Raw genomic sequence first — 104,356 nt, forward strand, 5'->3', positions numbered from 1 at the left:
ATCCCGATCCGCTTCGGCATGTCGCAGAACGACCATTACCACGTGCCGCTGCTGGTCTCTCCGTTCGGCTATTCCACCTATCGGGGCAGCTGAGATGATCCCGGAAATCGCCATCCTGTGGGAGTTCCTCTCCTTTGCCGTCCGCTGGCTGCACGTGATCACCGCCATCGCGTGGATCGGGTCGTCGTTCTACTTCATCGCGCTGGACCTGGGCCTGCAGAAGGCACCCGACCTTCCCAAGGGCGCGCATGGCGAGGAATGGCAGGTCCACGGCGGGGGATTCTATCACATCCGCAAGTACCTGGTCGCGCCCGAGCGCATGCCCGAGCATCTGACCTGGTTCAAATGGGAAAGCTATGCGACCTGGCTGTCTGGGGCCGCGCTGCTGATGGTCACCTATTGGGCCGGCGCCAACCTGTACCTGATCGAGCCCGCCAAGGCCGACCTGGCGATCTGGCAGGCGATCCTGATCTCGGGCGGGTCGCTGGCGGTGGGCTGGCTGATCTATGACGGGCTGTGCAAGTCGCCCCTGGGCAACCGTCCCACGGTGCTGATGCTGCTGCTGTTCGCGGCGCTGGTGGCGATGGGCTGGGCCTATGACCAGATCTTCACGGGCCGCGCGGCGCTGCTGCATCTGGGCGCCTTCACCGCGACGATCATGACCGCGAACGTGTTCCTGATCATCATGCCGAACCAGCGCATCGTGGTCGCCGACCTGAAGGCCGGGCGCCCCGCCGACCCAAAATACGGCAAGATCGCCAAGCTGCGGTCGACGCACAACAACTACCTGACGCTGCCGGTCATCTTCCTGATGCTGTCGAACCACTACCCGCTGGCCTTCGCCAGCCAGTACAACTGGCTGATCGCGGCGCTGATCTTCCTGATGGGTGTGACCATCCGGCACTTCTTCAACACCATGCACGCCCGCAAGGGATACCAGTGGTGGACCTGGGCGGTCACGACGATGCTGTTCATCGGGGTGATGTGGCTGGCGTCGATCGGCGTGAACCAGGACAGCTATGACGAGGCGATGGCGCGGCCCCTGACCCCGGTCGAGGCGCGCTTCGCCGAGGCCGAGGGGTTCGAGGATGCCAGCCAAGCCGTCATCGGCCGCTGTTCGATGTGCCATGCGCGCGAACCGGTCTGGGACGGCATCCGCACCGCGCCCAAGGGCGTCCTGCTGGAGACGCCCGCCGACATCGCCCGCGCCGCGCATCAGGTCTATGTCCAGGCGGGACTGACCGATGCGATGCCCCCTGCGAACATCACCGGGATGGAGGACGCCGAGCGCGACGCGATCCTGCGCTGGTTCCGCGAGGTTGGACCCCTGGGGGTCGCGGGCCTGTAGGGCCATTCCCCGCTGAGTAACAACGGCCCGCGCAACGGCGGGACACGGGGGCCCAGTCCCCCGGGCGCGGCGGTCCCCCTCGATGGGGGGCCGCCGCGCCTTTCTGCGCCCCCGGCAAGGTCCGGCCACCGCTGGAAAGGGCTGCCGAAGATTGTCGCAGATGGCGCGGCTTTCGCGCCTGACGCCATGTGACGGTGGTCCGCTTTCAACGGAACGTGTAAAGTCTTCTAGATCACAGCCGATTTCGAAACGCACCGCCAGGCCGTAGACTTGGACCAAGGCAAGGAAAGGCTATCATGACCCAGCTGCGGTTTCTTCTGAACGACACCGAGATCGCCCTGACAGAGGTCGGCGCTTCGGACACGCTGCTGGATCATCTGCGCCTTGCGCGCCGGATGACCGGCACCAAGGAGGGCTGCGCCGAGGGCGATTGCGGCGCCTGCACGGTGCTTGCGGGACGCCTGACCGCCACAGGGCTGGTCTATGAGCCGGTGAACGCCTGCATCCGGCTGCTGGCCTCGTGCCATGCCACACATATCGTCACGATCGAGCATCTGCGCGGCCCCGATGGCGGTCTGCACCCGGTCCAGGCCGCAATGGTGGACCATCACGGCAGCCAGTGCGGCTTCTGCACGCCGGGCATCGTGATGGCGCTCTACGGGCTGTGGATGACCAATCCCGATGCCGATGCCACCGAGATCGAGACCGCGCTGCAGGGCAACATCTGCCGCTGCACGGGCTATGCGCCGATCATCCGCGCGGCCCTGGCCGCGGGCGCGGCCGGAGGGCAGGCCCAGGACGCGCTGTCCCGCGAACGCGACGCGGTGGCCGCGCGCCTGGCCGGGATGCGTGGCGCGCGGGTGTCGCTTGCGCGCGGAGCGGACCGGGCACTGGTCCCCGCCGATACCGACGATCTGGCCCAGCTGCTGCTGGACGAACCCAAGGCGACGCTGGTCGCGGGCGCCACCGATGTCGGGTTGTGGGTCACCAAGTTCATGCGCGACATCAGCCCGGCCATCTTTATCGGTCACCTGATGAAGGACATCGCGGTCGAGGACGGCATGATCCGTCTGGGTGCCGGCGTGACCTACAGCGAGGCCGCGCCCCTGATCGCCCGCCATGTTCCGCAGGCCGCCGAATACTGGTCGCGCATCGGCGGCTGGCAGGTGCGCAATGCCGGCACCATCGGGGCGAACATCGCCAACGGCTCTCCGATCGGGGATACGCCGCCCTTGCTGATCGCGCTGGACGCGCGGATCGTCCTGCGCGGGGGCGACACGCGCCGCGAGCTGCCGCTGGAGGATTTCTTCATCGACTACGGCAAGCAGGACCGCCGGCAAGGCGAGTTCGTCGAGGAGGTCCTGATCCCCATGCAGCCCCAGGCGCGCATCGCGGCCTACAAGGTCAGCAAGCGGCGCGACAGCGATATCACCTCTGTCGCGGCGGGGTTCTGCATCGACGTGGCGGACGGCATGATCACCCGTGCGCGGCTGGCCTTCGGCGGCATGGCCGGAACGCCCAAGCGCGCCCGCCGTGCCGAGGCCGCGCTGCAGGGGCAGCCCTTCGCGGCGGCAAGCTTCGATGCCGCCGCCCGCGCGATCGCGGAGGATTTCCAGCCGCTGTCCGACATGCGCGCCAGCGCGGAATACCGCGCGACCGTCGCACGCAACCTGATCCGGCGGTTCTGGCTGGAGCAATCCGAACCCGGCCTGCCCGTACGGCTGCGCCAGAGCGAAGGAGTCTAGGCCATGAAGGACGACACCGCGACCATCACGGGCCAGGCCCATCAGGACACCGCCCATGACAGCGCCGCCAAGCATGTCACCGGCCGTGCCGAATACACCGACGATCTGGTCGAGCCCACCGGCACGATCCACGCCTATCTGGGCCTGTCGTCCTGCGCCCATGGCCGCATCACGGGCATGGATTTCACCGAAACGGTGGCGCAGCCGGGCGTGCTGGGCATCCTGACGGCGGCCGATCTGCCGGGCGTCAACGACGTGTCGCCCAACGGCAAGAACGACGACCCGATCTTTGCCGAAGGCGTGGTGCAGTTCTGGGGCCAGCCGGTCTTTGCGGTCATCGCCGAAACGCGCGACCAGGCGCGCCGCGCGGCGCACAAGGCGCGGATCGATTATGACGTGCTGCCCCATGCGCTGGACCCGATCGCGGCGCGCGACGCGAGCATGGGCTATGTCACTGACCCCCTGACACTCAAGCGCGGCGATGCGCCTGCGGCGATGGCCGCCGCGCCGCGCCGGATCGAGGGTCGCTTTGCCATCGGCGGGCAGGACCATTTCTATCTGGAGGGCCAGATCGCGATGGCCGTGCCGGGCGAGGATGACGAGGTCGTCCTGCACGTCTCGACCCAGCACCCGTCCGAGGTGCAGCACATGGTGGCCCACGTCCTGGGGGTGCCCAGCAACGCGGTCGTGGTGAACGTGCGGCGCATGGGCGGCGGTTTCGGCGGCAAGGAAACGCAGATGAACCTGTTCGCCTGCGTCGCGGCCGTCGCGGCCAAGCGCTGGAACCGGACGGTCAAGATCCGCCCGGACCGGGACGACGACATGATCGCCACGGGCAAGCGGCACGATTTCGTGGTGGATTACGCCGTGGGCTTCGACGATGACGGCCGCATCCGGTCGGTGGAGGGCGATTTCTATGCCCGCTGCGGCTTTTCGGCGGACCTGTCGGGGCCGGTGACCGACCGGGCGCTGTTTCACGCCGACAACGCCTATTTCTATCCTGACGTGCGCATCAGCAGCCACCCGATGAAGACGAACACCGTCAGCAACACCGCCTTTCGCGGCTTCGGCGGCCCCCAGGGCGCCATCGTGGCCGAACGCATGGTCGAGGAGATCGCCTATGCCTTGGGCATGGACCCGCTGGAGGTGCGCAAGCGCAACCTGTACCAGAACGGCCAGCTGACGCCCTATCACCAGACGGTGCAGGACCAGATCCTGCCGCGCATCTTCGATGAGTTGGAGGCCAGCAGCGATTATCACGCCCGCAGGCAGGCGGTGCTGGACTGGAACGCCAAGGGTGGGGTGATCCGCAAGGGCATCGCGCTGACCCCAGTCAAGTTCGGCATCAGCTTCACCGCGACCTGGTTCAATCAGGCAGGGGCGTTGATCCATGTCTATTCCGACGGCTCGATCCACCTGAATCACGGCGGGACCGAGATGGGGCAGGGTCTGAACACCAAGGTGGCCCAAGTGGTCGCCGAGGCGTTCCAGTGCGACCTGAGCCGCATCAAGATCACCAAGACCACCACGGAAAAGGTGCCGAACACCTCGGCCACGGCGGCATCGTCGGGGACCGACCTGAACGGGATGGCGGCGCTGGATGCGGCGGAACAGATCAAGGCGCGCTTGGTGACCTTCGTGGCCGAGAAATGGCAGGTCGCCCCCGACCAGGTGGCGTTCGTGCCGGGGCACGTGCGGGCGGGCGATCAGATGATTCCCTTTGCCCAGGTGATCCGCGCGGCGTACATGGCGCGCATCCAGCTGTCGGCGGCAGGCTCCTACAAGACGCCCAAGATCCACTGGGACCGGACGACGGGGCAGGGGCGGCCGTTCTACTATTTCGCCTATGGCGCCGCGGTGGCCGAGGTGTCGGTGGACACGCTGACCGGCGAATACGTCATCGACCGCGCCGACGTCCTGCACGACGTGGGCCGCAGCCTGAACCCGGTGCTGGACCGCGGTCAGGTCGAGGGCGCGTTCGTTCAGGGTGCCGGCTGGCTGACGACCGAGGAATTGTGGTGGGACGCCAAGGGCCGCCTGCGCACCCATGCGCCGTCGACCTACAAGGTGCCCCTTGCCAGCGACAGCCCGCGCATCTTCAACGTCGCGCTGGCCGACTGGTCCGAGGCCAGCGAGCGGACCATCAAGCGGTCCAAGGCCGTCGGAGAGCCGCCCTTCGTTCTGGGCATCAGCGTGTTCGAGGCGATCAACATGGCCGTGGCCTCGGTCGCCGACTATCGCACGCCCGCGCGTCTGGATGCGCCCGCCACGCCCGAACGCGTGCTGATGGCGGTCGAGCGGCTGCGCGGATGATCCGCGTCCGCGTCACCCGGGCCCTGGGCTCGACCCCGCGAGAGGCGGGGGCCGAGATGTTCGTGACCCCCGACCGGGTCACCGGCACCATCGGCGGCGGACAGCTGGAATACATGGCGATCGACCGCGCGCGGCAGATGCTGGCGCGGGACGAGGCCGATGCCACAATGGACGTGCCGTTGGGCCCCCAGATCGGCCAGTGCTGCGGCGGGCGGGTGGTGCTGACGCTGGACCGCCACGGCCCCGCGCCGCAGGATCACGCTGATGCGCTGATCTTTGGCGCGGGCCATGTCGGGCGCGCGCTGGCCCGGGCGCTGGAACCGCTGCCGGTCAACGACCTGCTGATCGACAGCCGGCCGGAGGAACTGGCGCAGGCCAGCGGCCCGACCCTGCTGACCCCCTTGCCCGAGGCGCAGATCCGCGCAGCCCGGCCCGGCACGTCCGTGGTGATCGTGACCCACGATCACGCACTGGATTTCCTGCTGGCGGCCGAGGCGCTTGCCCGCACCGACCTGCCCTATGTCGGGATGATCGGCAGCGCCACCAAGCGGGCCCAGTTCGAACGCTTCGCCGCCTCGCGCGGGATCGACGCCGCCGGCCTGACCTGTCCCATCGGGGCGGGCTTCTCGCGCGACAAGCGCCCTGAAATCATCGCCGCCTTCACCGCCGCCGAACTGATGGCGCGCCTCACCTCTTCTTCTTTGAAAAAATACCCATGCAACAGCTGATCCGGGGCCGCGTCCTCGACTTTCATGCCGATCCCCAGGACACGGCCGACAATCATCGCTTCTGGGAAGACGGGGCCATCCTGGTCGATGACGGGCGCATCGTCGCCGTCGGCGATCATGCCGAACTGACCCGCGACGGGTTGGAGGAGATCGACCACCGCTCGCACCTGATCCTGGCGGGCTTCATCGACCCGCATATCCATTTTCCCCAGTTGCAGGTCATTGCCAGCTGGGGTGCGCAGCTGCTGGACTGGCTGAACACCTATACCTTCCCGGCCGAGGCGGAATTCGCCGACCCCGCGCATGCCACCCGCATGGCGGGACTGTTCCTGGACCAGCTGACCGCGCATGGCACGACGACCGCCGTTGCCTTCTGCTCCAGCCACAAGGCCAGCGCCGAGGCGCTGTTCTCTGCCGCCCATGATCGCGACATGGCCATGGTCGCGGGCAAGGTGATGATGGACCGCAATGCGCCGGCCGCCGTGCTGGACACGCCGCAGCAGGGCCATGACGACAGCGCCGCGCTGATCCAGGCGTGGCACGGCAAGGGCCGCCAGCGCTATGCGATCACGCCGCGCTTTGCGATCACGTCCTCCCCCGAACAGATGGAAGCGGCCGGCGCGCTGGCCCGCGCCCATCCCGACTGCCACGTGCAGACGCATCTGTCGGAAAACGTCGACGAAATCGAATACACCCTGTCGCTCTATCCCAAGGCGCGCGACTATCTGGACATCTACGAGGGCTACGGCCTGCTGTCTGACAAGCTGCTGCTGGGCCACTCGATCCATCTGGAACCCCGCGAAATCGCCCGGATGGCAGAGACCGGCAGCCATGCGGTGTTCTGCCCGACCTCGAACCTGTTCCTGGGGTCCGGGCTGTTCGACGCCGACGGGCTGCGCGCCGCGGGCATCGTCAGCGGCATCGCAACGGATGTGGGCGGCGGCACCAGCTGGTCGATGCTGCAGACCTTGGCCGAGGGCTATAAGATCCTGCAGATGCGAGGGCAGAAGCTGCATCCGCTGGCGGCGTTCCACTGGGCCACGCGCGGCAACGCGCTGACCCTGGGCATGGAGGCCGAGATCGGCACCCTGGCCCCCGGCAGCGCCGCTGACCTGGTGGTCCTCGACGCCCGTGCCACCCCCGCCATGGCGTTGCGGATGGAAAAGGCCGAGACCCTGGCGCAGGAGCTGTTCATCCTGCAGATCATGGGCGACGACCGCGCGGTGGCCCAGACCTATGTCGCCGGTCGCCCGCAGAAGGCTGGTTGATGCACCTCTGGCAGCCGGGCGACGTTCGGCGCCGCCTGCGCGCGTCGCGCCGGGGACAGGCGTGATTCGGCCCCTAACGATGTGACCCAACGACAGATCGAACCTGCCACCCGATCCGGCTTGGCAAAATCGTGCCGTTCTGATTGAACGATGGGCAGGCGGCACGCATGGTGCCGGTCTTGCCGGGCTAGGGTTTGACGTGATCGCCTTCGTGGATGTCAGATGAACGCGGGCCGTTCTTCTCAATGCGACGCGTGCCTGCTAGAGGCGGCAGCGCCTGCAGGCCACGGCGCTGCCAAGAGAGTTGTCGACACATGAGCGATCACGTCACCCCCGACGGTCCGGCGCAACCTGCCGCCGCATCGGCGCACCTGTCCGATCTTCCCACCGCGGGGCAGCATGGTTCCAGCAATCTGGGCGGGCTGGTCCTGGGGGCGATCGGGGTCGTCTATGGCGACATCGGAACCTCTCCGATCTATGCGATGCGCGAATCGCTGCACGCCGCGTCGCGCGACGGGCTGTCGCCGGATGATGTGGTGGGGGTGATCTCGCTGCTGATCTGGACGCTGATCTCGATCGTCAGCTTCAAGTACGTGGCCCTGATCATGCGCGCCGACAACCGGGGCGAGGGCGGCACGCTGAGCCTGGTGACCCTGATCCAGCAGGCACTTGGCAAGCGGCCCGTCTGGCTGATGGTGCTGGGAATGATCGGCATATCGCTGTTCTTCGGGGACGCGATCATCACACCCGCCATGTCGGTCCTGTCCGCGGTCGAGGGGCTGACCATCGTGGCCCCCGCCTTCGGCCCCTACGTGGTGCCCGTCACGCTGGCCATCATCACCGGGCTGTTCATCGTCCAGCGGTGGGGCACGGGGGCGGTGTCGATCCTGTTCGGGCCGATCATGGTCACTTGGTTCGTCGTCATGGCGGTGATGGGGCTGTCCCATATCGGCGACGACTGGTCGATCCTGCGCGCGCTCAGCCCCGTGCATGCCGGGGCGTTCCTGGTCACGAACAAGCTGGCCTCGCTGATCGTCTTGGGATCGGTCTTCCTGGCCGTCACCGGAGGAGAGGCGCTTTATGCCGACATGGGCCATTTCGGGCGTCGCCCGATCCGCATGGCCTGGGTGCTGCTGGTCTGGCCCGCCCTGACGCTCAGCTATTTGGGGCAGGGGGCGATGATCCTGGCTCATCCCGACCGGGTGACGAACCCGTTCTTCCTGATGGCGCCGCCCTGGGCGCTGCTGCTCCTGGTGATCCTGGCAACGATGGCCACGGTCATCGCCAGCCAGGCGGTCATCTCGGGCGCGTTCTCGATGATCAAGCAGGCGGTGCGCATGAACCTGCTGCCCCGGCTGGAGATCCTGCACACCTCCGAGACCCAGGAAGGGCAGATCTACCTGCCCAAGATCAACGCGATCCTGGCCATCGGCGTGGTCGTCCTGGTGGTGGTGTTCGGGTCGTCCTCGGACCTGGCCGCGGCCTACGGCATCGCGGTGACGGGGGACATGGTCATCACCACCATCCTGGCCTCGGTCGTGTTCCTGCGGGTCTGGCGCTGGCCCCTGATGCTGGTCGCCGTGGTGGTCACGCCGCTGCTGGCGCTGGAACTGCTGTTCCTGGGATCGAACGCGATCAAGATCCCGAACGGGGGCTGGGTGCCGATCATGATGGCCGCCGTGATGATCGTGCTGATGTGGACCTGGATCCGCGGCACCCGCCACGTCCAGGCCCAGGCCCGGCGCAGCGCCACCCCCACGGCCGCGCTGATAGAGATGCTGGCCCGGTCTGACCGGCTGGTCGAGGTGCCCGGCACCGCCGTCTTCCTGACCGCGGAACCCGATATCGCGCCGGCCGCGCTGCTGCACAACCTCAAGCACAACCATGTCCTGCACGAGACGAACATCATCGTCTGCGTGACCGTGGCGACGCGCCCCTATGTCGCCGACAACGATCGCCTGACGGTGACGCGCCTGTCCGACCGCTTCATCCGGATCGACATGTGCTTCGGCTACATGGAGGAGACGAACCTTCCCAAGGCTCTGACCCTGGCCCGCAAGGAAGGCGTGCGCTTCGACATCATGTCGACGTCCTTCTTCCTCAGCCGCCGCACGTTCCGCCCCGGCAAGACGCGCGAACTGCCCGCCTGGCAGGAGACGCTTTTCGTGTCCCTGTCCAAATCCGCTGCGAACGCCACCGACTTCTATCATCTACCCAGCAGCCGCGTGATCGTCCTGGGTCAGCAACTGCTGATCTGACGCGGCGCCGGGTCTGGATCGCCCGGCATCGACATCGCGCGGAGGCTGGTGGATGGTGGGCCCCGGCAGGACGCGGATGGCGCGAGGAGAGGACTGACATGATCGATTTCACCCTGGACCCCCGGTTGGAGGACATCCGCCGCCGTACCCGTGATTTCGTTGATACCCATATCCTGCCGGTCGAGGCCGACCGCGCCAACTGGGACGATCATGACAACATTGCCGATGCGCCCCTGCAGGCGCTGCGCGCGCGTGCGCGGGCGGCGGGTCTGTGGTGCCCGCAGGTGCCGCAGGCCCTGGGCGGCATGGGCCTGCCTGTCACCGGCCGCGCGGTGATGTACGAGGAGGCGAACCGCTCGATCTTCGGGCCCGCGGTCTTCAACTGCGCGGCCCCCGATGACGGGAACATGGACATCCTGGCCCGCGTCGGCACCCCCGATCAGCAGGCGCGCTGGCTGGCGCCGCTGGTCGCGGGCGAGGTGCGATCATCCTTCGTGATGACCGAACCCGCGCCGGGTGGCGGGTCCGACCCCGGCATGATCGGCACGACGGCGGTGCGGCATGGCGATGTCTGGCGCGTGACGGGTCGCAAGTGGTTCATCACCGGGGCCGAGGGGGCGGCGCATTTCATCCTGATCGCGCGCACCGACCCCAATCCCGACGAAAAGCGCCGCCATCTGACGGCGTTCCTGTTCCATCGCGACCAGCCCGGCTGGAAGATCCTGCGCCGCATCGCCATCATGGGCCCTGAGGAGCATGGCGGCCATTGCGAGCTGGAGTTCGACGGGCTGGAGATCCCCGACGAGAACCGCCTGATGGGCGTGGGCGACGGGCTGAAGGTCACGCAGATCCGGCTTGGCACCGCGCGGCTGACCCACTGCATGCGCTGGCTGGGCCTGGCCAAGCGCGCGATGGCCGAGGCGCAGGCCTATGTCGATGCGCGCGAGGGCTTCGGCATCCGGCTGGCCGACCGGGAATCGGTGCGGCTGATGCTGGGCGGCGTGGCGCTGAACATTCAGATCGGGCGGCTGCTGACGATGAATGCGGCCTGGGCGCTGGATCAGGGCAGCCATGCCCGCAAGGAGGTGTCGATGGCCAAGCTGCATGTCGCCGACACGCTGCATCAGGCCGCCGACGTGGCCATCCAGCTGAACGGCGCGCGGGGATACAGCCGCGACACGGTGCTGGAATGGATCTATCGCTATGCCCGGCAGGCGCGGCTGGTCGATGGCGCCTCCGAGGTGCACCGGATGGTGCTGGCCGATGCCTATGCGCGCGAGGGGGACGACTTCTGGGGCTGGGGCGCATGAGCCTGACGGATAACGCTGCACTTGACGCGTGGCTGGCGGCGACGCTGGACCTGCCCGGCGCGCGGGTCACCGCCGCGGACAAGCTGTCTGGCGGCGCGATCCAGGAGAACTGGGCGGTGACGGTCACGGCGGACGGGATGTCGCGCCGCCTGGTGATCCGCCGCGACGCCCCCGCGACCATCGCCGCCAGCCGGTCTCGGGCAGAGGAATATGCGATCATCGCCGCGGCCCACCGCGCGGGCGTGCGCGTGCCCGAACCCCTGGGCTTCTGCGATGACGCCTCGGTCATCGGCGCGCCCTTCGCGGCGATGGCCTGGGTGGGCGGCACGGGCTATGGCCCCAAGGTCGTGCGCGACGCCAGCCTGGGCGGCGACCGCGAGGCCTTGGGCCGCGACCTGGGCCGCCAGCTGGCGCTGATCCACAGGATCGATCCCGGCCCGGCGCTGGCAAGGGTCCTGGGGCCGCGCCCCGCCGATCCGGCCCTGCAGGCGGTGGCGGGGCTGCGCGGCTGGCTGGATGCGCGGCCCGCGCCGCGACCGGGCCTGGAATGGGCGCTGCGTTGGACCGAGCGCCACGCGCCGGCGCCCGACAGGGTGACCCTGACACATCAGGATTTCCGCACCGGAAATTTTCTGGTCGATGCTGATGGGCTGACGGCAGTTCTGGACTGGGAATTCGCCGCCTGGTCGGACCCGGCCTGCGATCTGGGGTGGTTCTGCGCGGAATGCTGGCGGTTCTCGCGCCCCGATCTGGACGGTGGCGGCATCGCCAGCCGCGAGGCCGTCCTGTCGGGCTATGCCGCCGCCGGTGGCATTGTCCCCGAACCCGGCCGCGTGCGGTGGTGGGAGGTCATGGCCCATATCAGGTGGGCCGTGATCGCCCTGCAGCAGGGCGACCGCCACGACAGCGGGGCCGAACGTTCGCTGCATCTGGCGCTGACGGGGCGCATCTCCGACACGCTGGAATACCGCCTGCTGCAGATGACCGCGCCGGAGGCCGCATGAGCGACGCACTGGACCTGATCGCGGAGGCCGAGGCGACCCTGCGCCGGGACATCGCCCCTGGCGGGCCGGATGCACGATACCACGCACTGCTGGCTGCCAATGCCCTTGCCATGGCGCAGCGAGAGCTGGCCCGCCCGTCGCAGGACGTGACCGCCGATGTGGCAGCGATCCGGGCGGGTGCGCATGACCATGACGCCGACCTGCATGCCCGCCTGCTGGCGGCCGCCCGGCTGCGCGCCTGGATCGCCGACCCCACCACCGCCGAGGAGCCCGCATGAGCATGGATCGTTTCCGCCTGGACGGGCGCGTGGCGCTGGTGACCGGGGCATCGGGCGCGCTTGGCGCGGAATTCGCGCGCGTGCTGTCGGATGCCGGCGCGCGGGTGGTCCTGGCCGCGCGGCGGGTGGAGGCCATGCAGGTGCTGGCGCGGCAGCTGACCGATGCGCATGTCACCGCGTTGGACGTGACCGATCCGGACAGCGTGCGCCGCGCCGTAGACGGGGCCGAGGCCTGGGCCGGCACCCCGGTCGACCTGCTGGTGAACAACAGCGGCATCGCCATTCCCGGTGCGTCGCTGGAACAGTCCGACCAGGACTGGGCGCGGGTGATGGGCGTCAATCTGGACGGGGTACGGCGGATGTCGGTGGCGGTGGCCGCAAGGCTGGTCGAGGCTGGGCGGCGCGGGGCCATCGTCAATGTCGCCTCGATCCTGGGGCTGCGGCAGGGGGCGGGGGTCTCCGCCTATGCCACGTCCAAGGCCGCACTGATCCAGCTGACCAAACAGCACGCCCTGGAATGGGCGCGCCATGGCATCCGCGTAAACGCACTGGCCCCCGGCTATGTCGAGACCGACATCAACCGCAATTTCTTTGCCACCGAGCATGGCCAGGCCCAGATCCGCCGCATTCCGCAGCGGCGGTTGGGGCAGGCCGCCGATCTGGCCGGGCCGCTGCTGCTGCTTGCCTCTGACGCGGGGGCGTTCATGACCGGATCGGTCCTGGTGGCCGATGGCGGCCACCTGCTGTCCCCGCTATAGACGCAATCCCCACGCCCACCGGTGCAAGGGGCGCGGAATGGGCTAGCGGCCAGTCGGGGGCACAAAGCCCGCCTCGGCCTCGATCCGTTCGGCGACCAGGTGCTGCAACGTCCAGATGTAATCGTCCTCGATGCCCCATTCGGCCAGTCCGCGCGCGGTGCGCAGCAGGTATTCGGCGCCCGAGCCCGCAGCGCCTGCAGCGGTCGCCAGCAGCCGCGCCTGCTCCTCGACCGGAAGGCGCGCCACGGGGGCGTCGACCGGATCGGCATAGAAGGTCAGCGCGGATTCGACCCCGCGATCGGTGCGCACCTGGATCCAGCAGGCATTCGCGGCCAGCTCGTGCGCGACCAGTTCGCGGCGCAGGATGGCGCGCATGGATTCGACCTCGGTCCCTTCGGCGATGTCCAGCACCAGCCCGTCGCAGGTGCCGCCCGATGCCAGCGCGAGCATCAGGCCGGGCCGTTCTGGCGTGCCGCGGAAATGGTCCAGCGTCAGCGAAAAATCACGGTGCCAGCCGATCGCCGTGGCGCGGCGGCGGTCCTGCACCGCAAAGCCCGGATTCCAGATCAGCGACCCATAGGCGAAGATCGGTATCGGGCCCGTCCGCCCCTGCATCAGCCGCACGGCCAACGCGTCCAGGTCGCCATCCTCCAGCATCCGCCAGGCGGGGTTGTAAAGCAGCCCCTCGGCGGGGGCGACGCTGGCGACGTGGTGATCGCTCAACGACAGGGTGCGGGCCTTGGGCATCATCCCTCCGGTGTGGCGTGTCTGGCGCAGGTTTTGACCGTCATCCGCCAGGCGTCAACCGCCAAACCTGTCCGCGTCACGACGTCGCGCGCAAATCGGGCGGTTTCGCGGGCCGCCTGCCTGCACGGGCTTCACCCTGCGCGCGATGGCGGCTAGAACGGGGGCAAGGGGCATTCCGGTTGCCCAGACACGCAAATAACCCAAAGGCGCATCCCATGGCCGACGATCTGCTGAACAGCTTTACCTCCGGCCCCGACGATCAGGGGCGCTTTGGCATCTATGGCGGCCGCTTCGTGTCCGAGACGCTGATGCCGCTGATCCTGGACCTGGAGGCGGAATACGAACGCGCCAAGACCGACCCGTCCTTCTGGGCGCAGATGGACGACCTGTGGACGCATTACGTCGGCCGGCCCAGCCCGCTCTATTTCGCGGAACGCATGACCCAGCACCTGGGCGGCGCCAAGATCTACATGAAGCGCGACGAGCTGAACCACACCGGCGCGCACAAGATCAACAATGTGCTGGGCCAGATCCTGCTGGCGATCCGCATGGGCAAGACGCGCATCATCGCGGAAACCGGCGCGGGCCAGCACGGGGTCGCGACGGCCACCGTCTGCGCGCGGTTCGGCCTGAAATGCGTGGTCTACATGGGCGCGCATGACGTGGAACGCCAGTCGCCCAACGTCTTCCGCATGCGCCTGCTGGGGGCCGAGGTGATCCCGGTCACGTCGGGGCGCGGCACGCTGAAGGACGCGATGAACGACGCGCTGCGCGATTGGGTGACCAACGTGCGCGATACGTTCTATTGCATCGGCACGGTTGCGGGGCCCCATCCCTATCCGGCGATGGTGCGCGATTTCCAGTCGATCATCGGCAAGGAGGTCCGCGAGCAGATCATGCCGCGCGAGGGGCGCCTGCCCGACACGATCATCGCGGCCATCGGCGGCGGGTCGAACGCGATGGGCCTGTTCTATCCGTTCCTGAACGACAAGGACGTGCGCATCATCGGCGTCGAGGCCGGTGGCAAGGGCGTGGACGACCGGATGGAGCATTGCGCCAGCCTGTCGGGCGGCCGCGCCGGCGTCCTGCACGGGAACCGCACGTATCTGCTGCAGGACGATGACGGCCAGATCCTGGAGGGTCATTCGATCAGCGCGGGCCTGGACTATCCGGGCATCGGGCCGGAACACGCCTGGCTGAAGGACATCGGCCGCGCCGAATATGTCAGCATCACGGACGACGAGGCGCTTGGCGCGTTCCAGCTGTGCTGCGCGCTGGAAGGCATCATTCCCGCGCTGGAGCCCAGCCATGCGCTGGCGCATGTCATCAAGATCGCGCCGGACCTGCCCGCCGACCACATCATCGTGATGAACATGTGCGGGCGAGGCGACAAGGACATCTTCACCGTCGCTAAGCATCTGGGTCAGGACCTGAAGACCTGATCAGCGCGTCAGCAGCAGGATGTTCAGGTCCGATTCCAGCATCGGCAGGGGCATCAGGATGCGTGCCCGGGTCGGGCTGACGACCTCGACCATGCCGACCTCGGGGACGCGCTGCGGCGTGGCCGCGGGGTCGATGCTGTCGGGCAGGTCGGCATAGGGCGGGGCGGTATCGCCGGCGATGTAGCCTGTGCCCAGATAGGCCTGTGCCCCGTCCAGATCGCCGATCATGCCCTGCATCCGCTGTGAGCCGCTCAGTTTCACGAACCCGCCGTCGGTGTCGATGCGACAGCGGAACGGCTGATAGACGACCAGAGGCAACCCGCCGCCCAGCTTCAGCATCCGGCATGACCAGTCGCCGGGCAGCAGGGCCGCGACCTGATCGGCGGGCAGGGGGCGGCCTGCCAGACCCTGCATCAGCACGGCCAGATCGTCCGGGGTTCCCTGCGCAAGGGCGCCCCTCAGCGTGCGTCCGGCCACCGCATCGACCTGCTCCAGCCGGATGCGGTCTTCGGCGCGGATGATGGGTGCAAGGTCGGGGCCGAAGGCCGCGGCGGGTGTCGCGGCCAGCGCCGCGATCAGGATCGCCGTCCTAGTCCGCATCGGTCCCGGCATGGCGCTTCAACAGTTCCAGCGGCACGATCTCCAGCGCGCGTTTGTGCGTGGATTCCAGCACCACGGTCGGCGCGGCGAATTCCTGTGCCGCCTGCAGAAAGCGGCTGGCGCACAGGCACCAGCGCTGGCCGGCCTTCAGCCCCGCAAAGCCGTATTCCGGCCGCGGGGTCGTCAGGTCATTGCCCAGATAGCGCGACATCGCCAGGAATTCGTCGGTCAGGATCACGCAGACCGTGTGACTGCCCCGGTCCTCGGGCCCGGTGTCGCAGCAGCCGTTGCGAAAGAATCCGGTCATCGGCTTGGTCGAACAGGGCTGCAAGACGCCGCCCAGCACATTGATCGAAGCGTCCATGGGGTCTCCTTTGCGCCCAGCCTAGGCGCAGCCGGGCGCCGGGGAAAGTCACAACTGCTTCGGCTGCCAGTCGGTCCAGCGCCCATGAAAATCCGCGCGGCCAAGCGACCAGTCGCGCCGGGTGCCGTCCCACAGCGTCAGGTCCAGCGCCGCGCCCTCGCCACCATCGGCCTCCATCCGCAGATGGGCCACGGGGGCCGACGGGGTCGCGGTCCGGCCTGCGTGGGAGAGTGCGTCCGTGCAGGCCTGCGCCGTCGCGGGTGGAAAATACTGGGCCGCGACGGTGTGATAGACCAGCGTCAGCCGGTCCGGCACCGGCTTGGCCAACCGGTCGGCCAGCCAGGCACCCGCATCGCCACGGTCGACCTGCGGCGGGTCCCGCCGGGCCAGGTCCAGCGCCGCCCGCAGGCGCGCCATGCGGTCATGCTGATCGGCCCAGCAATAGGCCATCAGCCTCAGCCCGTCGCGATCCGGGTCCAGCGGGTTCAGGTCGACCCCGCGACGGCTGGCAACCGTCACCGACCCCTGCGCCATCGCGCCCCGCCATTCGGGTGTCAGCACCACGCCGGTTTCCCCCGTACCCAGGTGATAGCGGTCGAAATTCAGGTTCAATCCGGCCGACGCCCCCAGCTCCAGCAGCCGCAGCGGCAGGGGTGACAGCGCGCTGAGGAACCGTGCGGCGCCGATCAGGGCCGCGGACCGGGCGACCTCGTTCGTCTGCGGGGGGCTGTCCAGCCATGACAGGATGGTTTCCGCATGATCGTCCAGCACGCGGCGCAGCAGGGCCGGGTCCACAACGCCGCCGTCATAAGCGCGTGCAAGGTCAGGGGCCTGCCCGGTCAACACCAGCGCATGCAGCGCCCCGCACAGGCGCAGGGGCAGCGAATCCGCCGCGGTCGACGGATCGCCCGTCCAGCCCAGCACGCGGTCGGCGACCGGTCCGGCGGCCAGAACCTGGGGCAGGGTCCGACACAGCTGTGCCGTCAGCGGTGAGCCAAGCGCGGCACAGGCGCGGGCCTGATGGGCAAAGGCCGCGGCGACCGTCATTTGAACCGGTCGCTCAGCGCGCGCAGGCGGTCGGTCAGGGTGACGGGCTGGGGCGCGGGGTCCGGTTTCGGCGCGGGCGGTCGTGCGGGTTTCGGGGCTGGGGCCTCGGTCCCGCTGTTGCGTGCCGGTGCGGTGCGGTTCGCCACCGCGTTCTGGAACCGGCCGCCATCGCCGGCCGCCAGCGCCGGGGCGCCGTCCGAGATGCCGCGCAACAGGTCGTCCAGCCAGTCCTGCTCTGCCTTGGCAAAGTCGGACAGCACATAGGACGCGACCTTGTCCTTGTGCCCCGGATGCCCGATGCCAAGCCGCACCCGTCCGTATTCCGCGCCGATATGCTGGTGGATCGAGCGCAGCCCGTTGTGGCCCGCATGCCCGCCGCCCTGCTTGACGCGGCACTTGCCGGGCGCCAGGTCCAGTTCGTCATGCAGCACGATGACGTCGGCGGGCGGCAGCTTCAGATAGCGCGCGGCCTCTCCGACGGACTGGCCGGACAGGTTCATGAAGGTCTGGGGCTTGAGCAGCGTGACGCGCATGTCGCCAAGGCGGCCGTCTGCGGCCATGCCTTGAAACCGGGCGCGCCACGGGGTGAAATCGTGGTCCGCGGCGATCCGGTCCAAGGCCAGAAACCCGATGTTGTGACGATTGGCCGCATATTTCGCGCCGGGATTGCCCAGCCCCACGATCAGCTTCACGGCTGCCTCCTGTCCGCCCGCCGGGGGCGATTTGCGTTCCATCCCTTGCGGCTGTCCTTGCCCGTTACTAAGACTCTGTCAACACTTCGCGGGTAAGACAGGGACAAGTGCCCGGTCGAATCGCGGGGACAGGGGCGAACAGGCAAGGACAGAAGATGAGCGATCCGGCAGAATTCTACATGAACACCCTGGTGCCGATGGTGGTCGAACAGACCTCGCGCGGGGAACGGGCCTATGACATCTTCTCGCGTCTACTGAAGGAGCGCATCATCTTCGTCTCGGGCCCCGTCCATGACGGGATGTCGACGCTGATCTGCGCGCAGTTGCTGTTCCTTGAGGCGGAGAACCCGTCCAAGGATATCAGCATGTATATCAACAGCCCCGGCGGTGTCGTGACCTCGGGTCTGTCGATCTATGACACCATGCAGTACATCAAGCCGCGCGTCTCGACGCTGGTGGTGGGGCAGGCGGCCAGCATGGGCTCGCTTCTTCTGGCGGCCGGAGAGCCGGGGCTGCGCTATTCGCTGCCGAACAGCCGCGTGATGGTCCACCAGCCATCGGGCGGATACCAGGGCCAGGCCACCGACATCCTGATCCATGCGCGCGAAACCGAAAAGCTGAAGCGTCGCCTGAACGAGATCTATGTCCATCACACCGGCAAATCTCTGACCGAGGTCGAGGAGGCGCTGGAGCGCGACCGCTTCATGACCGCGGACGAGGCGAAGGACTGGGGCCTGATCGACGAGGTCGTGGCTCCGCGCGGCAAGGCCATCCCGGAGAAGAAATAGCTTTGATGGGGATTGTGACGGGCCGGACTGGCCCGTAACATGGCGTGAATGACCCGCGGCGGCCGATCCGCCGCGGAAACCCGAAGATGCGGCGCGCGGAAACCCGATCCCGCCGTCGCCCGCCCCGCGTCCTTGCGGGACGGCAGTCAAGGAAATGGACGATGGCGAACCAGTCCGGCAGCGACAGCAAGAACACGCTCTATTGCAGCTTCTGCGGCAAGAGCCAGCACGAGGTCCGCAAGCTGATTGCGGGACCGACCGTGTTCATCTGCGACGAATGCGTCGAACTGTGCATGGACATCATCCGCGAAGAGACCAAGACCAGCGGTCTGAAGTCCGGCGACGGCGTGCCCACCCCGCGGGAGATTTGCGGTGTGCTGGATGATTACGTCATCGGGCAGGAGCATGCCAAGCGCGTGCTGTCCGTGGCCGTGCACAACCATTACAAGCGTCTGAACCACGGCTCCAAGACCGACATCGAGCTGGCCAAGTCGAACATCCTGCTGATCGGGCCGACCGGTTGCGGCAAGACGCTGTTGGCGCAGACCTTGGCGCGCATTCTGGACGTGCCCTTCACGATGGCGGACGCGACCACGCTGACCGAGGCGGGCTATGTCGGCGAGGATGTCGAGAACATCATCCTGAAGCTGCTGCAGTCGTCCGAATACAACGTCGAGCGGGCACAGCGCGGCATCGTCTATATCGACGAGGTCGACAAGATCACCCGCAAGTCGGACAACCCGTCCATCACCCGTGACGTGTCCGGCGAGGGCGTGCAGCAGGCCTTGCTGAAGATCATGGAGGGTACGGTCGCCTCGGTTCCCCCGCAGGGCGGGCGCAAGCATCCCCAGCAGGAGTTCCTGCAGGTCGACACGACCAACATCCTGTTCATCTGCGGCGGCGCATTTGCCGGTCTGGACCGCATCATCGCACAGCGCAACAAGGGCACGGCGATGGGCTTTGGCGCCTCGGTCAAGGAAACGGGTGATCAGGGCGTCGGCGAGCTGTTCAAGGAACTGGAGCCCGAGGATCTGCTGAAGTTCGGCCTGATCCCGGAATTCGTCGGACGTCTGCCGGTCATCGCGACCCTGACCGACCTGGACGAGGAGGCGCTGATCATCATCCTGACCAAGCCGAAGAACGCCCTGGTCAAGCAGTACCAGCGCCTGTTCGACCTGGAAGGCGTTCAGCTGACCTTCACCGACGACGCGTTGACCGCCATCGCCAAGCGCGCGATCAAGCGCAAGACCGGTGCCCGCGGCCTGCGGTCGATCATGGAGGAGATTCTGCTGGACACCATGTTCGAACTGCCCGGACTGGACAGCGTTCAGGAGGTCGTGGTCAACGACGAGGCCGTGGACAACCCCACCGTCAAGCCCCTGCTGATCCATGTCGATCCCAAGAAGGAAACCGCCTCGGCCGGGTGATCGGGGCGTCCGCGCAAGGCTGGACCTTGCGCTTAAACTGGGGCATATCCCAAGGGCAAAACTGATCGTTGAGGGTCCTGCCGATGTCGTTCCTGCTGCGCTTTCTGACCTGGTGGAACAGCCAGACGCTGAACACTCAGTTCTGGACTTGGCGCAACGGCGTCAAGGTCGGCGAGGACGCGGCCGGAAACATCTTCTACAAGACCAAGGACGGCAAGCGCCGTTGGGTCATCTATAAATCCGAATCCGAGGCCAGTCAGATTTCGCCAGAATGGCACGGCTGGCTGCACCACACCTGGAACGAGGCGCCGACCGAACTGGCCGTCCCGCGCAAGGCGTGGGAACAGCCGCACCAAGCCAACCTGACCGGCACGCCGGGCGCCTATGTGCCGGCCGGATCACTGTATCGCGCGGCACCTGCGGTGCGCAGCGATTATGACGCGTGGCGCCCGGAATAGCATGTCCGCCGACATTGCCCATGGGACCGAGGCGCGGGCCGAACTGATCGCGGGTGGCGTCGTCCTTGCGGTCGCCGCGGGTTTTCTTGCTTGGGCGGCGCAGGGGCAGTGGGGCGGCGGATCGGGTTATCCGCTGATCGCATCTTTTCCGGATGTCGACGGGGTCGCGGTCGGGACAGAGGTCCGGTTGGCCGGTGTTCGTATCGGCCGCGTCAGTGAGGTCCGGTTGAACCCGCAGACCTATCTGGCCGATGCGGTCCTGACGATCCCAGACGACATCGCGCTGCCCACGGACAGCGCCGCACTGATCCAGTCCGACGGCCTGCTGGGCGGCGCGTACATCCAGCTGCAGCCTGGCGGAGCGATGGACAATCTTGCCCCAGGGGACGAGATCGAGGATGTGCAGGGCGCGGTCAGTTTGCTGCAGCTGATGCTGAAATTCGTCGACAGCCAATCGGCTGACGGGTCCGCGCCGTGATTCGCACGGCGCTTTGCCTGATGCTGATGGCAACACCCTTGGCCGCGCAGGACACCGTACGCGCATCGGGCGCGATGCTGCGGGGTCTGGACAAGGTGTCGGGGCGGACGACGGACCTGCCGCTTCAGATCGGTCAGGCCGTCCGTTACGGGCGGTTGGAGATCAGGCTGGGCGAATGCCGCTATCCTGCAGGCGATCCCAGCTCGGACGCCTTCGCGCAGCTGACCATCACCGACCTGCGGCAGAACGCGACGGTCTTCAGCGGCTGGATGATCGCCAGCTCGCCCGCGCTGTCGGCGCTGGATGACGCGCGCTACGATGTCTGGGTCATGTCCTGTCAGGGCTGAGCGGCCAGCATCTCGGCTGAGGGCATGGGCGCCGCACGGATGTCGGCCTTGCGGCGGAGAGCCGCGGTCAGCCGCGTGTGATAGGTCTTGCGCGGAATTTCGATCCCACCCATCCGGGCAAGATGCGGCGTCAGGAACTGCGTGTCGAACAAGGTGAAGCCGCATCGCTTCAGGTGCGTCGACAGCCACCACAGCGCCATCCGCGATCCGTTTTCGCGGGCCGAAACCATGGATTCGCCGAAAAACGCCCCCCCAAGGGTCACGCCGAACAGACCGCCCGCGAAGGCCCCGTCATGGCGGATCTCGATGGCATGCGCATGGCCCGCGCCGTGCAGCGCCTGATACAGGTCCGCCAGCGGAGCGTTGATCCACGTCGTTTCGCGGTCGGCACAGGCGGCGACCACGGTTGCGAAATCGCCGTCCAGATGTGCGGACCATCCACCACGCCGCAGGTCTCGCCGCAGAGAGCGCGCGACATGGACGCCCCCCACCGGCAGGACCCCCCGCATCGGGGGGTCGAACCAGTACAGGCGGTCGTCATCCGCGCTTTCGGCCATCGGAAAAACGCCGCGCGCATAACCGGTCAGCAGCTGCGCAGGCGTCAGCATCGGGCCCTTACGCGTAATGCCGGGCCAGCCAGCGTTCCAGCCAGTGGATCGAGTAGTTCCCCGACTGGATGTCCGGTTCCGCCAGCAGATCACGGAACAGCGGCACGGTCGTGTCGACCCCGTCCACGATCAGTTCGCCCAAGGCGCGCGACAGACGGGCCAGCGCCTCGTCCCGGTCCCGACCGTGAACGATCAGCTTGCCGATCAGGCTGTCGTAATAGGGCGGGATCGAATAGCCCTGATACAGCGCCGAATCCATCCGCACGCCCAGACCGCCCGGGGCGTGATACTGGGTGATCTTGCCGGGGCAGGGAGAGAAGCTGGGCACCTTCTCGGCGTTGATGCGCACCTCGATCGAATGGCCGTTGATCACCAGGTCCTCCTGGTGGAACTCCATCGGCAGGCCGGCAGCGACGCGGATCTGCTGGCGCACCAGGTCGACCCCGAAGATCGCCTCGGTCACCGGATGTTCCACCTGCAGGCGGGTGTTCATCTCGATGAAGTAGAACTCTCCGTCCTCGAACAGGAATTCGATCGTGCCGGCGCCGGAATAGCCGATCTTGGCGACGGCATCGGCGCAGACTTTTCCGATCCGGGCGCGCTGTTCGGCGGTGATGGCGGGGCCGGGGGCCTCCTCCAGCACCTTCTGGTGGCGGCGCTGCAGCGAGCAGTCGCGTTCGCCCAGATGCACGGCGCGGCCCTTGCCGTCACCGAAGACCTGGATCTCGATGTGGCGCGGGCGCTGGAGGTATTTCTCCAGATAGACGTCGGGGTTGCCGAAGGCTGCCTTGGCCTCGGACCGCGCGGTGCGGAAGGCGACCTCAAGGCCCGCCTCGTTTTCGGCGACCTTCATGCCACGACCGCCGCCGCCCGCCGTGGCCTTGATGATGACCGGATAGCCGATCTGGGCCGCGACCGCCTTGGCCTGTTCCACGTCGTTCACGCCACCGTCGCTGCCGGGCACGCAGGGGACGCCAAGCGCCTTCATCGTGTCCTTGGCGGTGATCTTGTCGCCCATGATGCGGATGTGTTCGGCACGCGGACCGATGAAGGTGATGCCGTGATCTTCCAGCATCTGCACGAAACCCGCATTCTCGGACAGGAAGCCGTAGCCTGGGTGGATCGCCTGCGCACCCGTGATCTCGCAGGCCGAGATCAGCGCTGGCATCGACAGATAGGACTGGGCCGAGGACGGCGGACCGATGCAGACCGATTCGTCTGCCATGCGGACATGCATCGCATCGGCGTCGGCGGTCGAATGGACCGCGACCGATGCGATGCCCATCTCGCGGCAGGCGCGGATCACGCGCAGCGCAATCTCGCCCCGGTTGGCGATAAGGATCTTGTCGAACATGGGCTTACTCGACGATCATCAGGGGGGTGCCGAATTCGACCGGATTGCCGTCATCGACCAGTATGCGGCGCACCGTGCCCGCGCGGGGCGCGGGAATGTGGTTCATCGTCTTCATGGCTTCGACGATCATCAGCGTGTCGCCCTCGGCCACGGTCTGACCGACGGTGACAAAGGCCGCGGCGCCTGGTTCAGCCGACAGATAGGCGGTGCCCACCATGGGCGATGTCACGGCGCCGGGCAGGCTGGCCGGATCGGCGCTGGCGGCGGCAGGGGCGGGCGCAGTGGCCGCGGCGGGCGCCGGGGCGGATGCCTGCGGTGCCGGGGCGGAGGGCGCCGCGGGGCTCTGGGCATAGACGACCTGCTTACCCTGCTTGGTCAGGCTGACCGTCAGGCGGTCATGCTCGCCGTATTCGCGCTTGACCTGGATCTCGTTCAGCTCGCTGGAGTTCAGCAGCTCGGCCAGCGAGCGGATGAAGGCCACGTCGCCCTCGTGATGCTTGTCGTGGTGGGAATCGTTGCTCATGCCATCCTCTGACGTGTTCTGGTCGGGCCGCGTCCACGCGCGGCGATTGCAGGGCTTATAGCCCCTGTGCCTGCCCAAGGGGAAGGGTCCCGTCGCGCTTTGCGCGCTCAGGCGCCGGGGCGCGCGGCCTTTTCCGCAAGGCCAGAGGTGCCTTCGCGCCGCGTCAGCTCCGCCTCGACGTCCTCCAGCGTGATGTCGCGGGCGGCCAGCATGACCAGCAGGTGGAACATCACGTCGGCGGCCTCGGCGGTCAGGCGGGCACGGTCGCCCTTGACCGCCTCGATGATCGCCTCGACGGCCTCCTCGCCGAACTTCTCGGCACATTTCTCGGGGCCCTTGGCCAGCAGTCTGGCGGTCCAGCTGCTGTCGGGGTCGGCGGTCTTGCGGTTCTGGACGGTCGCGGCCAGGCGGTGCAGGGCGGTCATGTCAGCCTCATGGGAATGCCGGCGGCGGCCATGTGGGCCTTGGCCTCGGCAATGGTATGCGTGCCGAAATGGAAGATGCTGGCGGCCAGAACGGCGCTGGCATGACCTTCGGTCACGCCCTCGACCAGGTGGTCCAGCGTGCCGACGCCGCCGGATGCGATGACCGGAACGTTCACCGCATCGGCGATGGCCCGCGTCAGGGGCAGGTTGAACCCCGACCGCGTCCCGTCCCGGTCCATCGAGGTCAGCAGGATCTCTCCTGCGCCCTTGGCTTCGACCAATCGCGCGAACGCCACCGCGTCGATGCCGGTGGGCTTGCGGCCGCCATGGGTGAAAATCTCCCACCGGCCGTCTTCCACGGTTTTTGCGTCGATCGCCACGACGATGCACTGGCTGCCGAACCGGTCGGCGGCGGCGGCCACCACATCCGGGTCGGCCACGGCCGCGGAATTGAAGCTGACCTTGTCGGCCCCAGCCAGCAGCAGCGCCCGCACGTCGTTATGCGTGCGCACGCCACCGCCCACGGTCAGCGGGACAAAGCATTGTTCCGCCGTCCGGGTCACCAGATCGAACATCGTGCCGCGATTTTCATGGGTGGCATGAATGTCCAGAAAGCATATCTCGTCTGCGCCGGCGGCGTCATAGGCGCGTGCGGCCTCGACCGGGTCGCCGGCATCGACCAGGTCGACGAAGTTCACGCCCTTGACCACGCGCCCGTCGGCGACGTCCAGGCAGGGAATGATCCGGGTCTTGAGCATCGTCGGGGCCTTTGGCTGGGGCTGGTAAGCCTTGGGTTCTAGCGCAGCGGCGGGGGCGGGACCAGTGGTCCGCGCCCGCCCGTGTCAGGCCAGCGCGGCCAGCGCCTGGCGCAGGTCCAGCGCGCCGTCGTAAAGCGCGCGCCCCGAGATCGCGCCCGCGATCACCTTGGTGTCGTCAAGCGCCTTTAGGTCGGCCAGCGACGAGACCCCACCGGATGCGATCACGGGAATCGTGACGGCGCGGGCCAGCGCCTCGGTCGCGTGGATGTTGGGGCCGCCCATCGCACCGTCACGGTCGATGTCCGTATAGATGATTGCGGCGACGCCCACGTCCTGGAACCGGCGGGCCAGGTCGGTGGCGTTCACGTCGGTTTCCGTGGCCCAGCCCCGCGTCGCGACCTTGCCTGCGCGGGCGTCGATACCGACCGCGATGCGGCCGGGAAAGGCGTCGGCGGCCTCGCGCACCAGGTCGGGATTCTCGACCGCGACGGTGCCCAGGATCACGCGGGTCAGGCCGCGGTCCAGCCAGGATTCGATCGTCGCCATGTCACGGATGCCGCCGCCCAGCTGGGTGGGGATGTCGGTGGCCGCAAGGATCGCCTCGACCGCCGCGGCATTCACGGGCTTGCCCTCGAAGGCGCCGTTCAGATCGACCAGGTGCAGCCATTCGGCACCCGCATCCTGGAACGCACGGGCCTGAGCCGCGGGATCGGTGCCGAAGACGGTTGCGGCCTCCATGTCGCCGCGCAGCAGGCGCACGCAGTTGCCGTCCTTCAGGTCGATGGCGGGATAGAGGATCATGGCGGCACGCTCCGGTCTCAAGGGTTGCGCCCCCTTTGCCACGGGGCGGGCGGGAACGGCAAGGGACCTGACGTCATGCTTGCCCGGACGGGGGCGGCCCGCGCAATCTGGTCGCACCCTGAGGAGGAGGGACCCATGCGTCACATCATTCTGGCCGCCACGTTCGCGCTGGCTGCAGGGGCGGCCAGCGCCGACCCGATCGAAGGGGTCTGGCAGACCCAGCCCGACGAGGGCGCGTTCGCCCATGTCACCGTCGCGCCCTGCGGCGGCGCGTTCTGCGGAACGATCACCCGGACCTATCGCGACACGGCCGAATACCAGTCGCCCAACCTGGGCCGCCAGATCGTCATCGACATGGCACCCCAGGGCGGCGGCAACTATGCGGGTCGCGTCTGGCGGCCGTCCAACGACAAGATCTATGCCGGCAAGGCCTCGGTCGCGGGCGACCGGATGAGCCTGTCGGGCTGCATCGCCGGTGGCCTGCTGTGCAGCAGCCAGACCTGGGTGCGGGTGCAGTAGCACCAACAGAACAGTGATCGGGGCCGGGCGAACCTGCCGCGGCCCCGACGCGTTCCCTGGGCGAAACAGCAATCAAGGAACGCACCATGCCGATGATTTCCGCGAAGGATGGCACGCAGCTTTACGTCAAGGACTGGGGGCAGGGCCGCCCGGTCGTCCTGATCCATGGCTGGCCGCTGACCGCAGACAGCTGGGAGACGCAGGCCCTGGGCCTGGCCGAGGCGGGCTATCGCGTCGTCAGCTATGACCGCCGCGGATTCGGGCGGTCCGAACAGCCGTGGAACGGCTATGAATACGACACGCTGTCGGACGATCTGGCCGCGGTGATCGACGAGCTGGAACTGACCGACGCGGCCATCATTGGCTTTTCCATGGGCGGCGGAGAGGTCGCCCGCTATGTCTCGCGCCACGGCGCAAAGGGGGCCAGCCGGTTGGGGTTCATCTCGTCGGTCGCGCCGGGGCTGCTGAAATCCGACGCCAATCCCGACGGTGCCCCGGCCGACCTGTTCGAGGGAATGCGCGACGGGCTGCGCAAGGACCGTCCGGCCTTCCTGCAGGATTTCGCCAAGCAATTCTATGGCCAGGGCCTTCTGGGCGGCGTCAGTCAGGCCGTTTTGGACTGGACGCAGGGCATGGCGATGATGGCCAGCCCGCGCGCCACGATCGAATGCGTGACAGCGTTCGGGATGACCGATTTCACCGCGGACGTGGCGCAGATCAACCTGCCCACGCTGGTCGTGCATGGCACGGCAGACAAGATCGTGCCCATCGCCGCCACCGCGCACCGGATGGCCAAGATGGTCCCGAGCGCAAAACTGATCGAATACGACAACGCCCCGCACGGACTGGCCGCCACGCATGGCGAGCGTCTGCTGGACGACCTCAAGGCGTTTCTGGCATGATCGGGGGCAGGGGGCGGACCGTCCGCCCCCTGTCGCTTATTCTGCCGCCTGCGCCGCACGCCACTGAGACACGCAGGGGATCTTGTCGCGGTCGCAGCGGTCGGAGTATTTGCGGGCGATGTCACGGACCTCTGACAGCAGACCCTCGGCCAGGGTGATCGGCTGCAGGCCCAACCGGAGAAAGCTGTCGTTGACGACATGCAGGTCGTTCTCGTCAGCCTCGTTGCGGGGGTTCTTCTGGAACGCGACCTCGGTCCCCGTGCGGTCCGAGATCATCTGCGCCAGGTCGCGGACGCGGTGCGTCTCGGTCATCTGGTTCAGGATCTGCACCCGGTCGCCGCGCTTGGGCGGGTTCGCGATGGCCAGTTCGATGCAGCGGCAGGTGTCCTGAATGTGGATGAAGGCACGCGTCTGGCCACCCGTTCCGTGCACGGTCATCGGATAGCCGATGGCCGCCTGCATCAGGAAACGGTTCAGCACCGTCCCATAGTCGCCATCGTAATCGAAGCGGTTGATCAACCGTTCGTCCATCTGCGTTTCGGCCGTCTGCGTGCCCCAGACGATGCCCTGATGCAGGTCGGTGATCCTCAGGCCGTCGTTCTTGTTGTAGTAGAAGAAGAACAGCGCATCCTGGGTCTTGGTCATGTGATAGATGCTGCCCGGATTGGCCGGGTACAGGATCTGCTGGTCATGGGGTCCCTGCGCGGTCTGCACGGTCACGTCCAGATAACCTTCGGGGATCTTCATGCCGGCGGTGCCATAGCCGTAGACGCCCATCGTGCCAAGGTGCACCAGGTGGATGTCCTGTCCCGATTCGACGATCGCGGCCAGCACGTCATGCGTCGCGTTCAGGTTGTTGTTCACGGTGTACCGCTTGTGGCGGGCCGATTTCATGGAATAGGGCGCCGCACGCTGTTCGGCGAAATGCACGATCGCATCGGGCCGTTCACGCTCCAACAGCGCCAGCAGCCGGTCGTAATCCTGACCGACGGTCAGATCCTCTGTCCGGATGTGGTTGCCGGTCACCTCGGCCCAGGCACGGACGCGCTCGCCAAGAGGGCGGATCGGCGTCAGGGAGGCGACCTCAAGCTCCACATCGATCTTGCGGCGCGAGAGGTTGTCGACGATCACGACGTCGTGACCGCGGGCGGACAGGTGCAGGGCCGTGGGCCAGCCGCAGAAACCGTCTCCGCCCAGAACGATGATCTTCATGATATGCCTTGCCGAATGATGCGCTGAATTCATTCAAATCAATATCTATGCGCGCATGCAAGCGCCACCCCCACAGGGATTGCGTCATCCGGGTGTCATGAAACCGGCGGCAATTAGCCTGTCTGGGCCTGCTGCATGTTGACCATATGCGCCGCGATGGCGTCTTCCAGGTCGGGATAGAAGGTCAGCTTGCCCTGTTCCAGGACCGCCCCTGCGTGACAGGTCTCGCGCAGCATTCCCATCGAATGCGCGACCACGATGGCCCCGGCATTCGACATGCGTTCGTTGAAGACGCGGTTGGACTTGGTGCGGAAGGCCGCGTCTCCCACGGCCGAGACCTCGTCGACCAGGTAGGTGTCGAAGGGCACCGCCATCGACAGGCCGAAGGCCAGGCGGGACCGCATCCCCGAGGAATAGGTGCGGATCGGCAGCTTGAAGTGATCGCCCAGTTCGGCGAAATCCTGGACGAAGTACAGCAGCTCCTCGGTGTCCACGCCATAGATGCGCGCGACAAAGCGGCAGTTCTGCTCTCCCGTCAGCTCTCCGCTGAACGAACCGGCAAAGCCCACCGGCCAGCTGATCGTCCCCGTGGACAGCACCTTGCCCGACGACGGCAGCATGGCCCCCGAGATCATCCGCAGCAGCGACGACTTGCCCGCGCCGTTGCGCCCCAGCAGCGCGACCGACACGCCGGACGGAAAGATCGCGGTGATGTCGTCGGCCACCACCTTGTGCTTGCCGTTCAGCGTGTAGGTCTTGCAGAGGTTCTGCAGATAGATCATCGCCGGTCGCGCAGGCTGTAGAAGATCAGGCTGCCGATCACCCACAGCACCGTCAGGAACCCTGCGATCATCAGCAGCAGCTTTGCGCGTTCGGGGAACTCGGCCTCCTGTGCAAGCGTCGGGCGGATGTACGGTGCCAGATAGCGCGACTGGCGCACGGCCTCGGCCCGCGCGGTCTCGAAGCCGGCAAGGGCCGCGGTATAGGTGGCCTCCGCGAACTGCCGGTCGACGGTCAGGATCTCGAACTGGCCCACGACATCGGACAGGGCCTCCTCGCCGCCGGTCGACCCGAACTTCTGGCGCTCGGCCTCGATCTGGTCGCGGATGACCTGGATGCGCAGTTCGGCCTGGCCGATCCGCGGGTCCTCGGGCTGCGCGTTCGCCTGCAGCAGGCCCAGGCCGACCAGCTGTTCTGCCAGTTGTTGCTGCAGCGATGTGACGACTCCGATCTGACCCTGTACGTCGGCCACCGGGTCCACCAGCTGATAGCGGTTGCGGAACTCGGTCACCTCCTGGCGGGCCTCGCGCAGGCGATCCTGCGCCCGATCCAGCTCGTCGCGGGCATAGCGCAGGGCATCCTCGCGGGCGATGTCGTTCAGACGGTTGATCAGGATGCCGCCCTCTTCCAGGATCGCGTTGGCGATGGTCTGGGCGTCCACAGGGTCGAAGGCCAGGATGCGCAGGTCGATCATCCCGGAATCGTAATGGATGCGGACCTTCCGCTCCCATTCCTCGACCAGGTCCTCCAGCGACGGCCCGCCGTTGAAGCCGAAGATCGGATCGCCCGGCGCCTTGGACCAGACCTCGCGCAGGTCGATGCGGGCATTGACCCGTTCGACCAGGTCACGGCTCTGGATGAACTTGTAGAGGATGTCGGTGTCGCTGGTCGAACTGGACGTGACCCCCACCAGAGACCCCAGCCCACCCAGAACGTCCGCCGGGCTGGGCGCGGATTCGCTGCGGACCGAGAAGCCGACATAGGACGCGTACTGGTCCGATGCGCGCGTATAGATGTACACGGCGCTGAGGAGGACAGGAATGATCACCATCAGGACAAAGCTGATGGCCATGCCGTAATGGCGCCGATGCAGGCGCGCCGGACCGGCCGGGGGCAGAACGGGCTGCTGCATGGCGGCCTGGATGCGGGCCTGCATCTGCGGATTGTGCTGGCCGGGGCGGATCACCTGCTGGCCTGCGCCCTGACCGGGGCGATGGACCATCTGGCCACCCTGCTGGCCCTGCGGACGGGGCTGACCTGCGCCCGGCCCCTGGGGCCGCAGCGGTTGACCCTGTCCTGCCTGACCCTGGGTTGCCCCCTGACCCTGTGCGGGGCCCTGGGGGCCTTCCTGCGGTGCGGTGGCACCGAGGGGCGTGTTCCTGTGGGGACCGGAGTTGGAATCCTGGGCGGACATGCGCTTACCCCGCCTGCCTTGTTGATCTTGCTGGCGCCGTCATACATAAGCGCGCAGAACAGTTCCAGCACCGATCCGTTGCCAGGATCGTGAGCAGCGCAAACGCGCCCCCGGCGCCATCCGTGATCCGCATGTCCCAGTCCACCACGCCCCGACACGGCCCGCCCGCCGCCCCCCTGCCGCAGCGCAAGACCGCGGCGCAGGGCCCGCGCGTCCTCAAGGAGGTGCGAAAGCACCGCAGCTTCGCCAGCCTGCGCGCCATCACGGCGCTGATCCTGCGCGAGGTCCAGACCAGCAACGGCCGCGCCTCGGGGGGGTATTTCTGGGCGGTCGCGGAACCTGCGGGCGGGATCATGCTGCTGACGCTGATTTTTTCGGTCACCTTCGCGCTGCCGCCGATCGGGACAAGCTTTGCGATGTTCTATGCCACCGGGATGGTGCCGTTCCTGGGATACATGGACATCTCGAACAAGGTCGCGTCCTCTGTGCGCTATTCGATGGCGCTTCTCAGCTATCCGGCGGTGACCTTCATGGACGCACTGCTGGCACGGATCGCCTTCAACGCGATCACCCAGGTGATGGTGGCCACGGTGATCTTCACGGCGATCATGATGACGTCGGAGACCCGGACCGACCCGCAGATGGACCTGATCGCGATCGGCCTGGCGATGATGATCCTGACGGGTGCCGCCATCGGCGTCATGAACTGCTTCCTGTTCGAGGCGGTCAGTTGGTGGCAGCCCCTGTGGGCGATCTTCATGAAGCCGTTCTTCCTGCTCTCGTGCATCTTCTTCATGTTCGACGATGTGCCCCAGCCCTATCAGGACTGGCTGTGGTGGAACCCGCTGATCCATGTCATCGGACAGATGCGGCGGTCGTTCTATCCGCAATATGCCGGCGAATACGTCAGCTATACCTATGTCTTCGGGCTGGGGCTGGGTCTGTTCGCCCTGGGGCTGGCGCTGCTGGTCCGGTACCACCGCGACCTTCAGAACAGCTAGCCCCGCGGGTCGATCAGGCGCGCCAGGACCGCGGCCTGCGTGATGCGCCCGCCGCCCTGCACGGGCAGGGCCGTGCGATCCGCCAAGAGGCCCATGACCGCGCGCACCGGCATGTCGCGGGGCACGGGCTCTCCCTCAGCGGTGCCGGGTTCGGCCACGTCCTCGGCGGTCAGCACGCCAAGCGGGTTCATGTGCGCCACGAAATCCGCGACATAGTCGTTGATCGGGTTGGCGATGATCTCTCTGGCGGTTCCGATCTGCACGATGCGTCCGCCCTCCATCAACGCGATGCGGTTGCCGAGCTTGAAGGCCTCATCCAAGTCATGGCTGACGAAGATGATGGTTCGCCCGGTCTTGGCCTGCAACTCCAGCAGTTCGTCCTGCAGGCGGGCGCGGATCAGCGGGTCCAGCGCGCTGAACGGTTCGTCCATCAGCAGGATCGGTGCCTCGGTCGCAAAGGCGCGGGCCAGGCCCACGCGCTGCTGCATGCCGCCGGACAGCTCTCCGACCTTGCGGTCGGCCCACTCCGACAGGCCCACGGTCGCCAGATGGCCCTCTATCTTGCTGCGCCGTTCGGCCTGCGACATGCCCGCCAGTTCCAGCCCTAGGCCGACATTGTCGCGCACCGTGCGCCATGGCAGCAGGCCGAAGGCCTGGAACACCATCGCCACGTCGCGCAGGCGGATGTCGCGCAGCGCCCGGCTGCCGGCTGCGGTCACGCTGACCATCTGACCGCCGCGCTTGATGCGGACCTCTCCACGGCAGACGGGGTTCAACGCGTTCACCGCCCGCAGCAGCGTGGATTTGCCCGATCCCGACAGGCCCATCAGGACCAGGATCTCTCCATCGGCCACCGACAGGCTGCAATCATGGACGCCCAGCACCTGTCCGGTTTCGGTCTTGATGGGGCCGCGGTCCAGACCCTCGTCCATCAGGGGCAGGGCACGGTCGGGGTGGTCGCCAAAGACGATGCACACCCGGTCGAATTCGACGGCGTTCATTTGCGGCCCTCCATGCGCAGCATCCGGTCCAGCAGGATGGCGACGACGACGATCACCATGCCCGATTCGAAGCCCAGTGCGGTGTTGACGCTGTTCAGTGCCCGCACGACCGGCACGCCCAACCCCGATGCGCCGACCAGCGCGGCGATGACGACCATCGACAGCGACAGCATGATGGTCTGGTTCAGCCCGGCCATGATTTGGGGCAGGGCGCTTGGCAGTTCCACCTTCCACAGCAGCTGGCGGGGGGTGGCACCGAACGCGGTCGCGGCCTCGACCAGTGCAGGCGGGGTCGAGGCGATGCCCAGCTGCGTCAGCCTGATCGGCGCGGGCAGCACGAAGATCACGGTGGCCAGCAGGCCCGGCACCATGCCGATGCCGAAGAACACGATCGCCGGGATCAGATAGACGAAGGTCGGCAGCGTCTGCATCAGGTCCAGGACCGGGCGCATCCAGGCATAAAGCCGCGGCCGGTGCGCGCAGGCGATGCCGATGGGCACGCCCACGGCCATGCAGACGATGCAGGCCGACAGGACCAGCGTCAGCGACTGCAGCATCTCGGACCAGTAGCCCTGGTTCAGCACGAACAGCAGCCCAAACATCACCAGCAGGCAGGTGCCCAACCGACGTTGCAGCGCCCAGGTCAGCGCCACGGCCAGTGCGATGAACAGGAACGGGTTCGGCGCCTCCAGCCCCGTCAGGATGGCGTCGATCAGCGCCTCCATCCCGGTCGAGATCGCGTCGAACAGCCCGGCCGCATTGGCGTTCAGCCAGTCAAAGACCGTCTTTGCGGTCCGTCCCACGGGGATCTTGGTGTCGGTGACCCAATCGGTCAGCTGTTCCATGCCTGCACCCTCTATGACGTTGGGGGCCCCGGCGGCACAGCGCCGGGGCGGGGGGTCATTGCGCCAGCGCCTCGGTCAGCGCGGTCTGGGGGTCGTTGCCGTCGGCGGTGGTCACGTCGACCAGCCAGGGGGTGGCCGCGTCCGGGTTGGCCGCAAGCCAGTCGCGGGCGGCGTCCATCGGATCCTGACCGTCGTTCAGGATCGCGCCCATGACCTCGTTCTCCATGGTCAGGGTGAACTCCAGGTTGGTCAGGAACTTGCCCACGTTCGGACATTCCGCGACATATCCCGCGCGGGTGTTGGTGCGAACCTCGGCGCCGCCAAGATCGGGGCCGAAGATCTCATCCCCGCCGGTCAGATAGGTCATTTCGAACTGGGCGTTCATGGGGTGGGGCTCCCATCCCAGGAAGATCACCGGCTGATCGCTGTTGGTCGCGCGCTGGACCTGGGCCAGCATGCCCTGTTCGCTGGATTCGACGACCTCGAAGGTGCCAAGGTCGAACTTGTCCATCGCCACCATCTCAAGCAGCAGGCGGTTGCCGTCGTTCCCCGGCTCGATGCCATAGATCTTGCCGTCCAGCGCCTCGCTTTGCGCGGCGATGTCGGCGAAATCGGCAATCCCCAGGTCGGCACCGGCCTTGTTTGTGGCCAGCGTGTATTTCGCGCCGGTCAGGTTGGTGCGCACCGTGTCGACCGTGCCCGCGTCGCGATAGGGGGCGATGTCGGCCTCCATCGTGGGCATCCAGTTGCCCAAGAACACGTCCACGTCGTCCGTGGACAGCGCCGTATAGGTCACCGGGACCGAGAGGATGCGTGTCTCGGTCTCGTATCCCAGGGCCTGCAGGACCGTCGACGCGATGGCCGTGGTCGCGGTGATGTCGGACCAGCCCACGTCGGAAAACACCACCTCTCGGCAGCTGTCGGGTTCCTGTGCGGTGGCGGGCAGCGCCAGCGCGGGCGTCATCGCAAGGACCGCGAGGATGCGGGAAAGGGTCATGATGGGCTCCCTGTTCTTGATTGTTCAGTCAATTAACGTTACATGGAAACGGCAACGCAACAGAAATCTTCCGCCGCAGGTGCAATCATGCCGAAACTCGGGGCCGAGCCTATCCGAAAAGCAGCGCTGATCAATGCCGCGATCTTCGAGGTGGGGCGCGCGGGGTCGCTGGACGTCACCGTCGCGCAAATCGCCAAACGTGCCGGCATGTCGCCGGCGCTGGCCCACCATTACTTCGGATCCAAGGATCAGATCTTCCTGGCGGCGATGCGGTATATCCTGCGCAGCTATGGGCAAACGGTCCATGACCGCCTGCCGGGGCGGGGTGCGCGGGGGCGTTTGGATGCGATCATCCACGCCAGCTTTGCGCCCCAGAACTTTCAGCGCGAGACGGTCAGTGCATGGCTCAATTTTTACGCACTTGCGCTGAACTCTCCCGAGGCCGCGCGCCTGTTGCGGGTCTATCACCGCCGGCTGCATTCGAACCTGATCGTGGCGCTGCGCGGCCTGACCGACCACCCCGAGCGCACCGCCGAGACATTGGGTGCGCTGATCGACGGCGTCTATCTGCGCGCGGTCCTGACCCCCGGTCCGACCGATGCCGATGTGGCGCTGAACACCATCATGACCTATCTGAAGGAGGCCCTTGCATGAGCCTTTCCGCACAACCCACCGCATCCCTGTTCATCGGCGGCAAGCCGGTCGAAGGGCAGGGTGCCGACCTGCCCGTCCGCTATGCGTTGACCGGCGAGACCATCGCGACGCTGAAGGAGGCATCGACCGACCAGGTGGCCCAGGCTTGCGCCGCCGCCAAGGCCGCCCAGCCCGCATGGGCCGCAATGGCGCCCGTCGAGCGGGGCCGCATCCTCGGTCGCGCCGCCGCGATCATCCTTGAGCGCAATGACGAACTGGCGCGCCTTGAGACCCTGGACACCGGCAAGCCGATCCAGGAGACGCTGGTGGCGGACTGGCCGTCGGGTGCCGCGGCACTGGAATATTTCGCGGGTCTGGCGGCGACGCTGACGGGCCAGATGATCCCCCTGGGGGCGGACTGGGCCTATACCCGCCGCGAGGCCCTGGGTGTCTGTGCAGGTATCGGGGCCTGGAACTATCCCAGCCAGATCGCCTGCTGGAAAGCCGCCCCGGCCTTGGTCATGGGCAACACCATGGTCTTCAAACCGTCCGAGGAAACGCCGCTAGGGGCCTTGAAACTGGCGGAAATCTTCATTGAGGCGGGGATGCCTCCGGGCGTGTTCAACGTGGTGCAGGGCCGGGGCGATGTCGGTGCCGCGCTGGTCGCCGACCCCAACGTGGCCAAGGTGTCCCTGACCGGTTCGGTGCCCACCGGCCGCCGCGTCTATGCGGCCGCCGCGGAAGGAATGCGGCATGTCACGATGGAGCTGGGCGGCAAGTCCCCCCTGATCGTCTTTGACGACGCGAACCTTGAGGACGCGGTCAGTGCCGCGATCCTGGCGAACTTCTACAGCTCGGGGCAGATCTGCTCCAACGGGACGCGCGTCTTCCTGCAGGAGGGTATCAAGGAGGACTTCCTGGCCCGCCTGGCGGAGCGTGTGAAGGCCGTCCGCATGGGCGATCCGCTGGACCCGGACACCAATCACGGTCCGATCATCAATGCGGCCCAGGCCGACAAGATCCGCGCCGCCATCCGCGCCGGGCTTGACGCCGGTGCCCGGCTGGTCTGCGGCGGAGAGGGCGAGGGGCCGTTCATCCCGCCCACGGTCTTTGCCGATGCCACCGACGACATGACTATCGCGACGGACGAGATCTTCGGGCCGGTCCTGACCGCCCTCAGCTTTGCCGACGAGGACGAGGTGGTCGCCCGTGCCAACGGCACCGGCTTTGGCCTGGCCGCGGGGGTCTTTACCCAGGACCTGTCCCGCGCCCATCGCGTGGTCGCCGCGCTGGAGGCCGGCACCTGCTGGATCAACACCTACAACCTGACGCCGGTCGAGATGCCCTTTGGCGGCGTCAAGCTGTCCGGTCTGGGCCGCGAGAACTCCGCTGCCGCGATCGAGCATTATAGCCAGCTGAAATCCGTCTATGTGGGCATGGGAGGCGTCGATGCACCCTACTGATCTTCCGAAAGCCGCCAAGGACGCGGATTACGTCATCATCGGCGCGGGCAGCGCCGGCTGTGCCCTGGCCTATCGCCTGACCGAGGCGGGACGCACCGTCACGCTGATCGAGTTCGGCGGCAGCGATGTCGGCCCCTTCATCCAGATGCCGGGCGCACTGTCCTATCCGATGAACATGAGCCGCTATGACTGGGGCTTTGCCAGCCAGCCGGAACCGCATCTGGGCGGGCGCAAGCTGGCGACGCCGCGCGGCAAGGTCATCGGCGGATCGTCGTCGATCAACGGCATGGTCTTCGTGCGCGGCAACCCCAAGGATTTCCAGCATTGGGCCGACAGCGGTGCCGAAGGTTGGGATTATGCGGGCGTCCTGCCGTATTTCAAGCGGATGGAGACCTGGCACGGCGGCACGTCGCCGGTGCGTGGCACCAGCGGCCCGCTGCACATCACCCGCGGCAAGCGCAAGAACCCGTTGTTCAACACCTTCATCGAGGCGGGTCACCAGGCAGGATGGCCACGCACGGACGATTACAACGGCACCCAGCAGGAGGGTTTCGGCCCGATGGAGGCCACCATCTGGAAGGGCCGCCGCTGGTCCGCCGCCAATGCCTATCTGCGTCCCGCGAAAAAGACCGGCCTGCTGACCGTCGTGCGCGGTCTGGCGAACCGCATCCTGTTTCAAGGTAAACGCGCCTATGGCGTTGAAATCGAACGCAACGGCAAGGTCGAGGCCGTTCTGGCGAACCGCGAGGTCATCATCTCGGCCAGCACCATCAACACGCCCAAGTTGCTGATGCTGTCGGGCATCGGGCCTGCGGATCACCTGCGCCAGCATGGCATCACGCCGCTTGCGGATCGTCCCGGCGTCGGGGGCAACCTGCAGGACCATCTTGAGATCTACATGCAGTACAAGTCGCTGAAGCCGGTGACGCTGTATACCTATTACAACCTGCTGGGCAAAGGCCGCGTGGGTGTCGAATGGCTGCTGCAGAAGACCGGCCTTGGCGCATCGAACCAGTTCGAAAGCTGCGGTTTCATCCGGTCGTCGGATGCCAAGGACTATCCCGACATCCAGTATCACTTCCTGCCGCTGGCGGTCCGTTATGACGGGAAATCGGCGGCCAAGGGTCATGGGTTCCAGGCCCATGTGGGGCCGATGCGGTCGAAATCGCGCGGCACCATCCGGCTGGCATCGGGCGACCCGTCCGTGGCGCCCGAGATCCGCTTCAACTACATGTCCCAACCCGAGGATTGGGAGGAGTTCCGGGCATGCGTCCGCCATACGCGCCGCATCTTTGACGCCCCCGCGTTCAAGGAATATCGCGGCGACGAGATCCAGCCGGGCGATGCCGTGCAGACCGATGAACAGATCGACGCGTTCATCCGCGAACATGCGGAATCGGCCTATCATCCCTGCGGTACTGCCCGCATGGGTACGGCCAGCGATCCCGACGCGGTCGTGGACCCCGAACTGCGCGTGATCGGGGTCGAGGGTTTGCGCGTGGCAGACAGCTCGATCTTTCCACGCATCACCAACGGCAATCTGAACGGCCCGTCGATCATGACCGGCGAAAAGGCCGCCGATCACATCTTGGGCCGCCAGATGCTGCGCGCCTGACAAAGAAAGGCCCGCAGCGATGCGGGCCTTTCCTTATGCCGCGTCGGCCTCTGCCTGACGCTTGGTATAGTTGAGGACCGGGGCCAGCCAACGTTCGGCCTCGTCCAGGGTCCAGCCCTTGCGCGCGGCGTAATCGCGGGCCTGATCCTCTTCGATCTTGGCGACGCCAAAGTAATAGCTGTCGGGATGGCTGATATAGAGGCCCGAAACCGACGATCCCGGCCACATCGCCATGCTTTCCGTCAGCGTCACGCCGGTCGCAGCTTCCGCGTCCAGCAACTTGAAAAGCGTCAGCTTTTCGGTGTGGTCGGGTTGGGCCGGATAGCCCGGCGCGGGACGGATGCCGGTATAGGGTTCCGCCGCCAGTTCCTCCGGCGCAAAGCCCTCCTCCTTGGCATAGCCCCAATAGTCGCGCCGCACGCGTTCGTGCAGCATCTCGGCCATCGCCTCGGCGATACGGTCAGCCAGCGCCTTGACCATGATCGCGCCGTAGTCGTCGTTGGCGCGTTCATAGCGTGCGGCGATCTCTGCCTCCTCGGGGCCTGCCGTGACGACGAAACCGCCGACATGGTCGGGGATGCCTTCGGGCGCCACGAAGTCGGACAGGGCCACGTTGGGCCGGTCGCCACGCTTGGTGACCTGCTGGCGCAGCGTGTGAAGCATGGCCTGCGTTTCCGACCGATCGTCGCCGGTGAACAGGCGGATGTCGTCGCCGACCGCGTTCGCGGGCCAGAAACCGACCACGGCGCGCGGCTTGAACCATTGGCCGTCGATGATCCGGGCCAGCATCTCCTGCGCCTCGGTGAACAGCTGGCGGGCGGCCTCGCCCTGCTTTTCGTCGTCAAGGATACGCGGATAGACGCCCTTCAGCTCCCAGGTCTGGAAGAACGGCGTCCAGTCGATATAGCGCGCGATCTGGGCCAGGTCCCAATCCTGGATCACCCGCGCACCGGTGAAGGTCGGCGCGGTGGGCACATAGCCGCTCCAATCGATCTTCAGCGCATTGTCGCGCGCCTTGGCCAGCGGCAGGCGCGATTTCGATGCCTCGGACCGCTCGTGCCGGTCGGCGACGGCGGCATAGTCGGCCCGGATCTCGTCGACATAGGCGGCCTTGCGGTCGGTCGACAGCAGGTTGGAGGCGACGCCCACGGCCCGGCTGGCGTCGGTCACATAGACCGCCTGGCCGCGCGTGTAGCGGGGCGAGATCTTGACCGCCGTGTGGATCTTGGATGTCGTGGCGCCACCGATCAGCAGGGGAATGTCCATTCCCTCGCGCTCCATCTCGGAGGCCAGGTGCACCATCTCGTCCAGGGACGGGGTGATCAGGCCGGACAGGCCGACGATGTCCACGTTCTCGTCGCGGGCAACCTGCAGGATCTTCTGTGCCGGGACCATCACGCCCAGGTCGATGACCTCGAAATTGTTGCAGGCCAGCACGACGCCGACAATGTTCTTGCCGATGTCATGGACGTCGCCCTTGACGGTCGCCATCAGAATCTTGCCCGCGGTCTCGCGCTCTGTCCCGCCGGACAGGCGCTTTTCCTCCTCCATGTAGGGCAGAAGGACGGCCACGGCCTGCTTCATCACGCGGGCGGATTTCACCACCTGCGGCAGGAACATCTTGCCCGCGCCGAACAGATCGCCCACCACGTTCATCCCCGCCATCAGCGGGCCTTCAATCACGTGCAGCGGACGTTCGGCAGCCTGCCGGGCCTCTTCGGTGTCGGATTCGATATATTCGGTGATGCCGTTGACCAGGGCATGTTCCAGCCGCTTGTCCAGCGGCCATTCGCGCCAGGACAGGTCCTTTTCGCGCTTGGCCCCCTGACCGTCGCCGCGGAACCGCTCGGCGATCTCCAGCAGGCGTTCGGTGCCGTCGGGGCGGCGGTTCAGGACGACATCCTCGCAGGCCTCGCGCAGATCGGGGTCGATCTGGTCATAGACGGCCAGCTGGCCCGCATTGACGATGCCCATGTCCATCCCCGCCTTGATGGCGTGATAGAGGAACACGGCATGCATCGCCTCGCGCACCGGCTCGTTGCCGCGGAAGCTGAAAGACAGGTTCGATACGCCGCCCGACACATGCGCATGGGGCAGGTTCTGGCGAATCCAGCGCGTCGCCTCGATGAAGTCGACGCCGTAGTTGTTGTGCTCCTCGATGCCCGTGGCCACCGCGAAGATGTTGGGGTCGAAGATGATGTCCTCGGGTGGAAAGCCCACCTCGTTCACCAGGATGTCGTAGGCGCGCTGGCAGATCTCGATCTTGCGGGCGGCGGTGTCGGCCTGGCCCTGCTCGTCGAAGGCCATGACCACGACCGCCGCGCCATAGGCCAGGCACAGTCGCGCCTGATGGCGGAACTGCTCCTCGCCCTCCTTCATGCTGATCGAGTTGACGACCGGCTTGCCCTGCACGCATTGCAGGCCGGCCTCGATCACCTCCCATTTGGAGCTGTCGATCATGATCGGCACGCGCGCGATGTCAGGTTCGGCCGCCAGCAGGTTCAGGTATTCGACCATCGCGGCCTTTGAATCGATCAGGCCCTCATCCATGTTGATGTCGATGATCTGGGCGCCGTTCTCGACCTGATCGCGGGCGACCTCCAGCGCGGTGGCATAGTCGCGTTCCTTGATCAGCTTGCGGAAACGGGCGGAGCCGGTGACGTTGGTGCGTTCGCCAACGTTCACGAAGGGGATGTCCGGCGTCAGGACAAAGGGCTCCAGGCCCGACAGGCGCAGGTAACGATCAGGCATAGGCGGGCACCTTTCTGGGGGCGAAGGGGGCCACGGCATCGGCGATGGCGCGGATATGATCGGGCGTGGTGCCGCAGCAGCCGCCAACCACGTTGACCAGCCCCGCGCGCGCGAATTCGGCGACCTGCGGGGCGGTGTCGTGGGGGCCTTCGTCATACTGGCCGAAGGCGTTGGGCAGGCCGGCATTGGGATAGGCACAGATCAGCGTGTCGGCCACGCCCGACAGCTCGACCAGATGCGGCCGCATGGCCGAGGCACCAAGCGCGCAGTTCAGGCCGATGGTCCAGGGGTTCGCATGGCGGACGGAATGCCAGAAGGCGGTCGGCGTCTGGCCCGACAGGGTCCGCCCCGACGCGTCGGTGATCGTGCCCGAGATCATCATGGGAAGACGCTGGCCGTGTTCCTCCATCGCCTGGATGCAGGCAAAGATCGCGGCCTTGGCGTTCAGCGTGTCGAAGATCGTCTCGATCAGCAGGATGTCGGCACCGCCGGCGATCAGACCCTTGGCCTGCTGCAGATAGGCGGCACGCAGGTCCTCGAACGTCACGGCGCGGTATCCGGGGTCGTTGACGTCCGGGCTCATCGATGCGGTGCGGTTCGTCGGCCCGATGGCGCCTGCGACGAAACGGGCCCGCCCGTCCTGGGCCGTCGCGCGGTCCAGTGCACGGCGGACGACGCGGGCACCCTCGACGTTCAGGTCGTGGACGGCCTCGCCCAGACCATAATCGGCCTGCGCGATGGTGGTCGCGGAAAAGGTATTGGTCTCGACGATGTCGGCGCCGGCCATCGCATAGCGGTAATGGATCTCCTCGACCGCCTCGGGCTGGGTCAGGATCAGCAGGTCGTTGTTGCCCTGCTGGGGGTGGTCGGTGTGATGACGGCAGACATGACCGGACCCGTGGCCGGTATAATCGTCCTCTCCCAGGCCAAGGGCCTGGATCTGCGTGCCCATCGCGCCGTCCAGGATCAGGATGCGTTCGGATGCGGCCTTGTTCAGGGCCGCAAAGGCGGGGGATGGGGGCAGGGACATGGGATCAGGCCTTTCGGTTTCAGCTCGTGATATAGGCGTTCCGCGTCTCATCGGCAAATTCATAGTATTCGACAAGATCATGAGTGCGGCGCATGGTCAGACCGGAACGCCGCCTTCATCCTTGAGCGTCTTCAGAACGATCTCGGAGCGGACCTGCGCCACCTGCGGGTGCGGCAGCAGGTGGCGATGGACGAAATCGGCAAAGGCCTCCAGGTCTCGGGCGCGCACGTCCAGAACGTAATCGGCATCGCCGGATACCGAGAACGCCTGCCGGATCATCGGCTGTGCCGCCACGAAGCGGGCGAATTCGTCCTCGCGTCCCTGGCCATGGCCGCGCAGGTTGACGCGGATCACCGCCCGGAACCCGTGCCCCAATTTGGCGGCCGACAGCCGCGCGGCATAGCCCTCTATCACGCCGGCCTCCTCCAGGGCCGCGCGCCTGCGCGAGATCTGGCTGGCGGACAGGCCCACCATCTGTGCCAATGCGGCGTTGCTGAGAGCCCCGTCGCGCTGCAGGGCAGACAAGATTGCACTGTCGAACCGGTCCATGCATCACCCATGCGTCAATTGCGCAATCAATGCGCGTTTCGTGCAATTCTGGCCGCAGGGTGATCCTCTTTGCAAGCACATTGCAGCGGCCCACGCGCATCATGGTGGCAACAATCAGGAGGAATGCCATGGGACCCTTTCCCCACGATGCCCCCAAGGCCACGATAAGTGCCGCCAACCCCGCGGGAACGGATGGGTTCGAGTTTGTCGAATATGCCCATCCGGATCCGGCCGTCCTGGACCGCATCTTCCGGCAGATGGGGTTCGCCCCCGTGGCGACCCACAAGACCAAGGCGATCACGCTCTATCGTCAGGGCGACATCAACTATCTGCTGAATGCCGAGGCGGACAGCCATGCAGCCGGCTTTGTCGCGGAACACGGCCCCTGCGCGCCGGCCATGGCGTGGCGGGTGGTGGACGCGCAGGTCGCGCTGAAGCGCGCGCTTGAGCTTGGCGCCACCGAATACACCGGGCCCGGCAAGTCGATCGAGGCACCGGCTGTCCTGGGGATCGGCGGGTCGCTTTTGTATTTCATCGACCGCTATGGGGACGCGGGCAGTGCCTATGACGCGGATTACAATTGGATCGGCGAGACAGACCCGCGCCCCGAAGGGTTCGGCTTCTTCTATCTGGATCACCTGACCCACAACGTGATCCGGGGCAACATGGACACGTGGTACAAGTTCTATCACGACACGTTCAACTTTCGCGAGATCCGCTTCTTCGACATCAAGGGCAAGCAGACCGGTCTGGTCAGCCGCGCCCTGACATCGCCCTGCGGCAAGATCCGCATCCCGATCAACGAGAGCACCGACGATCACAGCCAGATCGAGGAATACCTGCGCGAATACAAGGGCGAGGGAATCCAGCACATCGCCATCGCCTCGAACGACATCTATGCGGGGACCGACCGCATTGCCGAGGCCGGGATGGAGTTCATGCCCGGCCCCCCCGACACCTATTACGAGATGTCGCACCGCCGCGTGAAGGACCATGACGAACCGCTGGACCGCATGAAGGCGCGCGGCATCCTTATCGACGGCGAAGGCGTCGTGGGTGGCGGAGAGACGCGCATCCTGCTGCAGATCTTCTCGAAGACGGTGATCGGCCCGATCTTCTTCGAGTTCATCCAGCGCAAGGGCGACGACGGGTTCGGAGAGGGCAATTTCCGCGCCCTGTTCGAGTCCATCGAGGAAGACCAGATCCGGCGTGGCGTTCTCGACGCCACCCCGGCCGAGTAGGGAGGAGCGGCGCGGCGGCGGGGAGGCCGCCGCGCCGATGATCATGGCCTGGACCGATTACAGCACCGCCCCGGCGCCTGGCACGCACGTCTGCGCGGCGACCCGGATCACCGGCGTCCATCCGCTGACTGTCACAACCGACCGAGGGTCGTTTCCGATGATCGTGCTGCGCGACGGCGACGTGCTGCGTGCCTATGTGAACGCCTGTCCGCATCAGTACCTGCCGCTGGATTACCGCAGTGATACGCTGCTTTCGGCGGATGGATTGCGGCTGCTGTGCACCGCACATGGCGCAAGCTTCGACAAGTCGACCGGCAGCGTCGTGGCCGGTGCGGAATGCGGACTGGATGCGGTCCCGATCATGCAGCAGGGCGACCAGATCGTGATCGCCCTCTGACAGGTTTCTTGCGCGGTCCCTGACCGGGATCAGAAGCCGGCCTTGATCTTCTCGAACTCAGCCAACTGGCGCTGACGCAGTTCGGGGTCATTCGGGGTCTGGGCCAGGACCGGTGCGTCGATCTCGGCCAGACCTTCGGCGACGGCGGGTTCGTCGGCAATGGTCGCCATGGCCGCGGCCGAGGTATGGCCATAACCGATCGTGTCCAGCAGCGCCTTGGCGGCCGACGGCTCCAGCCAGGCGTTGATGAAGTCATAGACCTTGTCTTCGCTGCCCGGACCGTCCTTGACGTTCACGTAGCCGCAGAAGAAGGTCGACGACCCTTCCGCCGGCTCACGCTGAAAGCCCACCGGATAGTTGTCGGCCTGCAGATAGACGACACCGTCGTTCCATGACCAGGCCACGTCCACCGCACCCGACGCCATCAGCTGTGCCTGCTCGGACGGGTCGGCCCAGTAGGCCGCGACATTGGCATGCGCCTCGCGCAGCCAGGCGGCGGCGGCCTGGAACTGTTCGTCGGTCACCTCGGACCAGTCGGTCACGCCGGTCGCCAGATAGGCCAGCGCCCAGACATCGTCCGAACTGTCGGGCAGCGAGGTGCGGCCCTGGTATTTCGGGTTGGTGAAGACGCCAAGGCTGGCCACGTCCTCGGCAGGCACGGTCTCGGTGTTGTAGGCTATGGCGGTGGCGCCCCAGTCGGTGGGGATGAACCACACGCCCTGATCGTCGCGGAACACCTCGCTGTCCAGGAACCGCTCCTCGATCTGCTCGAAGTTCGGGATGCGCGACGTGTCCCAAGGCTCGATCAGACCGGCATCGCGGTACTTGCCGACCATCTGGCTGCAGGGATGGATCACGTCCGCCTTGAAACCCGACGCGACCTTCTGGAATGCTTCGTCGTCATCGCCGTAGAAGGCATAGGTCGGGCTGTCGCCGTGCTTGTCCACATAGGCCTGGAAGATCGAGGGCTCCTCGAACCCGGCCCAATCGAAAACCGTCAGTTCGCGGTCGGCGGCATAGGCGGGCAGGGCCGCCGCGGCCAGGATGGTGGTGGTCAGCAAGCGCATGAAAAACTGGCCTCTCTGTTGTCGGATTTGCGACAACGCTAAGGCGGGCTGCGGGCGCGCGCAAGGGTTTCGCGCGCCCGTGATGGGCCTGTGTGCCTAGCGCATCCGCAATGCGCCGTCGACGCGGATCGTCTCTCCGTTCAGATAGTCGTTCTGGACGATGAAGGCGCAGGTCCGCGCGAATTCGGTCGGATCGCCAAGCCGCTTGGGATAGGTCACCTCGGCCGCCAGGCTGTCCTGCACGTCCGCGGGCAGGCCCTTGAGCATGGGCGTGCCAAAGATGCCGGGCGCGATGGCGCAGACGCGGATGCCCTGTCCCGCCAGATCGCGCGCCAGCGGCAGCGTCATGCCCGCGATACCGGCCTTGGAGGCGGCATAGGCGGCCTGGCCCTTCTGCCCGTCAAAGGCGGCGATGGACGCCGTGTTCACGATCACGCCGTTCTGGGCACGCCCGTTCGCGGCCATGCGTTCGGCGGCCAGGCGCAGCACGTTGAAGCTGCCGATCAGGTTGACCTCGATCGTGCGGCGAAAGCTGTCCAGCCGGTGCGGACCGTCGCGGCCCAGGGTCTTTTCGCCCACCACCACGCCCGCGCAGTTCACGCAGACATCGATGCCCCCCATCCGCGCCACGGCATGATCCAGCGCCGCCGTCACGCTGGCCTCGTCGGTGACGTCGGTCACGGCATAATGCGCGCCGATGGCGGATGCGGCTTCGGCGCCCGCCGGGTCGCGGTCCAGCACGGTGACCTGCGCCCCCATGTCGCGGAAATGCGCCGCGGTGGCGGCACCCAGGCCCGATGCGCCCCCGGTCACGACGGCGCGGCAGTTCGACAGATCCATGATCCCCTCCCAGGATGTTCCGGTCGGGTTCTGGCACGTGGGCGCGCGCGCGCCAAGATCAGTCGCGCAGCAGTTCCGGCCCGCCGGCGATCAGGGGGTCGCGCGTTCCGATGGCGGCCGGATCCTTGCCCGCATAATCGACCGCGCCCAGAATGGTCTGGATCGCGGCGATCCGGGCGCGGCGCTTGTCGTCCGACCGGATCACGGTCCAGGGCGCGATCGGCGAATGGGACGCCGCCAGCGTGTCGCGGATCGCCGCGGTATAGTCGTCCCACCGGGCCAGCCCGTCCACGTCGATGCCGCTTAGCTTCCACTGCTTCAGCGGGTCCTTTTCGCGGTCCAAGAAACGCCGCAGCTGTTCGGCGCGGCCCACGTTCAGCCACAGCTTGACCAGGATGATCCCGTCGTCGACCAGCATCTGTTCGAACCCCGGCAGCTGGCGAAAGAACGCCGCGCGCTGCGTGTCGGTCGAAAAGCCGAAGACCCGTTCGACTACGCCGCGGTTGTACCAGCTGCGGTCGAACAGGGCGATCTCTCCGGCGCCGGGCAGCCAGTCGACATAGCGCTGGAAATACCACTGGCCCGCCTCGCGCTCGTTCGGTTTGGGCAGGGCCACGATGCTGGCCGACCGGGGGTTCAGGTTTTCGCGCACGCGCTCGATCGTGCCGCCCTTGCCGGCGGCGTCGCGCCCCTCGAACAGGACCACCAGCCGCTTTCCGCTGTCGATCACATCATGCATCATGCGAACCAGCTGCATCTGCAATGCAGCCATCTGCGGTTCGTATTCCGCCTTGGGCATCTCTGCGCTGTAGGGGAAGTCCGGGTCCAGGATGTCCTTGGACGACCCCTTCTGAACCGCCTTGCGGATCGGCGCGGGGGCCTCGTCCTGCAGATAGGCGGTGATCTTGCCCACCAGCGGCAGGTCCGGCAGTTCGGCGCCCATGTGCTCAGCCCTCTCCGATGCGCGACATGTCGTACCATGTCGTCTGATAGATCTCGTTGATCCAGTTACCGTAGAGCAGGTGCGCATGGCTGCGCCAGCGGTTCGCGGGCGCCCGCGTCGGATCGTCGCCGGGATAATAGTTGGCGGGCACGTTCACCGGTTTCCCCGCCGCGACGTCCCGGTCGTATTCCTCCTTGAGCGTGGTGCTGTCATATTCGAAATGGTTGAAGACATAGAGGGCACGATGCCCCGGATCGGCCAGCAGGCACGGCCCGACATCGGCGCTGGCCAGCAGGGTGGTCAGCGCAGGGCGGGCGTCCACGTCGTCCTGACGCACCTCGGTCCAGCGGCTGACCGGGACCAGCACCTCGTCCGAGAACCCGCGCAGATAGGGCGATGCCGGCGCCAGATTGGTGTGCCGGAAACAGCCGAACGCCTTGGCGGGCAGGGGGTGCTTGGGCAGGCCGTGGAAATGCGCCGCCATCGCCATGCCGCCCCAGCAGACCCCGAAGGTCGAATGCACATGGGTCTGCGTCCAGGCAAAGACGCGGGTCAGTTCGTCCCAATAGGTCACGTCCTCGAATGGCAGATGCTCGATCGGAGCGCCGGTGATGACCAGGCCGTCGAACTTCTCTCCGCTGGCCTCGACGTCGCGGAACGGTCGATAGAAGCTTTCCATGTGGTCGGCGGCGGTGTTGCGGCTTTCATGGTCCGACATGCGGATCAGCTGAAAGTCGATCTGCAGCGGCGTGGCGCCGATCAGCCGGGCGAACTGGTTCTCGGTCTGGATCTTCTTGGGCATCAGGTTCAGCAGCGCGATGCGCAGAGGACGGATGTCCTGGGTCGCTGCACGACCCGGCGACATGACCATCACCCCTTCCTGGGACAGGATGCGATAGGCGGGCAGGCTTTCATTCAACGTGATGGGCATGTCAGCTATCCTTGCGCGCGATGGCGGTCGCGATCAGGTCGGTGAAATCGTCAGGGGTGCGGATCTGCGCCACCTCCTCGGCCAGGATGGTGACGCCGCGCCGGGCCATCGCCTCATAGCGCGGCTGGCGATGCGCCAGCGCCCGGGCATAGGTCCAGCGGATGAAGTCATCGGGGTTCACCTGGTCAGCTTCCAGCCCCTTTTCCACGCGATAGGCGATCCAGGCGCGTTCCAGGAACTGCGGCTGGTAATACATCGGCTTCGGCGCGCGGTCGAAACGGCGGACCAGTTCGGCGGTATGCGCGTCGCTGCCCTTGATCCAGACCAGCAGCAGGTCGCGCGACAGGGCGGTCAGGACCGGGTCGTCGGGATCGTCCGGATCCACGACCTCGCAGATCGAGCCGCCGCTGTCGCAGACGAAATGCGGCGTGCCGTAGATGTCGCCGGCGCGGTCCATGAAATGTCGGGTGTCCAGAAGCGAGGCGATCTCGGCCCGGCGATGCTGGTCCTGACGCTGGCAATAGGCGTCGAAGGGCAGTCCCCCGCGCGACGGGCTGCCGGGCTTGCCCAGATAGGTGGACAGCGGCGCCAGGTTGTCGAAGGTGATGTTGCTGGCGATATGCACGCTGTCAGACATCAGCAATTCGCGCAGAAACGGCACCTTCATCGCCTCGCGCTTGAAATTGTCGGCGATGTATTCACCCATGTAGCGCGTGCCGATCCGGTAATCGACGCTGTAGTGGAACCAGTCGCCCGTGTCCCGCAGCATCGAGGCCAGATAGGTCTTGCCCAGGCCGGACATGCCGAAAAGCACGACCCGCTTGCCCGCGGCGGCCCGCCATTCATCCGCGCTGCCATAGATCATCCCATGCCCTTTCCCTGCTCGGCCCCTAGGTAATCGCATGCATGCGGCATGGAAAGAGGCCGACCGCACGGGCGTACCACGCCGCGTCGCGCAGGACCCTCTGCGTCCCGCGCAGGCCGGGGGGCCAGCCCCCCGGACCCCCCACCGTCGCGGCATTCCGCCAGTTCGTTGCGCATCGTCGGCCTATCCCCCGCGCAGGGGCGTTTGGACGATGTCGCCGCCCACCACCACAGGGTTGCCGTCCAACGAAAAACGGCCCTGTCGCGGAGACAGGGCCGATCGGTGACCTAAGGTCAGGCGGCGATCAGAAGCTGTAGCCGATGCGGATGCCAATCCCCAGCAGGTCGCTGTCTTCCATCTGTGCACGGGGTTCGCCGCCGGTCTGGGGACGCGCGTCGCCCAGCTTGGAGTAGTTGATCCCCGTGGTGATCTTCATGTTGTCCATGGTGTAGACGGCGGCCAGCGTCAGGCCGAGGCGACCGTTGGTCGGCGCCAGGGGCGAGACCAGATCGTCGTTCTCCGGCTCGTAGACAAGCGCTGCGGAGCCGGACCATGTCTCGTTGAACTTGCGACCGACGCCGAGCGTATAGGTCGTCGTGTCCTCCAGCGACACGAGGCCGTCCGTGACGTTGAAGCCCAGCGGATCCGTCGCGGTGGGTGCGCGGGAGAAGATGCGCGGGTTCACGGTGAACTCCGACCAGTTGACCCAGCGGATGCTGCCGAAGACCAGCGTGTCCGCAGCGACGCCGGTCTGCGCTTCGAGGGTCAGCGATTCCGGGGTGTCGACGGTCGTGGTGGAACGTCCCAGGATGGTGCCATTCACGCTCTCGACCGTGTCGAACTGATGTTCGACCTTGGAGTTGTAGGTCAGCGAGACGCGACCCGCGATGTCGGGAATCTCATAGGCGGCGCCGACCACGAAGCCGACGCCCCAGTCCTGGTCCAACTGCACGTTGTAGCCGCTGATCGGACCATAGGCCGCGCCGCTCAGCGTCACTTCGGCATCGGCGCGCGAGCCGCGCAGGCCGCCATGGAACGACAGGTTGTTGGGCAGCTTGTAGCGCATCAGGGCGGTCACGGTCGTCGAATCGACGCGCGCGCGGGTGCCGCCCAGCAGGAACGATCCCCCATCGGCGGCAGGGGTGTAGGTCACGTCCGCGCCGAAGGGTTGTTCGATGATCAATGCGGCCGACAGCGCGTCGTTGAACTGGTGCTTGTAGCCCAGGCCCACGAACCCATAGCCGTTTGCCACGTCACCCGTGTTACGCTGCGGGATCGGTGCGCCCACGGGAGGGCTGTCCGGGCCTTCGACGGTCGGGTCGGCGCCGCCGAAGCTGAGTTCCGCGTAATTGCCCTGTTCGAACAGGATGTTCAGTGACTGGGGCGCGCGTTCGATCCCCCCGGCCAGCAGTGGCGCGGTTCCCGCCAGCAGCGCGGCCATGCTCGTGATTGCGAATTTCATGTCATCCTCCCTCGGTCGGGCGAACCGCCCCCGGAACCCACCGTAGCGCACGAACGTTATCGATCAATTACTCAAACACGCTGACGTGACGTCCGCGTCATGTCTGCCCGTATGCCGTGTCGTCCGTGCAACGCCTGCGTGCGGGCTGGACAAAGTGGACAGGGCGTGAAAGGGGAAACTGCCAAACGAGATTGCCGCAAGGACACCCCCCATGCAGATTCGTGAGGCCCTCACATTCGACGACGTTCTTTTGGTTCCGGCAGCATCGACGGTGCTTCCCTCGACCGCTGACGTGACCACCCATGTCACCCGGTCGATCCGGATGAACATTCCGCTGCTGTCATCCGCTATGGACACGGTCACCGAAAGCCGCATGGCCATAGCGATGGCGCAGGCCGGCGGCATGGGCGTGATCCACCGCAACCTGACGACCGAGCAGCAGGCCGACGAGGTCCGCCGCGTCAAGCGGTTCGAGAGCGGCATCGTCTACAACCCGATCACCCTGACGCCGGACCAGACCCTGGCCGATGCCAAGGCGCTGCAGGACCGATACAACGTCACCGGCTTTCCGGTCGTCGATGCGGACGGGCGCGTGCTGGGGATCGTGACCAACCGCGACATGCGGTTCGCCAGCGACATGCGCACCCCGGTGCGAGCCATGATGTCGTCGGACAACCTGGCCATCCTGCGCGAACCGGCCGACCGGGCCGAGGCGATCAGCCTAATGAAGGCGCGCCGGATCGAAAAGCTGCTGGTCACCGACGGGTCGGGCAAGCTGACCGGCCTTCTGACGCTGAAGGATACCGAAAAGGCCGTGCTGAACCCGCAGGCCTGCAAGGACGACCTGGGCCGCCTGCGCGTGGCCGCAGCCTCCACCGTGGGCGACGAGGGCTTCGAGCGCAGCTGCGCGTTGATCGAGGCCGGCGTGGACATGGTCGTGATCGACACGGCCCACGGCCATTCCGCAGGCGTCGCGCGCGCGGTCGAACGGGTCAAGGCGTTCCGCGAGGGCGTGCAGGTGGTTGCCGGCAACGTCGCCACGACCGAGGCCACGCGCGCGCTGATCGGCGCAGGCGCGGATGCGGTCAAGGTCGGCATCGGGCCGGGCTCGATCTGCACCACGCGGATCGTGGCGGGCGTGGGAGTGCCGCAGCTGACCGCGATCATGGATGCCGTGGCCGGTGCGGGCGACATCCCGATCATCGCTGACGGCGGCATCAAGTTCAGCGGCGATTTCGCCAAGGCCATCGCCGCGGGCGCCAGCTGCGCCATGGTCGGCAGCGCCATCGCCGGCACCGACGAAAGCCCCGGGGAGGTGATCCTTTACCAAGGCCGCAGCTTCAAGTCTTATCGCGGGATGGGCTCGCTGGGCGCGATGGCGCGCGGATCGGCCGACCGCTATTTCCAGAAGGACGCGGCCAGCGACAAGCTGGTCCCCGAGGGGATCGAGGGGCAGGTGCCCTACAAGGGGACGGCCAACGCCGTGGTGCACCAGCTGGTCGGCGGCCTGCGCGCCGCGATGGGCTATACCGGCTGTGCCACTGTCGCCGAGATGCGCACCAACTGCCAGTTCGTCCGCATCACCGGGGCAGGGCTGAAGGAAAGCCACGTCCACGACGTGCAGATCACGCGCGAAAGCCCGAACTACCGTCTGGGCTGAACATCGGCATCACAGCGAAAAGGCGGCCCCCGCAAGGGGGCCGCCTTTGTCATGGTCGGTCGGGGCGCACGGATGCGCCCCTGCCGGATCAGGCCGCGATGTCGAATCGGTCGGCGTTCATCACCTTGACCCAGGCGGCGACGAAATCACGAACGAACTTCTCGGCGTTGTCGTCCTGGGCATAGACCTCGGCATAGCTGCGCAGGATCGAGTTCGAGCCCACGGTCACGTCCACGCGCGACGCCTGCCAGCGGACGGCGTCGGTCTTGCGGTCGCGGATCTCATAGACCTCGGCGTCGCCTTGGGCCTTGGTCCAGCGGTTGGCCATGTCCGTCAGGTTGACGAAGAAGTCCTGCGTCAGCGCGCCTTCGCGGTCAGTCAGCACGCCCAGCTTGGACCCGCCATGGTTGGCGCCGATCACCCGCAGCCCGCCAAGAAGGACGGTCATCTCGGCCGCGGTCAGGCCCAGCAGCTGCGCACGATCCAGCAGCAGTTCCTCGGCGTTGACGGCGAAATCGGCCTTCAGCCAGTTGCGGAACCCGTCATGCACCGGCTCCAGCGCGTCGAAGGATGCCGCATCGGTCTGCTCTTCGGTCGCGTCGCCGCGGCCGGGGGCAAAGGGCACGGTGATCGCGTGGCCCGCCGCCTGCGCGGCCTTCTCGATGCCGACATTGCCGGCCAGCACGATGACATCGGCCAGTGGCACGCCGGCCTCATCGGCGATGGGCTGCAGGACGGACAGGACGCGGGCCAGACGCTCGGGTTCGTTGCCGGCCCAGTCCTTCTGCGGGGCCAGACGGATGCGGGCGCCGTTGGCACCGCCGCGCAGGTCGGACCCGCGGAAGGTCCGCGCGCTGTCCCAGGCCGTCGCCACCATTTCGGCCACGGTCAGGTCGGTCGCCGCGATCCGCGCCTTGAGGCCCTCGACGTCGTAATCGGTCCGGCCCGCTGGAACCGGATCCTGCCAGATCAGGTCCTCGGACGGCACGTCGGGCCCGACATAGCGTGCCTTGGGACCCATGTCGCGGTGGGTCAGCTTGAACCAGGCGCGGGCGAAGGCGTCGTCGAAGCTTGCCGGATCGGCGATGAACTTCTCGCAGATGGCGCGATAGACGGGGTCCACCTTCATCGCCATGTCCGCGTCGGTCATGATCGGCATGGTCCGGATCGATGGATCCTCGACATCGGCGGGCATGTCCTCGGGCTTGATGTCCACGGGCTCCCACTGCCAGGCGCCTGCGGGCGACTTGCGCAGCTCCCACTCATGGCCGAACAGCATGTCGAAATAGCCCATGTCCCACTTGGTGGGGTTGCTGGTCCAGGCGCCCTCGATGCCGCTGACCATCTGGTCGCGGCCGATGCCGCGGCGGCCTTCCTGCGCGTTCCAGCCCAGGCCCTGCTCGTGCAGCGCCGCGCCTTCTGGCTCGGCCCCCATATTCTCGGCCCGGCCGTTGCCGTGGCTCTTGCCGATGGTGTGGCCGCCGGCGGTCAGGGCGACGGTCTCCTCGTCGTTCATGGCCATCCGGGCAAAGGTCTCGCGGATGTGCTGGGCGGTGGCTGCCGGGTCGGGCTGACCGTTCACGCCCTCGGGGTTCACGTAGATCAGCCCCATCTGCACGGCGGCCAGGGGGTTCTCCATCGTGTCGGGCTTGGTCACGTCCGCATAGCGGCTTTCAGACCCCTCCAGGAACTCCTTCTCGGCGCCCCAGTAGATGTCCTTCTCGGGATGCCAGATGTCCTCGCGGCCAAAGGCAAAGCCGAAGGTCTTCAGACCTGCCTGCTCATAGGCGATGGTCCCGGCCAGCACGATCAGGTCGGCCCAGCTGATCTTGTTGCCGTACTTCTTCTTGATCGGCCACAGCAGGCGGCGACCCTTGTCGGTGTTGTTGTTGTCGGGCCAGCTGTTCAGCGGCGCGAAACGCTGGTTGCCGGTGCCCGCACCGCCCCGACCGTCGCCCAAGCGATAGGACCCCGCCGCATGCCAGGTGACGCGCGCGAACATGCCGACATAGCTGCCCCAGTCGGCGGGCCACCACTCTTGGCTGTCGGTCATCAGGGCGCGGATGTCGTTCTTCAGCGCCTCGACGTCCAGCGACTTCAGCTGTTCGCGATAGTTGAAATCGGGGCCAAGCGGATTCGTTTTGCGGTCATGCTGGTGCAGGATGTCGAAATTCAGCGCACTGGGCCACCAGTCGGTGTTCGACGCCGCGGTCGAGGTATGGCTGCCATGCATCACAGGGCATTTGCCGGCGCTGTTCATCGGGTTGCCGTCCATCATCATCTCCATCTTGCGGGCCATGCGGGCGGTCCGGCGGCATGCCGCGGACCGGTCGCATCGCGGGCGATTCGTCATGGCCGGACAGTAGCTTGGTTAACGCATCAGGTAAATTTCGATTATCTGATCGACACCGTCAGGAATGCTGATGGGGCTGGCCCGGTCCCGCGTCATCATGATAGGCAGATGACCTGACAGATCAGCCAAGGGCACCCATGACCCATCAAACCCTTTTCGGACTGGCGACGTCGTGACGCCCGCCGCCCGCATCAGCGCCGCCATAACCGTTCTGGACCAGATCCTTGCCGGCAGCCCCGCGGAACAGGCGCTGTTGCGCTGGTCGCGTGCCAGCCGCTTTGCAGGGTCGGGGGACCGGGCCGCCCTGCGCGATCTGGTCTTCGGTGCCCTGCGGCAGCGCGACAGTCTTGCCGCCTTGGGCGGGGGTCTGACGGGGCGGGAGCTGATGATCGGCCATGTCCGCCAATCCGGTCCATCGCTGGACGCGATCTTCACCGGAGAAGGCCACGCACCGGCCCCCCTGACGGGGGCCGAGGCCGCCGTGGTTCCCCCCGACCCGCTGCCCGACGACCTGCCCGACTGGTTGCGCCCGGCCTGGCGGCAGGCCCTGGGCGATCAGGCCGATGCCGTGGCGCTGGCCATGACGCAGCGTGCGCCGGTCTGGCTGCGCGTGAACGGGTCGCGCGCGACGCCCGAACAGGCGGCGGCGGTGCTGGCGGCCGACGGGATCACGGTCGAGGCCGCGCCCCAGCTTGCATCGGCCCTGCGGGTCGTGACGGGCGACCGCTTGGTCGCGCGGTCCAGCGCCTATCTGGACGGCCTGGTCGAGTTGCAGGACCTGTCGCCGCAGATGGCCTGCGCGCGGCTGCCGTTGGCGCCCGGCCTGCGGGTCCTGGACTATTGCGCGGGGGGCGGCGGCAAGGCGCTGGCCCTGGCCGCGCGGCAGCCGGGCATGCAGGTGTCCGCCCATGACGTGGCCCCGGCCCGCATGGCCGATCTGCCCGCCCGTGCCGCCCGCGCGGGGGCCAAGGTCCAGATCCAGACGCAGCCGCGCGGGACATTCGACCTGGTGGTCGCCGACGTTCCCTGTTCAGGATCAGGGACATGGCGGCGGACGCCCGACGCGAAATGGCGTCTGACCGCGGCGCAGTTGAGCGACCTCGTGGCGCTGCAGGCCCGCATCCTGGATCAGGTGGCGGCACTGGTCGCGCCCGGCGGTCTGCTGGCCTACATGACCTGTTCCCTCCTTGAGGCCGAGAACGGCGATCAGGTGGACGCGTTCCTGTCGCGTCATCCCGGTTTCCGGCGCATCGACCAGCAGGCATGGACACCCCTGACCGGGGGCGACGGGTTCTTTCTGGCCCAGCTGCGACAGGGTTAACGCAAATTTAAGCAAAGCCGCGCTACGCTGCGCAGGATCGGACGGAACAAGGGACGATTCGCGATGGCGCATCTTGACGAACAGGCGGGCCTGCCGCGCGGGGCGCTGGCGGCGCTGCCGCTGCTGCTGGCGCCGATGGTGCTGGGGGCGGCCGTGCTGATGGCGCGACCGGGCGCCGCGACCGGGACGGCGGCCGTGCTTGCCTCGACGGTCGCGGTGGCGTGGTACCTGCTGGGGGGCGCGGTCGCCGTGGGTCACCTGGCGCGCGGACTATCAGCCCGCAAGGCCCTGCGCGCCATCAGGGGAGAGGTGGCGACAGCCGCCGACCCGATCTGGATGTGCGATGCCCGCGGCCAGGTGCTGTTCCAGAACGAGGCCGCCCGGACCGAGTTCGAGGACCTGACCGGTCGCCCGGTCCTGTCGCTGATCGCGCGCCTGCGCGCCGATGCTGAAGGGCAGCTGGCCGACCTGACCGCCCGTGCGCTGCGGGTGGGCAATGCCGATCTGGAACTGGCCGAGGGAGAGATCCTGTCGCTGTCCTGCCTGCCCGACGCGCCGCTGCAGATCTGGTCGCTGCACCGCGCCGGGGTCCAGCCCGATGGGTTCGAACTGGCCCTGGCGATGGAGGAGGACCAGCCCCCCGCCGATGATTTCGACGCCATTCCCGTCGCGCTGCTGCGTCTGGCGACCGACGGCCGCATCTGCCGCGCCAATGCCGCCGCGCGTCATCTGCTGGACGGCATGCTGGCGGACGAGGGCCAGAACCTGGCCGAACTGCTGGAAGGGCCGGGACGCCCGCTGGCGGACTGGCTTTCCGACATGTGCGCCGGGCGCGCCACCAACGGAACGGAAATGCTGCGCCTGCGCCACCCCGACAGCCGCCAGGGAGAGATGCGCGACCGCTATTTCCAGCTGTCGCTGGCGCGCGACCCGGCAGAGGCTGGCCGCATGATCGCCGTGCTGACCGATGCCAGCGCCCTCAAGACGCTGGAGGCGCAGTTCGTGCAAAGCCAGAAGATGCAGGCCATTGGCCAGCTGGCAGGTGGCGTCGCACATGATTTCAACAACCTGCTGACCGCGATCAGCGGGCATTGCGATCTGCTGATGCTCAAACGCGACAAGGGCGATCCGGATTATGCCGACCTGGACCAGATCAGCCAGAACGCCAACCGCGCGGCGGCGCTGGTCGGACAGCTGCTGGCGTTTTCACGCAAGCAGACGCTGCGGCTGGAGACGCTGGACCTGCGAGACACGCTGGCCGACCTGACCCACCTGCTGAACCGGCTGGTGGGGGAACGGGTGGGCCTGACCATCACCTACGATCCGGCGCTGCGCGCCATCCGCGCCGACAAGCGGCAACTGGAGCAGGTCATCATGAACCTTGTCGTCAACGCCCGCGATGCCATGCCGCAAGGCGGCGACATCACCGTGCGCACCGAAAACCTTTACCTGTCCGAGGCGATGACCCGCGACCAGGTCACGCTGCCCAAGGGCGACTATGTCCGCATCATCGTGCGCGACCACGGCTGCGGCATCGCGCCGGATCATCTTGGCAAGATCTTCGAGCCGTTCTTCACCACCAAGCGCACGGGCGAGGGGACGGGGCTGGGCCTGTCGACGGCCTATGGCATCGTCAAGCAGACCGGCGGTTTCATCTTCTGTGACAGCGTGCTGAGCGAAGGGACGACCTTCTCGCTCTATTTCCCGGCCCATGCCCGCGCCCAGATCGCAGCAGTTCCCGCCGCGCGTCCGGTGCCCCGGCCCACCCCGCAGCTGCAGACCGGCCCCAAGGCGACCGTGCTGCTGGTCGAGGACGAGGCGCCGGTCCGCGCGTTTGCCGCGCGTGCCCTGAAGCTGAAGGGATATGACGTCCTTGAGGCCGGATCGGGAGAGGCCGCGCTGAGCCTTCTGGAAGGGCGCGACGGTCCGGTCGACATTTTCGTCACCGATGTCGTGATGCCCGGCATGGACGGCCCCACCTGGGTCCGCGAGGGGCGGCGGATGCTGCCTTCCGCCAAGGTCATCTTCATGTCCGGATATACCGAGGACATCTTCGTGGACGGACAGGTGCCCATTGCAGACGCATCGTTCTTGGCCAAGCCGTTCACGTTGACCGAGCTGACGCAGATGGTCGAGATGCAGCTGACGCGCCCATCGGGCAGCGACCGGCTGCACTGACGCGCGGATCAGCCGCGGCTGTACAAGGACGCGTAGACGTCCAGATCGCGGGCCATGGCGTGGCGCAGCTGCGCCTCGGCCGGTTCCGGCAGATGGACGTCGACACTGGGCGGCACGTTGATGCGCGGTAGCTCGATCGCGCAATCAAGTCGCGTCTCTAGGAAATCCACGAAGCTGGCGATGTCCTCATAGCGGAAGATGCAGTCGACGCGATGATCGCCGTCCGTCAGGAAAGCGCTCTGGCTGCCGATTTCGGGGTGCTGGCCTGCGGCGTAACGCGCCGCGAAATCGGAAAAGCTGATGCCGTCCATGGCATGGCGCGGATCGTCGTGATCGTCGCGCAGCTTGAAGCGGTACCAGCTGCGCAGCCAGTCCACCGGCTCTCGCATCAGGGCGACCGTGGTGAAATCCGCACCGGTCTGCGCGGAAAGCCAAGGGCCGACGAAGCGGCGATAGGTGGCGATATCAGTGTGCTTGAGCGCGTCCGGTCGTAGCAGCGACGCAGAGGCCAGCGACTCGAGCGCAACCTCGATCGCCGTCGAGCCGGCCTTGGGCGTGGCGAGAAACACCAGTCTCTGGTCCCAGAATATCAGCATGCCTGTCGTCCGATCATGGTGTTGCAGATGCACGGAGGCGTTGGATAGCGGGCCTGCCAAAGGCTGTAAACGCTTTGTTAACCCTGTCCGCGCGATGCTGGCGCAGACGAATCGACAATCGTCCACAACATCCTTGAAAACCGGTTAAGGATGACGCATCTAGTGGTGAACAAGACAAGAACATCCGGTCGGTCGAATTGATTGCCCCGCCCGGAGGGCTGTGAAATAACGTGGGGATCACATGGCACAGGCGAGCATCTTCGACATGACGGACAAACGCGCGGCGGACAAGCAGAAGGCGCTGGACAGCGCCCTGGCCCAGATCGAACGGCAGTTCGGCAAGGGCTCGATCATGAAGCTGGGCAAGGACAGTCCGGTGGCCGAGATCGAGGCGACCTCGACGGGGTCGTTGGGTCTGGACATCGCGCTTGGCATCGGCGGCCTGCCCAAGGGCCGGATCATCGAGATCTTCGGGCCGGAAAGCTCGGGCAAGACGACGCTGACGCTGCATGTCGTGGCCGAGGAGCAGAAGAAGGGCGGCGTCTGCGCCTTTGTCGACGCGGAACACGCGCTGGACCCGCAATATGCCAAGAAGCTGGGCGTGAACCTGGACGAACTGCTGATCAGCCAGCCCGACACGGGCGAGCAGGCGCTTGAGATCGTGGACACGTTGGTGCGGTCGGGCGCGGTCAGCCTGGTCGTGGTAGACTCGGTCGCGGCGCTGACGCCCAAGTCCGAGATCGAGGGCGACATGGGTGACATGCAGATGGGCAGCCAGGCCCGACTGATGAGCCAGGCCATGCGCAAGCTGACCGCTAGCATCGGGCGTTCGAACTGCATGGTGATCTTCATCAACCAGATCCGCATGAAGATCGGCGTCATGTTCGGCAACCCCGAGACCACAACCGGCGGCAACGCGCTGAAGTTCTATGCCTCGGTTCGTCTGGACATCCGCCGCACCGGCGCGGTCAAGGACCGCGACGAGGTCGTGGGCAACGCCACCCGCGTCAAGGTGGTCAAGAACAAGGTTGCGCCCCCCTTCCGTCAGGTCGAATTCGACATCATGTACGGAGAGGGCATCAGCAAGGTCGGCGAACTGATCGACCTTGGCGTCAAGGCCGGCGTGGTCGAGAAGTCGGGCGCCTGGTACTCCTATGGTGACGAGCGCATCGGCCAGGGCCGCGAGAACGCCAAGCAGTTCCTGCGCGACCGCCCCGAGGTGGCCTTTGCCATCGAGGACAAGATCCGCGCTAGCCACGGCCTGGAATTCGGCGTCGGCGAAGGGTCGGACGGCGGCGACGACGACTCGCTGACCGAATAAGGTCGCTGCCATCACGACGGACGGGCGCGGGGGAGACCCTGCGCCTTTTCGCATGCCGGTTGCTGGACAGGGCAGCGGCCGGGCGATAGACCATCGGCAGCCCGGCTTGGCCGGAGACACTTTTGCGATGAAGGCCTGCCATGCCCAGTCTGAATGACATCCGCTCGACTTTCCTTGGCTATTTCGAAAGGAACGGCCACCGGGTCGTGGACAGCAGCCCGCTGGTCCCGCGCAACGACCCCACGCTGATGTTCGCGAATTCCGGCATGGTGCAGTTCAAGAACCTGTTCACCGGGGTCGAGACGCGCGACTACAACCGCGCCACCAGCGCGCAGAAATGCGTTCGTGCCGGCGGCAAGCACAACGACCTGGACAATGTGGGCTATACGGCGCGGCACCATACGTTCTTCGAGATGCTGGGCAACTTTAGCTTCGGCGACTATTTCAAGGACCAGGCGATCGCGCATGCCTGGGAGTTGCTGACCCGCGATTTCGCGATCCCCAAGGATCGCCTGCTGGTCACCGTCTATCACACCGACGATGAGGCTGTGCAGATATGGAAGAAGGTCGCGGGCCTGTCCGACGACCGCATCATCCGTATCCCGACATCGGACAATTTCTGGCAGATGGGCCCGACCGGTCCCTGCGGCCCCTGCACCGAGATCTTCTTCGATCATGGCGACAAGATCCCCGGCGGCCCTCCGGGCAGCCCGGACGAGGATGGCGACCGCTTCATCGAGATCTGGAACCTGGTCTTCATGCAGAACGAGCAGTTCGAGGACGGCTCGATGCGCGCGTTGGACATGCAGTCCATCGACACCGGCATGGGGCTGGAGCGGATCGGCGCGCTGCTGCAGGGAAAGCACGACAACTATGACACCGACCTGATGCGGTCGCTGATCGAGGCCTCGGCCCATGCGACCAGCGCGGATCCCGACGGGCCGGGCAAGGTGCATCACCGGGTGATCGCGGATCACCTGCGGTCGACCAGCTTCCTGATCGCGGATGGGGTGATGCCCAGCAATGAGGGGCGCGGCTATGTGCTGCGTCGCATCATGCGCCGCGCGATGCGCCATGCGCACATGCTGGGCGCGCAGGACCCGGTCATGCACAAGCTGGTGCCCGCATTGGTGCGCCAGATGGGCGCGGCCTATCCGGAGCTGACACGCGCGCAGGCGATGATCGAGGAGACCCTGCGGTCCGAGGAGACGCGGTTCCGCCAGACACTGGACCGGGGTCTGCGCCTGCTGGACGACGAACTGGCGCGCCTGCCCGAAGGCGCCGACCTGCCGGGCGAGGCCGCGTTCAAGCTGTACGACACGTTCGGATTTCCGCTGGACCTGACCCAGGACGCGCTGCGCGAAAAGGGCCGCGCGGTGCAGACCGAAGGGTTCGACGCGGCGATGGCCGAGCAGAAGCGCATGGCCCGTGCCGCATGGTCGGGTTCCGGAGAGGCCGCGGATGCGACCATCTGGTTCGAGCTGGCCGAAAAGCACGGCGTCACCGAGTTCCTGGGCTATGACACCGAGGAGGCCGAGGGCCAGATCACCGCGCTGGTGATCGACGGCGCCGACGCGGCCGAGGCGGGCGAGGGGGCCAAGGTCGCCATCGTGGTGAACCAGTCGCCCTTCTATGCCGAAAGCGGCGGGCAGGTCGGCGATCATGGCCTGATCCGCACCGAAACGGGCGCGGCGCGCGTCACCGACACCAAGAAGGTTGCCGGCGTTTTTATCCATCAGGCCGAGGTCACGATGGGCACGATCAGCCGTGGCCAGGGGGCGCAGCTGTCGGTCGATCACGAACGCCGGTCGGCGATCCGCGCGAACCACTCGGCGACGCACCTGCTGCACGAGGCGCTGCGCGGGGCCCTTGGCGATCACGTCGCGCAGCGGGGCAGCCTGAACGCGCCGGACCGGCTGCGGTTCGACTTCAGCCACAACCATGCGGTCACCGCCGAGCAGCTTGCGGCGATCGAGGCCGAGGTGAACGGCTATGTGCGCCAGAACAGCCCGGTCGAGACCCGGATCATGACGCCTGACGATGCACGCGCCCTGGGGGCGCAGGCGCTGTTCGGCGAGAAATACGGCGACGAGGTTCGCGTCGTGTCGATGGGCGCGCAGCCCGGCAGCGGCAAGGGCGCCGACGGGGCGACCTATTCGCTGGAGCTGTGCGGCGGCACGCATGTCGCGCGGACCGGCGATATCGGGGCGTTCGTGCTGTTGGGCGACGCGGCCTCCAGCGCGGGTGTCCGGCGGATCGAGGCGCTGACTGGACAGGCGGCGCTGGCGCATCTGCGCCATGCGGACAGCCGCCTGGCCGAGATCGCGGGCATCCTCAAGGCGCAGTCCGCCGAGGTGGTGACCCGTGTCCGCGCGCTGGCCGACGAACGCAAGGCGCTGGCCAACGAGGTCGCGCAACTGAAGCGGCAGCTGGCGATGGGCGGCGGTGACGAGGCCGAGGAGATCGCGGGCGTCAAGTTCATCGCCCGCAAGGTCGAGGGCGTGGGCGGCAAGGAGCTGGGTGCGCTGGTCGACGAGATGAAGGCATCCCTGGGCAGCGGCGCAGTTCTGGTGCTGGCCGAGGATGGCGGCAAGGCCACCGTGGCCGCGGGCGTCACGCCCGATCTGACCGGTCGCATCAATGCCGTGGCGCTGGTGCAGGCTGCGACCGCCGCACTGGGCGGCAAGGGCGGTGGCGGCCGCCCCGACCGGGCACAGGGTGGCGCGCCCTCTCTGGCGGCCGCGGAAACGGCGTTCCAGGACGCCCGCAAGATCATTGAGGACAGCAAATGACAGCGCTTTGGATTGCCCATGTGACCGTGACGGACCCGGACGCCTATGGCCTCTATGCCAAGGCGGCGGGCCCTGCGATCGCCGCCCATGGCGGTGTGTTCCTGGCCCGCGCCGGCCGCTATCATGTGCTGGAGGGGGCGGACCGCGCCCGCCACGTGGTCGCGCGGTTCCCGTCGCTTGATGCAGCCGTTGCCTGTTATCACAGCACCGAGTACCAGGCGGCGCTTGCGCATGCCAAAGGGGCCAGCGAACGCGATCTTGTCATCGTGGAAGAGGCTGCACCCCCCACGGAATAGGTGAAACCTTCAGACTTTCGTGCTAGTCCTGTCACAAAAGAGACGTGAAGGGGCAGGGCATGTGTCGTTGGGCCGCCTATCTGGGCGCACCGATCTTTCTGGAGGATATCGTCAGCCGGCCAGCGCATTCGCTGATCCGGCAGAGCCAAGGCGCGATGCGGTGCCATACGCCGGTGAATGCCGACGGCTTCGGCATCGCGTGGTACGGCGAACGTCCCGAACCGGGGCTGTACCGCGATGTCATGCCGGCCTGGTCCGACCCGAACCTGCGCAGCCTTGTGGCGCAGGTGCGGTCCGGCCTGTTCATGGCGCATGTGCGCGCGTCGACGGGAACGGCGACCAGCCGCAACAACTGTCACCCCTTTGCCGTCGGTCGATGGAGCTTCATGCATAATGGCCAGTTCGGCGGCTATGACGCCTTCCGGCGCCATGCCGACGTGCTGATCCCGGACGAATACTATCCCCATCGCAAGGGCGCGACCGACAGCGAGGCGCTGTTCCTGGTCGCCCTGGGATGCGGGCTGGACCAGAACCCCAAGGTTGCGATGGAACGGGCGCTTGGGCTGTTGGGCACATTGGCGCGTCAGCGCGGATGCGCACCCCATGTCCGCGCCGCCTGCGCCCTGTCGGACGGAGAGCGGCTGTACGCGCTGCGCTACAGCAGCGACGATCAGGCGCCGTCGCTGTATCATCGATGGTCGGAGAGCCGTCAGGGCTGGGCCGTCGTGTCCGAACCGCTGGAGAGTGACGAGGCGGACTGGACCGAGGTTCCCCCCGGCAGTTTCTGCACGTTCGAGCGTGGCCGGGTCGAGGTCGTGCCGTTCTGCCCCGAACCGCTCAGCGCGGCCGCCTGACCCTTACGGGCGGTCGGTCATCGCATCGGGGGCCGCGGGCGCGGCCTCGGGCTGGGGCAGGCGGCGCAGTTCGGGATCGACGCTGTGCGGGCGGCGGAACACCAGCACGTTGTGATAGACCGTGGTGCGCCCGGTCAGGCCGCTGCGCTCCTCGCTTGGCAGGACATCGGCGCGCACGTATTCCCAGCCCTCGGCCGACATGCGGTTCAGCTCTGCCGTCAGCGACAGGGCATACCGGTCGGTCGGCGTCTTCGCCTCGCGGGCCTTCTCCGTCTTGGTCGGCGCGGGGATGACGGAATATTCAAAGCGCATGTCGGCGTCCTGTCGCGAGGGGGTAGGGGTCACAGAGCCAGTTTCCGGGCGACCATGTCGTTGACGGCGGCGGGATTCGCCTTGCCGCCGGTGGCCTTAAGCACCTGGCCCACGAACCAGCCCGCCAGCTTGGGATTGGCGCGTGCCTTTTCGACCTGGGCGGGGTTGTCGGCGATGATCTGATCGACCGCGGCCTCGATCGCGCCAAGGTCGGTGACCTGCTTCATGCCGCGTTCCTCGACGATCCGGGCGGGGTCGCCGCCTTCGGTCCACAGGATCTCGAACAGGTCCTTGGCGATCTTGCCGGAAATCGCGTCCGATGCGATCAGGTCGATCACGCCGCCCAGCTGCGCGGCGGACACCGGAGAGGTCGCGATGGTCAGACCTTCCTTGTTCAGGCGGCCGAACAGCTCGTTGATGACCCAGTTCGCGGCCATCTTCCCGTCGCGGCCCGATGCCACGGCCTCGAAGTAATCGGCGTTCTCGACCTCTGCGGTCAGCACGCCCGCATCGTATTCCGACAGGCCCATGCCCTGCACGAAGCGGGACTTCTTCTCATCGGGCAGTTCGGGCATGGACGCCGCGATGTCGTCCACCCAGGCCTGCTCGATCTCCAGCGGCAGCAGGTCGGGGTCGGGGAAGTAGCGGTAATCATGCGCCTCCTCCTTCGACCGCATCGACCGCGTCTCTCCCTTGTCGGGATCATAGAGGCGCGTTTCCTGGACGATCTTTCCGCCATCCTCCAGGATCGCGATCTGGCGCCGGGCCTCATAGTCGATGGCCGCCTGGATGAAGCGCATGGAGTTCATGTTCTTGATCTCGCAGCGCGTGCCCAGATGGCCGAAATCGCCGGTCTCCTGGAACCGTTCGTAATCGCCGGGCTTGCAGACGCTGACGTTGACGTCGGCGCGCAGGTTGCCGTTCTGCATGTTGCCGTCGCAGGTGCCCAGATAGCGCAGGATCTGGCGCAGCTTGACGACATAGGCGGCGGCCTCCTCGGGGCCGCGGATGTCAGGGCGGCTGACGATCTCCATCAGGGCGACGCCGGTGCGGTTCAAATCGACGAAGGACATGGTCGGGTCCATGTCGTGGATCGACTTGCCTGCGTCCTGTTCCAGATGGATGCGCTCGACGCGGACGCGGCGGGCGACGCCGGGGGCCATGTCGACGATGATCTCTCCCTCGCCCACGATGGGGTGGTACAGCTGGCTGATCTGATAGCCCTGCGGCAGGTCGGGATAGAAATAGTTCTTGCGGTCAAAGGCGCTGCGCAGGTTGATCTGGGCCTTCAGGCCCAGGCCGGTGCGGACCGCCTGCGCCACGCAGAATTCGTTGATGACCGGCAGCATGCCCGGCATGGCCGCATCGACGAAGGCCACGTTGCTGTTGGGCTCGGACCCGAAACGGGTCGACGCGCCGGAAAACAGCTTGGCGTTCGATGCGACCTGGGCGTGAACCTCCAGCCCGATCACCAGCTCCCAATCGCCTTGCGCGCCTTGGATCACTTTCGGCTGCGGGGCGGTAAAGGTCAGGTCAAGCATGGCGGGCCTCTTTGGCGGCAAACGGTCTGGCGGCGGTTTTAGGGCAAGGCCGCGGCATTGTCACGGCCCCGCCCGCCACTGCCGCGCGAATCATCACGGGCGCCCTGCAATGCGTAAAATTCGAATGAACGGCGGTGTTCGGCCAAGGCCGTCGGCGGATTTCCGACCATGTGCCTTTCGTGTCGCGGCAGGTTCCCGCCGAGGCAAATCCTTCTTCTTGCAGGATATTCGACACACGCTATGGCAGAGGACGACGAAACCACCCTTTGAGGTAACCATGCGCGCTGCGCTTTCCCTTGCCGCCCTAGCCCTGGTGGCCGCCTGTTCCACGACCCCGTCGGGTCCGACCGACGCCCAGGTCGAGGCACAGGAGATGGCCCTGGCCCAGGTGCCCCCGATGCGGTGGGGAGAGCGCAACGGCTCTGACGAATGGACCCGCGCCACGATGGAGGCGCTTGACCGCGAAGGCGTGACGATGCTGTCCAGCGTCCCCCATGACATCGCGGAATTCTGCCCCAACTATCGCCAGCTTGCCCCCACCGGCCGCAAGGCGTTCTGGGCGGGCCTGCTGTCGGCCGTCGCGCGGCACGAAAGCACCTTCAATCCGCAGGCCGCCGGTGGCGGTGGCAAATGGATCGGCCTGATGCAGATCGCGCCGGCAACATGGCGCAACTATGACTGCACCGGCAACATCCGCAACGGCGCCGACAACATGGCCTGCGCGGTCAAGATCGCCGCACAGCAGGTGGGACGCGACAACGCCGTCGCCCGCGACGACAACGGCTGGCGCGGCGTCGCGCGGGACTGGGCGCCGATGCGCAGCAGCAAGAAGCGTGCGGACATCGCCGCCTGGACCTCCAGCCAAAGCTATTGCAGCGCGCAGGGCTGAGACCGGATCAAGTTGAGGAAAGGGGGCCGGATCGGGCCCCCTTTTTCATGTCAGCGCAGGGCCGACAGGATGCGCGCCCAGGACCGCGCGCCCTTGGCAAAGCTTTCCACGTCGTACTTTTCGTTCGGTGAATGTATGCGGTCGTCGTCGCGGGCAAATCCCACCAGCATCGAATCCATGCCCAACAGCTCCTTAAAATCGCCCGCGATGGGGATCGACCCGCCGCCGCCGATATAGGCGGCCTCCTGGCCCCATTCCTGCGTCAGCGCATCCTTGGCCTGGCCGAATGCCGGATCGCTGATGTCCATGACGCTGGCGGGCCCGGCCCCGTGGTCGTGGAACTCCGCCCGGCAATCGGCGGGAACGAAGCGGCGGACATGATCCTGGAACGCCTGGCGCACCGCCTGCGGGTCCTGGGTGCCCGTCAGGCGGAAGCTGACCTTGGCCCGCGCGGTCGCCGGCAGAACGGTCTTGAACCCCGCGCCGGCATAACCGCCGGCGATGCCGTTGATCTCGGCCGTGGGCTGGTTCCAGACCATCTCCAACGCAGTGCGGCCCCGTTCGCCGATGGGTTGGGACAGTCCCACGCGCGACAGATAGTCGGCGGCGTCGAAATTCAGCGCCTGCCAGTCGCGCGCCAACTCCGGCGACAGATCCGCCACGCCGTCATAGAAGCCGGGCAGGGTGACGCGACCCGTGTCATCCTTCAGCGCCGCCAGCGCCTGCGCCAGGATCATGATCGGGTTCGCCGCCAGCCCACCGAAGCTGCCGGAATGCAGGTCGCGATCGGCGGCGTGGATCACGACCTCCTGTCCCACCAGCCCGCGCAGCTGGGTGGTGATAGCGGGCCGCCCGTCGGCATAGCGCGCCGTGTCGCAGATCATCGCCAGATCGGCTCGCAGGCTGTCGGCATGTTCGATCAGGAACGGTCGCAACGACGGAGAGCCGGACTCCTCCTCGCCCTCGAACAGCAGGATCAGGTCGGTGGGCAGGGCGCCATGCACGGCCTTCCAGGCCCGGAACGCCTCGACGAAGGTCATCAGCTGGCCCTTGTCGTCGGACGCGCCGCGGGCGCGGATCACCCGTCCCTGGGGCGTATCCTCGATCGCCGGTTCGAAGGGCGGGCGGTCCCACAGGGACAGCGGATCCACCGGCTGCACGTCGTAATGACCATAGAACAGCAGCGGGCGCGCATCGCCACGCGGGCTGCGGGCGGTGATCATCGGATGGCCGGGCGTGTCGTGGACCTGGGTATCGAAGCCAAGGTCGCGCAGTTCCTGTGCCAGCCATTCGGCGGCGGTCCGCACATCGCCCGCATGCGCCGGATCGGTCGAGATGGACGGGATCTCCAGAAAACGCATCAGCCGTGCCAGCGCATCCTCCAACCCCTGGTCCAGATGCGTCAGGATGTCCTGCAGCCTTGCGTGTTCGCCCATGATTCCTACCTCTTGCGGTGTCGATTTCAGGTTTCTGCCTGCGCCTTTCGTCGAATTGCGACGTTTTCGGCCTGTTTTTTTCGCGCATTGACCTCTATCAAGGCAGAAAGCGCGCGGTCGGAGAATGATCGCACCCAGCCAGCTATGCAAGGGATCGCCCGCCATGAAATATGATGTCGCCTTGGACAAGGCCCTTGCACGTCTGCACGAAGAAGGGCGCTATCGCACCTTCATCGACATCGAACGTGCGCAGGGCCGGTTCCCGCAGGCGGTCTGGAATCGCCCCGACGGCGAACGCCAGGAAATCACCGTGTGGTGCGGAAACGACTATCTGGGCATGGGTCAGCACCCGACCGTCCTGGCCGCGATGCACGAGGCGCTGGACGCCACCGGCGCGGGGTCCGGCGGCACGCGCAACATCAGCGGCACCACGGTCTATCACAAGCGTCTGGAATCCGAACTGGCGGACCTGCACGACAAGCAGGCGGCCCTGGTCTTCTCCAGCGCCTACATCGCGAATGACGCGACGCTGTCCACGCTGCCCAAGCTGTTTCCCGGCCTGATCATCTATTCGGACGAGCTGAACCACGCGTCCATGATCGAGGGGATCAAGCGCAATGGCGGCGCCAAGCGCATCTTCCGGCACAACGATCTGGCGCATCTGCGCGAGCTGCTGGCCGCGGACGACCCGGACGCGCCCAAGCTGATCGCCTTCGAATCCATCTATTCGATGGACGGCGATTTCGGCCCGATCGAGGGGTTCTGCGATCTGGCTGACGAGTTCGGCGCGCTGACCTATCTGGACGAGGTTCATGCCGTCGGCATGTACGGCAAGCGGGGCGGCGGCGTCGCGGAACGCGACGGGCTGTCGGATCGCATCGACATCATCAACGGCACTCTGGGCAAGGCGTTCGGCGTGTTCGGCGGCTATATCGCGGCCAGCGACAAGATGTGCGACGCGATACGGTCCTATGCGCCAGGGTTCATCTTCACCACGTCTCTGCCACCGGCGGTTGCAGCGGGGGCCGCGGCGTCCATCGCGCTGCTGAAGACGGCCGAGGGGCAGAAGCTGCGCGATGCGCAGCAGCTGCATGCCCGCATCCTGAAGATGCGCCTGAAATCGCTCGGTATGCCGATCATCGACCACGGCAGCCATATCGTGCCTGTCCATGTCGGTCATCCCGTGCACTGCAAGGCGCTGTCCGACATGCTGCTGCGCGATTACGGCATCTACGTCCAGCCGATCAACTTCCCCACGGTCCCGCGCGGGACCGAACGGCTGCGCTTTACCCCGTCGCCGGTGCACGATCCGAAGCAGATCGATCACCTGGTCCGGGCGATGGATGCACTGTGGTCGCACTGTGCCCTGAATCGCGCGGAATTGAGCGCGTAATGCAATCCACGGGTGAACTGCTCTCGCCTGCGTGATAACCTTTGGCTAAAGAAGCTTTGGTAGCCTTCGATTCGGAGGCAGCCTATAACAAGCGGATGAGGCATAGGCGATGAGCAGGCTGCGGGTACCTGACCCGGCAGAAGATTTCGTGCAAGTCGGGGATACGGCAGTGTTCCTGGACGATGACACGCGGTTGGGCGATCTGATGCGCGGAGAGCGGGCGACGTTGGGCAAGTCCCTTCTGGACGTCCAGCGCGAATTGCGCATCCGTGCCTCCTATGTCGCCGCGATCGAGAACTGTGACGTCTCGGCCTTTGACGCGCCCAGCTTTATCTCGGGCTATGTGCGCTCCTATGCGCGTTATCTGGGCATGGACCCCGACTGGGTCTTCCGGCGGTTCTGTCAGGAATCTGGCTTTCAGCCGACGCATGGCATGGCTCCTGCCGCTGCCGGGCCCAAGCCGGGCCGCCGTCCGTCCGACCCTGCCGAAGCGCTGGCCAATCCCCGCGCCTTGTTCATCCCTCAGGAACGCGGATTCCTGTCCGAGGTCGAGCCTCGGGCCGTCGGCGCGATCTTCGTGCTGATGGCGCTGATCGGCGGGCTGGGCTATGGCGGATGGGCCGTCCTGCAGGAGGTCCAACGCGTCACGCTGACCCCGGGTGACGATCTGCCCACGGTGGTCGCCGAACTGGACCCGACGCAGGGCGCGGGGCTGTCGGACCCTGCCATCGATGGCGGACAGAGCAGCGACATCGCGCTGAGCCTGCCCCAGCCCGAGGCGCTGGATCGCCTGTACCGTCCGCAGATCCTCGAGGCACCGGTCCTGACCGCGCGCGACGGGCCCATCGCGGCGATCGATCCCGGTCTGCTGGACAGCTCTGCCACGGTCGAGGATGTGATCGCCTCGGCGGGACAGGTCGCGCAGGTGCCGCTTCCCCAGAACGCGCTGGCCCAGCAAGCGGGCGTGGCGCAGGTGCCGACCGGAACGCCCGGCGCCATCGGCGCCTTGCAGACCGCCCAGCCCGCCGCCGTGGAAAGCGTCGTGCGCACGCTGGCCCCGGATGCGCCCCCGTTGGAGCTGATGGCGGCGCGTCCGGCCTGGGTGCGCGTGACATCGGCGGACGGCACGGTGCTGCTGGAAAAGATCATGGATGCGGGCGAACGCTTTGCGCTGCCGCCGCTGGAACAGCCGCCCGTGCTGCGGACCGGTAATTCGGGCGCGGTCTATTTCGCGGTCAGCGGCCAGACCTATGGCCCGGCGGCGCCCGGCGCGCAGGTCATCAGCGGGGTGGAACTGTCCCCCGCCAGCCTGACCGAGCGTTATGCCCTGGCCGATCCCGCAGCCGACCCGGAGCTGGCGCAGATGATCGCGGTGGCGCAGGTCGCGACGCCCGGCCAGACCGAAACCGAGTGAGACACGCAGGGCCGGAACCCCGGCCCACCTAGCGCCAGGTGCGTTCCAACAGGCCGATCCAGTTGTCGCAGGCGATCTTGCGGATCAGGTCGGGGCCGTAACCGGCATCGTCCATCGCTTTGATCAGCACGGGCAGCGCCGATGCGTCGGGCAGATCCCGCGGCATCAGCGCGCCGTCGAAATCGGAGCCCAGGGCCACGCCATCCTCCCCCAGGATCTCCAGCAGGTGATCCAGATGCCGGATCATCATGCCCAGATTCTCCAATGGCTGGCGCCGCCCGTCAGGCCGCAGGAAGCTGGAGGCGAAGTTCAGTCCGACCAAGCCCTTGCTGTCCGCGATCTGGCGCAGCTGCCGGTCGGTCAGGTTGCGGCTGCTTTCGCTGAGGGCATGCACGGCGCTGTGGCTGGCCACGAGGGGCGCGTCCGACAGCCGTGCGACATCGTCGAAACCGGCCTGGTTCAGGTGCGACAGGTCCAGCATGATGCCAAGCGCGTTGCAATCCGCGACCAGGGCATGACCTTCGGGGGTTAGCGGGCCACCCATGTCGGGGCTGGCGGGAAAGGCGAAGGGCACGCCCTCGCCGAATTGGGTGGGCCGCGACCAGACCGGCCCAAGCGAGCGCAGCCCCGCCGCGTGCCACAGGTGCAGCGCATCACGGTCGCGGATCGCCTCGGCACCCTCCATGTGCATGATCGCGGCGATCCGCCCGGCCGCAATGGTCGCGCGCAACCCTGCGGCGTCGCGCACGATGTCCAGGGTGCCGGTCCGCTCCAGCGACAGCAACGCCGCCGCCTGTGCGAAAGCCTGGGGCAGGGCCACGTCGGACGCGATCTGGGCGGGCAGGGGCAGCTCGAACGGCGGGTTCTCCATCGCGTCCATCGCATGGTCGTCGCCCAGCCCTGCCGGTGTCGGTATCCAGATCGCGAAGAAACCGCCGACCATGCCGCCGGCCTGCATCCGGGGTAGGTCCAGATGGCCGGTGCCGTCGCCATGCAGCCAAAGCTGGTCGGCATCCGCGCCCGCCGCCACGACGCGCTGCAGGAAATCGTTGTGGCCGTCGAATACCGGGGTCATGGCTGGTCCTTGCTGTTTCGTCCCGGCAGGATGCACATCGTGCAGCGCCCTGCAATGGCGCTTTGCGCCAAGGGGCTTGGGGGTTACGCTGATGGCAGGACCATGCCCATGAAAGGCCAGCCCATGCCCCGCATCACGCCCGATTTCGACGGCCAGACCGTCATCACCACCTTCGAGGTGACCCCCGGTACCGCGCATGACGTGCTGGACCTGCTGACCGAGGCTTGGGCGCAGGTCATCAGCAGACAGGCCGGCTGCCTGGGCGGGGCGATCCATCTGAACGACGCGCAGACCCGCATCGCCACCTATTCGCAGTGGCGCGACCGCCGCGATTACCAAGCGATGCTGCGCGACCCCGAGATGCGTCGCCGGAACCGGGAAATCCACGGAATGTGCAAGTCGTTCGAGCCCGTGATGTACGAGGTTCAGTCCGTGCATCCCTGATGCTGCACATGCAGAAACTTGGTGCAATCCCCCGCGTTGGACCCTAGGCTGGGCCAAACGCGGGGGATTGTCGCAATGTCAGGTCGGATCATCACGGTGGCTCAGCAAAAGGGCGGATCGGGCAAGACGACGCTGGCCGTCAATCTGGCGGTCAGCCTGCATGCGCGGGGTCACTCCGTCGCCCTGGTCGACACCGATCCGCAGGGCAGCCTGGGCCGCTGGTTCATGGAACGCATGTCCGCGGTAGGAGAGGACGAGGCGATGGATTTCTCGACCTCGTCGGCCTGGGGGGCCAGCTACGAATCGGAGAAGCTGAAGCGTCGGTTCGATTACGTCATCATCGACACGCCGCCCAAGATCGACAGCGACCTGCGCCCGGCGCTGCGTGTGGCGGATCTGGTGGTGGTGCCGGTGGCCACCAGCCATGTCGACCTGTGGGCGACCGAAGGGGTTCTGGACCTGGCGCGGCGCGACAAGGCGGATGTGCTGGTGGTCCTGAACCGCACCCGCCCCAACACGCGCCTGTCGGTCGAAGTGGCGCAGAAGGCGGCCGAGCTGGGCGCGCAGGTGGCCGACACGCAGGTCGCAAACCGCGTCGTCTATGCCGAGACCCTGGGACTGGGTCTGGGGGCGATCGAACGCCCCAAAGGTCCCGCAACGGCCGAGATGGCCGCGCTGACGGATGAGATCTTGGCCCGCATCGGCTGACCCAAGCGGGCCAGCCTGTTAGTTCAGATCAGCGGCACAGCCGTTCGGATTGCGCCGCAAAATTGCGGTAGCGGGCCCAGAAGGCGTTGTCCGCATCACGCTTTGACGTGCGGACCTCTTGGGCGCGATGCGGCTCGCGGAAGAACTGCGCCGCCTGGCGCTGGTCCGACCGGGACAGGGTCTGGTTCGCGACCTGCTGGATGCAGCCGCACAGTGGTGCGTTGCCGCGCGCGCGGTCCGACCGGACGCAGGCGCTGTCGATGGGTCCGGCCATGGCCAGGGGGGTCGTCATGACGATCGCGGCGGCCGCGATCACGAAACGGTTCAGCATGGGACTGTCTCCTCGAAATGCCTCGGACGGCCGCGCGCCGGTTGGTCCGGTTCTTGCCCGCATAGGCCGATCGGGCGATCCTAGCATCAAGCGGCCCGCCGCTCAATCGCGGCGAACCCGGTGATCGGGGTCATGTGGCAGGCAGCGGGCGGGGGGTGAAGCCCGCGGCGGCCAGGGCGGATTGCGCGGTGGCGGGATCCAGCCCCTCGACGGTGACGCGCTTTTCGGGCAGATCGACGGTTGCGCGGCCGCCAGCCCCGGCGACGGCGGCCTCAATCGCGGCCTTGCAGTGGTCGCAGCTCATGTCGGGGACGGAATAGATCATCGGGCGCTCCTGTGCTGGGTCGTTCGATCCTGAAACAGGGCGGCGCCGCCCGCAAGAGGACGACATGACCCTGTTTGACGCCATCGGGCTGGATGCCGACGACACGCTGTGGGAGAACGAGACGTTCTTTCGCGTCACCGAGGCCGAGTTCTGCGCGCTGCTGTCGGACCATGGCGACGCCGAGACCATCGCGGCGCGGCTGTACGACACGGAAAGCGTGAACCTTGCGCGCTACGGTTACGGCATCAAGGGCTTCATGCTGTCGATGGTCCAGACCGCGATCGAGCTGACCGACGGACGCATCGAGGGCCGCCAGATCGCCCGCATCCTGGACCTGGGCGCCGAGATGCTGGCCCATCCCGTGACCCTGCTGCCGGGGGTGGAACAAGCCCTGGACGCGCTGGAGGGGCGGCGGCTGATCCTGATCACCAAGGGCGACCTGATGGATCAGGAGCGCAAGATCGCGGCCTCCGGCCTGGCCGAGCGATTCGCGGCGGTGCAGATCCTGGCCGACAAGACGCCCGAAGCCTATGCCCGGGTCCTGATGGGGCAGGGGGTGGAGCCGTCACGGTTCCTGATGGCGGGCAATTCGATGCGCAGCGACGTGATCCCGGTGCTGGATCTGGGCGGGACGGGGGTCTTCATCCCGCATGACCTGACCTGGAGCCATGAACATGCCGAGGCGCCCGATCATCCGCGCCTGCATCAGCTGTCCGACATGGGCGGACTGCCCGCGCTGATCGCCGACCTGGAAGGTGCGGCGTGACCGACAACGGGCGTGCCGCGCTGTTCATGTCGGCATCGATGGCGATGTTCGCGGTCGAGGATGCGTTTCTCAAGGTGCTGACTCGGACGATGCCGGTATGGCAATTGCTCGCGATGGTGGGGGTGGTCGCGGGTGCGGTCTTCTGGATGCGTCTGGCGCGGCGGGGCGGGCGTCTTTGGACAGGTGACCTGATCCATCCCATGGCGCTGTTGCGCAATGCCGGAGAGATCGTGGGGGCCGTCTGCCTGGTGACGGCGCTGGCGGTGGGTGATCTGGCGGTGACCTCTGCGATCCTGCAGGTGCTGCCGCTGACGCTGGTGCTGGGCGCGGCGCTGTTTCTGGGCGAAAAGGTCGGCTGGCGCCGTTGGCTGTCGGTGGCGGTCGGGTTCGCGGGGGTACTGCTGATCCTGCGGCCCGGGACGGCGGCGTTCCAGCCTGCGATGCTGTGGGCGGTGGCGGGCGTCGCGGGGCTGACGCTGCGCGATCTGGCCACGCGGCGCATTCCGCCGGGGGTGGCGTCGGATCAATTGTCGGCCTCGGCCTATGGCGCGATGATTCCGGCGGGGGTGGTGATGGGCTTGCTGGCCGGGCCCGCGCCGGTGATGCCTGGCCCGATCGAGGTCGTCTTGCTGGCGGGGACGGTGGTGTTCGGCGTCGTGGGCTATGCGACGCTGGTGGCAGCCTCGCGTCTGGGGGAGGCGTCAGTCGTCGCGCCGTTCCGATACACGCGGATGCCCTTCGCGCTGGTCGTGGCGGCGGTGATCTTCGGCGAGCGGCCGGATGCGGCCACCTTGGCAGGGGCGGCGTTGATCGCGCTGGCGGGGGGCTATGCGATATGGCGCGAGGCGGGGCTGCGGCGCAGGCGCCCCGTCGACAGCCTGGTGCGACCCGGTCCCGGCTGAGATCCTGTCCGCGCGTGGCTTGGGCGGACGAGGCCGCCTGCGGCCCCATCGAGGGGCCTTGGCGGCCGCGCGACCCAGATGGTCGCGCCGGTGCGACATCGCGACCGGGAACCCGGACGCGTCGGGGAACATTGACGTGCCGAACGCCATGGCGCCATCCCGGCATCGTGGCGATTTTTGCATCCCTCAAGGAGGTTTACCATGCCCAAGGCCCTGTTCATCCTGACCTCGCACGACACGCTTGGCGACACCGGCAAACCGACGGGTTTCTATTGGGAGGAGCTGGCCGCCCCCTATTGGATCCTGTCGGACGCGGGCTGGCAGATCGAGCTGGCCAGCATCAAGGGCGGCAAGCCCCCGGCGGACCCTTCCTCGGCCGAGGGCGACGCGATGACCGACGAGGTCCGCCGCCTGCTGGCCGACGAGGCGGTCATGAACAAGCTGGAAAACACCACCAAGGTCGAGGACGTCGAGGTGTCCGGTTGCGACATCGTGTTCCTTCCGGGCGGTCACGGCACGATGTGGGACCTGCCCAATTCGAAGGCGCTGGGCGATCTGCTGGGCCGGGCGTTCGACAAGGGTGCGGTCGTCGGCGCGGTCTGCCACGGGCCGGCCGGCCTGCTGTCGGCGCGTCTTGCCTCGGGTGATCCGCTGGTCCACGGCCGTCGCGTGGCGGGGTTCACCAACAGCGAGGAGGACGCGGTCGGCCTGTCCGATGTCGTCCCGTTCATGCTGGAGGACCAGCTGAAGGCCCAGGGCGGCCATCATCAGAAGGGCCCGGACTGGCAGCCCTTTGCCATCGCCGATGGCAACCTGGTCACCGGCCAGAACCCTGCCTCGTCGGCCGAGGTCGCGCGCCTGATGCTGAAGGCCGCGGACCTTCCGACCGCGCCCTGACACCAAATAACGCTGGGCCGCGAAACCCTCTTTTCGCGGCCTTTGCGGGGCTGTATAGCCCGCCCATGACCGACCTTGACCTCATCCGCAATTTTTCGATCGTGGCGCATATCGACCACGGGAAATCCACCTTGGCCGACCGGCTGATCCAGTCCACGGGCACTGTCGCGGATCGCGACATGAAGGCCCAGATGCTGGACAGCATGGATATCGAGCGCGAGCGCGGGATCACCATCAAGGCCAACACGGTGCGGATCAGCTATCCGGCCAAGGACGGCCGGACCTATGTCCTGAACCTGATCGACACGCCGGGCCACGTGGACTTTGCCTATGAGGTCAGCCGGTCGATGCGCGCGGTCGAGGGATCGCTGCTGGTCGTCGACGCCAGCCAAGGAGTCGAGGCGCAGACGCTGGCCAACGTCTATCAGGCGATCGACGCAGGCCACGAGATCGTGCCGGTCCTGAACAAGATCGACCTGCCCGCGGCCGAGCCCGACCGCGTCAAGGAGAACATCGAGGAAGTCATCGGCATCGACGCGCAGGACGCGATCCCGATCAGTGCCAAGACCGGTCTGGGCATCCCGGACGTCCTGGAGGCCATCGTCACGCGCCTGCCCGCGCCCAAGGGCGACCGCGACGCGCCGCTGAAGGCGATGCTGGTGGACAGCTGGTACGACGCCTATCTGGGCGTTGTCGTGATGATCCGCGTGATGGACGGGGTGATCCGCAGGGGCGACCAGATCAAGATGATGCAGACCGGCGCCAGCCACCGCATCGACAAGCTGGCCGTCCTGACGCCGCAGATGGTGGACATCGCAGAACTGGGCCCGGGAGAGATCGGTGTCTTCACCGGCTCGATCAAGCAGGTCCGCGATACGCGCGTGGGCGACACGATCACCCAGGAACGCAAGCCCTGTGCCACGGCGTTGCCGGGCTTCAAGCCGGCGCAGCCGGTGGTGTTCTGCGGTCTGTTCCCGGTGGACGCCAACGATTTCGAACCCCTGCGCGACGCAATCGAGAAGCTGGCCCTGAACGACGCCAGCTTCAGCTATGAGATGGAGACGTCGGCGGCCCTGGGCTTCGGCTTCCGCTGCGGGTTTCTGGGGCTTCTGCACCTTGAGGTCATCCGTGACCGGCTTGAGCGCGAATACGACCTGGACCTGATCACCACGGCGCCGTCGGTGGTCTTCAAGCTGCACATGCGCGACGGCGAGGTGCGCGACCTGCACAACCCCGCCGACATGCCCGACCTGACCCATGTCGACCATATCGAGGAGCCGCGCATCAAGGCCACGATCATGGTGCCGGACGAGTATCTGGGCGACGTGCTGAAGCTGTGCCAGGACCGTCGCGGCATCCAGCTGGACCTGACCTATGCTGGCGCGCGGGCGATGGTGGTCTATGATCTGCCGCTGGCCGAGGTGGTGTTCGACTTCTACGACCGGCTGAAGTCGGTGACCAAGGGCTATGCCAGCTTCGACTATCAGATCAGCGAGTACCGGGAGGATTTCCTGGTCAAGATGTCGATCCTGGTGAACGACGAACCGGTCGACGCGCTGTCGATCATGGTCCATCGCGACCGTGCCGAAAGCCGCGGCCGCGCCATGGTCGAGAAGCTGAAGGACCTGATCCCGCGGCACATGTTCAAGATCCCGATCCAGGCCGCCATCGGCGCCCGCGTGATCGCGCGCGAGACCCTGTCGGCCATGCGCAAGGACGTGACCGCCAAGTGCTATGGCGGCGACGCGACGCGCAAGAAGAAGCTGCTGGAGAAGCAGAAGGCCGGCAAGAAGAAGATGCGTCAGTTCGGCAAGGTCGAGATTCCGCAGACCGCCTTCATCCAGGCGCTGAAGATGGACAACTGATCATCGATCCCGAATGAAGGGAATGATGATGCGGCAATGGCTGGCAACGGCCTGACCGACCGACAGGGCGCCATCGCGCGGCCCTGATCCGAACTGGGACAGGCCTGCGCCCTGCGCCTGGCGGGCCGGGTCCAGCGTGAACAGGATGCCCTGACCTGCCTCGCGCGGCTTGGGACTGGCGCGCCAGATGCGCGTCGCAACCGGCTGGTTCATCACCTGCTGCGCAAGATCGCCGGCAGCGCACCAGTAATCCGTGTCGGTCCGGCCCGCCTCGAACGGGACCGCGATATCGGTCGCATCGACCTGACGGGCCTCCATGCCATTGCGGGCCGTGAAAGCGTGGGCGGGCAGGGGCAGCGCGAGCAGCGCCATCAGGATGATCCGCATGATGGCCTCATCGTTTCTTTAAGGGATACGTTCAAACGGACCAGATCGGCATCGGGTTCCTTATCCAACGCCCGATGCGCATGAGAAAGCCCCCCGGCAGCAGGCTGCGGGGGGCCGTCATGTCGTGCCGATCGATCAGGATCACATCCCGGCTTGAGCCTCGGCGCTTTCCTGCTGGACGACCGCGCCGGCGGTCGAGATGTCGCGGCCCGCACCTTGCACGGTTTCGCAGGCGGCCAGCGTCATCATGGCCAGAACGGCGGTCAGGCCCAGGATCTTCTTCTGCATCGCTCAGTCTCCTTGTGGATAAGCATCTGGGCTTGCAACGCAATATCGGCGCATCGGTTCCGTCTAAAACGCCACGCCGGCGTAAAGGGCCAGATTGGCATAGGGGGTGCATTCCCCGGTCCGCACGATCGCGCGGGCGTGGCGCGACGCCGCCTTGAAGTCGTCATGCGACAGCATGGTGACCGGTCCGATGTCGCGTCGCGCGAATTCGGCCTGCAGGTCGGGGGCGGCTTCGGTCGCCATCGCCGAACGTTCGACGACCAGTTCGGCCAGCACCGCATCCAGCACATCGAAGACGCCCGGAATGCCGCGGGTCAGGGCCAGGTCAATGACCCGGACGCCGGCGGGCACGGGCAGCCCGGCATCGCCTATCACCAGCATGTCGCCATGGCCGAAGGCGGCGATCAGCCCGGACAATTCGGCATGCAGCAAGGTCGTGCGTTTCATCGGTTCCTCTCAGTTCTCGGGCAGGGTTTCGGCCAGATAGGCCATCATGTTGCCCCCCATGACCTTGGCGATCTGCACCTCTGACAGGCCTTGGTCAAGCAGGGCCTGGGTCAGTGCCGAAAGATGGGCGGCGTCGAACGGCGTGTCGACTGACCCGTCCCAGTCCGAGCCGAGCGACACGTGGTCCTCTCCGGCGACCTCGATCGCGGCTGCGATGGCTTGGGCCACGTCGGCGGGCGTCGATCCGCAGACCACGTCCGACCAGAACCCGACGCCGATGATCCCGCCCGCCTGCGCGATGTCCGCGACCAGATCGTCGGGCAGGTTTCGGGGGCTGGGGCAGTGGCGGGTGATGCCGGTATGGGACAGGACCGGCCGCGCGCCCGGAATGGCCAGCACGTCGCGCACCATCTGCGGGCTGGCATGGGTGACGTCAATGATCATGCCGCGCGCGATCATCGCGTCCGCCACCTGACGCCCGAAATCAGACAGGCCCGCGCCGGTGCCGCCCTCTCCGTGCAGGCTGCCGCCCAGCTCGTTGTCGAAGAAATGCGTCAGCCCCATCAACCGAAAGCCCGCGTCATAGAGCACGTCCAGATTGGCCGGATCGCCCTCCAGAGGGTGACCGCCTTCCGATCCCAGCACCGCGCCCAGGACCTGCGCGCCTGCCTGCCGCCGCGCAAGATGGTCGGCCAGATCGGCGCGGCTGCGGATCACCCGCAGCCGGTCAGGTGCGCGATCCGCGGCGTCCTGCAACGCTTGCGCCTGCACTAGCGCCCGTTCGCGCAGGGAGAACCAGCTGCGCGGCGGGCGCAGCTGTCCGATGAACAGGGGCGTAATGTTGTCGCCGGTATCGGTGGCGTTGTGGTCATAGTTCTGGCCGCGGGGGCTTTTCGTGACGGTGGTGAAGACCTGCACCGCCATGTTCCCGTCCAGCAGACGTGGAACGTCGGTATGACCCCGATCCGCACGGTCCAGCAGGTCGCGGTCCCACAACAGCGCATCGGAATGCCAGTCGCCGATCACCAGCCGGTCATGCAGGGCCTGCGCCTCTGCCGTGACCGGCCAGCCTTCTGCCGGCATGGTGACGGGGTTCATCCCGCGTTCGACATAGGCCGGGGCGAAGGTCAGAAACCCCGCCACGCCCATTGCCAGGACCGCGCCCATCCCCAGCAGCACCCGTTTCCACATGGCTCCTCCGATCCGTTGCGCACAGTCTAGCGCGACGGACCGGGGACGCCAGACGGGATCACGCCTCCAGCGCCTCCAGCTGGTCGATCAGGCTCTCGATCATGGACAAGCCCTTGTCCCAGAAGGCCGGGTCGGACGCATCCAGGCCGAACGGCGCCAGCAGTTCGCGGTGATGCTTGGAGCCGCCCGCCTTCAGCAGGTCGAAATACTTGTCCTGAAAGTCCGGCAGGCCGTCCTCGTAGGCGGCATAGAGCGCGTTCACCAGCCCGTCGCCGAAGGCATAGGCATAGACGTAGAAGGGCGAATGCACGAAATGCGGGACATAGGTCCAGAACGTCTCGTATCCCGGCATGTATTCGAAGACCGGGCCCAGGCTTTCATGCTGGACGGCCATCCAAAGCGCGTTGATGTCGTCGGGGGTCAGTTCTCCCTCGGCGCGGGCGGCGTGCAGGCGGCATTCGAAATCATAGAACGCGATCTGACGGACGACCGTGTTGATCATGTCCTCGACCTTGCCCGCCAGCAGGGCCTTCTTCTGCGCGGGGTCGGTGGTCTTGGCCAGCAGCGCGCGAAAGGTCAGCATCTCTCCGAAGACAGACGCGGTTTCCGCCAGGGTCAGCGGCGTCGAGGACAGCAGCTCCCCCTGACGGGCGGCCAGACGTTGGTGAACGCCGTGGCCCAGTTCGTGCGCCAAGGTCATCACGTCGCGCGGTTTGCCCAGATAGTTCAGGAGAATATAAGGATGCGCGGTCGAGACGGTCGGGTGCGCGAACGCGCCCGGCGCCTTGCCCGGCTTGACGCCCGCGTCGATCCAGCCCCTGTCGAAGAACGGTTCGGCCAGTTCGGCCAGTTCCGGCGAGAAGCCGGCATAGGCGTCCAGGACCGTCGACCGCGCCTCGGGCCAGTCGATCACGCGGGGCGCGTCGGTCGGCAGCGGCGCGTTCCGGTCCCAGACCTGCAGCTTGTCCAGCCCCAGCCATTTCGCCTTCAGCGCGTAATAGCGGTGCGACAGGCGGGGATAGGCGGCGGTGACGGCATTGCGCAGCGCCTCGACCACCTCGGGTTCGACATGGTTCGACAGGTGACGGCCGTATTGCGGCGTGGGCATCTTGCGCCATTTGTCCTCGATCGCCATTTCCTTGGCCAGCGTGTTGTGGATGCGCGTGAACAGCCCGACATTCGCGGTGAAGACCTTGGCCAGCGCATGGGCGGCGGCCTCGCGTCGTGCCCGGTCGTGGTCGGTCAGCAGGTTCAGCGTGGCCTCCAGGCCCAGGGTCTCTCCGTCGACGTCGAAGGTCAGGGCTGCGGTCGTCTCGTCGAACAGGCGGTTCCAGGCGGCGGCGCCGACGACCGAAGTGTCGTGCAGGAACTGCTCCAGCTCGTCCGACAGTTGGTGGGGCCGCATCGCGCGCATCCGGTCGAAGACCGGCTTGTAGCGGGCAGGGCCGTCCGCGGCGGTGAACAGGGATTCGTAGGTCGCATCGGGGATGCGGTTGAACTCCAACGAGAAGAAGATGATCGGCGTCGTCAGATCGGTGATGCGCGCCTGCAGGTCGCCCATCTGCTTGGCACGGACCGGGTCGGTAGTGTTCTGGTAATAGCGCAGCCCGATATAGGACATGACGCGCCCGGCCAGGATATTGATTTGCTCGAACGCCTCGACCGCCTCCAGCATCTGCGCAGGCGTCAGGTCGGCCAGCCTGCCTTGGTATTCGGCGGCAAAGGCCTGCGCCTGCGTCTCGATGCGCGCGATGTCCGCGGTCAGTTCGGGGCTGTCGGGGGCGGTATAGAGGTCGCTGAGATCCCATTCGGGCAGGGTGCCGAAATCGCCCTTGGCGCGCGCCGGATCGGTTGCATCGAAGACGGTGTTGCCTGCCATGGTGGGTCCTTTCAAAATGCTTCGGCGTCAGATGTGGACCCTGCCGGGCAGCGCCGCAAGGGGCGCGCCGTCACAGGGCCGTAAAGGCCCCGGCATGGACGACAGCACTGCCCGGGGGCAGGCTGCCGTGGATCTGCAGGCCAGGCCCCGCATAGGGGGATGCCAGATCCGCGGGGACGAAACCCGATCCGGCATAGACCGTGGGATCGCCCAGGACCACGACCGGCCCCGTCGCGGCGCGCAGTGCGGCATCGATCAGCGCCCGACCGATGCCGCGCCGCTGCATGGCCGGATGGACGGCCAGCGGCGCCAAGGCGAATGCGGGTTCCGCCGCCTGCAGGGGCGACAGGGCGACAAGGCCGACCGGCACGCCTTCGACATGGGCCACCAGGGCGTGGGACAGATCGCCATCGGCCCGCAGCGCGCGCAGCAGGCGGGCCTCGGCCGGGCCATCGAATGCGCGTACCAACAAGGCGTCCAGGGCGGCGTGATCCGACGGGACTTCGGGGCGGATCATGACCTGCGCGGCGTGGCGATGAAAATCGCGGCCCATGTCGCGGCTGCGCAGGCCCCAAGGGCTGGATGCCGTGCGGGCCTGATGCGCCGCGAACGCGTCCTCATCGGCGAAGACCTCGGACAGGGTCCAGACCATCGGGTCGTCGGATTGCGCGATGTCAAAGCGCAGGCATCCCGGCTCGGCGCGGCTGGCATCGGCATGATCCTGCAGCAGGTCCAGCGCGGTCAGCATCTGCGCCGTGTCGTGACAGATCAGGCGTCCGTGCAGGGCGACGGGGGCAGGCGACAGGGGCACCGGCGTGCCTGAAGGGTCCAGGGCGGGGGTATGGGCATGGCCGCAGGCGCAATCCATCGGCAGGTCCTTTCGCTGATCGGCGGGCAGCGTGGCGGCACGGCAGCCCCGCGTCAAGCGGCTCAGACCGGATCGCCCGCATCCAGGCGGTCCAGGAACGCGGCCGCGTCGCTGCGGATCTGGCGGCGCTTGTCGGCGTCCATCCGGTCCCAGGTCGCATAGGCGCGCCCGATGCGGGGGTTCGACTGGAACCGGTCGCGATGACGCACCATGAAATCCCAATAGAGCACGTTGAACGGGCAGGCGCCGGGGCCGGTCTTCTGCGTCACCTTGTAGGCGCATCCGCCACAATAATCCGACATTTTGGCGATGTAGTTGCCCGAACTGACATAGGGCTTGGACCCGACCACGCCGCCATCCGCGAACTGGCTCATCCCGATGACGTTGGGTGCCTCGACCCATTCATAGGCATCGACATAGACGGCCAGATACCATTCATGGACCTGCGCCGGATCGATCCCCGCCAGCAGGGCGAAGTTGCCCGTCACCATCAGCCGCTGGATATGATGCGCATAGGCGTGATCGCGGGTCTGTCCCACCGCCTGCGCCATGCAGTTCATCCGCGTGGGCGCACCCCAGTAGACCGGTGGCAGGTCGCGGTCATGCCCCAGCACGTTGCGCGCGGTATAGTCAGGGCCTTCCAGGAAATAGATGCCGCGCATGTATTCGCGCCAGCCGATGATCTGGCGGATGAATCCTTCCGCAGAATTCAGGCGCACCTTTCCCGCGGCATGGGCGTCAGCGGCGGCCTGACACACCTCCATCGAGGATAGCAGGCCCGCGTTGATATAGGGCGACAGGATCGAATGATGCAGGAACGGATCGTCCTGCAGCATCGCGTCCTGATAGGGGCCGAACTCGTCCAGCGCATGGTCGATGAAATGCGCCAGGACCTGCAGTGCGCCGGCCCGGTCGGTGGCATAGCCAAAAGGCCGCAGACGGCCGAAACTGTCGGGAAACCGCGCCTCGACCAGGTCCAGAACCTGGGCGGTCACCGCGTCCGGTTCGAACCGGGGCGGGGGGATGCGCAGCAGGTCGGCCTGGGCGGGCTTGCGGTTGTCGTGGTCGAAGTTCCACTTGCCGCCCATCGGCTGGTCGCCCTCCATCAGCAGCCCGGTCTTGCGGCGCATCTCGCGATAGAACCACTCCATCCGCAATTCCTTGCGGCCCTCGGCCCAGGCTTCGAATTCCGGCTGGCTGCAGATGAAGCGGTCATCGGGCAGCTGCGTGACGGGCACGGGCAGGTCGTCCAGCGCGGCGATCAGGCGCCATTCCCCGGACCGCGTGGCGATCACGCGCTCGGCGCCATGCGCCGCGGCATGGCGCAGCAGCTCTCCGGGAATGGACTGGGTGTTGTCAGGATCGTCCAGCGTCGCATAGGCGACGCGGTGGCCGGCCTCGCGCAGACAATCCGCGAACTTGCGCATCGCGGCGAACAGGAAGGCGATCTTCTGGGGGTGGTGGGGGACATAGCTGGCCTCGGACATCACCTCGGCCATGACGATCAGATCGTCGGGGCGCGCCTCGCGCAGCGCTGACAGGTCAGGCGACAGCTGGTCGCCCAGCACCAGGATCAGACGCATTCCACACCCCCAGAATGACAAGGACGCGCAGGTTGCCCTGCGCGTTCCCGACATGTCATGCGACGCGGTGCCGCGTCATTCCCATTCGATCGTGCCCGGAGGCTTGGACGTGATGTCATAGGTGCAACGGTTGATGCCCTTGACCTCGTTGATGATCCGCGTCGCAGTCTCGCCCAGGAAGTCGTGGGTGAAGGGATAATAGTCCGCCGTCATCCCGTCGACCGACGTCACGGCCCGCAGCGCGCAGGCGAAATCATAGGTCCGCCCGTCGCCCATGACGCCCACCGTGCGCACGGGCAGGATCGCCACGAAGGCCTGCCAGATCTCGTCGTACAGACCGTGCTTGCGGATCTGATCGATGAAGACCGCGTCGGCCTTGCGCAGGATCTCCAGCTTTTCGCGGGTGATCTCTCCGGGGCAGCGAATTGCAAGGCCAGGGCCGGGGAAGGGGTGGCGGCCGATGAAGCTCTCGGGCAGGCCCAGTTCGCGGCCCAGTTCGCGGACTTCGTCCTTGAACAGTTCGCGCAAGGGTTCCACCAGCTTCAGGCCCATCTTCTCGGGCAGGCCGCCGACGTTGTGGTGCGACTTGATCGTGACCGACGGGCCGCCGCTGAAGCTGACGCTTTCGATCACGTCCGGGTACAGCGTCCCCTGCGCCAGGAAATCGGCGCCCTCGATCTGGCTGGCGTATTTCTGGAACACGTCGATGAACAGCCGGCCGATGGTCTTGCGCTTGACCTCGGGGTCGCTGACGCCTTCCAGCGATCCCAGGAACAGGTCGGCCTCGTTCGCATGGATCAGCGGGATGTTGTAGTTGTCGCGGAACATCTTGACGACGTCCTCGCCCTCGTTCAGCCGCAGCAACCCGTGATCCACGAAGACGCAGGTCAGCTGGTCGCCGATCGCCTCGTGGATCAGGACCGCCGCCACCGACGAATCCACGCCGCCCGACAGGCCGCAGATGACCTTGCGGTCGCCCACGGTCTCGCGGATCTTGCGGATCGCCTCGTCCTTGTAGCTGGCCATGGTCCAGTCGCCGGTGAAGCCTGCCAGCCGGACGAAGTTCTCCAGCATGGTGCGGCCGTTCGGCGTGTGATGCACCTCGGGGTGGAACTGGACGGCATAGAAATGGCGCGCCTCGTCCGCGATCATCGCCATGGGTGCGTTGGGCGAGGTGCCGATGACCTCGAAGCCCGGCGCAAGGCTGGTGACGCGGTCGCCATGGCTCATCCAGACCTCTTCGCGGCCCGTGTCGAACAGGCCGGCAAAGATGCCGTCGGACTTGTGGCCCGGCGCGGGCGCGATGAAGGCGCGGCCGTATTCGGCGTGGTGCCCGGCCTCGACCCGGCCGCCCAGCTGCTCCATCATGACCTGCTGGCCATAGCAGATGCCAAAGACGGGCACGCCCATGTCGAACACGGCCTGGGGCGCGCGCGGGCTGCCGTCGGTCGTGACGCTGGCGGGGCCGCCCGACAGGATGATCGCCTGCGGCGCCATCCGGCGCAGCGTGTCGTCGGTCACCGTGTTGAACGGGTGGATTTCGCAATAGACGTTCAGTTCACGCAGGCGACGCGCGATCAGCTGCGTCACCTGGCTGCCGAAGTCGATGATCAGAAGGCGCTGGTGCTGGGTCATGGGTGCGCTTTAAGCGCGGTTTCAGCACCTTGCAAGCATTTCGGCGCCGGGGCGGGCGGGAACCGACGAAACCCGCGCGCGTTCGGGGTCAATCACCCCGATCCGTGCAAAAGGTATGTCCCGATGAAGCGCTTGTCCCTTGCCGCCACCTGCGTTCTGGCCCTGTCTGCCTGCCAGATGCCGATTCCCGGCCTGACGGCCCCGCAGGCCCCCGCCGATCAGGCGCTGGCCACAGAATGCCGCGGAGAGGTCGACGCGGGGCTGCGCCTGTCCGCCGCCGTCAACGCCGCCCGCGCGGCCGAGGGCAAGAACGCACTGGCCAGCAGTGCGGAACTGGACCGCATCGCGCTGGCCCATGCCTGCGACATGGCGCGGATGGGCCGCGTGGACGTGGCAGGGTCGAACGGGTCGAACGTCGTCGACCGCGCGCGGTCCGTGGGCTATCCGACCTGCGGCGTGGTCCAGCTGGTCGGCGCCGGCGGCACGCCCGAAGGAACGGTCAATGCGTGGCTTGTCCCCGGCCCGCAGCGGGAACAGGTCCTGGGACAGCTCAGCTATCAGATCGGCAGCGGGGTCGCGCGCGGCGCGGACGGGCGGCTGTGGCACAGCACGGTCCTGGGCAACAACTGCCGCTGAACGGACAAGGGGCGCGGTGTGATCCGCGCCCCTTTCCCATGTCGCCCTATTTTTCGGGCAGCAGGCCCCGTGGCGCAAAGCGCAGCACCAGCAGCAGCACCGCCCCCATCGCGATGAAGCGCATGTGCGGCGCGCTGTCCAGCAGGTGCGCCTTGACCGGCCCGTCGGCCATCGGCCCGGTCAGCATGGCGATCAGGGCAGGACCCCAGACCTCGGCCTTGATCCACAGGAACCAGATGGTGACGGCCCCCAGCACTGCACCCCAGTTGTTGCCGGACCCGCCGACGATCACCATCACCCAGATCAGGAAGGTATAGCGCAGCGGATTATAGCTTGTCGGCGCCAAGAGCCCGTCCAGCGTGACCATCATCGCGCCCGCGACCCCGATCACCGCCGACCCCAGGATGAACACCTGCAGGTGGCGGCGGGTGACGTCCTTGCCCATCGCCTCGGCCGCGGTCTCGTTGTCGCGGATGGCGCGCATCATGCGGCCCCAGGGCGATTTCAGCGCCAGTTCGGCCAGCAGGATGATGACCAGCAGCACGACCAGGAACAGCGACATGTAGGACAGCTTGACCCAGATGCCCGACGCCTCGGCCGCAGGGAAGCCCCAGCTGGCGGCAAAGTCGACGAAATCCGGATTGCGCTGCAGGGCCACCTCCTGCGCGACGGGACGCGGGATCGAGGTGATGTTCTTGACCCCGCGGGCCAGCCAGTCCTCGTTCTTCATCACGGCCACGATGATCTCGCCGATGCCAAGCGTGGCGATGGCCAGGTAATCGGACCGCAGGCCCAGGGCGACCTTGCCGATGGCCCAGGCCGCGGCGGCCGCGAACAGGCCGCCCACCGCCCAGGACAGCAGCACCGGCAGGCCGAGGCCGCCGATATTGCCGTTGCGGGCCGGATTGTTCGCCTCGATCGCGATGACCGCGGGATCGAACAGCCAGCGATAGGCGACAAAGCCGCCGATCAGCACGACCGCGGTCAGGATGCCGCTGCGGGTGCGCGTCCAAGCCAGCTTGGCCATGGCCAGCGTTCCCACGCCCACCGCCAGCGCCAGCATCAGCCGCGTGCCACCCGCGGCCCATGCTCCTTCGACCGGGGGCAGCGACACCAGGACGGGGGCCAGCGCGCCCATCGCCAGAAAGCCCACGACGCCCACGTTGAACAGGCCCGCATAGCCCCATTGCATGTTGACGCCCAGGGCGGTGATCGCGGACAGCAGCCCCATGTTCAGGATCGCCAGCGAGGTGTTCCAGCTGCCCGAGAACATGCTGTTCCGGACCGTGCCCTCCAGCACGAACAGGATGGCCAGCACCCCGAACAGGATCGGCGCGCGCCAGGGGCTGGCGGATGTCGCGGCTTGACGGTTGGTTGCCATGATCTTTCCCCCTTAGACCGATTTGCCGCGGAACAGGCCGGTGGGCTTGAACAGCAGGACGACGATCAGGATCACGAAGCTGACCGCGAATTTGTATTCCGTGCCCAGAAGCTGCATCAGCCCGCCGGGTTCGTACCAAGGCGCCAGATAGCCCACGACCTTGACCCACGGATAGGTCACCGCCACCTCGGAGAACGCGACCAGGAACCCGCCCGCGATGGCGCCAAGCGGATTGCCCAGGCCCCCGACGATCGCCGCGGCAAAGATCGGCAGCAGGATCTGAAAATAGTTGAAGGCCTTGAACGACTTGTCCAACCCGTAAAGCGTGCCCGCGATGGTCGCCAGCGCGGCCGCGATGATCCAGGTCAGGCGCACGACGCGTTCCGGGTCGATGCCCGACAGCAGGGCCAGATCCTCGTTGTCGGAATAGGCGCGCATGGCCTTGCCCGACTTCGTGCGGTTCAGGAACCAGAACAGCGCGATCATCACGATCAGCGCCACCCCCACGGTCAGTGCCTGGGTCGAGCGCAGCGCCAGGCCTTCCTCCAGCCCGGTCATCTCGCGGAAATCGCGGACCGCGATCAGGAAGCGCGCGCCGTCGTCAAAGCGGATCTCGTCCACGCCGATCAGGATGCGGGTCAGGCCGTTCATCACGAACATCACGCCGACCGATGCCATCACCAGGATGATCGGCGCGGCCTTCTGCCGGCGATAGAATTTATAGACAGCGCGGTCGGTGCCCAGCACCAGCAGCGCCGTCAGCGCGATGCCAAGGGGCAGGGCGATCAGCGCCGTGGGCAGCGGGCCCGCGCTGATGCCCAAGGATTGCAGCCCCCAGGTCAGAAGGATCACGATGCCCGTGCCGAAGGCCATGGTGTCGCCATGCGCGAAGTTCGAAAACCGCAGGATGCCATAGATCAGCGTGACGCCAAGGGCGCCAAGCGCCAGCTGCGCGCCATAGGCGGCGGCCGGGATGAAGACGAAGTTCAGAAAGACCACGAGGGCGTTCAGGATATCCACGGCTCAGCCCCCCAGGAAGGTGCGACGCACCTCGTCGTTCTGCATCAGGTCGGCCCCGGTGCCTGTATGGGCGTTCGCGCCCTGCACCAGCACATAGGCTTTGTCGGCGATCATCATCGCCTGGCGTGCGTTCTGTTCGACCATCAGGACAGGCAGACCGCCCCGCGCAATGGCGATGATGCGGTCGAACAGCTCGTCCATGACGATGGGGCTGACGCCCGCGGTGGGTTCGTCCAGCATCAGCACCTTGGGTCGGGTCATCAATGCGCGACCGACGGCGACCTGCTGGCGTTGCCCGCCCGACAGTTCGCCCGCGGCCTGGCGGCGCTTGGCGGCGACGGCGGGGAACAGGTCATAGACCTGCTCCATCGTCGCGCGGATATCGTCGCGGCGGATATAGGCGCCCATCTCCAGGTTTTCCTCGACCGTCATGGACGGGAAGATGTTATTGACCTGCGGGACGAACCCCATGCCCGCCTTGACCCGGTCCTGGGGGTTCAGCGCGGTGATGTCCTGGCCGTTCAACCGCACCGATCCCTGGCGCAGGTTCAACATGCCGAATATGGCCTTCATGGCCGTGGATTTTCCCGCGCCGTTGGGGCCGACGATCACCGCGATCTGGCCCTGTTCGACCGCGATGGTGCAGTCGTGCAGGATGTCGGCGCCCTTGCCGTACCCGCCTGTCATCGCCTCGCCGATCAGAAATGGATCGCCCGCGCGACCGGCGCCCACCGGTCCGGACCGCCGTGTGCCGTCGATCTGGCCCATCCCCTTGATGTTCACCACCGAGGCGTCGCGGTTGCCGCGATTGCCAAAGCCTGCGTCGCTCATGCGCCCACCATGTCCTTGTTCTTCAGGCCGGTGCCCAGATAGGCCTCGATCACCGCCTCGTTCTTCATGATGTCCTGGGCGCTGCCCTTGGCAAGAACCTTGCCCTCGGCCATCACGATCACCGGGTCGCACAGCTTGCCGATGAAATCCATGTCATGCTCGATCACGCAGAAGGTATAGCCGCGTTCCTTGTTCAGACGGATGATCGCGTCGGCGATGGTCATCAGCAGGGTGCGGTTCACGCCCGCGCCGACCTCGTCCAGGAAGACGATCTTGGCGTCGACCATCATCGTGCGGCCCAGCTCCAGCAGCTTCTTCTGGCCGCCGGACAGGTTGCCGGCCTTCTCATGGGTCAGGTGGCGGATGGTCAGGAAGTCCAGAACCTCATCCGCCTTGCGCTTCAGTTCGGCCTCCTCGCGCTCGATCCGGCCGCGCTGGAACCAGGTCTTCCAGATCGTCTCTCCGGATTGCGCGCCAGGGACCATCATCAGGTTCTCGCGCACGGTCATCGAGCTGAACTCATGCGCCAGCTGGAAGGTGCGCAGCAGGCCCTTGTGAAACAGCTCGTGCGGCGGCAGGCCGCTGATGTCCTCGCCGTCCATGAAGACGCGGCCCGATGTCGGGGGCAGCACGCCCGCGATCACGTTGAACAGCGTCGACTTGCCCGCGCCGTTCGGCCCGATCAGCCCGGTGATCGAGCCGGTCTCGATCGTCAGGCTGGCGCCGTCCACGGCGCGAAAGCCGCCGAAATGTCTGTGAAGATCCTCGACACGGATCATGCGTCACCTTCCCTGTCTTCACATTCCTGGTGAAGATGTGCCGTCAAGCGGCTGTTATCTTTGCAAAACGGCCCGGCACCAAGATGGTGCCGGGCCGCCTGTTCAGGTCTGCGATCAGCGATAGCCGACCACTTCCAGCTTGCCGTCGGTGAACTGGATCTCGCGGAAGGTGCCCGCGGATTCGCCCGGACCCACCAGCTCGACCGAGGTGCCGCCGACATAATCGACGTCGCCGCCGCCGTTGATGATCTCCAGCGCCTTGGCCAATTCGCCCGGCAGGATCTCCTCGCCGGGGCCGTTGGCCACGTCCATGATGTGCTCCTTGTAGACCGCCGGGTCCGACGACTTGGACTTGGCCATCGCCAGCAGCATCAGCGCCGCCGCGTCATAGGCCTCGGCCGAAAAGGCGCCCGAGCCGTCAAAGCCCGCGGTCTCGGCCATCGCCAGATAGGCCTCGCGGCCTTCGCCCTCGGCTGCGGGGTTCTGACCGAAGCTGCCCTCGATCTCCGACCCGAAGTTGTCCTCCAGCGCTTGGCCGACCATGCCGTCCGGGAACACGAAGGTCTCGAAGGCGCCGCTGTCCAGCGCGCCGCGCACGATGCCCGAACCGCCCTGGTCGACATAGCCCACCACGACCAGCGCATCGCCGCCCGCGGCCGACAGGGCCGCGATCTCGGCCGAATAGTCGGCCTTGCCGTCGTCATGCGCGCTGTTGACGGTCACGGTGCCGCCATTGGCGGTAAAGGCCGCGGCAAAGCTGTCCGCCAAGCCCTTGCCATAGTCGTTGTTCGTGTAGGTCACGGCGACGGTTTCGATGCCGCGGTCGGCGATGATCTGGGCCATCACCTCGCCCTGGCGGGCATCCGACGGGGCGGTGCGGAAGAACAGTCCGTCATCCTCGATGTCGGTCAGCGCGGGCGAGGTGGCCGACGGAGAGATCATCACGATGCCGTTCGCCTTTGCGACGTTCTCCAGCGAGGCGATGGTCTCGCCCGAGCACATGCCGCCGATCAGGCCCTTGATGCCTTCGGATGCGATCAGACGCTCGACGGTCGCGGTCGCCGCAGCGGCGTCGATGCAGGTGCTGTCGCCCGTGACCGCCACAACGGTCGACCCGTCCAGCAGAAGGCCGGAATCACTGACCTCCTTCATGGCCATCTCGGCGCCCTGCTGCATTGCGGGTGCCATCGATTCCAGCGGACCGGTGAAGCCGAGCGAGATGCCCAGCTTGATTTCTTCGGCGCCCGCGGCACCGGCCATCAGCGCCCCGGCGGCGGTCGCGAGAAGAAGCTTTTTCATGTGGAAGTCTCCCAGTTGGAACATTGTCCTGCGCGTCAGGTTAGAAGCGCAACATTCAAAAAGAAAGTGCGTTGTCGCGCGTATTTGCATGGTTTTTGGACAGGTTGACGTGTGACGCAGGGGCAACTTTGGACCGCCTGATCGCCCTTCGCTTCAAGACGGCTTTGGGACGGCCGGCCGTCGCCGTGGTCATCCCGTTCCGAATGGTATTGCCGGCGTTTCACGGGGTTCAGGGACGTCGGATGTCATCGCCGATGTCGAATAGCATCCGCCCAACTTGCGCAGCGGTTACGTCCCTGAAAATGCCATGTTCGAACCTGACATCCGCACTGGTCATCCTGTCAACCATGCCCCCGATGGCGGACCAACACAGAGGGGCAATGCACGGGTGGTCGGTCGCCACGACGCTTGCGATGAAGCGCGGCGGCGACCGTCCGTTTCGGCCTACTTGTCCGCGACCGTCACGCCCAACACGGGCTGATAGATCTGCGCGATCCGGGCGATGGCCTCCTGCGGAGAGACCTCCTCGGTCTGGCCGGTGCGGCGGCTGGTCAGCTCGACCTTGTTGCTGGTCAGGCCGCGCGGACCGACCGTGATGCGCCAGGGCAGTCCGATCAGGTCCATCGAGGCGAACTTTGCCCCGGCGCGTTCGTCCCGGTCGTCGTACAGTGGGTCCAGGCCGCGGGCCTGCAGTTCGGCATAGATCGCGTCGCAGGCGGCGTCGGTGGAATTGTCGCCCTGCTTGAGGTTGACGATGCCGACGTGGAAGGGGGTCACGCCCTCGGGCCAGATGATGCCCTTGTCGTCGTGGTTCGCCTCGATGATCGCGCCCAGCAGGCGCGACACGCCGATGCCGTGGCTGCCCATGTGCACGGGAACCTGCGCACCGTCCGAGTTGCGGACCATCGCGCCCATCGGTTCGGAATACTTGGTCCCGAAATAGAAGATCTGCCCGACCTCGATGCCGCGCGCGGTGCGGCGGCGTTCCTCGGGGACCTGGGCATAGACGGCCTCGTCATGCGTCTCGTCGGTGCGGGCATAGCGGCTGGTGAACTCCTCCAGCACGGCCTGGCATTCCTCGACGCTGTCATAATCGATGTCCCGGTCGCCAAAGGTCAGGTCGGTGATCTGGCTGTCATAGAACACCTCGGATTCCCCGGTCTCGGCCAGGACCAGGAATTCGTGGGTGTAATCGCCGCCGATCGGGCCGCCATCGGCGCGCATCGGGATCGCCTGCAGGCCCATCCGCTCATAGCTGCGCAGATAGCTGACCAGGTGGCGGTTGTAGGCGTGCAGCGCGTCTTCCTTGGTCAGGTCGAAATTGTAGCCGTCCTTCATCAGGAACTCGCGGCCACGCATCACGCCGAAGCGTGGACGGATCTCGTCGCGGAACTTCCACTGGATGTGGTACAGCGTCAGCGGCAGATCCTTGTAGCTGCCGACATGGCTGCGGAAGATGTCGGTGATCATCTCCTCGTTCGTGGGGCCGTACAGCAGGTCGCGCTTGTTGCGGTCCTTGATGCGCAGCATCTCCTCGCCATAGTCGTCATAGCGGCCGCTTTCGCGCCACAGGTCGGCGGGCTGCAACGTGGGCATCAGCATCGGGATGTGACCGGCGCGGGCCTGCTCCTCGTGCACGATCTGCTCGATGCGCCGCAGCACCTTGAAGCCCAACGGCAGCCAGGAATAGATGCCCGCCGTCTGCTGCTTGATCATGCCCGCGCGCAGCATCAGCCGGTGGCTGACGATCTGCGCCTCTTTGGGGTCTTCCTTCAGCACGGGCAGGAAATAGCGCGACAGACGCATGGCACGGGTCCTTCAAAGCGGTTCGGTCCGCAGCGTTACCGGATCGGTCCGGCCTTGCCAAGCATCGCGCTTGCAACCAGACGCACGGGGCGGCACATTCGCCGCAGGTTTCTGGACAAGGGTCGAACCATGCGCATCCCCGTACGCAAGCAGGTCATGTGGTGGGGCATCGCGGCGCTGACGTTGCTGGTGACGCTGTGGCTGCTGGGGCAGGCCGTCCTGCCGTTCATCCTGGGGGCGGGCATCGCCTATCTTCTGGACCCGCTTGCCGACCGTCTGGAGCGCGCGGGCCTGTCGCGCACCATGTCCGTGGTGGTGATCACCTTTGCGGTCGTGCTGGCCTTCGTCGCCATCGTTCTGCTGGTCATGCCGATCTTGGTGCGCCAGGCCACCGCCCTGATCGAGACCGCGCCGGAAATGATCAGCCAGGCGCGGGGTTTCCTGGACACGCGCTTTCCCAACCTGATCCCGCAGGGCGACGGTCTGCAGCAGACGCTGACCGACCTGCAGGCGACGATGGGTGATCAGGCCGCGCGGCTGGCATCGACCGTCCTGGGATCGGTCACCGGCGTGCTGGGGACCGTGGCGCTGCTGGTCATCGTGCCGGTGGTCGCGTTCTATCTGCTGCTGGACTGGGATCACCTGGTCGCGGCCATCGACGACCTGCTGCCGCGCGAACATGCGGCGACCATCCGCCAGCTTGCCGCCGAGATCGACGACGCGCTGTCCGGATTCCTGCGCGGGCAGGGGGTCGTGATCGCCATCCTGGGGACGTGGTACGCGCTGGCGCTGATGCTGGTGGGCCTTCCCTTCGGCTTCTTCATCGGGATCATGGCGGCGGTCCTGTCCTTCATCCCGTATGTCGGGGTGCTGATCGGGGGCGCGACGGCCATCGGCGTGGCGTTGTTCAGCTTCTGGGGCGATCCGCTGTGGATCGGCGCGGTCGTGGCGATCTTTGCCTTGGGCCAGATCGTCGAGGGCAACTATCTGCAGCCCAAGATCGTCGGCGGCCATGTCGGCCTGCATCCGGTCTGGCTGCTTCTGGCGCTGTCGGTCTTCGGCGCGCTGTTCGGCTTTGTCGGTCTGGTCATGGCGGTGCCGATGGCGGCGGCGCTGGGGGTGCTGGCGCGGTTCCTGATCGCGCGCTATCGCGAAAGCTCGCTGTTCACGGGGCAGGCATTGCCGGCGGAACCGTCGCAGCCGATCCTGGTCGAGATGGTGCCCGCGGGCACCGTGGCCGCACGGATGCGCACCGCGCGGATGGATGCCGACCGCGCCCGCAGCCAGCAGCAGATCGAGGCCATGCAGGAAAACCTGGCGCGCCGCGACCTGCAAGGCTGACGGGTTGAGCCTGTTTCCGCCCTCGCGCCAGCTGACGCTGGACCTGACCACGCCACCCGCCCATGCGCGGGCGGATTTCCTGCCCGCGCCTGCCAACCATGCCGCGCTCAAGGCGCTGGACCGCCCCCAGGACTGGCCCGCGGGGCGGATGCTGCTGATCGGGCCCGAAGGGTCGGGCAAGACCCATCTGGCGGCCTTCTGGGCGGCCGAGAACGGCGCGCGCCGCATCAGCGCCTCGGCCCTGCGCCCCGATGCCGCCGATCTGCTGGCCGCCGACGGCGGCGCCGTGGTGGTCGAGGATGCCGACCACGCGGGCTTTGCCGCGGGGGCTGAACAGGCGCTGTTCCATCTGTGGAACCTGTGCGGACCCCGCGACTGCCTGCTGCTGCTGACCGCACGGACGCCGCCGCGGGACTGGGGACTGGTGCTGCCCGATCTGCGGTCGCGCATGGACGCCATGCCGCAGGTGCGGCTTGGGTCGCCGGACGAGGCACTGATGGCCGCGGTACTGGTCAAGCTGTTCGCGGATCGCCAGCTGGCCGTGCCTGCGGGGTTGATCGACTGGCTGGTGCTGCACATGGATCGCGACCTGGGCCTGGCGCGTCGGCTGGTCGCGGCGATGGACCATGCGGCCATGGCGCAGAAGGGCCCGGTGACCCGCCGGATCGCGGCCGACCTGCTGGACAAGCTGTCCGAGGGTGACGCATGATCGCGTCCACGCCAGCCGCCGGACGATCATGACCCAAGCCGATTTTCTTCGCACGCCGTTTCCCGAACCCAAGACCCTGCCCGAGGGCGTTCCCGAAGGCGCCGCGCGGTTCTTCAACCGCGAGCTGTCCTGGCTGTCGTTCAACTGGCGCGTCCTGGACGAGGCGCGCAATCCCCGCGTGCCGCTGCTGGAGCGCCTGCGCTTCGTGTCGATCAGCGCCACGAACCTGGACGAGTTCTACACCGTCCGCGTGGCCGGCCTGCGCGAACTGGTACGCGAGGGCAGCACCACGCCCTCGGATGACGGCCTGACCCCGGCGGAACAGCTGGCCCTGATCAACGCCGACGCGCGCCGCCTGATGGGCGCGCAGCAGGGCGTCTGGAACACGCTGCGCAAGGAGATGGAGCAGGCGGGCATCGTCATCCTGTCCCGCCAGCGCCTGACCCGCGCCGAGGAGGAGTTCCTGAACGGCCATTTCCAGAACCTCGTCTTTCCGGTCCTGTCGCCCTTGGCCATCGACCCCGCCCACCCGTTCCCGTTCATCCCGAACGCGGGCTTTTCGCTGGCGCTGGAGCTGGCGCGCGAGACCGATGGCCGCAAGATGCAGGCGCTGCTGCCGATCCCCGCGCAGCTGCCGCGGTTCGTGCCCCTGCCGGGCGGGCAGCGGTTCCTGCGGCTGGAGGATCTGCTGCTGATGCATCTGTCCAGCCTGTTTCCCGGCTATCGCGATACGGGCCATTGCAGCTTTCGCGTGCTGCGCGACAGCGATCTGGAGGTCGAGGAGGAGGCCGAGGACCTGGTCCGCGAGTTCGAGACCGCGCTGAAGCGGCGCCGTCGCGGCAGCGTCATCCGTCTGAAGATCACCGCCGGCGCCCCCGACCGCCTGCGCCGCCTGATCATGGAGGAGCTGGAGGTCAGCCCCGACGAGGTGATCGAGGTCGAGGGCCTGCTGGGCATGGCCGATCTGCGCGAGCTGGTGCTGGACAGCCGCCGCGACCTGATGTGGCCCGCCTTCACCCCCCGTGTCCCCGAGCGGATCCAGGACCATGACGGCGACATGTTCGCGGCGATCCGCCAGAAGGACATGCTGCTGCATCATCCCTACGAGACCTTCGACATGGTCGTGCGCTATCTGGCACAGGCGGCGCGCGACCCGGACGTGCTGGCGATCAAGCAGACGCTGTACCGCACCAGCCGCGACAGCCCCATCGTCGATGCGCTGTGCGAGGCGGCCGAGGCCGGCAAGTCGGTGACCGCGCTGGTCGAACTCAAGGCCCGCTTCGACGAGGCCGCCAACATCCGCCAGTCGCGCCGGCTGGAACGGTCGGGCGCGCATGTCGTCTATGGCTTTGTGAACTACAAGACTCACGCCAAGATCAGCACCATCGTACGACGCGAGGGCGAGGGCCTGGTGACCTATACCCACTACGGGACCGGGAACTATCACCCGATCACCGCGCGCATCTATACCGACCTGTCGCTGTTCACCTGCAACCCGGCGCTTGGCCGGGACGCGACCAAGGTCTTCAACTATCTGTCCGGCTATGTGCAGCCCGCAGGGCTGGAGAACCTGTCGATCTCTCCGATCGACCTGAAATCGCGGCTGATCGACCTGATCGGCCGCGAGGCCGAATATGCACGCCAGGGCCGCCCCGGCGCGATCTGGGCCAAGATGAACTCGCTGATCGAGAAGGACGTGATCGAGGCACTGTATGCCGCCAGCGCCGCAGGTGTCCGCATCAGCCTGATCGTCCGCGGCATTTGCGGAATCAGGCCCGGGATCAAGGGGTTGTCAGAGAATATTCGTGTGAAGTCGATCGTCGGGCGTTATCTGGAACACAGCCGGATCGTGTGTTTCGGGTCCGGCCACGGCATGCCGTCGCCCAAGGCGCGGGTGTTCATCAGTTCGGCCGACTGGATGGACCGCAACCTGAACCGCCGGGTCGAGACTCTGGTCGAATGCGTGAACGACACGGTCAAGGCGCAGATCGTCAACCAGGTCATGGCCGCCAACATGGCCGACGAGGCGCAAAGCTGGTTGTTGCAGCCGGATGGCCGTTTCCTGCGTTACCTGCCCGAGGGGCGTGACGATCTGTTCAACTGTCATCGCTTCTTCATGGAAAACCCGTCCTTGTCGGGACGGGGAACGGCGGGCGCGCGTGACGTGCCGGCCCTGACCCATTCGGCGGATTGACGGTTTGGCCCCGCCGGGCCACTTAACGGGCGACCAAGGACAAGGGGCTGCAAGATGAACGGCGTACGCACGACAAGCGGCCAGACGATCGAGCCATTCGGCGGCAAGTTCCGCAAGCTGCCCAAGCGGGCCCTCAAGCGGATCGGCGTGGTGGATGTCGGGTCGAACTCGATCCGGCTGGTGGTGTTCGACGGGGCGGCTCGTTCGCCCGCCTATTTCTACAACGAAAAGGTCATGGCGGGTCTGGGCCAGGACATGGCCCGCACCGGCCGACTGAACCCCGAGGGGATCAAGCGCGGCTTTTCCGCGCTGGCCCGCTTTGCCGCGCTGGCCCGCAGCATGGACATCGCGCCGCTGACCTGCGTCGCGACCGCCGCTGTGCGCGAGGCCGAGGACGGCCCCGCCTTCCAGCGCCGCGTCGAGAAGGAGACCGGCCTAAAGCTGCACGTGATTGACGGAGAGGAGGAGGCCCGGCTGTCCGCGCAGGGCGTCCTGCTGGGCTGGCCCGACGCCAAGGGGCTGGTCTGCGACATCGGCGGCAACTCCATGGAACTGGCGGAGGTCGCAGACGGCAAGGTCGGGCGGCGCGTGACGTCGCAGCTGGGCCCGTTCCGCCTGCAGCAGGTCGCCCCCGATCAGCTGCGCGCGCATATCACCACGATCCTGCAGGGGCTGGCCGAAAAGCTGGGCACCGATCACGACCGGATCTATCTGGTCGGCGGATCGTGGCGTGCCATCGCTCGGCTGGACATGGAGCGCGTGGGCTATCCCATGACCGTCCTGCACGAATACCGCATGACCCCCGACGCGGTCGCCGACACCGTCGCCTGGATCGGCAAGCACGACCTGGGCACGTTGCGTGCCAAGGTCGGCATCTCCGCCTCGCGGATCGAACTGGTGCCGCTGGCCTCGCAGGTCCTGTCGCAGATGATCGAGGTGTTCGGTCCCAAGGAGCTGGCGGTGTCCAGCTATGGCATCCGCGAAGGGCTGCTCTATGAGCACATGTCGACGACGCTGCGAAAGCGCGACCCCCTGATCGAGGCGGCGCGCTTCACCGAAAAGCAGATGGCCCGCCTGCCGGGTTTCGGCAAGAAGCTGTACCAGTTCCTGCTGCCGCTGTTCCCGAACCTGACGCCCGAACGCGACCGCCTGATGCGGGCGGCCTGCCTGCTGCACGACACCGCATGGCGCGCCCACCCCGATTACCGGGCCGAGGCCTGCTTCGACAACGTCACGCGCGCCAACATGGCGGCGCTGAGCCACCCCGAGCGGATCTTCCTGGGGCTGGCGCTGCTGCACCGCTACAAGAACAACCGTGCGGAATCGCAGATGGCGCCGCTGTTCGCGCTGCTGGATGACGACGAGATCCGCGCGGCCGAGATCCTGGGCAAGGCAATGCGCTTTGGCGCGATGTTCGCGATCGACGATCCGTCCGATGCGGCCAGCCTGCGTCTGACCCCGGCCGGCACGCTGGAGCTGCGCCTGACATCCACCGGCCGTCACCTGATGGGCGAGGTCGCGCAGTCGCGCTTTCTGTCGCTGTGCAAGTCGATCGGCGTCGTCGGCATCGTCAAGTAGACGGGCCGTCGGCACTGCCGGATGCGAAAAGGGCGCCCCGCGGGGCGCCCTTTCCTGTTCTGCCAAGGGGCAGGGGGATGATTACATCATCCCGCCCATGCCGCCCATGTCGGGCATGCCGCCGCCGGCACCGCCCTGGCCCTTGGGCTCGGGCTTCTCGGCGATCATGGCTTCGGTCGTGATCAGCAGGCCGGCCACCGACGATGCGTCTTCCAGCGCGGTGCGGACGACCTTTGCGGGGTCGATCACGCCGAACTTGAACATGTCGCCATATTCCTCGGTCTGGGCGTTGAAGCCGAACGACTTGTCGGTCGACTCGCGGACCTTGCCGGCCACGACGGCGCCGTCGACGCCTGCGTTTTCGGCGATCTGGCGCATCGGGGCCTCCAGCGCGCGGCGGACGATGGCGATGCCTGCGTCCTGGTCGCTGTTTGCACCGGTCAGGCCTTCCAGAACCTTGCCGCCCTGCACCAGAGCCACGCCGCCGCCGACGACAACGCCTTCCTGGACAGCTGCACGGGTCGCGTTCAGCGCGTCATCGACGCGGTCCTTGCGCTCTTTGACCTCGATTTCGGACATGCCGCCGACGCGGATCACGGCAACACCGCCGGCCAGCTTGGCCACGCGCTCCTGCAGCTTCTCCTTGTCGTAGTCCGAGGTGGTTTCCTCGATCTGCTGACGGATCTGGCTGACGCGTGCCTCGATCTCGGCCTTGTCACCGGCGCCATCGACGATGGTGGTGGTGTCCTTGTTGATCGTGATCTTCTTGGCGCGGCCCAGCATGTCGATGCCGACATTCTCCAGCTTCATGCCCAGGTCTTCGCTGATGACCTGACCGCCGGTCAGGATCGCTAGATCCTGCAGCATCGCCTTGCGACGATCACCAAAGCCCGGTGCCTTGACGGCAGCGATCTTCAGGCCGCCGCGCAGCTTGTTGACGACCAGCGTGGCCAGAGCCTCGCCCTCGACGTCTTCCGAGATGATGACCAGCGGCTTGCCCGACTGGATGACGGCTTCCAGCAGCGGAACCATCGGCTGCAGCGACGACAGCTTCTTCTCGTGCAGCAGGATGTAGGCGTCTTCCAGATCGGCGACCATCTTGTCGGGGTTGGTCACGAAGTAGGGCGACAGGTAGCCGCGGTCGAACTGCATGCCTTCGACGACTTCGACCTCGGTCTCCATCCCCTTGTTCTCTTCGACGGTGATGACACCCTCGTTGCCGACTTTCTGCATCGCGTCGGCGATCTGACGACCGATCGAGGCTTCGCCGTTGGCCGAGATGGTGCCGACCTGCGCGACTTCGTCGCTGTCGTTCACCGGGCGCGAGGCGGCCTTGATGGCCTCGACGACCTTCGAGGTGGCTAGGTCGATGCCGCGCTTCAGGTCCATCGGGTTCATGCCGGCGGCGACCGCCTTCATGCCTTCCTTGACGATGGCCTGGGCCAGGACCGTCGCGGTGGTGGTGCCGTCACCGGCCTCGTCGTTGGTGCGCGAAGCGACTTCGCGGACCATCTGGGCGCCCATGTTCTCGAACTTGTCGGACAGTTCGATCTCTTTGGCGACCGACACGCCGTCCTTGGTGATGCGGGGCGCGCCGAACGACTTGTCGATGACCACGTTGCGGCCCTTGGGACCAAGCGTGACCTTGACGGCATCGGCCAGGATGTTGACGCCGCGCAGCATGCGGTCGCGCGAGTCGGTGCCGAACTTGACTTCTTTAGCAGCCATGGAAAATCTCCTGAATGTTGGGGGAAGGAAGCGTCTTGGGGCCGATCAGCTCAGCACGCCCAGGATGTCGCTTTCCTTCATGATCAGCAGCTCTTCGCCGTCGACCGTGACTTCGGTGCCCGACCATTTGCCGAACAGGACGCGGTCGCCAGTCGAAACCGACGGAGCGATCAGTTCGCCCGAATCCTTACGCGCGCCTTCGCCCACGGAAATGATCTCGCCCTCAGCGGGCTTTTCCTTGGCGTTGTCGGGGATGATCAGGCCGCCCTTGGTCTTCTCTTCCGATTGGACGCGACGGACCAGCACGCGGTCATGCAGCGGTTTGAATGCCATTGTCGAACACTCCTTGATTCAGGTTGCAGTGTTGCTTTGTTGGCACTCACCGGGTGCGAGTGCCAATGACGGCTAGATAGGCAAATCGCCCAAGCCTGTCAATGGCTCATCGCGGTCTGGTGTCTGGCGGCAGGGGGGCAAACATGACAATCTGGCGGCCATTGACGGACCAGCAAGGATACCCATGCGACTGACGATTGCCGCCGCCCTGTTTGCCCTGTCGGGACATGGCGCGATGGCCGCCTGCACCGGCCAGAACCTGTTCGACACCATGCCCGCCGAACGCGCCGCGGCGATCGAGGCCGCCAGCCGCGACGTCCCCTTTCGCCAGGGCCTGCTGTACCAGGCCGTGCGCGACGATCAGCGCATCACGCTGGTGGGCACCTATCACTTCGGCGATGCGCGCCATCAGCCGATGATCGAGCGTGTCCGCCCGCTGATAGATCAGGCCCATGCCCTGTATGTCGAGGCCGCCCCCGCCGAGGAGGCCCGCCTGACCAAGGCGCTGACCGAGGATCCGACCCTGATGGTCGATCCCGACGGGCCCACCCTGCCGGAACGCCTGTCGCCCGACGAATGGGATGCGCTGTCGCAGGCCATGTTGGATCGCGGCACGCCGGGTGTCATCACCGCCCGGATGCGGCCCTGGTATGTCGCGCTGATGCTGGGCGTCTCTCCCTGCATGGTCCGCACCATGGCCGAGCAGGGAGGAGAGTCCGGCGGCCTGGACCACCTGCTGGTGGCCGAGGCGCAGGACGCGGGCACGCCCGTCCGCTCGCTGGAGCCGTGGGACACCATCTTCGGCCTGTTCGAGGGCCTGACGCCCGAACAGGAGCTGGACATGATCCGCGCAAGCCTGCCGGCGGCCAGCTATGCCGACGATTACGCGGTGACGCTGACGGATGCCTATTTCGACGGGGATGTCTGGAAGATCTGGGAGTTCGGTCGTTTCGACGCCTATGCCAATTCCGGATTGTCCAGGAAAGAGGTCGATCGCCAGATGGACCTGGCCCAGACCCGGCTGATGGACGATCGCAACCGCGCGTGGATCGCACCGCTGCTGGAAGGTGCCGCCAAGGCCGGGGATGAGGGAATTGTCGCAGCCTTCGGTGCGCTGCACCTGCCCGGAGAGGCGGGGGTCCTGTCGCTGCTGCAGGACGAGGGCTTCACGATCACCCGTCTGGACGGGTGACCGGATCTATTGGCCGTTCAGGACGCCAAGCGCGTGGGCACGGCCCTGTTTTTGATAGGTGATGCGGCTGTCGCCGATCTCGCTGATGGTGCCGCCGTTGATGCGGTCGCCGATGCGCAGCGTCAGCACGCGACCGTTGGACAGGCGGACCAATGCCCGGCTTGCCCGGCCCGCGCCGATCGTGCCGATGATCTGGGTGCTGCTCAGCTGGATGCCGTCCTTGACAGTGGCGCTGGCGGCGGCATTGCCGATGGCGTTCTGCGGGACGGCGGCCATGACCTCGGGCTCGCTGTCGACCTCGGGCGGGCGGTACTGCTGGTTGCGCGATGCGGCGGCCTGCGCCTCGGCCTGGGCCTGGGCGCGGGCACGGGCTTCGGCTTGGGCGCGGGCCTGGGCTTCGGCCCGGGCGTCGGCTGCGGCTTGTGACCGGGCGCGCGCCTCGGCCTGGGCCTGCAATTCGGCATCCTGCCGGCGCTGTTCGGCGATCGCGGCCTCGGCCGACTGTGCCTCGGCTGCGGCGCGCAGGTCGGGCGACGACGGCGACAGGGCCGCGGCGACCGGGGCGGCCGTGGCCACCATCGCATTGACGGCGGCGCCACCGGCACGGCGCGGCGGAATGGCCGACGATGTCAGCGCGGTCAGCGCCACCGCGCCGGGCGCGGCAGGGCTGTTGCCGATGGCCGATGCGATGGCATCCTCCACGGCCTGCTCCGACACCGCGGGGCTGGCCACGGTGCGCGTGCCGGGCCGGCTGTTCGGGCGGGCTGACCGCAGGATGGCGCCCGACGGTGCGGCGGTGGGGCCGGGATCGAGGGCCGCGGGACGGGGAGCGGCAAGACTGGCCGCCGCACTGGCCCGCGGGGCGGGGCGGGCGGCATCGACGGCCTGTGCCACGGCGTCCTGCACCGCCTGTTGCGACGGTGCGCGCACAGAGACCGGCCGGCGCGTGGGCCGGGCGTCTGCCAGTTGGAACACCAAGCCGCGCTCGGCCTGGCTCAGCGGCGCGTTGCCTGCCTGCGCGGTCCGCAGATCGCGCAGCTGACTGATGATCAGGTCGCGTTCCGCCTGCGTCAGCGCCGCGGTCTGCTCGGGCGCGCTGCCTTCGTCCAGCAGGGACAGCCGGTCGGGGCGCGAGGGCGGGCGGGCTGACGGTTGTGCCGGGGCAGCGGCAGCCTCGGCCGCAGGCCGGGCCGGGGCGGGACGCGCTTGGGCCGGGCTGGGCGGACGTGCCGCCGGGGTGGCGGTGGTCTGCGCC

97 protein-coding genes and 1 pseudogene (1 of these 98 cut by a window edge) are annotated in these 104,356 nt (G+C 66.8%); 47 read left to right on the top strand and 51 right to left on the bottom strand.

Annotated features, from left to right (window positions below; translation table 11 throughout):
- The 11 genes from uraH to FHD67_RS06100 all read left to right on the top strand — a co-directional run.
- Positions 1-93, top strand: partial view of a hydroxyisourate hydrolase gene (gene uraH / locus FHD67_RS06050; protein WP_045981279.1) — the 3' end only. It extends 258 nt beyond the left edge of the window; 93 of the gene's 351 nt are visible here — the last part of the coding sequence; the start codon falls outside the window, past its left edge; the stop codon is at positions 91-93.
- A 1-nt stretch (position 94) separates the two neighbouring features.
- Positions 95-1,348, top strand: a complete 1,254-nt coding sequence (locus FHD67_RS06055) for a urate hydroxylase PuuD (protein WP_206692666.1) — start codon at positions 95-97, stop codon at positions 1,346-1,348.
- Positions 1,349-1,644: 296 nt separating this feature from the next.
- Positions 1,645-3,093: a xanthine dehydrogenase small subunit gene (gene xdhA / locus FHD67_RS06060; RefSeq protein WP_139598172.1), complete on the top strand. Its 1,449-nt coding sequence runs from the start codon at positions 1,645-1,647 to the stop codon at positions 3,091-3,093.
- A 3-nt stretch (positions 3,094-3,096) separates the two neighbouring features.
- Positions 3,097-5,406 (top strand): xanthine dehydrogenase molybdopterin binding subunit, encoded by a 2,310-nt coding sequence (gene xdhB / locus FHD67_RS06065; protein ID WP_139598173.1) that lies wholly within the window; start codon positions 3,097-3,099, stop codon positions 5,404-5,406.
- On the top strand, positions 5,403-6,134 hold the full coding sequence (gene xdhC / locus FHD67_RS06070) for a xanthine dehydrogenase accessory protein XdhC (RefSeq protein ID WP_139598174.1): 732 nt from the start codon (positions 5,403-5,405) through the stop codon (positions 6,132-6,134). Before xdhB ends, xdhC begins: the two co-directional genes overlap by 4 nt.
- Entirely contained in the window at positions 6,122-7,402 is a 1,281-nt protein-coding gene (guaD, locus tag FHD67_RS06075) for a guanine deaminase (RefSeq protein ID WP_139598175.1), read from the top strand. The genes xdhC and guaD overlap by 13 nt, the downstream gene beginning before the upstream one ends.
- Positions 7,403-7,716: 314 nt before the next feature.
- Entirely contained in the window at positions 7,717-9,660 is a 1,944-nt protein-coding gene (locus FHD67_RS06080; RefSeq protein ID WP_139598176.1) for a potassium transporter Kup, read from the top strand.
- A 98-nt stretch (positions 9,661-9,758) separates the two neighbouring features.
- Positions 9,759-10,970, top strand: a complete 1,212-nt coding sequence (locus FHD67_RS06085; RefSeq protein WP_246071245.1) for an acyl-CoA dehydrogenase family protein — start codon at positions 9,759-9,761, stop codon at positions 10,968-10,970.
- Positions 10,967-11,974, top strand: a complete 1,008-nt coding sequence (locus FHD67_RS06090) for a phosphotransferase family protein (protein ID WP_139598177.1) — start codon at positions 10,967-10,969, stop codon at positions 11,972-11,974. Before FHD67_RS06085 ends, FHD67_RS06090 begins: the two co-directional genes overlap by 4 nt.
- Positions 11,971-12,252 (top strand): hypothetical protein, encoded by a 282-nt coding sequence (locus tag FHD67_RS06095; protein ID WP_127898665.1) that lies wholly within the window; start codon positions 11,971-11,973, stop codon positions 12,250-12,252. The genes FHD67_RS06090 and FHD67_RS06095 overlap by 4 nt, the downstream gene beginning before the upstream one ends.
- A complete protein-coding gene (locus FHD67_RS06100) occupies positions 12,249-13,010 on the top strand; it encodes an SDR family NAD(P)-dependent oxidoreductase (protein WP_246071246.1) in 762 nt (253 codons plus the stop codon). Before FHD67_RS06095 ends, FHD67_RS06100 begins: the two co-directional genes overlap by 4 nt.
- 42 nt (positions 13,011-13,052) lie before the next feature.
- Here FHD67_RS06100 and FHD67_RS06105 read toward each other — a convergent pair whose 3' ends face one another.
- The gene (locus FHD67_RS06105; RefSeq protein WP_139598178.1) at positions 13,053-13,760 is read right to left on the bottom strand and encodes a gamma-glutamylcyclotransferase; all 708 of its coding nucleotides are present in this window, start codon (positions 13,758-13,760) and stop codon (positions 13,053-13,055) included.
- 212 nt (positions 13,761-13,972) lie between these two features.
- Between FHD67_RS06105 and trpB the strand changes: the two genes are divergently transcribed.
- Positions 13,973-15,199, top strand: coding sequence for a tryptophan synthase subunit beta (gene trpB, locus FHD67_RS06110; RefSeq protein WP_139598179.1), 1,227 nt, complete (start codon positions 13,973-13,975; stop codon positions 15,197-15,199).
- Here trpB and FHD67_RS06115 read toward each other — a convergent pair whose 3' ends face one another.
- Genes FHD67_RS06115 through pth form a run of 4 tightly spaced genes read right to left on the bottom strand, consistent with a single transcriptional unit; the run spans position 15,200 to position 17,902 of the window.
- Entirely contained in the window at positions 15,200-15,799 is a 600-nt protein-coding gene (locus tag FHD67_RS06115) for a DUF4893 domain-containing protein (RefSeq protein ID WP_045999035.1), read from the bottom strand.
- Complete coding sequence (locus FHD67_RS06120) at positions 15,789-16,163, bottom strand: DUF2237 family protein (protein ID WP_045999036.1); 375 nt, start codon at positions 16,161-16,163, stop codon at positions 15,789-15,791. Before FHD67_RS06120 ends, FHD67_RS06115 begins: the two co-directional genes overlap by 11 nt.
- 48 nt (positions 16,164-16,211) lie before the next feature.
- Positions 16,212-17,210: a DUF2332 domain-containing protein gene (locus FHD67_RS06125; RefSeq protein WP_139598180.1), complete on the bottom strand. Its 999-nt coding sequence runs from the start codon at positions 17,208-17,210 to the stop codon at positions 16,212-16,214.
- Positions 17,207-17,902 (bottom strand): aminoacyl-tRNA hydrolase, encoded by a 696-nt coding sequence (gene pth / locus FHD67_RS06130; RefSeq protein WP_139598233.1) that lies wholly within the window; start codon positions 17,900-17,902, stop codon positions 17,207-17,209. Before pth ends, FHD67_RS06125 begins: the two co-directional genes overlap by 4 nt.
- Positions 17,903-18,057: 155 nt before the next feature.
- On the opposite strand from pth, the gene FHD67_RS06135 reads away from it, so the two are divergent.
- The 5 genes from FHD67_RS06135 (at position 18,058) to FHD67_RS06155 (ending at position 21,400) form a co-directional block, all read left to right on the top strand.
- Positions 18,058-18,690 (top strand): ATP-dependent Clp protease proteolytic subunit, encoded by a 633-nt coding sequence (locus FHD67_RS06135; protein ID WP_139598181.1) that lies wholly within the window; start codon positions 18,058-18,060, stop codon positions 18,688-18,690.
- A 161-nt stretch (positions 18,691-18,851) separates the two neighbouring features.
- On the top strand, positions 18,852-20,117 hold the full coding sequence (gene clpX, locus FHD67_RS06140; protein WP_139598182.1) for an ATP-dependent Clp protease ATP-binding subunit ClpX: 1,266 nt from the start codon (positions 18,852-18,854) through the stop codon (positions 20,115-20,117).
- A gap of 83 nt (positions 20,118-20,200) precedes the next feature.
- A complete protein-coding gene (locus FHD67_RS06145) occupies positions 20,201-20,575 on the top strand; it encodes an NADH:ubiquinone oxidoreductase subunit NDUFA12 (RefSeq protein ID WP_045981265.1) in 375 nt (124 codons plus the stop codon).
- Between the two features lies 1 nt (position 20,576).
- Positions 20,577-21,053, top strand: a complete 477-nt coding sequence (gene mlaD, locus FHD67_RS06150; RefSeq protein WP_139598183.1) for an outer membrane lipid asymmetry maintenance protein MlaD — start codon at positions 20,577-20,579, stop codon at positions 21,051-21,053.
- Positions 21,054-21,073: 20 nt separating this feature from the next.
- Complete coding sequence (locus FHD67_RS06155; protein WP_045999603.1) at positions 21,074-21,400, top strand: DUF2155 domain-containing protein; 327 nt, start codon at positions 21,074-21,076, stop codon at positions 21,398-21,400.
- Here the strand turns inward: FHD67_RS06155 and aat are convergent.
- The 6 genes from aat to hisA all read right to left on the bottom strand — a co-directional run bounded on the left by aat (position 21,391) and on the right by hisA (position 25,869).
- Complete coding sequence (aat, locus tag FHD67_RS06160) at positions 21,391-22,008, bottom strand: leucyl/phenylalanyl-tRNA--protein transferase (RefSeq protein WP_139598184.1); 618 nt, start codon at positions 22,006-22,008, stop codon at positions 21,391-21,393. The genes FHD67_RS06155 and aat overlap by 10 nt on opposite strands.
- A gap of 7 nt (positions 22,009-22,015) precedes the next feature.
- Entirely contained in the window at positions 22,016-23,362 is a 1,347-nt protein-coding gene (accC, locus tag FHD67_RS06165; protein WP_045981261.1) for an acetyl-CoA carboxylase biotin carboxylase subunit, read from the bottom strand.
- A 4-nt stretch (positions 23,363-23,366) separates the two neighbouring features.
- Positions 23,367-23,885, bottom strand: a complete 519-nt coding sequence (gene accB, locus FHD67_RS06170) for an acetyl-CoA carboxylase biotin carboxyl carrier protein (RefSeq protein WP_139598185.1) — start codon at positions 23,883-23,885, stop codon at positions 23,367-23,369.
- A 107-nt stretch (positions 23,886-23,992) separates the two neighbouring features.
- Positions 23,993-24,310 (bottom strand): phosphoribosyl-ATP diphosphatase, encoded by a 318-nt coding sequence (locus FHD67_RS06175; RefSeq protein WP_139598186.1) that lies wholly within the window; start codon positions 24,308-24,310, stop codon positions 23,993-23,995.
- Complete coding sequence (gene hisF, locus FHD67_RS06180; RefSeq protein ID WP_139598187.1) at positions 24,307-25,068, bottom strand: imidazole glycerol phosphate synthase subunit HisF; 762 nt, start codon at positions 25,066-25,068, stop codon at positions 24,307-24,309. Before hisF ends, FHD67_RS06175 begins: the two co-directional genes overlap by 4 nt.
- An 84-nt stretch (positions 25,069-25,152) precedes the next feature.
- Entirely contained in the window at positions 25,153-25,869 is a 717-nt protein-coding gene (hisA, locus tag FHD67_RS06185; protein ID WP_045999045.1) for a 1-(5-phosphoribosyl)-5-[(5-phosphoribosylamino)methylideneamino]imidazole-4-carboxamide isomerase, read from the bottom strand.
- A 135-nt stretch (positions 25,870-26,004) separates the two neighbouring features.
- Here hisA and FHD67_RS06190 point away from each other — a divergent pair, with 135 nt between their 5' ends.
- A complete protein-coding gene (locus FHD67_RS06190; RefSeq protein ID WP_045999046.1) occupies positions 26,005-26,388 on the top strand; it encodes a DUF2147 domain-containing protein in 384 nt (127 codons plus the stop codon).
- 86 nt (positions 26,389-26,474) lie between these two features.
- Entirely contained in the window at positions 26,475-27,290 is an 816-nt protein-coding gene (locus tag FHD67_RS06195) for an alpha/beta fold hydrolase (RefSeq protein ID WP_139598188.1), read from the top strand.
- Positions 27,291-27,326: 36 nt separating this feature from the next.
- Here the strand turns inward: FHD67_RS06195 and FHD67_RS06200 are convergent, their stop codons facing one another.
- The 3 genes from FHD67_RS06200 to FHD67_RS06210 all read right to left on the bottom strand — a co-directional run bounded on the left by FHD67_RS06200 (position 27,327) and on the right by FHD67_RS06210 (position 30,504).
- Positions 27,327-28,502: an NAD-dependent epimerase/dehydratase family protein gene (locus tag FHD67_RS06200; protein WP_139598189.1), complete on the bottom strand. Its 1,176-nt coding sequence runs from the start codon at positions 28,500-28,502 to the stop codon at positions 27,327-27,329.
- A gap of 113 nt (positions 28,503-28,615) precedes the next feature.
- Entirely contained in the window at positions 28,616-29,284 is a 669-nt protein-coding gene (locus FHD67_RS06205) for an ABC transporter ATP-binding protein (RefSeq protein WP_045981253.1), read from the bottom strand.
- On the bottom strand, positions 29,281-30,504 hold the full coding sequence (locus tag FHD67_RS06210; RefSeq protein WP_246071247.1) for a KpsE/RkpR family capsule polysaccharide export protein: 1,224 nt from the start codon (positions 30,502-30,504) through the stop codon (positions 29,281-29,283). The genes FHD67_RS06205 and FHD67_RS06210 overlap by 4 nt, the downstream gene beginning before the upstream one ends.
- A 323-nt stretch (positions 30,505-30,827) precedes the next feature.
- On the opposite strand from FHD67_RS06210, the gene FHD67_RS06220 reads away from it, so the two are divergent.
- Complete coding sequence (locus FHD67_RS06220; protein WP_157020380.1) at positions 30,828-31,697, top strand: ABC transporter permease; 870 nt, start codon at positions 30,828-30,830, stop codon at positions 31,695-31,697.
- Here the strand turns inward: FHD67_RS06220 and choV are convergent.
- Genes choV through choX form a run of 3 tightly spaced genes read right to left on the bottom strand, consistent with a single transcriptional unit; the run spans position 31,694 to position 34,540 of the window.
- Positions 31,694-32,698, bottom strand: coding sequence for a choline ABC transporter ATP-binding protein (gene choV, locus FHD67_RS06225; protein WP_045999051.1), 1,005 nt, complete (start codon positions 32,696-32,698; stop codon positions 31,694-31,696). The genes FHD67_RS06220 and choV overlap by 4 nt on opposite strands.
- A complete protein-coding gene (choW, locus tag FHD67_RS06230; protein WP_045999052.1) occupies positions 32,695-33,543 on the bottom strand; it encodes a choline ABC transporter permease subunit in 849 nt (282 codons plus the stop codon). The genes choV and choW overlap by 4 nt, the downstream gene beginning before the upstream one ends.
- Positions 33,544-33,598: 55 nt before the next feature.
- Positions 33,599-34,540: a choline ABC transporter substrate-binding protein gene (gene choX, locus FHD67_RS06235; protein ID WP_139598191.1), complete on the bottom strand. Its 942-nt coding sequence runs from the start codon at positions 34,538-34,540 to the stop codon at positions 33,599-33,601.
- A gap of 87 nt (positions 34,541-34,627) precedes the next feature.
- On the opposite strand from choX, the gene betI reads away from it, so the two are divergent.
- Genes betI through betA form a run of 3 tightly spaced genes read left to right on the top strand, consistent with a single transcriptional unit; the run spans position 34,628 to position 38,251 of the window.
- Complete coding sequence (gene betI / locus FHD67_RS06240; protein ID WP_139598192.1) at positions 34,628-35,194, top strand: transcriptional regulator BetI; 567 nt, start codon at positions 34,628-34,630, stop codon at positions 35,192-35,194.
- A complete protein-coding gene (gene betB, locus FHD67_RS06245; RefSeq protein ID WP_139598193.1) occupies positions 35,191-36,636 on the top strand; it encodes a betaine-aldehyde dehydrogenase in 1,446 nt (481 codons plus the stop codon). The genes betI and betB overlap by 4 nt, the downstream gene beginning before the upstream one ends.
- The gene (gene betA, locus FHD67_RS06250; protein ID WP_139598194.1) at positions 36,623-38,251 is read left to right on the top strand and encodes a choline dehydrogenase; all 1,629 of its coding nucleotides are present in this window, start codon (positions 36,623-36,625) and stop codon (positions 38,249-38,251) included. Before betB ends, betA begins: the two co-directional genes overlap by 14 nt.
- 33 nt (positions 38,252-38,284) lie before the next feature.
- On the opposite strand, the gene metH is transcribed toward betA, so the two are convergent.
- From metH to FHD67_RS06265, 3 genes are all read right to left on the bottom strand, one after another.
- Positions 38,285-41,002 (bottom strand): methionine synthase, encoded by a 2,718-nt coding sequence (gene metH / locus FHD67_RS06255; RefSeq protein ID WP_139598195.1) that lies wholly within the window; start codon positions 41,000-41,002, stop codon positions 38,285-38,287.
- The gene (locus FHD67_RS06260; RefSeq protein WP_218062284.1) at positions 40,995-42,032 is read right to left on the bottom strand and encodes a homocysteine S-methyltransferase family protein; all 1,038 of its coding nucleotides are present in this window, start codon (positions 42,030-42,032) and stop codon (positions 40,995-40,997) included. Before FHD67_RS06260 ends, metH begins: the two co-directional genes overlap by 8 nt.
- 96 nt (positions 42,033-42,128) lie before the next feature.
- Positions 42,129-42,581, bottom strand: a complete 453-nt coding sequence (locus FHD67_RS06265; RefSeq protein WP_139598197.1) for an Lrp/AsnC family transcriptional regulator — start codon at positions 42,579-42,581, stop codon at positions 42,129-42,131.
- A 128-nt stretch (positions 42,582-42,709) separates the two neighbouring features.
- Between FHD67_RS06265 and hppD the strand changes: the two genes are divergently transcribed.
- Positions 42,710-43,822: a 4-hydroxyphenylpyruvate dioxygenase gene (hppD, locus tag FHD67_RS06270; protein WP_139598198.1), complete on the top strand. Its 1,113-nt coding sequence runs from the start codon at positions 42,710-42,712 to the stop codon at positions 43,820-43,822.
- Between the two features lie 37 nt (positions 43,823-43,859).
- Positions 43,860-44,219 carry a Rieske (2Fe-2S) protein gene (locus FHD67_RS06275; protein WP_246071248.1) on the top strand — a complete coding sequence of 120 codons (360 nt, stop codon included), beginning with the start codon at positions 43,860-43,862 and terminating at the stop codon, positions 44,217-44,219.
- 29 nt (positions 44,220-44,248) lie between these two features.
- On the opposite strand, the gene FHD67_RS06280 is transcribed toward FHD67_RS06275, so the two are convergent.
- The 6 genes from FHD67_RS06280 to FHD67_RS06305 all read right to left on the bottom strand — a co-directional run bounded on the left by FHD67_RS06280 (position 44,249) and on the right by FHD67_RS06305 (position 50,327).
- Positions 44,249-45,286: an ABC transporter substrate-binding protein gene (locus FHD67_RS06280; RefSeq protein WP_139598199.1), complete on the bottom strand. Its 1,038-nt coding sequence runs from the start codon at positions 45,284-45,286 to the stop codon at positions 44,249-44,251.
- A 96-nt stretch (positions 45,287-45,382) separates the two neighbouring features.
- Entirely contained in the window at positions 45,383-46,126 is a 744-nt protein-coding gene (locus FHD67_RS06285) for an SDR family NAD(P)-dependent oxidoreductase (protein WP_127898645.1), read from the bottom strand.
- Positions 46,127-46,184: 58 nt separating this feature from the next.
- A complete protein-coding gene (gene ppk2 / locus FHD67_RS06290; RefSeq protein WP_139598200.1) occupies positions 46,185-47,069 on the bottom strand; it encodes a polyphosphate kinase 2 in 885 nt (294 codons plus the stop codon).
- A gap of 4 nt (positions 47,070-47,073) precedes the next feature.
- The gene (locus FHD67_RS06295; protein ID WP_045981238.1) at positions 47,074-48,000 is read right to left on the bottom strand and encodes a homoserine O-succinyltransferase; all 927 of its coding nucleotides are present in this window, start codon (positions 47,998-48,000) and stop codon (positions 47,074-47,076) included.
- Between the two features lies 1 nt (position 48,001).
- On the bottom strand, positions 48,002-48,865 hold the full coding sequence (locus FHD67_RS06300; protein WP_045981237.1) for a hypothetical protein: 864 nt from the start codon (positions 48,863-48,865) through the stop codon (positions 48,002-48,004).
- A gap of 304 nt (positions 48,866-49,169) precedes the next feature.
- Positions 49,170-50,327 (bottom strand): outer membrane protein transport protein, encoded by a 1,158-nt coding sequence (locus FHD67_RS06305; protein WP_045999062.1) that lies wholly within the window; start codon positions 50,325-50,327, stop codon positions 49,170-49,172.
- 211 nt (positions 50,328-50,538) lie between these two features.
- Between FHD67_RS06305 and guaB the strand changes: the two genes are divergently transcribed.
- On the top strand, positions 50,539-51,987 hold the full coding sequence (gene guaB / locus FHD67_RS06310; RefSeq protein WP_045981235.1) for an IMP dehydrogenase: 1,449 nt from the start codon (positions 50,539-50,541) through the stop codon (positions 51,985-51,987).
- An 88-nt stretch (positions 51,988-52,075) separates the two neighbouring features.
- Here guaB and katG read toward each other — a convergent pair whose 3' ends face one another.
- Positions 52,076-54,262: a catalase/peroxidase HPI gene (gene katG / locus FHD67_RS06315; protein WP_045999604.1), complete on the bottom strand. Its 2,187-nt coding sequence runs from the start codon at positions 54,260-54,262 to the stop codon at positions 52,076-52,078.
- Positions 54,263-54,512: 250 nt separating this feature from the next.
- Between katG and FHD67_RS06320 the strand changes: the two genes are divergently transcribed.
- Together FHD67_RS06320 and FHD67_RS06325 are read left to right on the top strand one after the other, a co-directional pair.
- The gene (locus FHD67_RS06320; RefSeq protein WP_139598201.1) at positions 54,513-55,661 is read left to right on the top strand and encodes an RsmB/NOP family class I SAM-dependent RNA methyltransferase; all 1,149 of its coding nucleotides are present in this window, start codon (positions 54,513-54,515) and stop codon (positions 55,659-55,661) included.
- A 63-nt stretch (positions 55,662-55,724) separates the two neighbouring features.
- Complete coding sequence (locus FHD67_RS06325) at positions 55,725-57,839, top strand: ATP-binding protein (protein ID WP_139598202.1); 2,115 nt, start codon at positions 55,725-55,727, stop codon at positions 57,837-57,839.
- An 8-nt stretch (positions 57,840-57,847) separates the two neighbouring features.
- Here the strand turns inward: FHD67_RS06325 and FHD67_RS06330 are convergent, their stop codons facing one another.
- The gene (locus FHD67_RS06330) at positions 57,848-58,435 is read right to left on the bottom strand and encodes a sulfotransferase family protein (protein ID WP_139598203.1); all 588 of its coding nucleotides are present in this window, start codon (positions 58,433-58,435) and stop codon (positions 57,848-57,850) included.
- Positions 58,436-58,676: 241 nt separating this feature from the next.
- Here FHD67_RS06330 and recA point away from each other — a divergent pair, with 241 nt between their 5' ends.
- The 4 genes from recA to FHD67_RS06350 all read left to right on the top strand — a co-directional run bounded on the left by recA (position 58,677) and on the right by FHD67_RS06350 (position 63,698).
- Entirely contained in the window at positions 58,677-59,756 is a 1,080-nt protein-coding gene (gene recA, locus FHD67_RS06335) for a recombinase RecA (RefSeq protein WP_139598204.1), read from the top strand.
- A gap of 140 nt (positions 59,757-59,896) precedes the next feature.
- Entirely contained in the window at positions 59,897-62,548 is a 2,652-nt protein-coding gene (alaS, locus tag FHD67_RS06340) for an alanine--tRNA ligase (protein ID WP_139598205.1), read from the top strand.
- Positions 62,545-62,844 carry a DUF1330 domain-containing protein gene (locus tag FHD67_RS06345; RefSeq protein WP_045981229.1) on the top strand — a complete coding sequence of 100 codons (300 nt, stop codon included), beginning with the start codon at positions 62,545-62,547 and terminating at the stop codon, positions 62,842-62,844. The genes alaS and FHD67_RS06345 overlap by 4 nt, the downstream gene beginning before the upstream one ends.
- Positions 62,845-62,903: 59 nt before the next feature.
- Complete coding sequence (locus FHD67_RS06350; RefSeq protein ID WP_045981228.1) at positions 62,904-63,698, top strand: class II glutamine amidotransferase; 795 nt, start codon at positions 62,904-62,906, stop codon at positions 63,696-63,698.
- Between the two features lie 3 nt (positions 63,699-63,701).
- Here the strand turns inward: FHD67_RS06350 and FHD67_RS06355 are convergent, their stop codons facing one another.
- Both FHD67_RS06355 and gatB read right to left on the bottom strand, forming a co-directional pair.
- Positions 63,702-64,010: a DUF4177 domain-containing protein gene (locus FHD67_RS06355; protein WP_045999071.1), complete on the bottom strand. Its 309-nt coding sequence runs from the start codon at positions 64,008-64,010 to the stop codon at positions 63,702-63,704.
- A 29-nt stretch (positions 64,011-64,039) separates the two neighbouring features.
- Positions 64,040-65,551, bottom strand: a complete 1,512-nt coding sequence (gene gatB / locus FHD67_RS06360) for an Asp-tRNA(Asn)/Glu-tRNA(Gln) amidotransferase subunit GatB (protein ID WP_139598206.1) — start codon at positions 65,549-65,551, stop codon at positions 64,040-64,042.
- Between the two features lie 277 nt (positions 65,552-65,828).
- Here gatB and FHD67_RS06365 point away from each other — a divergent pair, with 277 nt between their 5' ends.
- Positions 65,829-66,440 carry a transglycosylase SLT domain-containing protein gene (locus tag FHD67_RS06365; RefSeq protein ID WP_045981225.1) on the top strand — a complete coding sequence of 204 codons (612 nt, stop codon included), beginning with the start codon at positions 65,829-65,831 and terminating at the stop codon, positions 66,438-66,440.
- A 50-nt stretch (positions 66,441-66,490) separates the two neighbouring features.
- On the opposite strand, the gene FHD67_RS06370 is transcribed toward FHD67_RS06365, so the two are convergent.
- Positions 66,491-67,876: a M20/M25/M40 family metallo-hydrolase gene (locus FHD67_RS06370; RefSeq protein WP_139598207.1), complete on the bottom strand. Its 1,386-nt coding sequence runs from the start codon at positions 67,874-67,876 to the stop codon at positions 66,491-66,493.
- 163 nt (positions 67,877-68,039) lie between these two features.
- Here FHD67_RS06370 and hemA point away from each other — a divergent pair, with 163 nt between their 5' ends.
- Both hemA and FHD67_RS06380 read left to right on the top strand, forming a co-directional pair.
- Positions 68,040-69,269, top strand: a complete 1,230-nt coding sequence (gene hemA, locus FHD67_RS06375; protein WP_045999074.1) for a 5-aminolevulinate synthase — start codon at positions 68,040-68,042, stop codon at positions 69,267-69,269.
- 205 nt (positions 69,270-69,474) lie between these two features.
- Complete coding sequence (locus FHD67_RS06380) at positions 69,475-70,683, top strand: helix-turn-helix domain-containing protein (protein WP_139598237.1); 1,209 nt, start codon at positions 69,475-69,477, stop codon at positions 70,681-70,683.
- A 28-nt stretch (positions 70,684-70,711) separates the two neighbouring features.
- Here the strand turns inward: FHD67_RS06380 and FHD67_RS06385 are convergent, their stop codons facing one another.
- Positions 70,712-71,758: a dipeptidase gene (locus FHD67_RS06385; protein WP_139598208.1), complete on the bottom strand. Its 1,047-nt coding sequence runs from the start codon at positions 71,756-71,758 to the stop codon at positions 70,712-70,714.
- Positions 71,759-71,881: 123 nt separating this feature from the next.
- On the opposite strand from FHD67_RS06385, the gene FHD67_RS06390 reads away from it, so the two are divergent.
- Both FHD67_RS06390 and parA read left to right on the top strand, forming a co-directional pair.
- On the top strand, positions 71,882-72,202 hold the full coding sequence (locus tag FHD67_RS06390; RefSeq protein ID WP_045999606.1) for an antibiotic biosynthesis monooxygenase family protein: 321 nt from the start codon (positions 71,882-71,884) through the stop codon (positions 72,200-72,202).
- Positions 72,203-72,277: 75 nt separating this feature from the next.
- Positions 72,278-72,910: a ParA family partition ATPase gene (gene parA / locus FHD67_RS06395; RefSeq protein ID WP_045999076.1), complete on the top strand. Its 633-nt coding sequence runs from the start codon at positions 72,278-72,280 to the stop codon at positions 72,908-72,910.
- Positions 72,911-72,938: 28 nt separating this feature from the next.
- Here the strand turns inward: parA and FHD67_RS06400 are convergent, their stop codons facing one another.
- Both FHD67_RS06400 and FHD67_RS06405 read right to left on the bottom strand, forming a co-directional pair.
- A complete protein-coding gene (locus tag FHD67_RS06400; RefSeq protein ID WP_052714596.1) occupies positions 72,939-73,241 on the bottom strand; it encodes a hypothetical protein in 303 nt (100 codons plus the stop codon).
- Between the two features lie 130 nt (positions 73,242-73,371).
- The gene (locus FHD67_RS06405) at positions 73,372-73,566 is read right to left on the bottom strand and encodes a cation transporter (protein ID WP_139598209.1); all 195 of its coding nucleotides are present in this window, start codon (positions 73,564-73,566) and stop codon (positions 73,372-73,374) included.
- 64 nt (positions 73,567-73,630) lie between these two features.
- On the opposite strand from FHD67_RS06405, the gene FHD67_RS06410 reads away from it, so the two are divergent.
- From FHD67_RS06410 to lepA, 4 genes are all read left to right on the top strand, one after another.
- On the top strand, positions 73,631-74,332 hold the full coding sequence (locus tag FHD67_RS06410) for an HAD family hydrolase (protein ID WP_139598210.1): 702 nt from the start codon (positions 73,631-73,633) through the stop codon (positions 74,330-74,332).
- Positions 74,329-75,234 (top strand): DMT family transporter, encoded by a 906-nt coding sequence (locus tag FHD67_RS06415; RefSeq protein WP_246071249.1) that lies wholly within the window; start codon positions 74,329-74,331, stop codon positions 75,232-75,234. Before FHD67_RS06410 ends, FHD67_RS06415 begins: the two co-directional genes overlap by 4 nt.
- A 201-nt stretch (positions 75,235-75,435) precedes the next feature.
- Positions 75,436-76,131 (top strand): type 1 glutamine amidotransferase domain-containing protein, encoded by a 696-nt coding sequence (locus tag FHD67_RS06420; RefSeq protein WP_045999079.1) that lies wholly within the window; start codon positions 75,436-75,438, stop codon positions 76,129-76,131.
- A gap of 65 nt (positions 76,132-76,196) precedes the next feature.
- Positions 76,197-77,996, top strand: coding sequence for a translation elongation factor 4 (gene lepA, locus FHD67_RS06425; RefSeq protein WP_139598211.1), 1,800 nt, complete (start codon positions 76,197-76,199; stop codon positions 77,994-77,996).
- On the opposite strand, the gene FHD67_RS06430 is transcribed toward lepA, so the two are convergent.
- The 8 genes from FHD67_RS06430 to guaA form a co-directional block, all read right to left on the bottom strand.
- Positions 77,997-78,383, bottom strand: coding sequence for a hypothetical protein (locus FHD67_RS06430; RefSeq protein ID WP_139598212.1), 387 nt, complete (start codon positions 78,381-78,383; stop codon positions 77,997-77,999).
- 141 nt (positions 78,384-78,524) lie between these two features.
- Positions 78,525-78,671, bottom strand: coding sequence for an entericidin A/B family lipoprotein (locus FHD67_RS06435; protein WP_064503532.1), 147 nt, complete (start codon positions 78,669-78,671; stop codon positions 78,525-78,527).
- 63 nt (positions 78,672-78,734) lie between these two features.
- Complete coding sequence (rbsD, locus tag FHD67_RS06440; RefSeq protein WP_139598213.1) at positions 78,735-79,118, bottom strand: D-ribose pyranase; 384 nt, start codon at positions 79,116-79,118, stop codon at positions 78,735-78,737.
- Positions 79,119-79,127: 9 nt separating this feature from the next.
- Positions 79,128-80,309, bottom strand: a complete 1,182-nt coding sequence (locus tag FHD67_RS06445) for a dipeptidase (protein ID WP_139598214.1) — start codon at positions 80,307-80,309, stop codon at positions 79,128-79,130.
- 58 nt (positions 80,310-80,367) lie between these two features.
- Complete coding sequence (locus FHD67_RS06450) at positions 80,368-82,188, bottom strand: M3 family oligoendopeptidase (protein WP_139598215.1); 1,821 nt, start codon at positions 82,186-82,188, stop codon at positions 80,368-80,370.
- A gap of 70 nt (positions 82,189-82,258) precedes the next feature.
- Entirely contained in the window at positions 82,259-83,056 is a 798-nt protein-coding gene (locus FHD67_RS06455; RefSeq protein WP_139598216.1) for a GNAT family N-acetyltransferase, read from the bottom strand.
- Positions 83,057-83,118: 62 nt separating this feature from the next.
- Positions 83,119-84,639 (bottom strand): cryptochrome/photolyase family protein, encoded by a 1,521-nt coding sequence (locus FHD67_RS06460; RefSeq protein ID WP_139598217.1) that lies wholly within the window; start codon positions 84,637-84,639, stop codon positions 83,119-83,121.
- Positions 84,640-84,714: 75 nt separating this feature from the next.
- Complete coding sequence (gene guaA, locus FHD67_RS06465; RefSeq protein WP_139598218.1) at positions 84,715-86,274, bottom strand: glutamine-hydrolyzing GMP synthase; 1,560 nt, start codon at positions 86,272-86,274, stop codon at positions 84,715-84,717.
- 123 nt (positions 86,275-86,397) lie between these two features.
- Here guaA and FHD67_RS06470 point away from each other — a divergent pair, with 123 nt between their 5' ends.
- Complete coding sequence (locus tag FHD67_RS06470) at positions 86,398-86,910, top strand: CAP domain-containing protein (protein ID WP_139598219.1); 513 nt, start codon at positions 86,398-86,400, stop codon at positions 86,908-86,910.
- 46 nt (positions 86,911-86,956) lie between these two features.
- On the opposite strand, the gene FHD67_RS06475 is transcribed toward FHD67_RS06470, so the two are convergent.
- The 6 genes from FHD67_RS06475 to proS form a co-directional block, all read right to left on the bottom strand.
- Positions 86,957-88,291 (bottom strand): branched-chain amino acid ABC transporter permease, encoded by a 1,335-nt coding sequence (locus tag FHD67_RS06475; protein ID WP_139598220.1) that lies wholly within the window; start codon positions 88,289-88,291, stop codon positions 86,957-86,959.
- Positions 88,292-88,303: 12 nt separating this feature from the next.
- Complete coding sequence (locus tag FHD67_RS06480) at positions 88,304-89,311, bottom strand: branched-chain amino acid ABC transporter permease (protein WP_139598221.1); 1,008 nt, start codon at positions 89,309-89,311, stop codon at positions 88,304-88,306.
- Between the two features lie 3 nt (positions 89,312-89,314).
- Positions 89,315-90,142 (bottom strand): ABC transporter ATP-binding protein, encoded by an 828-nt coding sequence (locus FHD67_RS06485; protein ID WP_084693643.1) that lies wholly within the window; start codon positions 90,140-90,142, stop codon positions 89,315-89,317.
- A complete protein-coding gene (locus FHD67_RS06490) occupies positions 90,139-90,921 on the bottom strand; it encodes an ABC transporter ATP-binding protein (protein WP_045981209.1) in 783 nt (260 codons plus the stop codon). Before FHD67_RS06490 ends, FHD67_RS06485 begins: the two co-directional genes overlap by 4 nt.
- Before the next feature lie 114 nt (positions 90,922-91,035).
- Positions 91,036-92,220, bottom strand: coding sequence for an ABC transporter substrate-binding protein (locus FHD67_RS06495; protein ID WP_045999611.1), 1,185 nt, complete (start codon positions 92,218-92,220; stop codon positions 91,036-91,038).
- A 444-nt stretch (positions 92,221-92,664) separates the two neighbouring features.
- A complete protein-coding gene (gene proS / locus FHD67_RS06500; RefSeq protein ID WP_127898619.1) occupies positions 92,665-94,026 on the bottom strand; it encodes a proline--tRNA ligase in 1,362 nt (453 codons plus the stop codon).
- Positions 94,027-94,155: 129 nt separating this feature from the next.
- Here proS and FHD67_RS06505 point away from each other — a divergent pair, with 129 nt between their 5' ends.
- Genes FHD67_RS06505 through FHD67_RS06520 form a run of 4 tightly spaced genes read left to right on the top strand, consistent with a single transcriptional unit; the run spans position 94,156 to position 99,848 of the window.
- Complete coding sequence (locus FHD67_RS06505; protein ID WP_064503533.1) at positions 94,156-95,367, top strand: AI-2E family transporter; 1,212 nt, start codon at positions 94,156-94,158, stop codon at positions 95,365-95,367.
- Between the two features lie 4 nt (positions 95,368-95,371).
- Positions 95,372-96,076, top strand: coding sequence for a P-loop NTPase family protein (locus tag FHD67_RS06510; RefSeq protein WP_331497796.1), 705 nt, complete (start codon positions 95,372-95,374; stop codon positions 96,074-96,076).
- 28 nt (positions 96,077-96,104) lie between these two features.
- On the top strand, positions 96,105-98,270 hold the full coding sequence (locus FHD67_RS06515) for an RNA degradosome polyphosphate kinase (protein WP_045981326.1): 2,166 nt from the start codon (positions 96,105-96,107) through the stop codon (positions 98,268-98,270).
- Between the two features lie 54 nt (positions 98,271-98,324).
- Positions 98,325-99,848, top strand: a complete 1,524-nt coding sequence (locus FHD67_RS06520) for a Ppx/GppA family phosphatase (protein WP_127898616.1) — start codon at positions 98,325-98,327, stop codon at positions 99,846-99,848.
- A gap of 81 nt (positions 99,849-99,929) precedes the next feature.
- Here FHD67_RS06520 and groL read toward each other — a convergent pair whose 3' ends face one another.
- Positions 99,930-101,576, bottom strand: coding sequence for a chaperonin GroEL (gene groL / locus FHD67_RS06525; RefSeq protein WP_045999090.1), 1,647 nt, complete (start codon positions 101,574-101,576; stop codon positions 99,930-99,932).
- Positions 101,577-101,621: 45 nt separating this feature from the next.
- Entirely contained in the window at positions 101,622-101,909 is a 288-nt protein-coding gene (locus FHD67_RS06530; protein ID WP_139598222.1) for a co-chaperone GroES, read from the bottom strand.
- Positions 101,910-102,093: 184 nt separating this feature from the next.
- Here FHD67_RS06530 and FHD67_RS06535 point away from each other — a divergent pair, with 184 nt between their 5' ends.
- Positions 102,094-103,101 (top strand): TraB/GumN family protein, encoded by a 1,008-nt coding sequence (locus FHD67_RS06535; protein WP_139598223.1) that lies wholly within the window; start codon positions 102,094-102,096, stop codon positions 103,099-103,101.
- Between the two features lie 6 nt (positions 103,102-103,107).
- Here the strand turns inward: FHD67_RS06535 and FHD67_RS20390 are convergent.
- A pseudogene (locus FHD67_RS20390) lies at positions 103,108-104,356 on the bottom strand (hypothetical protein); the annotation flags it as partial.

The organism is Paracoccus haeundaensis, assembly GCF_006239215.1.
Lineage (GTDB): Bacteria > Pseudomonadota > Alphaproteobacteria > Rhodobacterales > Rhodobacteraceae > Paracoccus > Paracoccus marcusii.

Bases quoted from the DNA above. Each gene is read 5' to 3' on its own strand.
- FHD67_RS06535 (WP_139598223.1), top strand. From the start codon at position 102,094: ATGCGACTGACGATTGCCGCCGCCCTGTTTGCCCTGTCGGGACATGGC.
- FHD67_RS06260 (WP_218062284.1), bottom strand. From the start codon at position 42,032: ATGTCCCTGCCCCCATCCCCCGCCTTTGCGGCCCTGAACAAGGCCGCA.
- FHD67_RS06155 (WP_045999603.1), top strand. From the start codon at position 21,074: ATGCTGATGGCAACACCCTTGGCCGCGCAGGACACCGTACGCGCATCG.
- FHD67_RS06400 (WP_052714596.1), bottom strand. From the start codon at position 73,241: ATGCTGAACCGTTTCGTGATCGCGGCCGCCGCGATCGTCATGACGACC.
- FHD67_RS06055 (WP_206692666.1), top strand. From the start codon at position 95: ATGATCCCGGAAATCGCCATCCTGTGGGAGTTCCTCTCCTTTGCCGTC.
- FHD67_RS06420 (WP_045999079.1), top strand. From the start codon at position 75,436: ATGCCCAAGGCCCTGTTCATCCTGACCTCGCACGACACGCTTGGCGAC.
- FHD67_RS06475 (WP_139598220.1), bottom strand. From the start codon at position 88,291: ATGGCAACCAACCGTCAAGCCGCGACATCCGCCAGCCCCTGGCGCGCG.
- FHD67_RS06305 (WP_045999062.1), bottom strand. From the start codon at position 50,327: ATGAAATTCGCAATCACGAGCATGGCCGCGCTGCTGGCGGGAACCGCG.
- FHD67_RS06285 (WP_127898645.1), bottom strand. From the start codon at position 46,126: ATGGATCTGTCGAACTGCCGCGCCGTCGTGACCGGGGGCGCATCGGGC.
- hppD (WP_139598198.1), top strand. From the start codon at position 42,710: ATGGGACCCTTTCCCCACGATGCCCCCAAGGCCACGATAAGTGCCGCC.
- guaD (WP_139598175.1), top strand. From the start codon at position 6,122: ATGCAACAGCTGATCCGGGGCCGCGTCCTCGACTTTCATGCCGATCCC.
- FHD67_RS06195 (WP_139598188.1), top strand. From the start codon at position 26,475: ATGCCGATGATTTCCGCGAAGGATGGCACGCAGCTTTACGTCAAGGAC.
- FHD67_RS06445 (WP_139598214.1), bottom strand. From the start codon at position 80,309: ATGTGGAAACGGGTGCTGCTGGGGATGGGCGCGGTCCTGGCAATGGGC.
- FHD67_RS06485 (WP_084693643.1), bottom strand. From the start codon at position 90,142: ATGAGCGACGCAGGCTTTGGCAATCGCGGCAACCGCGACGCCTCGGTG.
- choV (WP_045999051.1), bottom strand. From the start codon at position 32,698: ATGAACGCCGTCGAATTCGACCGGGTGTGCATCGTCTTTGGCGACCAC.
- FHD67_RS06450 (WP_139598215.1), bottom strand. From the start codon at position 82,188: ATGGCAGGCAACACCGTCTTCGATGCAACCGATCCGGCGCGCGCCAAG.
- FHD67_RS06430 (WP_139598212.1), bottom strand. From the start codon at position 78,383: ATGCGGATCATCCTGATGGCGCTGCTCGCGCTGCCCCTGCCCGCCCAC.
- FHD67_RS06345 (WP_045981229.1), top strand. From the start codon at position 62,545: ATGACAGCGCTTTGGATTGCCCATGTGACCGTGACGGACCCGGACGCC.
- FHD67_RS06520 (WP_127898616.1), top strand. From the start codon at position 98,325: ATGAACGGCGTACGCACGACAAGCGGCCAGACGATCGAGCCATTCGGC.
- FHD67_RS06200 (WP_139598189.1), bottom strand. From the start codon at position 28,502: ATGAAGATCATCGTTCTGGGCGGAGACGGTTTCTGCGGCTGGCCCACG.
- FHD67_RS06355 (WP_045999071.1), bottom strand. From the start codon at position 64,010: ATGCGCTTTGAATATTCCGTCATCCCCGCGCCGACCAAGACGGAGAAG.
- FHD67_RS06280 (WP_139598199.1), bottom strand. From the start codon at position 45,286: ATGCGCTTGCTGACCACCACCATCCTGGCCGCGGCGGCCCTGCCCGCC.
- guaA (WP_139598218.1), bottom strand. From the start codon at position 86,274: ATGACCCAGCACCAGCGCCTTCTGATCATCGACTTCGGCAGCCAGGTG.
- FHD67_RS06515 (WP_045981326.1), top strand. From the start codon at position 96,105: ATGACCCAAGCCGATTTTCTTCGCACGCCGTTTCCCGAACCCAAGACC.
- FHD67_RS06220 (WP_157020380.1), top strand. From the start codon at position 30,828: ATGTCCCAGTCCACCACGCCCCGACACGGCCCGCCCGCCGCCCCCCTG.
- aat (WP_139598184.1), bottom strand. From the start codon at position 22,008: ATGCTGACGCCTGCGCAGCTGCTGACCGGTTATGCGCGCGGCGTTTTT.
- parA (WP_045999076.1), top strand. From the start codon at position 72,278: ATGTCAGGTCGGATCATCACGGTGGCTCAGCAAAAGGGCGGATCGGGC.
- FHD67_RS06265 (WP_139598197.1), bottom strand. From the start codon at position 42,581: ATGGACCGGTTCGACAGTGCAATCTTGTCTGCCCTGCAGCGCGACGGG.
- FHD67_RS06080 (WP_139598176.1), top strand. From the start codon at position 7,717: ATGAGCGATCACGTCACCCCCGACGGTCCGGCGCAACCTGCCGCCGCA.
- FHD67_RS06295 (WP_045981238.1), bottom strand. From the start codon at position 48,000: ATGCCCATCACGTTGAATGAAAGCCTGCCCGCCTATCGCATCCTGTCC.
- FHD67_RS06530 (WP_139598222.1), bottom strand. From the start codon at position 101,909: ATGGCATTCAAACCGCTGCATGACCGCGTGCTGGTCCGTCGCGTCCAA.
- FHD67_RS06325 (WP_139598202.1), top strand. From the start codon at position 55,725: ATGGCGCATCTTGACGAACAGGCGGGCCTGCCGCGCGGGGCGCTGGCG.
- xdhA (WP_139598172.1), top strand. From the start codon at position 1,645: ATGACCCAGCTGCGGTTTCTTCTGAACGACACCGAGATCGCCCTGACA.
- FHD67_RS06410 (WP_139598210.1), top strand. From the start codon at position 73,631: ATGACCCTGTTTGACGCCATCGGGCTGGATGCCGACGACACGCTGTGG.
- betA (WP_139598194.1), top strand. From the start codon at position 36,623: ATGCACCCTACTGATCTTCCGAAAGCCGCCAAGGACGCGGATTACGTC.
- FHD67_RS06120 (WP_045999036.1), bottom strand. From the start codon at position 16,163: ATGGACGCTTCGATCAATGTGCTGGGCGGCGTCTTGCAGCCCTGTTCG.
- FHD67_RS06380 (WP_139598237.1), top strand. From the start codon at position 69,475: ATGCGCGGAGAGCGGGCGACGTTGGGCAAGTCCCTTCTGGACGTCCAG.
- recA (WP_139598204.1), top strand. From the start codon at position 58,677: ATGGCACAGGCGAGCATCTTCGACATGACGGACAAACGCGCGGCGGAC.
- FHD67_RS06405 (WP_139598209.1), bottom strand. From the start codon at position 73,566: ATGATCTATTCCGTCCCCGACATGAGCTGCGACCACTGCAAGGCCGCG.
- betI (WP_139598192.1), top strand. From the start codon at position 34,628: ATGCCGAAACTCGGGGCCGAGCCTATCCGAAAAGCAGCGCTGATCAAT.
- xdhC (WP_139598174.1), top strand. From the start codon at position 5,403: ATGATCCGCGTCCGCGTCACCCGGGCCCTGGGCTCGACCCCGCGAGAG.
- FHD67_RS06145 (WP_045981265.1), top strand. From the start codon at position 20,201: ATGTCGTTCCTGCTGCGCTTTCTGACCTGGTGGAACAGCCAGACGCTG.
- FHD67_RS06505 (WP_064503533.1), top strand. From the start codon at position 94,156: ATGCGCATCCCCGTACGCAAGCAGGTCATGTGGTGGGGCATCGCGGCG.
- trpB (WP_139598179.1), top strand. From the start codon at position 13,973: ATGGCCGACGATCTGCTGAACAGCTTTACCTCCGGCCCCGACGATCAG.
- FHD67_RS06105 (WP_139598178.1), bottom strand. From the start codon at position 13,760: ATGATGCCCAAGGCCCGCACCCTGTCGTTGAGCGATCACCACGTCGCC.
- accC (WP_045981261.1), bottom strand. From the start codon at position 23,362: ATGTTCGACAAGATCCTTATCGCCAACCGGGGCGAGATTGCGCTGCGC.
- FHD67_RS06350 (WP_045981228.1), top strand. From the start codon at position 62,904: ATGTGTCGTTGGGCCGCCTATCTGGGCGCACCGATCTTTCTGGAGGAT.
- FHD67_RS06365 (WP_045981225.1), top strand. From the start codon at position 65,829: ATGCGCGCTGCGCTTTCCCTTGCCGCCCTAGCCCTGGTGGCCGCCTGT.
- FHD67_RS06390 (WP_045999606.1), top strand. From the start codon at position 71,882: ATGCCCCGCATCACGCCCGATTTCGACGGCCAGACCGTCATCACCACC.
- FHD67_RS06385 (WP_139598208.1), bottom strand. From the start codon at position 71,758: ATGACCCCGGTATTCGACGGCCACAACGATTTCCTGCAGCGCGTCGTG.
- FHD67_RS06460 (WP_139598217.1), bottom strand. From the start codon at position 84,639: ATGCGTCTGATCCTGGTGCTGGGCGACCAGCTGTCGCCTGACCTGTCA.
- FHD67_RS06470 (WP_139598219.1), top strand. From the start codon at position 86,398: ATGAAGCGCTTGTCCCTTGCCGCCACCTGCGTTCTGGCCCTGTCTGCC.
- FHD67_RS06090 (WP_139598177.1), top strand. From the start codon at position 10,967: ATGAGCCTGACGGATAACGCTGCACTTGACGCGTGGCTGGCGGCGACG.
- groL (WP_045999090.1), bottom strand. From the start codon at position 101,576: ATGGCTGCTAAAGAAGTCAAGTTCGGCACCGACTCGCGCGACCGCATG.
- alaS (WP_139598205.1), top strand. From the start codon at position 59,897: ATGCCCAGTCTGAATGACATCCGCTCGACTTTCCTTGGCTATTTCGAA.
- lepA (WP_139598211.1), top strand. From the start codon at position 76,197: ATGACCGACCTTGACCTCATCCGCAATTTTTCGATCGTGGCGCATATC.
- choX (WP_139598191.1), bottom strand. From the start codon at position 34,540: ATGACCCTTTCCCGCATCCTCGCGGTCCTTGCGATGACGCCCGCGCTG.
- FHD67_RS06455 (WP_139598216.1), bottom strand. From the start codon at position 83,056: ATGGATTGCGCCTGCGGCCATGCCCATACCCCCGCCCTGGACCCTTCA.
- FHD67_RS06095 (WP_127898665.1), top strand. From the start codon at position 11,971: ATGAGCGACGCACTGGACCTGATCGCGGAGGCCGAGGCGACCCTGCGC.
- proS (WP_127898619.1), bottom strand. From the start codon at position 94,026: ATGCGTCTGTCGCGCTATTTCCTGCCCGTGCTGAAGGAAGACCCCAAA.
- FHD67_RS06175 (WP_139598186.1), bottom strand. From the start codon at position 24,310: ATGACCGCCCTGCACCGCCTGGCCGCGACCGTCCAGAACCGCAAGACC.
- metH (WP_139598195.1), bottom strand. From the start codon at position 41,002: ATGCCTGATCGTTACCTGCGCCTGTCGGGCCTGGAGCCCTTTGTCCTG.
- FHD67_RS06490 (WP_045981209.1), bottom strand. From the start codon at position 90,921: ATGATCCGTGTCGAGGATCTTCACAGACATTTCGGCGGCTTTCGCGCC.
- FHD67_RS06435 (WP_064503532.1), bottom strand. From the start codon at position 78,671: ATGCAGAAGAAGATCCTGGGCCTGACCGCCGTTCTGGCCATGATGACG.
- FHD67_RS06275 (WP_246071248.1), top strand. From the start codon at position 43,860: ATGATCATGGCCTGGACCGATTACAGCACCGCCCCGGCGCCTGGCACG.
- FHD67_RS06135 (WP_139598181.1), top strand. From the start codon at position 18,058: ATGAGCGATCCGGCAGAATTCTACATGAACACCCTGGTGCCGATGGTG.
- FHD67_RS06330 (WP_139598203.1), bottom strand. From the start codon at position 58,435: ATGCTGATATTCTGGGACCAGAGACTGGTGTTTCTCGCCACGCCCAAG.
- FHD67_RS06085 (WP_246071245.1), top strand. From the start codon at position 9,759: ATGATCGATTTCACCCTGGACCCCCGGTTGGAGGACATCCGCCGCCGT.
- katG (WP_045999604.1), bottom strand. From the start codon at position 54,262: ATGGACGGCAACCCGATGAACAGCGCCGGCAAATGCCCTGTGATGCAT.
- ppk2 (WP_139598200.1), bottom strand. From the start codon at position 47,069: ATGGGCGCCGAACTGCCGGACCTGCCGCTGGTGGGCAAGATCACCGCC.
- guaB (WP_045981235.1), top strand. From the start codon at position 50,539: ATGCAGATTCGTGAGGCCCTCACATTCGACGACGTTCTTTTGGTTCCG.
- FHD67_RS06495 (WP_045999611.1), bottom strand. From the start codon at position 92,220: ATGAAAAAGCTTCTTCTCGCGACCGCCGCCGGGGCGCTGATGGCCGGT.
- mlaD (WP_139598183.1), top strand. From the start codon at position 20,577: ATGTCCGCCGACATTGCCCATGGGACCGAGGCGCGGGCCGAACTGATC.
- FHD67_RS06205 (WP_045981253.1), bottom strand. From the start codon at position 29,284: ATGATCTATCTGCAGAACCTCTGCAAGACCTACACGCTGAACGGCAAG.
- accB (WP_139598185.1), bottom strand. From the start codon at position 23,885: ATGAGCAACGATTCCCACCACGACAAGCATCACGAGGGCGACGTGGCC.
- FHD67_RS06300 (WP_045981237.1), bottom strand. From the start codon at position 48,865: ATGATCTATGGCAGCGCGGATGAATGGCGGGCCGCCGCGGGCAAGCGG.
- betB (WP_139598193.1), top strand. From the start codon at position 35,191: ATGAGCCTTTCCGCACAACCCACCGCATCCCTGTTCATCGGCGGCAAG.
- xdhB (WP_139598173.1), top strand. From the start codon at position 3,097: ATGAAGGACGACACCGCGACCATCACGGGCCAGGCCCATCAGGACACC.
- gatB (WP_139598206.1), bottom strand. From the start codon at position 65,551: ATGCTTGACCTGACCTTTACCGCCCCGCAGCCGAAAGTGATCCAAGGC.
- FHD67_RS06190 (WP_045999046.1), top strand. From the start codon at position 26,005: ATGCGTCACATCATTCTGGCCGCCACGTTCGCGCTGGCTGCAGGGGCG.
- clpX (WP_139598182.1), top strand. From the start codon at position 18,852: ATGGCGAACCAGTCCGGCAGCGACAGCAAGAACACGCTCTATTGCAGC.
- hisA (WP_045999045.1), bottom strand. From the start codon at position 25,869: ATGATCCTCTATCCCGCCATCGACCTGAAGGACGGCAACTGCGTGCGC.
- FHD67_RS06210 (WP_246071247.1), bottom strand. From the start codon at position 30,504: ATGGTCCATCGCCCCGGTCAGGGCGCAGGCCAGCAGGTGATCCGCCCC.
- FHD67_RS06125 (WP_139598180.1), bottom strand. From the start codon at position 17,210: ATGACGGTCGCCGCGGCCTTTGCCCATCAGGCCCGCGCCTGTGCCGCG.
- rbsD (WP_139598213.1), bottom strand. From the start codon at position 79,118: ATGAAACGCACGACCTTGCTGCATGCCGAATTGTCCGGGCTGATCGCC.
- hisF (WP_139598187.1), bottom strand. From the start codon at position 25,068: ATGCTCAAGACCCGGATCATTCCCTGCCTGGACGTCGCCGACGGGCGC.
- FHD67_RS06115 (WP_045999035.1), bottom strand. From the start codon at position 15,799: ATGCGGACTAGGACGGCGATCCTGATCGCGGCGCTGGCCGCGACACCC.
- choW (WP_045999052.1), bottom strand. From the start codon at position 33,543: ATGGAACAGCTGACCGATTGGGTCACCGACACCAAGATCCCCGTGGGA.
- FHD67_RS06100 (WP_246071246.1), top strand. From the start codon at position 12,249: ATGAGCATGGATCGTTTCCGCCTGGACGGGCGCGTGGCGCTGGTGACC.
- hemA (WP_045999074.1), top strand. From the start codon at position 68,040: ATGAAATATGATGTCGCCTTGGACAAGGCCCTTGCACGTCTGCACGAA.
- FHD67_RS06370 (WP_139598207.1), bottom strand. From the start codon at position 67,876: ATGGGCGAACACGCAAGGCTGCAGGACATCCTGACGCATCTGGACCAG.